At 62.8% G+C, this 109,792-nt stretch carries 116 protein-coding genes, 1 tRNA gene, 1 other RNA gene and 2 pseudogenes; 43 read left to right on the forward strand and 77 right to left on the reverse strand.

Translation table 11 applies throughout. The features are described from left to right. On the forward strand, nt 1–556 hold a 556-nt coding region (locus tag NKH43_RS24085), incomplete at its 5' end, for a precorrin-2 C(20)-methyltransferase (RefSeq protein WP_352860149.1). Beyond that, entirely contained in the window at nt 553–1,317 is a 765-nt protein-coding gene (locus NKH43_RS24090; protein ID WP_023720758.1) for a precorrin-3B C(17)-methyltransferase, read from the forward strand. The genes NKH43_RS24085 and NKH43_RS24090, both read left to right, overlap by 4 nt. Here the strand turns inward: NKH43_RS24090 and NKH43_RS24095 are convergent. Further along, nucleotides 1,281–2,063 (reverse strand): cobalt-precorrin-6A reductase, encoded by a 783-nt coding sequence (locus tag NKH43_RS24095; RefSeq protein ID WP_352860150.1) that lies wholly within the window; start codon nt 2,061–2,063, stop codon nt 1,281–1,283. The two genes, NKH43_RS24090 and NKH43_RS24095, sit on opposite strands and share 37 nt — an antisense overlap. 1 nt (nt 2,064) lies before the next feature. Between NKH43_RS24095 and cbiE the strand changes: the two genes are divergently transcribed. Genes cbiE through cobT form a run of 7 tightly spaced genes read left to right on the forward strand, consistent with a single transcriptional unit; the run spans nt 2,065 to nt 8,405 of the window. Further along, complete coding sequence (gene cbiE / locus NKH43_RS24100) at nt 2,065–3,306, forward strand: precorrin-6y C5,15-methyltransferase (decarboxylating) subunit CbiE (protein WP_352860151.1); 1,242 nt, start codon at nt 2,065–2,067, stop codon at nt 3,304–3,306. Beyond that, a complete protein-coding gene (locus NKH43_RS24105; protein ID WP_023720761.1) occupies nt 3,303–3,683 on the forward strand; it encodes a cobalamin biosynthesis protein in 381 nt (126 codons plus the stop codon). Before cbiE ends, NKH43_RS24105 begins: the two co-directional genes overlap by 4 nt. Continuing rightward, on the forward strand, nt 3,680–4,444 hold the full coding sequence (gene cobM / locus NKH43_RS24110) for a precorrin-4 C(11)-methyltransferase (RefSeq protein WP_352496381.1): 765 nt from the start codon (nt 3,680–3,682) through the stop codon (nt 4,442–4,444). Before NKH43_RS24105 ends, cobM begins: the two co-directional genes overlap by 4 nt. Beyond that, the gene (cobA, locus tag NKH43_RS24115; protein ID WP_023720763.1) at nt 4,441–5,247 is read left to right on the forward strand and encodes a uroporphyrinogen-III C-methyltransferase; all 807 of its coding nucleotides are present in this window, start codon (nt 4,441–4,443) and stop codon (nt 5,245–5,247) included. Before cobM ends, cobA begins: the two co-directional genes overlap by 4 nt. After that, complete coding sequence (locus tag NKH43_RS24120) at nt 5,244–6,593, forward strand: cobyrinic acid a,c-diamide synthase CobB (RefSeq protein WP_352860152.1); 1,350 nt, start codon at nt 5,244–5,246, stop codon at nt 6,591–6,593. Before cobA ends, NKH43_RS24120 begins: the two co-directional genes overlap by 4 nt. Nucleotides 6,594–6,596: 3 nt before the next feature. Continuing rightward, nucleotides 6,597–7,370 carry an adenosylcobinamide-GDP ribazoletransferase gene (gene cobS / locus NKH43_RS24125; RefSeq protein WP_352860153.1) on the forward strand — a complete coding sequence of 258 codons (774 nt, stop codon included), beginning with the start codon at nt 6,597–6,599 and terminating at the stop codon, nt 7,368–7,370. Between the two features lie 24 nt (nt 7,371–7,394). After that, entirely contained in the window at nt 7,395–8,405 is a 1,011-nt protein-coding gene (cobT, locus tag NKH43_RS24130; RefSeq protein ID WP_352860154.1) for a nicotinate-nucleotide--dimethylbenzimidazole phosphoribosyltransferase, read from the forward strand. 183 nt (nt 8,406–8,588) lie between these two features. Here cobT and NKH43_RS24135 read toward each other — a convergent pair whose 3' ends face one another. The 4 genes from NKH43_RS24135 to NKH43_RS24150 all read right to left on the reverse strand — a co-directional run bounded on the left by NKH43_RS24135 (nt 8,589) and on the right by NKH43_RS24150 (nt 10,788). Further along, a complete protein-coding gene (locus tag NKH43_RS24135; RefSeq protein ID WP_352860155.1) occupies nt 8,589–9,080 on the reverse strand; it encodes an endonuclease domain-containing protein in 492 nt (163 codons plus the stop codon). A 174-nt stretch (nt 9,081–9,254) separates the two neighbouring features. Next, nucleotides 9,255–9,509: a hypothetical protein gene (locus tag NKH43_RS24140; protein ID WP_352860156.1), complete on the reverse strand. Its 255-nt coding sequence runs from the start codon at nt 9,507–9,509 to the stop codon at nt 9,255–9,257. A gap of 192 nt (nt 9,510–9,701) precedes the next feature. Beyond that, nucleotides 9,702–9,777, reverse strand: a tRNA-Lys gene (locus NKH43_RS24145). Nucleotides 9,778–9,882: 105 nt separating this feature from the next. Continuing rightward, nucleotides 9,883–10,788, reverse strand: a complete 906-nt coding sequence (locus tag NKH43_RS24150) for a PhzF family phenazine biosynthesis protein (protein WP_352860157.1) — start codon at nt 10,786–10,788, stop codon at nt 9,883–9,885. A gap of 111 nt (nt 10,789–10,899) precedes the next feature. Between NKH43_RS24150 and NKH43_RS24155 the strand changes: the two genes are divergently transcribed. From NKH43_RS24155 to NKH43_RS24170, 4 genes are all read left to right on the forward strand, one after another. After that, nucleotides 10,900–12,192, forward strand: coding sequence for an efflux RND transporter periplasmic adaptor subunit (locus NKH43_RS24155; protein ID WP_352860158.1), 1,293 nt, complete (start codon nt 10,900–10,902; stop codon nt 12,190–12,192). Between the two features lie 2 nt (nt 12,193–12,194). Then, nucleotides 12,195–12,902: an ABC transporter ATP-binding protein gene (locus NKH43_RS24160; protein WP_352860159.1), complete on the forward strand. Its 708-nt coding sequence runs from the start codon at nt 12,195–12,197 to the stop codon at nt 12,900–12,902. Between the two features lie 2 nt (nt 12,903–12,904). Further along, the gene (locus NKH43_RS24165; protein WP_352495191.1) at nt 12,905–14,122 is read left to right on the forward strand and encodes an ABC transporter permease; all 1,218 of its coding nucleotides are present in this window, start codon (nt 12,905–12,907) and stop codon (nt 14,120–14,122) included. A 113-nt stretch (nt 14,123–14,235) separates the two neighbouring features. After that, nucleotides 14,236–14,478, forward strand: coding sequence for a hypothetical protein (locus NKH43_RS24170; RefSeq protein WP_352860160.1), 243 nt, complete (start codon nt 14,236–14,238; stop codon nt 14,476–14,478). Here the strand turns inward: NKH43_RS24170 and NKH43_RS24175 are convergent. Both NKH43_RS24175 and NKH43_RS24180 read right to left on the reverse strand, forming a co-directional pair. Next, entirely contained in the window at nt 14,475–15,203 is a 729-nt protein-coding gene (locus NKH43_RS24175; RefSeq protein WP_352860161.1) for a hypothetical protein, read from the reverse strand. The genes NKH43_RS24170 and NKH43_RS24175 overlap by 4 nt on opposite strands. A 7-nt stretch (nt 15,204–15,210) precedes the next feature. Continuing rightward, the gene (locus NKH43_RS24180; RefSeq protein ID WP_352860163.1) at nt 15,211–16,323 is read right to left on the reverse strand and encodes an endonuclease/exonuclease/phosphatase family protein; all 1,113 of its coding nucleotides are present in this window, start codon (nt 16,321–16,323) and stop codon (nt 15,211–15,213) included. Nucleotides 16,324–16,510: 187 nt separating this feature from the next. Between NKH43_RS24180 and NKH43_RS24185 the strand changes: the two genes are divergently transcribed. Further along, entirely contained in the window at nt 16,511–17,098 is a 588-nt protein-coding gene (locus NKH43_RS24185; RefSeq protein WP_352483023.1) for a BA14K family protein, read from the forward strand. Nucleotides 17,099–17,273: 175 nt separating this feature from the next. Further along, nucleotides 17,274–17,558 (forward strand): PilZ domain-containing protein, encoded by a 285-nt coding sequence (locus tag NKH43_RS24190; protein WP_352483022.1) that lies wholly within the window; start codon nt 17,274–17,276, stop codon nt 17,556–17,558. Between the two features lie 11 nt (nt 17,559–17,569). Here NKH43_RS24190 and NKH43_RS24195 read toward each other — a convergent pair whose 3' ends face one another. Then, nucleotides 17,570–18,193 (reverse strand): hypothetical protein, encoded by a 624-nt coding sequence (locus tag NKH43_RS24195; RefSeq protein WP_352860164.1) that lies wholly within the window; start codon nt 18,191–18,193, stop codon nt 17,570–17,572. Next, complete coding sequence (locus NKH43_RS24200; RefSeq protein ID WP_352860166.1) at nt 18,186–18,707, reverse strand: hypothetical protein; 522 nt, start codon at nt 18,705–18,707, stop codon at nt 18,186–18,188. Before NKH43_RS24200 ends, NKH43_RS24195 begins: the two co-directional genes overlap by 8 nt. A gap of 84 nt (nt 18,708–18,791) precedes the next feature. On the opposite strand from NKH43_RS24200, the gene NKH43_RS24205 reads away from it, so the two are divergent. After that, a complete protein-coding gene (locus NKH43_RS24205; protein ID WP_352860168.1) occupies nt 18,792–19,154 on the forward strand; it encodes a hypothetical protein in 363 nt (120 codons plus the stop codon). 48 nt (nt 19,155–19,202) lie between these two features. On the opposite strand, the gene NKH43_RS24210 is transcribed toward NKH43_RS24205, so the two are convergent. From NKH43_RS24210 to NKH43_RS24220, 3 genes are all read right to left on the reverse strand, one after another. Further along, nucleotides 19,203–20,180: a DUF3592 domain-containing protein gene (locus NKH43_RS24210; RefSeq protein WP_352860170.1), complete on the reverse strand. Its 978-nt coding sequence runs from the start codon at nt 20,178–20,180 to the stop codon at nt 19,203–19,205. Between the two features lie 239 nt (nt 20,181–20,419). Continuing rightward, nucleotides 20,420–21,439 carry a ketol-acid reductoisomerase gene (gene ilvC / locus NKH43_RS24215; RefSeq protein ID WP_352483016.1) on the reverse strand — a complete coding sequence of 340 codons (1,020 nt, stop codon included), beginning with the start codon at nt 21,437–21,439 and terminating at the stop codon, nt 20,420–20,422. A 23-nt stretch (nt 21,440–21,462) separates the two neighbouring features. After that, nucleotides 21,463–22,116 carry a TetR/AcrR family transcriptional regulator gene (locus tag NKH43_RS24220; protein ID WP_352860172.1) on the reverse strand — a complete coding sequence of 218 codons (654 nt, stop codon included), beginning with the start codon at nt 22,114–22,116 and terminating at the stop codon, nt 21,463–21,465. A 156-nt stretch (nt 22,117–22,272) separates the two neighbouring features. Between NKH43_RS24220 and NKH43_RS24225 the strand changes: the two genes are divergently transcribed. Continuing rightward, the gene (locus NKH43_RS24225) at nt 22,273–22,701 is read left to right on the forward strand and encodes an anthrone oxygenase family protein (RefSeq protein ID WP_023720782.1); all 429 of its coding nucleotides are present in this window, start codon (nt 22,273–22,275) and stop codon (nt 22,699–22,701) included. A 37-nt stretch (nt 22,702–22,738) separates the two neighbouring features. Here NKH43_RS24225 and NKH43_RS24230 read toward each other — a convergent pair whose 3' ends face one another. After that, complete coding sequence (locus tag NKH43_RS24230) at nt 22,739–23,191, reverse strand: MarR family winged helix-turn-helix transcriptional regulator (RefSeq protein ID WP_352495188.1); 453 nt, start codon at nt 23,189–23,191, stop codon at nt 22,739–22,741. Between the two features lie 100 nt (nt 23,192–23,291). Between NKH43_RS24230 and NKH43_RS24235 the strand changes: the two genes are divergently transcribed. Both NKH43_RS24235 and NKH43_RS24240 read left to right on the forward strand, forming a co-directional pair. Then, nucleotides 23,292–23,597, forward strand: a complete 306-nt coding sequence (locus NKH43_RS24235; protein ID WP_352495187.1) for a Rieske (2Fe-2S) protein — start codon at nt 23,292–23,294, stop codon at nt 23,595–23,597. A gap of 1 nt (nt 23,598) precedes the next feature. Beyond that, on the forward strand, nt 23,599–24,324 hold the full coding sequence (locus NKH43_RS24240) for a glutathione S-transferase family protein (protein ID WP_352860174.1): 726 nt from the start codon (nt 23,599–23,601) through the stop codon (nt 24,322–24,324). 255 nt (nt 24,325–24,579) lie between these two features. Here the strand turns inward: NKH43_RS24240 and NKH43_RS24245 are convergent, their stop codons facing one another. Beyond that, entirely contained in the window at nt 24,580–24,990 is a 411-nt protein-coding gene (locus NKH43_RS24245; RefSeq protein ID WP_023720786.1) for a winged helix-turn-helix transcriptional regulator, read from the reverse strand. A gap of 135 nt (nt 24,991–25,125) precedes the next feature. Between NKH43_RS24245 and NKH43_RS24250 the strand changes: the two genes are divergently transcribed. After that, nucleotides 25,126–26,016, forward strand: coding sequence for an SDR family oxidoreductase (locus tag NKH43_RS24250; protein WP_352860176.1), 891 nt, complete (start codon nt 25,126–25,128; stop codon nt 26,014–26,016). Nucleotides 26,017–26,059: 43 nt separating this feature from the next. On the opposite strand, the gene NKH43_RS24255 is transcribed toward NKH43_RS24250, so the two are convergent. From NKH43_RS24255 to NKH43_RS24265, 3 genes are all read right to left on the reverse strand, one after another. Next, a complete protein-coding gene (locus NKH43_RS24255) occupies nt 26,060–27,979 on the reverse strand; it encodes a potassium transporter Kup (RefSeq protein WP_352495185.1) in 1,920 nt (639 codons plus the stop codon). Between the two features lie 158 nt (nt 27,980–28,137). After that, nucleotides 28,138–30,051, reverse strand: coding sequence for a potassium transporter Kup (locus NKH43_RS24260; RefSeq protein WP_352814675.1), 1,914 nt, complete (start codon nt 30,049–30,051; stop codon nt 28,138–28,140). A 96-nt stretch (nt 30,052–30,147) separates the two neighbouring features. Continuing rightward, complete coding sequence (locus NKH43_RS24265) at nt 30,148–30,888, reverse strand: pyridoxine 5'-phosphate synthase (RefSeq protein ID WP_352589610.1); 741 nt, start codon at nt 30,886–30,888, stop codon at nt 30,148–30,150. A gap of 114 nt (nt 30,889–31,002) precedes the next feature. Between NKH43_RS24265 and NKH43_RS24270 the strand changes: the two genes are divergently transcribed. Further along, nucleotides 31,003–31,407, forward strand: coding sequence for a SpoIIAA family protein (locus NKH43_RS24270; RefSeq protein ID WP_023720790.1), 405 nt, complete (start codon nt 31,003–31,005; stop codon nt 31,405–31,407). Between the two features lie 10 nt (nt 31,408–31,417). Here the strand turns inward: NKH43_RS24270 and NKH43_RS24275 are convergent, their stop codons facing one another. From NKH43_RS24275 to NKH43_RS24330, 12 genes are all read right to left on the reverse strand, one after another. Further along, nucleotides 31,418–32,545, reverse strand: a complete 1,128-nt coding sequence (locus NKH43_RS24275) for an ATP-dependent DNA helicase (RefSeq protein ID WP_023720791.1) — start codon at nt 32,543–32,545, stop codon at nt 31,418–31,420. 146 nt (nt 32,546–32,691) lie between these two features. Further along, nucleotides 32,692–33,057, reverse strand: coding sequence for a nitrile hydratase accessory protein (locus tag NKH43_RS24280; protein ID WP_352860178.1), 366 nt, complete (start codon nt 33,055–33,057; stop codon nt 32,692–32,694). Continuing rightward, nucleotides 33,044–33,703 carry a nitrile hydratase subunit beta gene (nthB, locus tag NKH43_RS24285; RefSeq protein ID WP_352860179.1) on the reverse strand — a complete coding sequence of 220 codons (660 nt, stop codon included), beginning with the start codon at nt 33,701–33,703 and terminating at the stop codon, nt 33,044–33,046. The genes NKH43_RS24280 and nthB overlap by 14 nt, the downstream gene beginning before the upstream one ends. Beyond that, nucleotides 33,700–34,305, reverse strand: coding sequence for a nitrile hydratase subunit alpha (gene nthA / locus NKH43_RS24290; protein WP_352860180.1), 606 nt, complete (start codon nt 34,303–34,305; stop codon nt 33,700–33,702). The genes nthB and nthA overlap by 4 nt, the downstream gene beginning before the upstream one ends. Nucleotides 34,306–34,361: 56 nt before the next feature. Beyond that, nucleotides 34,362–37,520 carry an efflux RND transporter permease subunit gene (locus NKH43_RS24295; protein ID WP_352547052.1) on the reverse strand — a complete coding sequence of 1,053 codons (3,159 nt, stop codon included), beginning with the start codon at nt 37,518–37,520 and terminating at the stop codon, nt 34,362–34,364. Then, nucleotides 37,517–38,770: an efflux RND transporter periplasmic adaptor subunit gene (locus NKH43_RS24300; protein WP_352860181.1), complete on the reverse strand. Its 1,254-nt coding sequence runs from the start codon at nt 38,768–38,770 to the stop codon at nt 37,517–37,519. The genes NKH43_RS24295 and NKH43_RS24300 overlap by 4 nt, the downstream gene beginning before the upstream one ends. Before the next feature lie 168 nt (nt 38,771–38,938). Beyond that, nucleotides 38,939–39,535 carry a LysE family translocator gene (locus tag NKH43_RS24305; protein ID WP_352483004.1) on the reverse strand — a complete coding sequence of 199 codons (597 nt, stop codon included), beginning with the start codon at nt 39,533–39,535 and terminating at the stop codon, nt 38,939–38,941. Nucleotides 39,536–39,566: 31 nt separating this feature from the next. Next, nucleotides 39,567–40,139 (reverse strand): acetolactate synthase small subunit, encoded by a 573-nt coding sequence (ilvN, locus tag NKH43_RS24310; protein ID WP_023720797.1) that lies wholly within the window; start codon nt 40,137–40,139, stop codon nt 39,567–39,569. Nucleotides 40,140–40,205: 66 nt separating this feature from the next. Beyond that, nucleotides 40,206–42,002 carry an acetolactate synthase 3 large subunit gene (locus tag NKH43_RS24315; RefSeq protein ID WP_352860183.1) on the reverse strand — a complete coding sequence of 599 codons (1,797 nt, stop codon included), beginning with the start codon at nt 42,000–42,002 and terminating at the stop codon, nt 40,206–40,208. 233 nt (nt 42,003–42,235) lie between these two features. Then, nucleotides 42,236–42,760: a GNAT family N-acetyltransferase gene (locus NKH43_RS24320; protein WP_352860185.1), complete on the reverse strand. Its 525-nt coding sequence runs from the start codon at nt 42,758–42,760 to the stop codon at nt 42,236–42,238. Nucleotides 42,761–42,821: 61 nt separating this feature from the next. After that, entirely contained in the window at nt 42,822–43,130 is a 309-nt protein-coding gene (locus tag NKH43_RS24325; RefSeq protein WP_352547049.1) for a hypothetical protein, read from the reverse strand. Between the two features lie 4 nt (nt 43,131–43,134). Continuing rightward, the gene (locus NKH43_RS24330) at nt 43,135–43,701 is read right to left on the reverse strand and encodes a helix-turn-helix domain-containing protein (RefSeq protein ID WP_352860186.1); all 567 of its coding nucleotides are present in this window, start codon (nt 43,699–43,701) and stop codon (nt 43,135–43,137) included. Between the two features lie 151 nt (nt 43,702–43,852). Between NKH43_RS24330 and NKH43_RS24335 the strand changes: the two genes are divergently transcribed. Beyond that, the gene (locus NKH43_RS24335; RefSeq protein WP_352860188.1) at nt 43,853–45,682 is read left to right on the forward strand and encodes an ATP-binding protein; all 1,830 of its coding nucleotides are present in this window, start codon (nt 43,853–43,855) and stop codon (nt 45,680–45,682) included. Nucleotides 45,683–45,725: 43 nt separating this feature from the next. Here NKH43_RS24335 and NKH43_RS24340 read toward each other — a convergent pair whose 3' ends face one another. The 3 genes from NKH43_RS24340 to miaA all read right to left on the reverse strand — a co-directional run bounded on the left by NKH43_RS24340 (nt 45,726) and on the right by miaA (nt 48,125). Beyond that, complete coding sequence (locus tag NKH43_RS24340; protein ID WP_352495179.1) at nt 45,726–46,112, reverse strand: ester cyclase; 387 nt, start codon at nt 46,110–46,112, stop codon at nt 45,726–45,728. Nucleotides 46,113–46,257: 145 nt separating this feature from the next. Beyond that, a complete protein-coding gene (locus tag NKH43_RS24345; RefSeq protein ID WP_023720804.1) occupies nt 46,258–47,052 on the reverse strand; it encodes a GGDEF domain-containing protein in 795 nt (264 codons plus the stop codon). Between the two features lie 104 nt (nt 47,053–47,156). After that, the gene (gene miaA, locus NKH43_RS24350; RefSeq protein ID WP_352860250.1) at nt 47,157–48,125 is read right to left on the reverse strand and encodes a tRNA (adenosine(37)-N6)-dimethylallyltransferase MiaA; all 969 of its coding nucleotides are present in this window, start codon (nt 48,123–48,125) and stop codon (nt 47,157–47,159) included. Between miaA and serB the strand changes: the two genes are divergently transcribed. Both serB and NKH43_RS24360 read left to right on the forward strand, forming a co-directional pair. Next, on the forward strand, nt 48,115–49,002 hold the full coding sequence (gene serB, locus NKH43_RS24355) for a phosphoserine phosphatase SerB (RefSeq protein ID WP_023720883.1): 888 nt from the start codon (nt 48,115–48,117) through the stop codon (nt 49,000–49,002). The two genes, miaA and serB, sit on opposite strands and share 11 nt — an antisense overlap. Beyond that, entirely contained in the window at nt 48,999–49,571 is a 573-nt protein-coding gene (locus tag NKH43_RS24360; protein WP_023720806.1) for a GNAT family N-acetyltransferase, read from the forward strand. Before serB ends, NKH43_RS24360 begins: the two co-directional genes overlap by 4 nt. Nucleotides 49,572–49,618: 47 nt before the next feature. Here the strand turns inward: NKH43_RS24360 and NKH43_RS24365 are convergent, their stop codons facing one another. From NKH43_RS24365 to NKH43_RS24385, 5 genes are all read right to left on the reverse strand, one after another. Further along, the gene (locus NKH43_RS24365) at nt 49,619–51,136 is read right to left on the reverse strand and encodes a DegQ family serine endoprotease (RefSeq protein ID WP_023720807.1); all 1,518 of its coding nucleotides are present in this window, start codon (nt 51,134–51,136) and stop codon (nt 49,619–49,621) included. Nucleotides 51,137–51,279: 143 nt separating this feature from the next. Beyond that, nucleotides 51,280–52,242: a protease modulator HflC gene (gene hflC, locus NKH43_RS24370; RefSeq protein ID WP_023720808.1), complete on the reverse strand. Its 963-nt coding sequence runs from the start codon at nt 52,240–52,242 to the stop codon at nt 51,280–51,282. Then, nucleotides 52,242–53,336 (reverse strand): FtsH protease activity modulator HflK, encoded by a 1,095-nt coding sequence (gene hflK / locus NKH43_RS24375; protein ID WP_023720809.1) that lies wholly within the window; start codon nt 53,334–53,336, stop codon nt 52,242–52,244. Before hflK ends, hflC begins: the two co-directional genes overlap by 1 nt. A gap of 160 nt (nt 53,337–53,496) precedes the next feature. Next, on the reverse strand, nt 53,497–54,015 hold the full coding sequence (locus NKH43_RS24380; protein ID WP_352860190.1) for a dihydrofolate reductase: 519 nt from the start codon (nt 54,013–54,015) through the stop codon (nt 53,497–53,499). Then, a complete protein-coding gene (locus NKH43_RS24385; RefSeq protein WP_352860191.1) occupies nt 54,015–55,022 on the reverse strand; it encodes a DUF4424 domain-containing protein in 1,008 nt (335 codons plus the stop codon). The genes NKH43_RS24380 and NKH43_RS24385 overlap by 1 nt, the downstream gene beginning before the upstream one ends. Nucleotides 55,023–55,163: 141 nt before the next feature. Between NKH43_RS24385 and cobF the strand changes: the two genes are divergently transcribed. After that, nucleotides 55,164–55,937 (forward strand): precorrin-6A synthase (deacetylating), encoded by a 774-nt coding sequence (gene cobF / locus NKH43_RS24390; RefSeq protein ID WP_352860192.1) that lies wholly within the window; start codon nt 55,164–55,166, stop codon nt 55,935–55,937. Nucleotides 55,938–55,970: 33 nt separating this feature from the next. Here cobF and NKH43_RS24395 read toward each other — a convergent pair whose 3' ends face one another. From NKH43_RS24395 to NKH43_RS24420, 6 genes are all read right to left on the reverse strand, one after another. Then, nucleotides 55,971–56,312, reverse strand: a complete 342-nt coding sequence (locus NKH43_RS24395) for a winged helix-turn-helix domain-containing protein (RefSeq protein WP_023676697.1) — start codon at nt 56,310–56,312, stop codon at nt 55,971–55,973. An 81-nt stretch (nt 56,313–56,393) separates the two neighbouring features. Beyond that, nucleotides 56,394–57,506: a molybdenum ABC transporter ATP-binding protein gene (gene modC / locus NKH43_RS24400; RefSeq protein ID WP_023720813.1), complete on the reverse strand. Its 1,113-nt coding sequence runs from the start codon at nt 57,504–57,506 to the stop codon at nt 56,394–56,396. Further along, nucleotides 57,503–58,207 carry a molybdate ABC transporter permease subunit gene (modB, locus tag NKH43_RS24405; RefSeq protein WP_352495174.1) on the reverse strand — a complete coding sequence of 235 codons (705 nt, stop codon included), beginning with the start codon at nt 58,205–58,207 and terminating at the stop codon, nt 57,503–57,505. The genes modC and modB overlap by 4 nt, the downstream gene beginning before the upstream one ends. A 15-nt stretch (nt 58,208–58,222) precedes the next feature. After that, nucleotides 58,223–59,014, reverse strand: coding sequence for a molybdate ABC transporter substrate-binding protein (gene modA, locus NKH43_RS24410; protein WP_352860194.1), 792 nt, complete (start codon nt 59,012–59,014; stop codon nt 58,223–58,225). Nucleotides 59,015–59,288: 274 nt separating this feature from the next. Further along, the gene (locus NKH43_RS24415; protein ID WP_352482986.1) at nt 59,289–60,083 is read right to left on the reverse strand and encodes a thymidylate synthase; all 795 of its coding nucleotides are present in this window, start codon (nt 60,081–60,083) and stop codon (nt 59,289–59,291) included. A gap of 113 nt (nt 60,084–60,196) precedes the next feature. After that, nucleotides 60,197–60,508, reverse strand: a complete 312-nt coding sequence (locus NKH43_RS24420; RefSeq protein WP_352860196.1) for a DUF2853 family protein — start codon at nt 60,506–60,508, stop codon at nt 60,197–60,199. A gap of 162 nt (nt 60,509–60,670) precedes the next feature. Between NKH43_RS24420 and ssrA the strand changes: the two genes are divergently transcribed. Beyond that, nucleotides 60,671–61,026, forward strand: a transfer-messenger RNA (tmRNA) gene (gene ssrA / locus NKH43_RS24425). Nucleotides 61,027–61,109: 83 nt separating this feature from the next. On the opposite strand, the gene NKH43_RS24430 is transcribed toward ssrA, so the two are convergent. Then, nucleotides 61,110–62,906: an acetolactate synthase 3 large subunit gene (locus NKH43_RS24430; RefSeq protein WP_352860198.1), complete on the reverse strand. Its 1,797-nt coding sequence runs from the start codon at nt 62,904–62,906 to the stop codon at nt 61,110–61,112. Nucleotides 62,907–63,308: 402 nt separating this feature from the next. Between NKH43_RS24430 and NKH43_RS24435 the strand changes: the two genes are divergently transcribed. Continuing rightward, nucleotides 63,309–64,049, forward strand: coding sequence for an SDR family oxidoreductase (locus tag NKH43_RS24435; protein WP_352860199.1), 741 nt, complete (start codon nt 63,309–63,311; stop codon nt 64,047–64,049). 66 nt (nt 64,050–64,115) lie between these two features. On the opposite strand, the pseudogene NKH43_RS24440 reads toward NKH43_RS24435, so the two are convergent. The 3 genes and pseudogenes from NKH43_RS24440 to NKH43_RS24450 form a co-directional block, all read right to left on the reverse strand. Continuing rightward, nucleotides 64,116–64,325, reverse strand: a pseudogene (locus NKH43_RS24440) (LysR family transcriptional regulator substrate-binding protein); the annotation flags it as partial. Continuing rightward, nucleotides 64,291–64,908 (reverse strand): LysR family transcriptional regulator, encoded by a 618-nt coding sequence (locus tag NKH43_RS24445; protein ID WP_352860201.1) that lies wholly within the window; start codon nt 64,906–64,908, stop codon nt 64,291–64,293. The pseudogene NKH43_RS24440 and the gene NKH43_RS24445, both read right to left, overlap by 35 nt. Nucleotides 64,909–65,037: 129 nt before the next feature. Beyond that, nucleotides 65,038–66,243, reverse strand: coding sequence for a multidrug effflux MFS transporter (locus tag NKH43_RS24450; RefSeq protein WP_352860203.1), 1,206 nt, complete (start codon nt 66,241–66,243; stop codon nt 65,038–65,040). Between the two features lie 167 nt (nt 66,244–66,410). Between NKH43_RS24450 and NKH43_RS24455 the strand changes: the two genes are divergently transcribed. From NKH43_RS24455 to NKH43_RS24470, 4 genes are all read left to right on the forward strand, one after another. Then, a complete protein-coding gene (locus tag NKH43_RS24455; RefSeq protein ID WP_352860205.1) occupies nt 66,411–67,100 on the forward strand; it encodes a TetR/AcrR family transcriptional regulator in 690 nt (229 codons plus the stop codon). Nucleotides 67,101–67,233: 133 nt separating this feature from the next. Further along, nucleotides 67,234–67,770: an SspB family protein gene (locus tag NKH43_RS24460; protein ID WP_023676707.1), complete on the forward strand. Its 537-nt coding sequence runs from the start codon at nt 67,234–67,236 to the stop codon at nt 67,768–67,770. Nucleotides 67,771–67,788: 18 nt separating this feature from the next. Continuing rightward, nucleotides 67,789–67,992: a DUF4169 family protein gene (locus tag NKH43_RS24465; RefSeq protein WP_023720822.1), complete on the forward strand. Its 204-nt coding sequence runs from the start codon at nt 67,789–67,791 to the stop codon at nt 67,990–67,992. A gap of 17 nt (nt 67,993–68,009) precedes the next feature. Then, nucleotides 68,010–68,231 carry a ribbon-helix-helix domain-containing protein gene (locus tag NKH43_RS24470; protein ID WP_023720823.1) on the forward strand — a complete coding sequence of 74 codons (222 nt, stop codon included), beginning with the start codon at nt 68,010–68,012 and terminating at the stop codon, nt 68,229–68,231. A gap of 3 nt (nt 68,232–68,234) precedes the next feature. On the opposite strand, the gene NKH43_RS24475 is transcribed toward NKH43_RS24470, so the two are convergent. Continuing rightward, nucleotides 68,235–68,507: a CBS domain-containing protein gene (locus tag NKH43_RS24475; RefSeq protein ID WP_245278655.1), complete on the reverse strand. Its 273-nt coding sequence runs from the start codon at nt 68,505–68,507 to the stop codon at nt 68,235–68,237. Here NKH43_RS24475 and NKH43_RS24480 point away from each other — a divergent pair. Next, entirely contained in the window at nt 68,391–68,636 is a 246-nt protein-coding gene (locus NKH43_RS24480; protein ID WP_352844476.1) for a winged helix DNA-binding protein, read from the forward strand. The genes NKH43_RS24475 and NKH43_RS24480 overlap by 117 nt on opposite strands. Nucleotides 68,637–68,647: 11 nt before the next feature. Here NKH43_RS24480 and NKH43_RS24485 read toward each other — a convergent pair whose 3' ends face one another. From NKH43_RS24485 to NKH43_RS24495, 3 genes are all read right to left on the reverse strand, one after another. Beyond that, nucleotides 68,648–72,712, reverse strand: a complete 4,065-nt coding sequence (locus NKH43_RS24485; protein WP_352860207.1) for an AsmA family protein — start codon at nt 72,710–72,712, stop codon at nt 68,648–68,650. A 114-nt stretch (nt 72,713–72,826) separates the two neighbouring features. Continuing rightward, nucleotides 72,827–73,348, reverse strand: a complete 522-nt coding sequence (locus tag NKH43_RS24490) for a hypothetical protein (RefSeq protein ID WP_352860208.1) — start codon at nt 73,346–73,348, stop codon at nt 72,827–72,829. A gap of 104 nt (nt 73,349–73,452) precedes the next feature. Beyond that, the gene (locus NKH43_RS24495; protein ID WP_352860210.1) at nt 73,453–74,865 is read right to left on the reverse strand and encodes an FAD-binding oxidoreductase; all 1,413 of its coding nucleotides are present in this window, start codon (nt 74,863–74,865) and stop codon (nt 73,453–73,455) included. Nucleotides 74,866–74,984: 119 nt separating this feature from the next. Between NKH43_RS24495 and NKH43_RS24500 the strand changes: the two genes are divergently transcribed. Continuing rightward, a complete protein-coding gene (locus NKH43_RS24500) occupies nt 74,985–75,470 on the forward strand; it encodes a thioesterase family protein (RefSeq protein ID WP_023720828.1) in 486 nt (161 codons plus the stop codon). A gap of 147 nt (nt 75,471–75,617) precedes the next feature. After that, complete coding sequence (locus NKH43_RS24505) at nt 75,618–75,815, forward strand: hypothetical protein (protein WP_023676715.1); 198 nt, start codon at nt 75,618–75,620, stop codon at nt 75,813–75,815. Nucleotides 75,816–76,041: 226 nt separating this feature from the next. On the opposite strand, the gene NKH43_RS24510 is transcribed toward NKH43_RS24505, so the two are convergent. From NKH43_RS24510 to ettA, 6 genes are all read right to left on the reverse strand, one after another. Further along, entirely contained in the window at nt 76,042–76,659 is a 618-nt protein-coding gene (locus tag NKH43_RS24510; protein ID WP_352860211.1) for an MOSC domain-containing protein, read from the reverse strand. 141 nt (nt 76,660–76,800) lie between these two features. Continuing rightward, nucleotides 76,801–77,922, reverse strand: a complete 1,122-nt coding sequence (locus tag NKH43_RS24515) for a beta-ketoacyl-ACP synthase III (RefSeq protein WP_352844480.1) — start codon at nt 77,920–77,922, stop codon at nt 76,801–76,803. 121 nt (nt 77,923–78,043) lie between these two features. Next, nucleotides 78,044–78,382 carry a hypothetical protein gene (locus tag NKH43_RS24520; protein ID WP_245278656.1) on the reverse strand — a complete coding sequence of 113 codons (339 nt, stop codon included), beginning with the start codon at nt 78,380–78,382 and terminating at the stop codon, nt 78,044–78,046. Between the two features lie 112 nt (nt 78,383–78,494). Next, on the reverse strand, nt 78,495–79,292 hold the full coding sequence (gene tam, locus NKH43_RS24525; RefSeq protein ID WP_352860213.1) for a trans-aconitate 2-methyltransferase: 798 nt from the start codon (nt 79,290–79,292) through the stop codon (nt 78,495–78,497). A 232-nt stretch (nt 79,293–79,524) separates the two neighbouring features. Beyond that, nucleotides 79,525–79,758, reverse strand: a complete 234-nt coding sequence (locus NKH43_RS24530; protein WP_352860215.1) for a DUF6290 family protein — start codon at nt 79,756–79,758, stop codon at nt 79,525–79,527. Nucleotides 79,759–79,830: 72 nt separating this feature from the next. After that, nucleotides 79,831–81,480: an energy-dependent translational throttle protein EttA gene (gene ettA / locus NKH43_RS24535; protein ID WP_352860217.1), complete on the reverse strand. Its 1,650-nt coding sequence runs from the start codon at nt 81,478–81,480 to the stop codon at nt 79,831–79,833. A gap of 242 nt (nt 81,481–81,722) precedes the next feature. Between ettA and NKH43_RS24540 the strand changes: the two genes are divergently transcribed. Continuing rightward, a complete protein-coding gene (locus NKH43_RS24540; RefSeq protein WP_352860219.1) occupies nt 81,723–83,018 on the forward strand; it encodes a GGDEF domain-containing protein in 1,296 nt (431 codons plus the stop codon). Between the two features lie 28 nt (nt 83,019–83,046). Here the strand turns inward: NKH43_RS24540 and NKH43_RS24545 are convergent, their stop codons facing one another. The 4 genes from NKH43_RS24545 to NKH43_RS24560 form a co-directional block, all read right to left on the reverse strand. Beyond that, the gene (locus NKH43_RS24545; RefSeq protein ID WP_352860220.1) at nt 83,047–83,661 is read right to left on the reverse strand and encodes a hypothetical protein; all 615 of its coding nucleotides are present in this window, start codon (nt 83,659–83,661) and stop codon (nt 83,047–83,049) included. 74 nt (nt 83,662–83,735) lie between these two features. Beyond that, nucleotides 83,736–84,749: a ribonuclease T2 family protein gene (locus tag NKH43_RS24550; RefSeq protein WP_352860222.1), complete on the reverse strand. Its 1,014-nt coding sequence runs from the start codon at nt 84,747–84,749 to the stop codon at nt 83,736–83,738. Between the two features lie 120 nt (nt 84,750–84,869). Next, complete coding sequence (locus tag NKH43_RS24555) at nt 84,870–85,319, reverse strand: MarR family winged helix-turn-helix transcriptional regulator (protein ID WP_352482959.1); 450 nt, start codon at nt 85,317–85,319, stop codon at nt 84,870–84,872. Beyond that, a complete protein-coding gene (locus NKH43_RS24560) occupies nt 85,316–86,101 on the reverse strand; it encodes an alpha/beta fold hydrolase (protein WP_023720840.1) in 786 nt (261 codons plus the stop codon). The genes NKH43_RS24555 and NKH43_RS24560 overlap by 4 nt, the downstream gene beginning before the upstream one ends. A 265-nt stretch (nt 86,102–86,366) precedes the next feature. Here NKH43_RS24560 and NKH43_RS24565 point away from each other — a divergent pair, with 265 nt between their 5' ends. From NKH43_RS24565 to NKH43_RS24575, 3 genes are all read left to right on the forward strand, one after another. Beyond that, the gene (locus NKH43_RS24565) at nt 86,367–87,302 is read left to right on the forward strand and encodes an alpha/beta fold hydrolase (RefSeq protein WP_352860224.1); all 936 of its coding nucleotides are present in this window, start codon (nt 86,367–86,369) and stop codon (nt 87,300–87,302) included. A 78-nt stretch (nt 87,303–87,380) separates the two neighbouring features. Continuing rightward, a complete protein-coding gene (locus NKH43_RS24570) occupies nt 87,381–88,556 on the forward strand; it encodes a CaiB/BaiF CoA transferase family protein (protein WP_352639729.1) in 1,176 nt (391 codons plus the stop codon). Beyond that, the gene (locus tag NKH43_RS24575; protein WP_352860226.1) at nt 88,553–90,202 is read left to right on the forward strand and encodes a thiamine pyrophosphate-binding protein; all 1,650 of its coding nucleotides are present in this window, start codon (nt 88,553–88,555) and stop codon (nt 90,200–90,202) included. Before NKH43_RS24570 ends, NKH43_RS24575 begins: the two co-directional genes overlap by 4 nt. 40 nt (nt 90,203–90,242) lie before the next feature. Here NKH43_RS24575 and NKH43_RS24580 read toward each other — a convergent pair whose 3' ends face one another. From NKH43_RS24580 to NKH43_RS24600, 5 genes are all read right to left on the reverse strand, one after another. After that, nucleotides 90,243–90,686, reverse strand: a complete 444-nt coding sequence (locus NKH43_RS24580) for a CHRD domain-containing protein (protein WP_352860228.1) — start codon at nt 90,684–90,686, stop codon at nt 90,243–90,245. Nucleotides 90,687–90,838: 152 nt separating this feature from the next. Beyond that, the gene (locus NKH43_RS24585; RefSeq protein WP_352482954.1) at nt 90,839–91,810 is read right to left on the reverse strand and encodes an ABC transporter substrate-binding protein; all 972 of its coding nucleotides are present in this window, start codon (nt 91,808–91,810) and stop codon (nt 90,839–90,841) included. Nucleotides 91,811–91,850: 40 nt separating this feature from the next. After that, nucleotides 91,851–92,987, reverse strand: a complete 1,137-nt coding sequence (locus tag NKH43_RS24590; RefSeq protein WP_031194513.1) for an ABC transporter permease — start codon at nt 92,985–92,987, stop codon at nt 91,851–91,853. Further along, a complete protein-coding gene (locus NKH43_RS24595; RefSeq protein WP_352482952.1) occupies nt 92,984–93,862 on the reverse strand; it encodes an ABC transporter permease in 879 nt (292 codons plus the stop codon). Before NKH43_RS24595 ends, NKH43_RS24590 begins: the two co-directional genes overlap by 4 nt. 448 nt (nt 93,863–94,310) lie before the next feature. Beyond that, nucleotides 94,311–95,102, reverse strand: coding sequence for an ABC transporter ATP-binding protein (locus NKH43_RS24600; RefSeq protein ID WP_023720849.1), 792 nt, complete (start codon nt 95,100–95,102; stop codon nt 94,311–94,313). 161 nt (nt 95,103–95,263) lie between these two features. On the opposite strand from NKH43_RS24600, the gene NKH43_RS24605 reads away from it, so the two are divergent. Next, nucleotides 95,264–95,668: a cupin domain-containing protein gene (locus tag NKH43_RS24605; protein WP_352860231.1), complete on the forward strand. Its 405-nt coding sequence runs from the start codon at nt 95,264–95,266 to the stop codon at nt 95,666–95,668. A gap of 35 nt (nt 95,669–95,703) precedes the next feature. Here the strand turns inward: NKH43_RS24605 and NKH43_RS24610 are convergent, their stop codons facing one another. The 5 genes and pseudogenes from NKH43_RS24610 to aptA all read right to left on the reverse strand — a co-directional run bounded on the left by NKH43_RS24610 (nt 95,704) and on the right by aptA (nt 100,782). Continuing rightward, a complete protein-coding gene (locus NKH43_RS24610) occupies nt 95,704–96,042 on the reverse strand; it encodes a hypothetical protein (RefSeq protein WP_352860232.1) in 339 nt (112 codons plus the stop codon). A 29-nt stretch (nt 96,043–96,071) separates the two neighbouring features. Next, nucleotides 96,072–97,523, reverse strand: coding sequence for a dihydropyrimidinase (gene hydA, locus NKH43_RS24615; protein WP_352860234.1), 1,452 nt, complete (start codon nt 97,521–97,523; stop codon nt 96,072–96,074). 77 nt (nt 97,524–97,600) lie between these two features. Then, nucleotides 97,601–97,920 (reverse strand): annotated as a pseudogene (locus NKH43_RS24620) (endonuclease domain-containing protein). Between the two features lie 214 nt (nt 97,921–98,134). Further along, a complete protein-coding gene (locus NKH43_RS24625) occupies nt 98,135–99,385 on the reverse strand; it encodes a Zn-dependent hydrolase (RefSeq protein ID WP_352860235.1) in 1,251 nt (416 codons plus the stop codon). A 68-nt stretch (nt 99,386–99,453) separates the two neighbouring features. Then, on the reverse strand, nt 99,454–100,782 hold the full coding sequence (gene aptA, locus NKH43_RS24630) for an omega-aminotransferase AptA (protein WP_352860237.1): 1,329 nt from the start codon (nt 100,780–100,782) through the stop codon (nt 99,454–99,456). A gap of 243 nt (nt 100,783–101,025) precedes the next feature. On the opposite strand from aptA, the gene NKH43_RS24635 reads away from it, so the two are divergent. Then, nucleotides 101,026–101,667 carry a TetR family transcriptional regulator C-terminal domain-containing protein gene (locus tag NKH43_RS24635; RefSeq protein WP_352482943.1) on the forward strand — a complete coding sequence of 214 codons (642 nt, stop codon included), beginning with the start codon at nt 101,026–101,028 and terminating at the stop codon, nt 101,665–101,667. 10 nt (nt 101,668–101,677) lie between these two features. Here NKH43_RS24635 and NKH43_RS24640 read toward each other — a convergent pair whose 3' ends face one another. Further along, nucleotides 101,678–102,550 (reverse strand): helix-turn-helix transcriptional regulator, encoded by an 873-nt coding sequence (locus tag NKH43_RS24640; RefSeq protein ID WP_352860239.1) that lies wholly within the window; start codon nt 102,548–102,550, stop codon nt 101,678–101,680. A 105-nt stretch (nt 102,551–102,655) separates the two neighbouring features. Here NKH43_RS24640 and NKH43_RS24645 point away from each other — a divergent pair, with 105 nt between their 5' ends. Both NKH43_RS24645 and NKH43_RS24650 read left to right on the forward strand, forming a co-directional pair. Further along, a complete protein-coding gene (locus tag NKH43_RS24645; protein WP_352860241.1) occupies nt 102,656–103,507 on the forward strand; it encodes an SDR family NAD(P)-dependent oxidoreductase in 852 nt (283 codons plus the stop codon). Beyond that, nucleotides 103,504–104,226: an SDR family oxidoreductase gene (locus tag NKH43_RS24650; protein ID WP_352860243.1), complete on the forward strand. Its 723-nt coding sequence runs from the start codon at nt 103,504–103,506 to the stop codon at nt 104,224–104,226. Before NKH43_RS24645 ends, NKH43_RS24650 begins: the two co-directional genes overlap by 4 nt. Before the next feature lie 28 nt (nt 104,227–104,254). Here NKH43_RS24650 and NKH43_RS24655 read toward each other — a convergent pair whose 3' ends face one another. From NKH43_RS24655 to NKH43_RS24675, 5 genes are all read right to left on the reverse strand, one after another. Beyond that, on the reverse strand, nt 104,255–104,632 hold the full coding sequence (locus tag NKH43_RS24655) for a DoxX family protein (RefSeq protein ID WP_023720860.1): 378 nt from the start codon (nt 104,630–104,632) through the stop codon (nt 104,255–104,257). A gap of 59 nt (nt 104,633–104,691) precedes the next feature. Next, nucleotides 104,692–105,150 (reverse strand): carboxymuconolactone decarboxylase family protein, encoded by a 459-nt coding sequence (locus tag NKH43_RS24660; protein ID WP_352547038.1) that lies wholly within the window; start codon nt 105,148–105,150, stop codon nt 104,692–104,694. A 12-nt stretch (nt 105,151–105,162) separates the two neighbouring features. Next, on the reverse strand, nt 105,163–105,681 hold the full coding sequence (locus tag NKH43_RS24665) for an RrF2 family transcriptional regulator (protein WP_352860245.1): 519 nt from the start codon (nt 105,679–105,681) through the stop codon (nt 105,163–105,165). 101 nt (nt 105,682–105,782) lie between these two features. Next, the gene (gene preA, locus NKH43_RS24670) at nt 105,783–107,096 is read right to left on the reverse strand and encodes an NAD-dependent dihydropyrimidine dehydrogenase subunit PreA (RefSeq protein WP_023720863.1); all 1,314 of its coding nucleotides are present in this window, start codon (nt 107,094–107,096) and stop codon (nt 105,783–105,785) included. Nucleotides 107,097–107,098: 2 nt separating this feature from the next. Next, nucleotides 107,099–108,463 (reverse strand): NAD(P)-dependent oxidoreductase, encoded by a 1,365-nt coding sequence (locus NKH43_RS24675; protein ID WP_352860247.1) that lies wholly within the window; start codon nt 108,461–108,463, stop codon nt 107,099–107,101. A 412-nt stretch (nt 108,464–108,875) separates the two neighbouring features. Here NKH43_RS24675 and NKH43_RS24680 point away from each other — a divergent pair, with 412 nt between their 5' ends. Further along, nucleotides 108,876–109,652: a VOC family protein gene (locus NKH43_RS24680; RefSeq protein WP_352860248.1), complete on the forward strand. Its 777-nt coding sequence runs from the start codon at nt 108,876–108,878 to the stop codon at nt 109,650–109,652. The last annotated feature ends 140 nt before the right edge of the window (nt 109,653–109,792 follow it).

Consider the following 109,792-nt stretch of genomic DNA (forward strand, 5'->3'; position numbering starts at 1 on the left):
GGTGACCACCGAGATCGACAAGGACCACGGCGACTACCGCTCGCAGATCACCGATTTCTACGAGCAGTCGGCCGAAAAGGTTGCCGAGCACCTCAGCGCCGGCAGGATGGTTGCGGTGCTCTCGGAAGGCGACCCGCTTTTCTACGGCTCCTACATGCATCTGCATGTCAGGCTGGCGCATCGCTTTCCGACCGAAGTCATTCCCGGCGTCACCGCCATGTCCGGCTGCTGGTCGGCGACCGGCCTACCGATCGTCCAGGGCGACGACGTGCTGACTGTGTTGCCGGGCACGATGAGCGAATTCGAGCTGACGCGCCGCCTCGCCGACACCGATGCCGCCGTAATCATGAAGGTCGGCCGCAACTTGCCCAAGATCAGGCGGGCGCTGGAGGCAACCGACAAGCTGCCGCGGGCCATCTATGTCGAGCGCGGCACCATGCCGGGCGGCGTCTCGATGCGGCTTGCCGACAAAAAGGACGACCAGGCGCCTTATTTCGCCATCGTGCTGGTCGCCGGCTGGTCGGGGCGGCCAAGCGCATTGGGAGCCGAAGCATGAGCGGCCGCCTGACCGTCATCGGCCTGGGGCCTGGCAACGCCGACCAGGTGACGCCGGAAGCGAACCGGGCCGTCGCCGAGGCGAAATTCTTCTACGGCTACAAGCCTTATCTTGACCGGCTTGATCTGCGTCCCGACCAGATTCGCGTCGCTTCCGACAATCGCGAGGAGCTAGCGCGCTCCAGGGACGCGCTGCTGAAGGCTGCGGAAGGCCACAATGTCGCGGTCGTATCGGGCGGCGATCCCGGCGTCTTCGCCATGGCGGCGGCCGTCTGCGAGGCGATCGAGGCGGGGCCGGTCGAGTGGCGCGCGGTCGACATCGCCATCGTGCCTGGCATCACCGCCATGCTCGCCGTCGCCGCCCGCATCGGCGCGCCGCTCGGCCATGATTTCTGCGCCATCTCGCTGTCAGACAATCTGAAGCCGTGGGATTTGATCGAGCTGCGCCTGCTGGCCGCGGCGGGCGCCGGCTTCGTCATCGCGCTCTACAATCCGATCAGCAAGGCGCGCCCCTGGCAACTCGGCCGCGCCTTCGAATGCCTTGCCGCGATCCTGCCGGGCACCACGCCGGTGATCTTCGGTCGCGCCGCCGGCCGTCCCGACGAGCGCATCGAAGTTTTCTTGCTGGCGGAAGCCGATGCGCAAAATGCCGACATGGCCACCTGCATCATCATCGGTTCACCGGAAACCCGGATCATCAAGCGCGGTGAAAAACCAGCGCTGGTCTACACGCCGCGGTCGGCAGCGGGCCCAAGAACATGACTGACCAGAAAATGATCGACCATCGCGGCAAGAGATTCGACCGTCTCAGCCGACGTGACGTCCGGCAACGCCGGCCTGCGGATCATGACCACCTCGATGCCGAGCGCCCGCGCTGCGGCGATCTTGCCGTAGGTCGCTTCGCCGCCGCTGTTTTTGGAAACGACGACATCGATGCGGTGCTCTTGAAGCAGCGAGTGTTCGTCCGGCTCCTGGAACGGCCCGCGCGCCAAGAGATAGGTCGCGTCGGGCACAGTAAGTCTTGGTTCGACCGGATCGACGCTACGGATGAGATAGTGGTGCTGGGGTGCAGCCTCGAAGGCAGTGATCTCCTGCCGTCCGAGCGCCAGGAACACGCGGCGCTGCGCCGATCCCAGCGCCGTCACCGAGCTGGTAACACCGTCGACCAGCGTCCACTGGTCACCTTCGGCAGGCTCCCAGCCTGGGCGCTTGAGCGCAACGATCGGCACGCCGGATCGGCGCGCTGCTTCCGCCGCATTGGCGGAGATCTGCGCCGCATAGGGATGCGTGGCGTCGATCAGCAGGTCGACGTCCGTCTCGTGGAGATACAACGCCAGCCCGTCGACGCCACCAAAGCCGCCAACCCGCACCGGCACGCCTTGCGCGGCCGGGTTTTCAGTGCGGCCGGCCAGCGACAGCGTAATCGCGAGATCGGAGCGCACCGAGAGTATTCCGGCCACCTGCCGGGCTTCGGTGGTTCCGCCGAGGATCAGAATGCGGTGGGTCATCATGCCTGCTGAAGGTCCGCGCGCCGCCGTGCTCACTCCAAAATGGCTCACGATCATCGGCATCGGCGAGGACGGTGTAGCGGGTCTCGGCGACGAGGCCAAGCAGTTGATCGCGGGTGCCGAATTCGTTTTCGGCGGCAAGCGCCACCTGGCCCTCGTCGCATCGCTCGCCAAAGGTGAAGCGCGCGCCTGGCCGACGCCTTTCGATGCCGAAATGCGCGACGTGCTGGCGCTCTCCGGCAGACGCGTCTGCGTGCTGGCCTCCGGCGATCCCTTCTACCACGGTGTCGGCGTCACCCTCGCCCGCAAGGTCGCGGCGGAGGATATGCGGGTGATCCCCGCGCCCTCGGCCTTCTCGCTGGCCGCCTCACGCTTGGGCTGGGCGCTACAGGACGGCGAGACCATTTCGCTGCATGGCCGCCCGCTCGACCTGATCCGGCCGTTGCTGCATCCTTGCACCCGCATTCTGGCGCTGACCTCGGATAGCGATGCACCGGAAGCGATTGCCCGTCTCATGACCGAACTCGGCTTCGGCGCCTCGCGGTTGACGGTTCTGGAGGCGCTGGGTGGGCAGAACGAAAGGCTGCGCTCGGCGAACGCCGGCGCTTTCGACCTCGAAAAGATCAACCCACTCAACGTGCTCGCAATCGAAGTTGATTCGACCCCGCAAGCACGCGTCCTGCCGCTGACATCGGGCCTTGCCGATCATTTGTTCGAGCACGACGGCCAGATCACCAAGCGCGAAGTGCGCGCCGTCACCCTGTCCGCTCTCGCGCCAAGGCGCGGCGAACTGCTGTGGGACATTGGCGCCGGCTCCGGCTCCATCGGCGTCGAATGGATGCTCGCGCATCCCTCCATGCGCGCCATCGCCGTCGAAGCCGATCCGGCCCGCGCCGCGCGCATCCGACACAACGCCGCGGCCTGCGGCGTTCCCGGTCTCGCCGTCGTTGAAGGTTCGGCACCGCAAGCTCTTGCCGGACTGGAAACGCCGGCGGCGATCTTCATCGGCGGCGGCGGCAGCGATGCCGGCGTGCTGGAAAGAGCCATCGATGCCTTACCCGCCGGCGGCCGCCTCGTCGCCAACGCGGTGACGCTGGAGATGGAGGCACTGCTGCTTTCCCGTCACGCTGCGCTCGGCGGCGAGCTCACCCGCATCGCCATATCCCGTGCTTCGCCGGTCGGTTCGATGCAGGCTTGGCGGCCGGCTATGCCGGTCACCCAATGGAGCTGGGTGAAGCCATGATGGTCGCGGGCATCGGCAGCCGCAAAGGCGTCAGCGCACGCGACGTGCTTGCTGCGGTAGAAACCGCGCTGGAGGCGCACGGGCTTGCCCTGCCCGCGCTTTCGGCGCTCGCGACCGCGTCTCTCAAGCAGGATGAAGCGGCAATCTTCGCCGCCGGACGCGAACTCCGCCTTCCGGTAATCGTTGTCGAGCAGGACGAACTCAAAGCTGCATCTACAACCAGCCACTCCAACCTATCACAGGAGCACGCCGGCACGCCGTCGGTTTCCGAAGCCTCCGCGCTTGCCGCCGCCGGCAAAGGCGCAAAACTGCTCGGACCACGCACCGTGCTCGGTGCTGTCACCTGCGCCATCGCCATCAGCGGAGATGCGGTATGACCGTCCATTTCATCGGCGCCGGCCCGGGTGCCGCCGATCTGATCACCTTGCGCGGGAGCCGTCTGCTCGGCAGTTGTCCCGTCTGCCTCTATGCCGGATCGATCGTCGCGCCGGAGCTGTTGCAGCACTGCGCGCCCGGAACGATGTTGATCGACACCGCGCCGATGTCACTCGACGAGATCGAGGCCGAATATCTGGCAGCCCACGCGGCCGGCCATGATGTCACCCGCCTCCATTCAGGCGACCTTTCCGTGTGGAGCGCCGTTGCCGAGCAGATCCGCCGGCTGGAAAAGCACGGCATCCCTTACACGCTGACGCCGGGCGTGCCGTCTTTTGCCGCCGCGGCCGCCGCGCTGCGCCGCGAGCTGACCATTCCGGAAGTCGCGCAAAGCCTGGTGCTGACCCGCATCTCCGGCCGCGCCTCGAAAATGCCGCCCGGAGAAACACTGGCCGGCTTCGGCCGCACCGGCGCCACGCTCGCCATCCACCTCGCCATCCACGCTGTCGACCGCGTCGTCGCCGAGCTGACGCCCTACTACGGCGCCGACTGCCCAGTCGCGGTCGTCTTCCGCGCCTCCTGGCCGGACGAGCGGGTGTTGACCGGCACGCTGGCGACCATTGAGGCGCAGCTAGGGGCGGATCCGATGGAACGCACGGCGATCATCTTCGTCGGCCGCTCGCTGGCGGCGGAAGATTTTAGTGAAAGTTCACTTTACGACGCCCACTACCAGCGGCGTTTTCGCGGACGAGACGGATCGTGAGCGGCAGCAATAGAAACACTACTGTCGAGCAGGCGCTCACCCGGCTGAACTTCAAGCCGCGCCAGCTGGAGCCCGGACATGTCTGGCTGGCCGGCGCCGGCCCTGGCGATCCCGGCTGCCTGACGCTGGAAGTGCTGGCCGCCCTCGGACAGTGCGACGCGCTGGTTTATGACGCGCTGGTCTCGCCCGAAGTCGTCGCCGTCGCCGAGGGCGCGGAACTGTTCTATGCCGGCAAGCGCGGTGGCAAACCATCGATGAAGCAGGACGACATCACCGCTCTGCTGGTCCGGCTGGCGCGCGAGGGCCGGCGCGTCGTCAGGCTGAAGGGCGGCGACCCCTATATTTTCGGGCGTGGCGGCGAAGAGGCGCTGGCGCTGGCCGGGGAAACCATCCCGTTCCACATCCTGCCTGGCCTGACGTCCGGCCTCAGCGCGCTGGCCGCCACCGGCATTCCCGGCACCATGCGCGGCATCAACAAGGCGCTGATCCTGGCGACCGGTCACGCCGCCGGCACCGATGACGATCTCGACTGGGCGGCCATCGCCCGTACCGGCCAGCCGGTGGTCATCTATATGGGCATGGCCAATCTGCCGCTGATCGCCGCCTCGCTGCTTGAGGGCGCGCTGGCGCCTTCGACGCCCGCCGCGGTAATTGTCGCTGCGACGACACCGCAGGAACGGATCGTCGTCGCCACGCTCGCCACCATTGCGGAAGAGGCAGCGGCCGCCGGTCTGACCTCGCCGGCGCTGATCGTCGTTGGCGGCATCGTCGCGATGCGCGCGGCATTGGCGGGTGAGTCATGACCCGCGCCATCATCATCGGCGCGCCGCGCTCGGGCTCGGGCAAAACCAGCGTCACCATCGGCATTCTGCGCGCGCTCGCCCGGCGCGGCCTGAAGGTGCGCGGCGCCAAATCCGGCCCGGACTATATCGATCCCGGCTTCCACGCCGCAGCCACCGGCCTGTCCGGCGTCAATCTCGACAGTTGGGCAATGCCGCCTGCCCTGCTCAACGCGCTGGCTGGTGAAGCGAACGAGGATGCCGAATTTATCTTTCTCGAAAGCGCCATGGGCCTGTTCGACGGGATTCCGGCTGCTCCAGGACGGTCCGGCTCGGCTGCCGACCTTGCCCGGCTCTACGGCCTGCCGGTGCTGCTGGTGCTCGACGTTTCCGGCCAGTCGACCACGGCAGCGGCCGTCGCCAAGGGTTTTGCCACCTACGATCCGGATGTGCGCATGGCGGGGGTCGTGCTCAACCGGCTCGGCAGCGAGCGCCACCGCCGGCTATGCGGCGATGCCATCGAGGCACTCGGGCTGCCTGTCGTCGGCGCTATCTTGCGCGATCCCTCGCTCAACCTGCCCGAGCGCCATCTCGGCCTCGTCCAGGCCGGCGAATATGAGAATCTGATGGCGCACCTCGACCGGCTGGCCGACATGGTCGAGCGCTCGCTCGACCTCGACGCCATCATGGCGCTGGCGGCGCCATTCACGCCCGCGCCGGGCAATTTCGGCGACGCGCTGCCGCCCCCCGGCCAGCGCATTGCACTTGCCGAGGACGCCGCCTTCAGCTTCCTCTATCCGCATGTCGCCATGCATTGGCGCAAGGCCGGCGCCGAGATTATTCCCTTCTCGCCACTCGCCGACGAAGCACCAGGCGACAATTGCGATGTCTGTTGGCTGCCCGGCGGCTATCCCGAGCTTCACGCCGGTCGCCTCGCCGCCGCGGCGAATTTCAGAGCCGGCATGGCGCGGTTCGCCGCTACGCGGCCGGTGCATGGTGAGTGCGGCGGCTTCATGGTGCTCGGCGAGGCGCTCGAGGACGCGTCGGGCGAGACGCATCGAATGCTTGGCCTGCTCGGTCATTCGACCAGCTTCGCCAAGCGCAAGATGAATCTCGGCTACCGCGAGGCGCGGCTGCGTTCCGGGTGCCCGCTCGGCAGCCACGGCACGCTGATCCGCGGCCATGAATTCCACTACGCGCAGATGGTTGCGACCGGCAATGACGAACCGTTGGCCGACCTTGCCGACGGACAAGGCAATCAGCTTGGTGCGTCGGGCTACCAGCGCGGCAATGTCAGCGGCACCTTCTTCCACGCTATTGCGAGGGGCGAGAGCATGATCCCGAAAAGTGGTAGCCGGTTTTCGGAATAGATCATGCTCAAACTCCAGATCCCCTCGCAACGGCAGCTGCTCGACGACATCGCGCTTTGCCTCGTCTTCTTTACCCGGCTGCCGCTGCCGAGAGCCGACTTCCGTGGCCGCAGCCTTGCCGCTGCGATCTGGGCTGCACCCGTTGCCGGTCTCGCCGTCGCTCTGGCCGGTGCCCTGGTCTACGCCGTCGGCACGAGGCTAGGCCTAGCCGAGAGCCCTGCTGCAGCGTTGACCCTTGCCGCGATCCTGCTCGCCACCGGCTGCCTGCATGAAGACGGGCTTTCGGATGTCGCCGACGGCTTTGGCGGCGGCAAGACGCGCGACAGGAAACTGGAGATCATGCGCGACAGCCGCATCGGTGCCTACGGCGCCTGCGCACTCAGCATCTCGCTGCTGATCCGCTGGAGCGTGCTCTCTGGATTCGCCGGCCCGGCTCATGTCTTCTGGGCCGTCATTGCCGCGCAAGCGGCCTCGCGCGGCCTGCTCGGCGCCTTCATGCACCTTTTGCCGCCGGCCCGAAGCGACGGCCTCTCGGCCGAAGCAGGCACAGTTACCGCCGAAACCGCTGGCATCGGTGCCGTCCTCGGTGCGGTCGCGCTGCTGGCGCTTGGGCTCGGCGGCGCCTTCACAGCACTCATCTTGCTTGGACTGGTATTCCTCGCCTTCCGCTCGCTTTGCCTCAACCAGATCGGCGGCCAGACCGGCGACACCGTCGGCGCCGTTCAGCAGCTGGGCGAGATCGCAATCCTGCTCGTCGCTTCCATTTCCCTTTCTTGACTCTGTTTCGGAGATTTTGCCCCCATGCCTTTCAAATCGCTCGATGAACTGCGCGCCGCCTGCCTCGGCCTGCCCATTGGCAGCGACGCCGCGGCCAATACCGTCGCCCGCCGCCAGGACACGCTGACCAAGCCGCAAGGCAGCCTTGGCCGGCTGGAGACAATAGTCGCCTGGCTGGCGCGCTGGCAGGGCCGCGACATGCCAAAGCTCGACCGTGTCAAGGTCTTCGTCTTCGCCGGCAATCACGGCGTCACCGCGCAAGGCGTGTCGGCCTTCCCGTCGGAGGTCACCGTGCAGATGGTGGCGAATTTCGCCGGCGGCGGCGCCGCCATCAACCAGCTTGCCCGCATTGCCGGCGCCGATCTCGACGTCATCTCGCTCGATCTCGACCGCCCGACCGGCGACTTCACGCAAGAGCCGGCGATGGACGACGAGGCCTTCCTCGCCGCTGTCTCGGCCGGCTACGACGCGGTCAGCAAGGACCTCGACCTCGTCTGCTTCGGCGAAATGGGCATCGGCAACACCACGCCGGCGGCGGCCATCTCGACCGCGCTGTTCGGCGGCGGCGCCGAACGATGGACCGGGCGCGGCACCGGCGTCGACGATGCCGGCCTCGTGCGCAAGAACGTCGCCATCGAGGCCGGCCTGAAGCGCCACGCCCCGGCGCTGGCCGATCCGCTGAAGGTAGCGGCAGCCCTCGGCGGCCGCGAGCTCGCGGCGATCCTTGGTGCGACGCTGGCTGCGCGTCATCTCGGCGTGCCGGTATTGCTCGACGGCTTCGTCTGCACCGCCGCAGCGGCACCCTTGGCAGCGCTGCACCCTGCTGGCCTCGCCCACACCCTGGCAGCCCACGTCTCGGCCGAATCCGGCCACCGTCGCCTGTTGGAGGCGCTCGGCCTGCCGCCCTTGCTCGACCTCGGCATGCGGCTCGGCGAGGGCTCCGGCGCCTGCGTCGCAGTCAACGTCGTCCGCTCGGCATTGGAATGCCACGCCCGCATGGCAAGCTTTGCGGAGGCTGGTGTTTCGGAGAAGTGATCCAGTTCAACATCGGCCTATGAGCTTGATCCGCAAGAGGTTGCGGCTGGCACTCTGGGACCGCAGCATGGATCCTGGTTCGCAAATCACAGTGACCCGCTAGATTGCCATGAAGGTCAAGTTCAAGCCCGGCCTTGACAAGCCCGCACATAACACAGCTGTGGCCGGCCGGGCCTGCACATTCTACGGCGCTCTATTGGACTTACTCACACGCTCGATGCCAACCAACGTGCATATTTCGTCAAGGCAGTGGTCCAAGTTCTGATGAATTTCCGTCCCTGTAAATCGTAAGACGGTCCATCCTTGGCCATACAACCAGCGGTCTCGTTTTGCATCGTGGGTACGCTGGTACTTGGTCTTATGATATTCATGTCCATCGAGTTCGATGGCTATGCGCTTGTCGGGGATCGCAAAGTCCAAGCGATATTTCCCGACAGGATGCTGTGGATATATATGCAGGTCTAGAAAGGCGAGCTCGTAGAACATCCGCTCAAGGGGAGAATCGAAGATATTCGGAGAAAAGGCATGGCGAACGGACGGGTCGCGCGTCAGCATCTTCGAAATAATTTCTTCGCCCTCAAAGATCGGAAGAATCAATTCTCCTTCTGCAGAAGCCCTCCCCTCTGAGATATCCACCGCAGGTGTGATATGGCCGGGCGCCTTGGTGTACCACATATCTACGATCCGGCATCCGACGCATGGGCAGTGCGGTGTTGCCCGGCAACCCCGTGATATGACACGCCCGTCCACGGTCGGCGAAACATAAGAATGGGTAAAAGTGCCGTCCTCCTCAGTTTGATGATGACAACGGCATCTGGAAATCTGAAAATCTTGTCAAGCTTCTCTTTGTTAATCGTACCCTTGTAAGCCTTGTACTTGTGCCATCAGATTTTCATCCAGAGCCTTCGATCCATCAAGCTCAAGGACCGAGAATTCGGCTTCGCCAATCAGCACTTTCGACGAGAACATCATGCAGCCGATGCAGCCGCAATTCGAGCCGGAACAGCTCTTGGTAAGGACAAAATCACCGAAAATTTCAGAAATTATCACGAAGATTCTTCGCGTCTCTTCCGTATAAACGATGGCATAGTGATCAGGTACCAAGCGTTCTCTTCTCAATGACTAGAAGACAGCAAGCTCGGAAATTGCCATCTGTCTTTCCGTACGTCTAGCCAAGAGAAAAAATTTACTGCTGCTTCGCAGCCGAGCATCAACCGGCGCCTTATCGCCACAGGCCCGAGACGCGTCAACGCGTCTCGCATTCCAGGGTCTTTTCCACCAAATTTTTGAAATCTTTGGTGGGTGCGCACAGGATTGAACTGTGGACCCGCTGATTAAGAGTCAGCTGCTCTACCAACTGAGCTACGCACCCACTCGGCCGGAAAAACCGGCGTTGGCGGGCATATAGCCGCCGACATCCGCCATGTCCAGCCCTGCCGATTCATTTACCGACAAATTGCCCAAGTGCTGCACATGGTCAGATGAAAAGCCTGCCTTCCGCCACCTTGACCGCGTGGCCGCCGATGCGGGCGGCCGTCAGTTTGCCACCTTCGACATTCAGTTCGAGGCGAATGCGCGAAGGCCGGCCCATCTCCAGCCCCTGCTCGATCCACAGTTGTGAAACGCCGTCGGTCGGACCGTCGAAATGCATGATCGCGCCGGCGAACGCGGCCGCCGCCGAGCCGGTCGCCGGGTCTTCGTAGGACGGATTGCCGGGCACCATCATGCGGACATGGAAGGCACTGTCGTGGTGCACCGTCTCGCGGCAATAGACATAGGGGCTGGCGAAGGCCCATTCGCTTTTGCGTGGTGCCAGTTCCGACCACGCCTGGTTGTCCAGCCTGATCCGGGCAGCCGCCTCCAGATTAGCGACGGGGATGGTCACGTAGGGCACGCCCGCCGACCAGAATGAAACGCGGTGGTTCTCGAAGCCGATCTCGTGCGGCCCAAGGCCAAGGGCCGCGCCGAGGGCCTCGGGATCGGCCGACAATTCCAGCTGCGCCGGCAGTTTTGCCAGGTCGAACTCGGCGAAGGTCGAACCATCGTGCTTGCTGACAGCGCAGCGCACCGGGCCGATATTCTCCTCGAGCACGAAGATGCCGGCGGCCTCTCCCGCCATTTCGGCGAGCGCTATCGCCGAGCCGACAGTTGGGTGGCCGGCGAACGGCATTTCATAGTCAGGCGTGAAGATTCGGATGCGGGCCCGGTGCTTCGGGTTGTCGGGCGGCACCACGAAGACGGTTTCGGACAGGTTGAACTCGCGCGCCACCGCCTGCATCGCCGCAACGTCCAGCCCGTCGCAGTCGAGCACCACGGCCAGCGGATTGCCGGCCAGCCGGGTGGTGGTGAATACGTCGTAAAGCAAGTAATTCCGCTTCTGCATTTCAGTAAGTCCTCTGCCTCATTCCCAACATGAGCGAAATTTAATTTGAATTTTGAACCATTAGACCTGATTTGTGCACTGATGGGACATCGCTGAACATAGGGGTCCGGCGTGGACCAGATTGTCAATCTGCCAAAGACGGATTCCACTTCCGCCATCGAGACGGCGCTCGGGCTTGACCACCAGGGCCTGAAGACAAAACGCCGTCGCGGTTGGCTTTACGCAGTGTTCGCACTGCTTGCCGTCGCCGCGGCTTTTGCCGGCTATGAGTGGTACGCGGGCTCGCCCGCCAAGATCGAGTATACCACGACACTGGCTGCCACGGCCGATCTTACCGTCGCGGTTTCGGCTACTGGCACGCTGCAGCCCCTCACCCAGGTCGATATTTCCAGCGAACTCTCCGGCGTCGTCCGCTCGGTCTCGGTCAACGAGAACCAGCTGGTGAAGAAGGGCGATGTGCTGGCCGCGCTCGACACTGCCAAGCTGGAGGTCCAGATCGAGCGCGCCCAGGCCTCCGCCAAGGCGGCGGCGGCGAGCGTCGAGGACGCCACCGTGACCCTGGCCGAAAACGAAAAGGGCCTGGTGCGCGCGGCGCAATTGACCAAGCGCGGCATGGCGACGGACCAGTCGCTTGAAGCGGCAACCGCCACGCGCGACCGCTCGAAGGCGGCGCTCGATATCGCCAGAGCCAACCTCGCCATGGCCAATGCCGATCTCAAGGCGCAGCAGACGGATCTTGCCAAGAGCACCATCTACGCTCCCATCGACGGCATCATATTGACGCGCTCGGTCGATCCCGGCCAGACGGTCGCCTCGTCGCTGCAGGCTCCGGTGCTGTTCGTCATCGCAGCGGATCTGAAGAACATGGAGCTGAAGGCCGCAGTCGACGAGGCTGATATCGGCGCCGTCAGGCCCGGCCAGCATGCGCGCTTCACCGTCGATGCCTTCCCTGAACGGCCATTCGACGCCGAAATCCGCGACATTTCCTATGCCTCGGTCACTACCGACGGCGTCGTCACTTACGATGCAAGGCTGGATGTCGACAACAGCGAGCTTCTGTTGCGGCCCGGCATGACCGCCACCGTCTCGGTCGTCACCAAGCAGGCCAAAAACGTGCTAACCGTGCCGTCCATCGCCTTCCGCTACCGGCCGGCGCAGACGGCGGAGCGCGGTTGGAGCCTCACCGACCTGTTCACTGGCCGCATGGGACGCCCCGGAGGCAACCGCCAGCGCCAGGCGGCGACGAAGCCCACCGACGGCTCGCGCACGCTCTACGTGCTGGAGAATGGGCGGCCGCATCCGGTCAACGTCAAGGTCGGCTCGACAGATGGCGAACTGACCGAGATCGTTTCCGGCCTCGAGGAAGGCGCGCAAGTCATTACCGCCTCGCAGCAGAGGAGCTGATCGTGGCATCCGGCGCGACCCTCATCGGCTTCGACAAGGTCTGCAAAAGCTATGGCCAGGGCGAAGCCCGGGTGCATGCGCTGGCCGGCGTCGACCTCGCCATCAGGCGCGGCGAATTCGTCGCCATCATGGGCCCGTCCGGCTCGGGCAAATCGACGGCCATGAACATCATTGGCTGCCTCGACACGCCGACGGCCGGGACCTACAGCTTCGAAGGCATCGACGCCGGCCGTCTCGACCGCAACCGCCGTGCTCAGCTGCGCAATCTTTATGTCGGCTTCGTTTTCCAGGGCTATAATCTGTTGCCGCGCACCACGGCGGCCGAGAATGTCGAACTGCCGCTGATCTATCGCGGCGTCGGTGCCCGCGAGCGCCGCGGCCTGGCCATGCAGGCACTTGCCGAGGTCGGCCTTGTCGGCCGCGAGCATCATACGCCGGCCGAGCTGTCCGGCGGCCAGCAGCAGCGCGTGGCGATCGCGCGCGCCATCGTCACCAGGCCGACGCTGCTCGTCGCCGACGAACCGACCGGCAATCTCGACACCGCCCGCACGCACGAGATCATGGAGCTCCTGACGCAGTTGAATACCGAGCTCGGTCTGACCATCGCGATGGTCACGCACGAAGCCGATGTTGCCGGCTATGCGCAGCGCACGATCCGTTTCCTCGATGGCCATGTCGCCTCGGACACAGCCAATCTCGAGATGGCCTAGCCATGATCTGGGAAACCGTTCGCCTCTCGCTCCGCTCCATCCGCCGCAACGTGCTGCGCTCGTTCCTGACACTGCTCGGCATCGTCATCGGCGTCGCCGCCGTTATCGCCATGCTGACCATCGGCTCGGGCACCACCGAGAAGGTCAAGTCCGACATTTCCAAGCTCGGCAGCAACCTGCTCGTCATTCGTTCCGGCCGGCCGGCCGGACCCGGCGGCCCGGGAGGGCTCGACCAGGTGGTCCGGCCTCTTGCCGACAAGGACTTCGCCGCGCTTGTCGCGCACCTGGACGGCGCGCGCGCCATCTCGCCGGCGTCGCAAAAGCAGGTGCGCGTCATTTTCGGCACCGAAAGCCTGACCTCGGGCGTCACCGGCACCGACAGCGCCTATCTCGATGCCCGCGACTGGAAGCTGGTCTCGGGCCGCCCCTTCAGCGATTCGGAAACCCGCTCCGGCACCGGCGTCTGCCTCGTCGGCGAGACGGTGCGCCAGCAGTTCTTCGGCGCCGGCGATCCCGAAGGCGAGATCATCCGCGTCAACCGCACCTCCTGCAAGATCATCGGCCTGCTCGAACCAAAGGGCTATACCGGCTTCGGCCAGGACCAGGACAATGTCGTGCTGATGCCGCTTGCCGCCTATCAGCGTCGCATTGCCGGTAATCGCGACATCGACTCGATCTATGTCGCCGCCGACGACCGTACGCTGACCACGGTGCTGCAGCAGCGCGTCGAGGACATCTTGCGCGACACACGCCGCATCACGCCCGACCGTGACGATGATTTCTCGATCCGCGACATGACCCAGATCGCCGATGCCATGGCCAGCGCGACCACCACCATGACTGGCATGCTCGGCGCCGTCGCCGGCGTCAGCCTGCTCGTCGGCGGCATCGGCATCATGAACATCATGCTGGTGTCGGTAACCGAGCGCACGCGCGAGATCGGCATCAGGCTCGCCATCGGCGCCCACGAAAAGCATATCCTCATCCAGTTCCTGGTCGAGGCAACCGTGCTGTCGCTGCTTGGCGGCATCATCGGCATCCTGATCGGCCTGGCGCTTGCCGGTCTTGCCTCGCTGACGCTGACGATCCCGTTTGCTCCAAGCCCGGCGGTCATCCTGCTTGCGGTCGGCTTCTCCGCGCTGATCGGAATGGTGTTCGGCTTCTTCCCGGCGCTGCGCGGCGCACGGCTCAACCCCATCGACGCGCTGAGACATGAGTAGGCGTTGCAGCAAGTGTCGCCTCCAGACGCTGCCGATTTTTTATGCAACCTGCCCTTGTCGCAGCACATTCTGCAATGATAACAATGCTGTTGGGGACTAAGGGGGAACAATGGATGAGCAAGAAAGCGCGACTGGCTCTGGCGATTGTGATCGTCGAAGCCGCCTTGGCAGGGCTTTGGTGTAATTTGATCCTTTATGGGATGGAGAATCCCGATCGCGTCACCGCTGACTTCCAGCAGGTAATTGGGCAGACGATGGGAACGGCGATGGGGGCGCTCCTGGGTCTCGGCGTGCTGTTGTATTTTGTCGCCGCCCGCAACGACCGCAAGGCTATTGAAGGCAGGCTACGACGTTAGAGTCGGAAGCCTTGCTCGCTCGCAAAGTGCCATTCGATCAGCGGTCTCATATGCGGCATCAGCCCGTCCGGCAGATCGGCGGCATTGCGGATGATGACGGGGCCTTCGATTTCAGGCTCTGACTCGGCGGCGACGAAAGCGCTGATCCGCTGTGCCAGGTCGTCGGCGGAGGCCGTCTCGCGGTAGCGGCGAAAGATCACCGTGCCGCTTGCCGTCGACAGGGCGTAATGGTGCCTGCCGCGTGCCGCGCCTGATAGGTCGAGGCCGGTCTCTTCCCGCACCTCGCGGATCATGTTGAAGTCGACGTCGACAAGGCCGTCGTGGAAATCGGTTGGCTCGAACGAACCGGCGGCGAAGTAGACGCGCCCGGCATTGACCGTATGCGGCGCCATGCGGATCGCCACCAACGCGTTGTCGCCGGCGACCAGCATGGCGTGCGCGTAGGCATGTTCGGCGCCAGGCACCTGCCTATTGCTGCGCCAAAGCATGAAGGTCGAATAACGCACCGCATGGCAGCGGCCGACGAGGCGATTGTCGCGATAGCTGAGGGCGGAAAGCAGCACCACGGGGCCGTCAAAAAGCGCCGGCTTGGCTGCGGTCTCACGCCGCCAGTTTGCGGCGATCGCCTCGGCATTATCGCGCTCGAACGGATGTGGGCCGGGATCGAGCCTGACGTCGATGGCATCGACCGGCAGGATGACGTTGCGCGGCAGGTCGAAACTCACGCGTGTCTCACGCCATGTCGAGGGCAATTGCTACCGGGCAATGGTCGGATGCCTTGGGCCGGTCCCACCCGGCGCGTGGAAAGCGCTCGACCTCCTGGCCCGCCGGAAATATGGTCCGCCAGGGCTGGCCGTTGCGGATGATATCGGGAACGGCGGTGGCGTTCTGCCTGGCTAGCGCCCTCGACAAAAGGATGTAGTCGAGCTGGCAGAGATGCCGCTCTTCCGGTCCGCGCGTGTGATAGAAAGTCCAGCGATCCATTTCCGGCCGCCGCTCGACCGCGTTTTCGCAAAAACCGCCGGCAGTGAGCACGTCGATGCAGGACCGGGTCTCGTCGATGACCTCGAAGCGATAGCCGTCGACGGCATCGCCGGTAATCTTCACGCGTTGCCGGTAGTCGTTCATGTCGCCGCAGATTGCCCAGCGCTTGTCGGCGGCATGCTCCTTGCCGAAGCGCTCCTCGATGATCCGGCGCACCGCTTGCGCCTCGGCGATGCGCAGCGGCATTGTCGCCTCGCGGCCGTCGAGGCCGTTGCGGGGCGAGCCCATCGACTTGAAATGCACGAGATAGAGTGTCAACGGCGCGCCAGCCACAGTCAGATCGACTTCCAGGCAGTCGCGCCGGAAGATGCGCTCATGGGCCTGGTGACCGAGCGCTGCCAATTCCGCCGTGTGCAGCCCGAATTGCTCGAACGTGACATAGGCGTAGCTGGTCATACGCACGAATTCGATCGGCTGACCCTGCGCGGTCTCGTTGCGCATCATCACGGCGACGTCAATGCCGCGCGAATCATTGCCGGCGGTGGTGTATTTCTGCCGGTAGCCTTGCCCCACCATCTTGAACAGATAGCCATATTCGAAGGCCCTCAGCGCCTCGATATTGTCGACCTCCTGCATGCAGATGATGTCGGCGCGGGTGGCCGCGATCGCCAGTGCCGTCAACTGCCGCGTGTCGTCGGACTGCGCGATCGCCCGCGCCTGCTCGAGCATCTTGTATTCGGCCTCGCTCTGGATGTCGAAAAGTGCCAGCGTGCGATCTTCGTTGAGCTGATTGCGGTATCCGGAATAATCAAACCTGTTCATCAGGTTTTCGACGTTGAATGTGGCAAGGCGCAGCGACATGGCTTTGACCTTTGCCCGCAAGCGCGCTCGAAAACAAGGGCGTAGAACCCAGGCGGCCCCGATTGACCGCGCGCTCGTCATGGTTGATGGAACCTTTTTTGTTCATCCTCCGTTCAGATGGAAAGTTCCATGAATGGGCTCTTCCCTGGGTATTCTGGGCGTGGGGCCTGAATGTTAGGAGAGTGCGATGAAACCGCTCTTTTTATCTTCCGTCAGATCCGGGCTGATGGCCCTCGGTCTGATAGCCGGCCTCTCGGCCCCCTCGCTTGCCGGGCCGATGCCCAAACCCCTGCTGCCGGTGGCGGGCAATGCCGCCGACATCGTGCAAATTCGTGAAGATTGGGCAGGCGGCAACGACAGGCAGATCTGGCGTTGGCGCCATCGCGGCTTTCGGCAATGGCACGGCGACAATGATTGGAGATGGCGGTCCAACAATTTCCGCGGCCGTCATTTTTCGAGACACTGGGACAATGGCGGCTGGGATGACAGCTGGCGTAGGCGCCATCATCGCCGCCATTACCGTGGCGGCTACTATGATGATGGTGGTGCGGGCGCCGCGATTCTTGGCTTGGGCCTGGGGCTCGGCCTTGGCAGCCTGTACAACAACTACAACTACTACGACGCGCCGCCACCGCGGCGCTATTACCGGACACAGCGGCTGTCCAGCGCGCATGTCCAATGGTGTTACAATCGCTACCGGTCGTACCGCGCCTGGGACAACACGTTCCAGCCCTACAACGGCCCGCGCCAGCAATGCTATTCGCCCTATAGCTGAGCAGGCCGACAACAAGCATCATTCGGCGCCGTGCTTCGCGGCGCCTTTTTCTTTCAGCCAGGAATCGCGAAAATCGTCCAGCCTCCACCAGCGATAACGCTATTTTTATCAGCCAGGTCTAATAATCCTCCCGATCAGAACGCCCGAGACGCGAAAGATCGCTGGATTGCGTACGATGGCCGAGGACGAACAGAGGGACAAACGCCGGCAGCGCGTCTTGAAGGGCGCGGCGATCCTGACCGGCATGACCAACTCCGAGGTCACATGCACGCTGCGCAACATGCATGCCGGCGGTGCCGAATTGAAGGTCTCGATCGACGCGCGCGTGCCCGATGAGTTCCTGCTCTACGTTCCAACCGACGGCATTGCCTACAAGGCGGAGGTCCGCTGGCGCCGCGAGGACCGAATTGGGGTGATGTTCACCGGCACCGAACCAAAGCCCAGCTGGCACTACGGTTGAGGTTCCCGGCCCTATCCGGGTGGCAGGACTTGCAGTGTCTGCTCGTCAAACAGCGGCTCCTCCTGGCCAACGCGAATGAACAGAAGCTTTCGCAGCTCGGGTGATTGCACCTCGAAATACTGAATGCCGTCCGGGGCTTCACCCCATTCGCCGCACGGCGGTTCGCCGACCTCGTCAGGGTCGGCAACGGCTTTCAATTCACTGAGATAAACGGCATCGGGACTGAAGACATATCGCAGGATGCCCGTGGGCGTGACCCCTTCGGCGTAAGGCATGAGCACGCAACGTGTGCTGACAGCCTTCTCGGTCTTCTGCGCGTATATGCGCTGTAATGCAGCGTCAGCGGCCTCGCCCGGCAGCATATCGAAGACTTCGACGACGGGATCGGCCGGTCCGCCATCACTGTATTTGATCGCAAGAGCATTGCCGCCAAGCTCGAAATGGATCTGGCGAAAACCGAAGTCGCAGCGCTGCACCCAGGCAGCAAGCCCGACATCCCTGTCCGCGAGCCGTTCCCAGGTGCATTTGTCGACAGGCGGACGCGACGGCTTGCTTTGGTCGGCACGAGCCCCGGTGGCCATGGCCACAAGGACCGGCAGGGCGCAGATGCAGGCCGGCAGTCTCTTGTTATTCATCGCTGCAACCCGTCAAGGTAAAGGCATCCCAGGCCGAGCCATCGGGATTGGCTTTGGCGAAATCGGGCCATTCGGTAAAAATCGCGCCGAAGTCAGGCAACAGCAACCCTGTCGGTGCCGGCGAGGCTTCGCGAGAGCTCAACTGCTCGGCACCGCCTGCGTTGAACGCATAGACCTGCCCGTCCCACACTCTGCACAGTCCGGTGCCGTCCTCGAGACCCGCCTCGCGATCGTCGTCGGTGCAGGTGTGCCGAATCGTGCCCACAGGAAACGAGTACTTGCCATTGGTCCAGGTGATGTCCGACGGCAGGCGAATGGCGGTATTGGGCACGATCAGCGAAAAGACCTCTGTCGTCAGCGCGGCCGGCTCGCGGTCGATGGGCCGGAATTGTATCGTCGCGCCCGAACGCGGCTCGCGATAGGTCGCGTGGCTGAGCGAACATTCGGTTGCGTTCGCCGCTTGCAACAGGCTCAGTATGCTCAGAAAAATAGCTGCTGCTTTGCGGATGATCATTTAAGTCCCTGGAGCAGCATCATTGTGAAGTCTAAGCATCGATGCTTTAGCATGGCCCGAGGCCCGGTCGAAAGAAAGAAATCGATGATGCGAAATCTCTTGATGCTCATTTCGATCTTAACATTTTCGTGCGGCAGCGCCTTTGCCACGGAACCCTATGTGGGCACATGGTCCGGAGACAGATCGAACTGTACCGCCGTCGCGGATGTTCAACGCCAGACTGTTTACACATTGTACCCTGAGGCACTGTCGGTTCCTGCTTTCGGCGGCGAACACGCAACGTTTCGCAAGATATCCACGGGCTGGGTGGCGCGGGCCAGCCAATGCTACGGTTCTGATCCCACGATCGAAGAGCCGTTCTCGCGTCTCGCCCATATCGTTGGCAATGGCACGACGGTGAGATTGACCTGGCCTGGCTTCGACAGCGGAGTTCTTGTCAGATGCTGACGACAGGTGCCTTCTTCCGCTGGATATGCAGCATCTAGAACAGCAGCTTCAGATTACGCCTACCAGAAGCGCGGCTCCACCAAGGAAGCCAGCGGCGCAGATCCACAGTAGCCAAAGCCCACGCACCCTGCATTCGAGAACGGCTGCAGCCGGATTGGCGGGATCGTAGTAGACCTCGACCTTGTCGCCCTCGAGGTAGCGCTGTGATTGACCGCTGACGAGGCTCGGCAGCGACGCCGTCACGTTTGCGCCGAAAGCGATGCGATCGGCGGCGTAGCGCTGGCCGGCAACGCTATAGCTGTAGACGATGCGGGATTTGAAAACTGTGTGCCAAGGCCGATAGCCGCCTCCGGACCTGTCGCGGGTCTCGAATTTCTGCAGGCCCGAGGCGTCGATGCGTCCTGCCGTGATGGGCCATTTGGCCGCCTGTTCCGCAAGTGACTTCTGGGCAAAGCCCATGCGCAGGACAAACAATCCCATGAAAAGCAGCAGGGCCGCGGCGCCGAGGTTCTGCGGCTTGGGCAAAAACGGCCGGATCGCTTCCGGGACGCCGCCAACGGAGAAGACCAATACCAGCGCGCCAACCACCAACCCGGCCGAAAGCTGGACCATGAATTTGAAGGAACCGTCGGGCATGGTGCGTTCGATCACGGCCTTGGCTGGATCGGCCGGATTGTAGAAGACGGTTACGCCGGCCCCGTTTGGAAATTTCGCAAGGGTTTCCGCCACCGCAAAGTTTCCAAGGTTCTCCTGCACGCTGTAGTGCGAACTGCGAAACTTCTTGCCGTTCACCTTGTATTCGAAGGTGATCGCCGGGAAGTTGCGCATCTCGGTCGACCCTCTGCTGTCCGAACCGGATCCCGAACTGGTCACCTCGCGAGCCTCGACCCGCGACGAGATGATCTTTCCCGGCGTCGGAGACCAGCGGCTGACCGCCCTCACCTCCCACCACTTCAGCAAGGTGACGAGGGACAGCATGCCGGCAACCGCGCAGGCAAACCCGACCAACAGAAATTTGAGTTCCAACGCTCACCCCCTTGGCCATTTTGTGCCATACCCTGCACACGCATACCACGACAGCGGGAATAGCGCGCCTGCTGAGAAATCAACGCAAAAAGGCCGGCGGATCGCTCCGCCGGCTTTCTTGATCGACAAATGAAATTGCGATCAGTTCTTGGCCTTGTCGACCAGCTTGGTCCTGGAAATTCCCACGCGCCCGCAGGGCGAAGCCCGAGGGCGCGTAACGAAACGAACGTGGATTTCCTTCAGTTCTTGGCCTTGTCGACCAGCTTGTTCTTGGAAATCCACGGCATCATCGCGCGCAGCTTGGCGCCGACTTCCTCGATCTGGTGGCTGTCGTTGTTGCGGCGGATGCCCTTGAAGCGCGACATGCCGGCGCGGTATTCCTGCATCCATTCCGAGGTGAACTTGCCGGTCTGGATGTCCTTGAGCACGCGCTTCATCTCGGCCTTGGTCTCGGCGGTGATGATGCGCGGACCCGAGACGTATTCGCCCCATTCGGCGGTGTTCGAGATCGAATAGTTCATGTTGGCGATGCCGCCTTCATAGATCAGGTCGACGATTAGCTTGACCTCGTGCAGGCACTCGAAATAGGCCATTTCCGGCGCATAGCCCGCTTCCACCAGTGTCTCGAAACCGGCGCGGATCAACTCGACCAGACCGCCGCACAACACCACCTGCTCGCCGAACAGGTCGGTCTCGCACTCCTCGCGGAAATTGGTCTCGATGATGCCCGAACGGCCACCGCCGACGCCGCAGGCGTAGGAGAGCGCCAAATCGAGCGCATTGCCCGAAGCGTCCTGGTTGACCGCGACCAGGCACGGCACGCCGCCGCCCTTCTGGTATTCGCCGCGCACCGTGTGGCCCGGGCCCTTTGGCGCGATCATGACGACGTCGACCGAGGCTTTTGGCTCGATCAGGCCAAAATGCACGTTGAGGCCGTGGGCGAAGGCGATCGCCGCGCCGTCGCGGATGTTCGGCGCGATCTCTGATCTGTAGATGTCGGCCTGCAGCTCGTCGGGCGTCGCCATCATCATCAGGTCGGCCCATTTGGCGGCATCGGCCACGCTCATCACCTTGAGCCCGTCGGCCTCGACCTTCTTCGCGGTCGCCGAGCCGGCCTTGAGGCCAATGGCGATATCCTTGACGCCGGAATCCTTGAGGTTGAGCGCATGCGCCCTGCCCTGGCTGCCATAGCCGATGATGGCAACCTTCTTGCCTTTGATCAGGTTGAGATCGGCGTCGCGATCGTAATAGACACGCATTTTTCTTCCTTCCCGTTTTGAATTCAGAGGCCCTGCGGCCCGGTTTTTGCCCCGTAAAGAGCGAGAAACTGCTGCGTCGCCCGGACGGCATCGCCGCCGATCGCCGCATCAGTCAATTCCAGCCGGTCGCCGAGCAGCAGGCGGATCTGCACGTCGCGGGCGACCAGCCCGAAAAAGGTGCGGAAAGCCATCTCAGCGTCGGAAAACTCGAGGAAACCAGCTTCCTTGCCTGCCTCCAGCACCGGCTTCAGCCGCCTGGCCAGCGCGAAGCGGCCGTTCTCCAGCACGATGGCGCCGAGATCGTCCTTCCCCGAACTAGCATGGCCGACCGCCACCCGGTTCAGCGCGATCGAGGTGTCGCTCGAAATTACCCTGAGCCAGTCCGAAGCGAAGCGTTCGAGGCTCGCCGTCAGCGAGGCAAGATCGAGTCCCTTGCGGTCGACCGGCACTACCCGCACCTTGGACGCCTGCCATTGCACCGTTGCCGTCAACAGCCCGTCGCGATCGCCGAACCATTTGTAGAGCGTCTCCTTCGAGCAGCTCGCCCGCCGCGCCACGGCGGTCATGGTCAACTGATCGCCGTCTTCGACCAGCAGGCGAAGGGCGGCGTCGAGCACGGCCTTCTGCCGCTCTGTCAGCGTCTCGCTGGTGTCGATGTCGGTCACAGCGTGCAACACAGTCTTTCCTCAGGAGGCGAACTCACCCGCAGTTCAGATACGAACTCGACAGCGTACCGTACGTTACGGTTCGGCTTTATGGCGTATTGCCCGACCCGGCGCAAGCCTTTATTTCTGTAGCTTGCTCCATGCGGGGCATTACGGGAGACACGGATCATGCTCGCCGGATTGCTTGCCTTGACCGTTGCCGCTGTGTTTGCAGGCGCGGCTATCTACGTCAGCGTCGCCGAACAGCCGGCGCGGCTTCGCCTCGATGACAAAGCATTGCTGCAGGAATGGCAGCCTTCCTACAAGCGCGGCGCCGCCATGCAGGCCTCGATCGCCGTCATCGCCTGTATTCTGGGCCTCGTCGCGTGGTGGCAGACCGGCAATCTCGCTTATCTGGCCGGCGCCGTGCTGATCATCCTGCCTTGGCCATGGACGCTGCTGGTGATGATGCCGGCAAATCGGCTGCTGGAGGTGATGGACGCTAACACCGTCAATCCTGAGGCTCGGACAATGATCGTCAAATGGGGCAATCTGCATCTGGTCCGCGTCGGGCTTGGGGTTCTGGCGACATTGGCATTCCTTTGGGGCAGTGCCTGACCTCGCAGATCCGCGCCATCTTCGGCACGAAGGCGTGTCACGCCAGGGCGGGCGGATCTCGCAGGCGCCCAAGCAGAGCCGACAGCGTGTCCAGATCATCGTTGGAAAGCTGGGAGCCGACCAACTCCGATATCGAGCGGCCGTAGACGACCCACATGCGGCGGCGCGTCTCGCGCCCCTTGCCGGTGATGCGGATGGTTTGCCCGCGGCCGTCATCGGCAACTGGAAGCTTCTCGACCTGCCCGTCGGCTTCGAGCCGCGCCAGCAGCCGCGAGATGTTGTATTGCGCAAACAGGGTGCGTTCGGTGAGTTGGAACGGCCGCAATCCGCCCTCGCCCGCCTCGGCAAGCTCATGCAGCACGTCGTACCAGGCAAGCGGCGGCAGGCCACTGTCCTTCAGCGCGTCCTCGGCACTTTCCAACAACTGGCGCGAAACCCGCATCAGGCGGGCCCAGGCTTTGATTGCTGGAGGTGAAGGAATCCCGGTCATGATTACATCGTAGGCGATAGATGCAACTGCATCAAGCTTGACGATCGATGCAAATGCATCTATATAGATGCAATCGCATCAATCATGAAAGGTAATTCCGATGAAGCATGAAATCTGCAGGATCGCCGACATTCCGGAAACAGGCAGCCTGATCGCTCCGTTTTTCGGCCGCGAGGTCCATGTCTACCGCAGCGGCGAGCGTATCCGCGCCGCCGCCAACGTCTGCCTGCACTTCGGTGGCCCGCTCGACTGCAAGGACGGCAAGCTCGTCTGCCAATGGCACGGCGCCTCGTTCGACATGGCGAACGGTGATCGCCTCGAAGGCCCAGCGCCGAAAGGCTCCCGCCTGATGTTCCTCTCCACCCGCGTCGAGAACGGCGCCTTGAACTATGTCTGGGGAGAGTGAGATGACCGACAAGCTCATCCTCGTCAGCCACCATCTTTGTCCCTATGTGCAGCGCGCGGCGATTTCGCTTCGCGAAAAGGGCGTGCCGTTCGAGCGCATCGCCGTCGATCTCGCCAACAAGCCTGCCTGGTTCAAGGCGATATCGCCGCTCGGCAAGGTGCCGCTGCTTCGCGTTGAGCATGACGGCCAGGAAACGGTGATCTTCGAATCGCTCGTCATCCTCGAATTCCTCGAGGAAACCCAGCCCAATCCGCTGCATCCCACCGATCCCTATGCCCGTGCCCCACATCGCGCCTGGATCGAGTTTGGCTCGGCAATCCTCAGCGCCATCGGTCGCTTCTATTCAGCGCCTACAGAAGCCGCGCTGCTCGCTGAAAGCGAGGCACTATCGGCAATGTTCGATCGCCTGGAAGTGGAACTGGCGAATGGCGTGGTTGGGCCATGGTTCGACGGCGAGCGCTTTTCACTGGTCGACGCGGTCTACGGCCCGATCTTTCGCTATTTCGACGTCTTCGACCGGATCGGCGATTTCGGCATCCTGGACGGAAAGCCGCATGTCCAGGTGTGGCGCGAGGCGTTGCGCAAACGCCCATCCGTGAAGGACGCGGTCGCTCCCGATTATCCGCAACGCCTCCATACATTCCTACAGGCGAGGGGCTCGCACTTTTCGGAAATCATCCGCCGAAACGATCCGGCCACCGGGCTTCCGCAAGCCCGATCGGCTTGAATGGATTGATCATAGTGCCTGTAATCATCGAGGCAAGGATATTCGTTTCCGGCGGAATGCTTGCCACTGGCCACCAGCCTGTCGCGGACGCAAGCCTCCAGCGCAGTATCGATACGTCCGTTCCGATGAGCGCGTAACTGATCGCCGCGCCGGCAATCGCGATGTCCAGAGAATTGCCCATTTGCCGGACCCGACCCAGGCCGGACAATCCTTCAGCGTTGTCGCTAAATCAAGCCGCTGTCTCGGCCTTGAGACTCAGCCTTCGGCAGCATCGAAAACCTTCCGCGCCTCGCGTACAGCGCCGTGATTGAGCTCGGCCCATTGGATCAGCTGGTGCAAGGGTCCAAACATCGAGCGCCCGAGATCGGTGAGGCTGTATTCAACGCTCGGCGGTTTGGTCGGAAAAACCTCGCGATGCACATAGCCGTCGCGCTGCAGATCGTGCAGCGTCTGGGTGAGCATGCGCTGTGAAATATCGGGCACGAGGCGCCGCAACTCGCCAAAGCGGTACGGCTTCTCGGCCAAGGCCTCCATCAGCAGCGAACTCCATTTGTTGCTTATGCCCTGGATCACGTCGCGAACCGGGCAATCCGCAAGGTTTCCGCCACCGCTGCCTGCTTTGTAGATCTCGAGCTTCGATCTCAGATTGACGATCTTGCCGTCCATGGCTGGTTCCCTGGCTGTGCCTACCTCCCGCAAAACTGCCTTCTTTACGAGGATGGGTCAATTCCTATTTTAGTGCTGGTCTCTTTTTGAGACTACATATGCACCCGCCGCTCCGGCGCAACGTCAGGACCTTTCATGACCGACACCCTTCTCGTCACCGGCGCCTCCGGCCAGCTTGGCCGCGGCGTCATCGATCATCTGCTTGACACGCTCAAGGTCTCCCCTCAGCGCATCATCGCCGCTACCCGCAATCCGGAAAATCTGGCCGATCTGGCAGCCCGAGGCGTCACCATCAGGACGGTCGACTTCGACGACACCGCATCGTTGGCCAGTGCATTTACCGGCGCCGACAGGGTTCTGATCATTTCGACAAACGAGCTCGCCATTCCGGGCAAGCGCCTGAAGCAACATGAGACCGCGGTCGCCGCCGCAAAAAGCGCGGGTGTTTCGCATCTGCTCTACACATCGATGCCCAATCCGGAGCCAGGATCGCCGGTGCTGTTTGCGCCCGATCACCACGGCACGGAGCAGGCGATCAAGGCGAGCGGTATCCCCTCCACCATCTTCCGCAACGGCTGGTATCAGGAGAACCTGTTCCTGGCGCTGCCACACGCCATCGCCTCTGGGCAGTGGTACACGTCCGCTGGAGACGGCCGCATTGCCCACGGCGCGCGCGACGATATGGCTGCCGCGATTGCCGCCGGCCTCGCTTCGAGCGCAACCGAAAGCACGACATACACGCTGACCGGCCCCAAGGCCCACACGATGGCCGAGATTGCAGCCCTCGTCACCGAGGTCACCGGCAAGCCGATCGACGTTGTCCAGCTTTCGGATGAAGCGCTGACCGAGGGATTGAAGGCAGCCGGCGTTCCCGAAGCTTTTGCGCCCGTGATCGTTTCCTTCGATACCAACACCCGCTCCGGCCGGATCGGCATGGTGACCGACGCGGTCGAGACTCTGTCCGGCAGGAAGCCGCAGCCGCTGAAGGAATTTCTTGAAGCAAACAAGGCGGCTCTGGTGAACTGAGCCTCACAAATGGCCGTGCCCTTCGAAGGGCATGGCCGCTTGTTCAAATAGCCACCTGCGTCCCGATCTCGACGACGCGTCCGGTCGGGATCTGGAAATATTCCGTCGCATCGGCCGCCGAGCGCGCCAGGCCGATGAACAGCTTGTCCTGCCAGACCGGCATGCCGGAATTGGGCGAGGCCTTGAGCGAGCGCCGCGACAGGAAGAAGGATGTCGTCATGATATCGAACTTCCAGCCCTGCTTGCGGCAGATCGCCAGCGCACGCGGGATGTTGGGCTGCTCCATATAGCCGAAGGTCAGCGTCACCCGCATGAACAGTTCGTTGACCGTCTCCATCTTGACACGCTCGCTGTCGGGCACAACCGGCTGCGGTGCCGTCACCACCGAAAGGATGACATTCTGCTCGTGCAGCACCTTGTAGTGCTTGAGGCTGTGCATCAGCGCGGTCGGCGCGCTCAGCGGATCGCTGGTCAGGAACACTGCGGTGCCCGACACCAGATGCGGCTTCTTCTTCAGCAGATTGCCGGCAAGGAAATCGAGCGGAATCTCGTTCCGGCGGGTCTTTTCGAACAAATAGCGGGTGCCGCGGATCCAGGTCCACATGGTCAGCACAATAACCGCGGCAATGGCAAGCGAGGACCAGCCCCCTTCAAACACCTTGACTATGTTGGCTGCAAAGAAGCCGGTATCGACGAAGGCGAACACCGCCATCAGGGCGACCGCGACGCCGAGCGGCCATTTCCAGATGCGCGTCATTACAACAAAAAGCAGTATGTTCGTCACCAGCATGTTGCCGGTCACCGAAATACCGTAGGCCGAGGCCAGGCGGCTGGATTCGCCGAAGCCGACCACCAGCAACATCACCACCAGCGCCAGCATCAGGTTGATGCGCGGCAGATAGATCTGGCCCGACTGTTTTTCCGACGTGTGCTGGATGACGAAGCGCGGCAGCATATTGAGCTGCACCGCCTGTCTGGTCAGCGAAAAAGCGCCGGAGATCACCGCCTGGCTGGCGATCACGGTCGCCGCCGTCGCCAGCACGACCATCGGAATAAGCGTCCAGCCCTGGTTCATCTCGAAGAATGGATGACCGACAACGCCGCCATTTGCCAGCACGAAGGCGCCTTGCCCGACATAGTTGAGCAACAGACAAGGGAACACGATTGCCAGCCAGGCGAGCACGATCGGCTTGCGGCCGAAATGGCCGAGATCGGCATAGAGCGCCTCGGCGCCGGTAACGGCGAGGAAGACCGCACCAACCGTGACGAAGGCGACGTCGGGCGAGTTGACCAGGAACGACACGATGTAATGCGGGCTGATTGCCAGCAGAATTTCCGGATCGGCGATGATGTGGTTAATGCCGGAAAGGCCGATGGCCAGGAACCATAGCGCCGTGACTGGCCCGAACACCAATCCTACGCCGCCGGTGCCGAACCGCTGTACCGCAAACACGATCGCCAGGATGGCCAGCGTCAGCGGCACCACATAGGGTTGGAATGTCGGCGTGACGACATTCATGCCTTCGACCGCCGACAGCACCGAGATCGCCGGCGTAATGACTGCGTCGCCGAAAAAAAGCGCCGCGCCGACGATGCCGATGCCGAGGATCACCGCCGAGCGGGTCGGGAAACTGTTGCGCGCCAGCGCCATCAGCGACAGCACCCCGCCCTCGCCGCGATTGTCGGCACGAAGCACGAACATGATGTATTTGATGGTGACGGTGATCGTCAGCGACCAGATGATCAGCGAGAGTACGCCCAGGATGTCGCCACGGTTGGCGACGTTGCCACCGGCTGATGCATGCAACGCCTCTCGGAATGCATAGATCGGGCTGGTGCCGATATCGCCGTAAACCACACCAAGTGCGCCCAGCATCAGCACCTTGGTACTGTGCTGCTCGACCTCAGAATGGCTCGATTGTTCGACAAGTTCTGCCTCGTTACCAGCATTGGTAAGGGCCATGGACGACACTCCGATAAGCGGGCGGTGCTCTACGCTTGCTGCGCTGCAATATCAAGTGCCGTCACGTAATGGCTCCGTCCCGATATTGCGAGTCCTCCACGACTTGGCAGACTCAGTCCCATCGGCAGACTACCTGGAATGTCGCAACGGACACGTTTTCAAATAGCCACCTGCGTCCCGATCTCGACCACCCGTCCGGTCGGGATTTGGAAATATTCCGTCGCATCGGCCGCCGAGCGCGCCAGGCCGATGAACAGCTTGTCCTGCCAGACCGGCATGCCGGAATTGGGCGAGGCCTTGAGCGAGCGCCGCGACAGGAAGAAGGATGTCGTCATGATATCGAACTTCCAGCCCTGCTTGCGGCAGATCGCCAGCGCACGCGGGATGTTGGGCTGCTCCATATAGCCGAAGGTCAGCGTCACCCGCATGAACAGTTCGTTGACCGTCTCCATCTTGACGCGCTCGCTGTCGGGCACAACCGGCTGCGGTGCCGTCACCACCGAAAGGATGACATTCTGCTCGTGCAGCACCTTGTAGTGCTTGAGGCTGTGCATCAGCGCGGTCGGCGCGCTCAGCGGATCGCTGGTCAGGAACACTGCGGTGCCCGACACCAGATGCGGCTTCTTCTTCAGCAGATTGCCGGCAAGGAAATCGAGCGGAATCTCGTTCCGGCGGGTCTTTTCGAACAAATAGCGGGTGCCGCGGATCCATGTGGACATGATCAGCCCCATGGCGCAAGCGACTGTTATCGAGACCCACCCGCCTTCGAGGATCTTGACGATGTTTGCGAGGAAAAATCCGGTATCGATCGTGCCAAACAGCAGTGTGAGCGCCGCCGCCAGTGCAAGCTGCCATTTCCACCGGAACCGCATCACGACAAACAGCAGGATGGTTGTCATCAGCATTTCGCCAGTCACCGAAATGCCATAGGCGGAAGCCAGCGAACTCGAACCGCCAAAGCCGACCACCAGCAACATCACGCCCAGCGCAACCACCAGATTGACGCGCGGCATGTAGATCTGGCCGGATTGCATTTCGGACGTATGCTGCACCTCGATGCGCGGAAGCAGATTGAGCTGCACCGCCTGGCGGGTCAGCGAGAAAGCGCCGGAGATCACCGCCTGACTGGCGATCACGGTCGCTGCCGTAGCCAGCCCAACCATGGGCATCAGCGCCCAATCAGGGAGCATCTGGAAGAATGGATTGGTGGGTTTGCCGCCGTTGGCCAGAACGAACGCGCCTTGTCCGAAATAGTTGAGGAGCAGACAAGGGAACACCACGGAAAACCATGCCAGCACGATCGGCCTGCGCCCGAAATGACCGAGGTCGACATAGAGGGCTTCGGCCCCGGTGACCGCCAGGAACACCGCCCCGACCGTGACGAAGGCACCGGTGGGCGTATTGGCCAGATAAGCGACCGCGTAATAGGGATTGATCGCCAGCAGGACCGACGGGTCGTCCAGCAGATGGTAGACCCCGGCGGCGCCGATCGCCAGGAACCACACTGCCGTCACCGGTCCGAACACGGCCGCCACCCTGCCGGTGCCAAAGCGTTGCACGGCAAAAAGCATTGCCAGGATGACCAGCGTGATCGGAACCACATAGGTTTCCAGCGTCGGGGTCACCACTTCCAGGCCTTCGACCGCCGAAAGCACGGAGATGGCCGGCGTTATAATGGCGTCGCCGAAAAACAGCGCCGCGCCGCACAGCCCGATCCCCAGGATGAGCTTGGCTCCATTGGGATAAGCGCTGCGCGCAAGCGACATCAGCGACAGCGTGCCGCCCTCGCCCTTGTTGTCGGCTCTGAGAACGAAAGCGACGTACTTTATCGTGACGATGATCGTCAGCGCCCAGACGATAAGCGACAGCACGCCAAGGACGTCGTTGCGCGCTACCGGTCCCGACGATGCGTGCAGCGCTTCCCGAAATGCATAGATTGGGCTGGTGCCGATATCGCCGTAAACCACGCCCAGCGCGCCCAGCATCAGCACCTTGGTGCTGTGCTGCTCGACGGTGGAGTGGCTGGATTGCTCGATGGGTTCTGCCTCGCTACCGGCGTGAGCAAGGGCCATGGACGACACTCCCATAGACGTGCGGTGCTCTATGCTGCGGGGTGGAAAGGACGCGCTGCCATGCCGGGAACGCACGGCCTATCGGCTCGCCTCTCTCTACCAGCCACAAGCCTTCAGAAACCGCCTGACCGTTGCGGCCATGCCATACTCCAACGCATCGGCTGTCAACCCATGTCCGATCGACACTTCGGCCAATGCCGGGATGCGCCTGGCCAGTGCCGGCAAATTGCTGACCACAAGGTCGTGCCCGGCATTGACCTGGAGCCCTGCAGCAAGAGCGGCATCCGCCGTCTTTCCCAATTTCTCCAATTCCTTCGCCGCTTTTGCCGAATCGGAATGATAGCTGCCGTATGGACCCGTATAGAGTTCGATCCGGTCGGCACCGGTGTCGCGAGCGGCATTCACGCCATCGGGGTCCGGATCGGAAAAGAGCGATACGCGAAAGCCTCCCTTCTTCAGGCGCTTGACGACCGGTGTCAGGAACGCAGCCCCGGCGGCGAAGTTCCAGCCATGGTCGGAAGTCGCCTGCACCGGGTCGTCGGGCACCAGCGTCACCTGTTCCGGCTGATGCTTTTCCACAAGCGCCAGGAACTCCTCGGTCGGATAGCCCTCGATGTTGAATTCCGCACTCGGGAACTCGTCGTCGATCAGCGCCCTGATCTCAGGCAGATCGGAATGCCTGGTGTGCCGCTCGTCGGGTCGCGGGTGCACCGTCAGCCCATGCGCACCGGCGGCAAGGGCGATGCGTCCGAGCCCCGTCACGCTTGGCCACGGCAGGTCGCGCCGGTTGCGCAGCATGGCGATGGCATTGAGGTTGACGGAAAGCTTTGCAGGCATTTGCACGGTTCCAGGCTGATCTCGGCGCGCATCTATAGCGCCTTTAAGGGGAACAGACAGAGGGTTTCAGGTGTTCCAGGGGAACGAAGAAAATCGAGCGCAAGGAGTTTCCTGTTGAATTTTCTCGATGCCGTGCCGGCGATCCGCCGCATCGATACCGATCGCGAAGACCTCTTCGCCATCGATGTCGTCGGCCATGTCGCAGCGGCTGATGCCGAAAACCTGTTCGGATTGCTGGAGGCAGCCTACGCGCTGCACACGAAAATCGACGTGCTGGTGCGCCTGATCGATCATGAGGGTGTCGACTGGACCGACGTATCGGACGAGACGATCGAACAGGGCATAGCTCACGCGGTGGAGCATATCGGCCGCTGCGCGGCGGTCGGTGAGCCGAACTGGATAGCGGAGGCAAGAGCCTTCTTGCCAGCCTCTTTGCCTATCGAACTCCGGCATTTCGAGGCTAAGGACGAAACCGCCGCCTGGGAATGGCTTGGCGCCAGACCGATCGCCCAGCGCTGATACGGCCGCCCTATCGGACGATCGTCAGCCGTTCGGCCGCGCGCGTGATGGCGGTGTAGAGCCAACGCTGCCGGGTTTCCTTGAATGCCCAGCTTTCGTCGAAAAGCACGATCTCGTTCCACTGCGACCCCTGCGCCTTGTGCACGGTCAGCGCGTAGCCATAATCGAAATCGTCGAAGCGCTTCTTCTGCTGCCAGGGAATGTCGGCGTCCGGATCTTCGAACGCCGCCTTGAGCAGTTTGATCTTGGCGACGCCGCGATCCGGATCGTCTTCCTCCGGCGAGACCAGCAGATTGATGCCGGGCTTGACCGTCTCGCGCGACGAGGTCATCACCTTCCACAGCGAGCCGTTGAGCAACCCCTTGGCTGGATCGTTGCGCAGGCAGACCAGCTTGTCGCCGGCTTGCGGATAATCGGCGTTGAACCCCTTCAGCTCGCGCAGCCGCTGATTATAGCGACGGCGCGTGCGGTTGGTGCCGACCAGCACCTGGTCCGCCTTCAGCACCAATTCCTGGGTGACGTCTTCCTTGCCGATCACTTGCGCCGCGCCATAGTCGCCGCGCATGAACTCGCGGCCCTCGCGCACATCGAGCGCCAGCCGGATGATCGGGTTGTCGCGCGCCTGGCGATGGATTTCGGTGAGCAGAATGTCCGGCTCATGGTCGGTGAAGAAGCCGCCGCCGGAGATCGGCGGCAACTGGCCGGGATCGCCAAGCACCAGGATCGGCGTGCCGAAGCTCATCAGGTCACGGCCAAGCTGCTCGTCGACCATCGAGCATTCGTCTATGACGACGAGCTTGGCCCGCGAGATCGGGCTCTGCCGGTTGAGCGAAAAGGTCGGCGACATCGAGGTTTTGCCGGTCACCTCGTCCGCTACCGATTCCTCGCCTTTCGGCCGGTAGATCAGCGAATGGATTGTGCGGGCATTGACCGCGCCCTTGGAACGCAGCACCTGCGCCGCCTTGCCGGTAAAGGCGGCGAACTGCACCTGGCCGTCGACATGCTCGGCGAAATAGCGCGCCAGCGTCGTCTTGCCGGTGCCGGCATAGCCGAACAGCCGGAACAGCTGCGGCTTGCCGGCTTTCAGCCAGCCGGCCACCGCCTTCAGCGCCTCGTCTTGTTGAGGGGAGAATTCCATCAGCGCGACAGACCGGATTCGCGAGGGAAAGACAAGGTGACTGCCGTCACCATCAACTTCATCGCCTGCAATTACGCTGCTGCGACAGGGCCAGGCTATCAGCGACGAAGAGGAACGTAAAGAGAACAACGCCGGGCGACGACAGCTTACCCAGCCCGCTGTGGATCGTTCTCCAGCAGGATCGGCTTGCCATGCGGCGTAGCATGCGCGGCCCGTTCCCAGGCAGCAGCAAGGCTGTCGACGTCGCTCCTACCGGCAACGCCTTTGGCCGAAAGCAGCTTTTCTAGCGCGGCCAGCCAGTGCTCGTAATAGTCATGACCGTCGCGCGCGGCGCCCGGCCGCTTCACCTCGGCCGACAAGGCGTCCGCCCATTCGCTCCACGAAAACAGCCCGTTGTCGTGTAGCGCCACCGTCATGGCGAAGGCCTCTGCTTGCCACGGCTGGGCGAAGACTGGCGCCTCGACACCGGCGGGCAGCGCGGTGGCGACTGAGCCCGTCTCACGCCGCTTCAAGATAGCTCTCCCAGGCATCGATCGACACGACAAGTGTCGGGTCGGCGCCCTCGCCCCAGATTTCGCTGCCGGTGAAGGCCACCGTATAGACCCATTGCGGGTTTTCGCCCTGGCCGTGCGCATTGGTGTCGGGAAAAACGAAGCCGTCACGCATGGCCTCGATGACGCCTCGCTTGCCACGCGCGTAACGCGGCAGCCTGGTGTGGCCGGTCGGATGAAAGTTCTTGGTTCGCACGAGGTCGCCTGCCTTGAATCGCGGCGGGACGGCGACCGGCCGGTCGCAAGGCCCGCCCTTGGCCAGCACCGCCGAAACGTCTTGCGCCTTCAGGACCCGCTTGGGTGTCGCTACCGGGTGGACCGCATCGCCCCTGGCCAGATCGCGGTCGCTGACGAAACCATGGCGTTTGAGTAACACCTCCAGCGCCTTGATCCAGATTTCGTAATAACTCGACGCATAGTAGTCGGCCGGGTGCAGCGATTCCCGCGCGTGCCGGCTCTCGTCGATGTTCCAGGCGCCCATGGCGCCGGCGCACAACGTCACGCCCAGCGCCCGCCTTTCCCAATCGGCATGGAAATAGGGTTCGTCCTGTTCAGGCGCGACCGGCCCGAAACCCATCTGGCCGCCGAGATCCTGCGGCCCGTTCATGCCGGTTCCCGCGCCAGCGCCGTGCCGATCATGGCATCGCGCGTCACCAGATCGGCGAGCCGCGCCTCATCCCAGCCCTCTGTGTCCCTGGGCCGCATCGGCACCACCAGATAGCGCAGCTCGGCGGTCGAATCCCACACCCGGATTGTTGTCGTTGCCGGCAAGCTCAGCCCAAATTCCTCGAGCACACCGCGCGGATCGATCACCGCGCGCGAACGGTAGGGCGGCGCCTTGTACCAGACCGGCGGCAGGCCGAGCACCGACCACGGATAGCAGGAGCATAGTGTGCAGACGACGAGGTTGTGCGTGTCGGCCGTGTTGAACACCGCCTGCATGTGTTCGCCTTGCCGGCCGGTGTGGCCGAGCGATTCGATGGCCGCCGTCGCATCACGCTTCAGCCATGCGGCAAACCCGGGATCAACCCAGGCCTTCGCCACCACCTTTGCGCCGTTGCGCGGCCCGACCTTGGTTTCGTAGGTATCGACGATGACGTCGATCGCCGCTGGATCGATCAGCCCCTTGCGGGTGAGAATCGTCTCCAGTGCGCGCACACGCGCCGCAAAAGCATCAAGCTCGTTGTCGTGGTCGTGATTGTGCAGCATGGCATCAAATTACGATCGCGGACCTCCGGCCGCAAGCACCACGGCTTGGGCCAGTGCTATTCGGCTGCCGCCTTCTGCGGCACCGGTTCTTCCTCGTCGTCGAACAGTGACGGCTGGTCGACCGCCTCGACCGGGCTCGGCTCGCCCCGGTGCCCCGCCCATACGCTGACGAGCCAGCCGGAAAAATGCTCCATGTAGACGTAGATGACGGGCGTGACGAACAGCGTCAGTGCCTGCGAGGCGACAAGGCCGCCGACCACCGCCACGCCGAGAGGCTGGCGCAATTCCGCGCTGGCGCCGGTGCCGAGCGCGATCGGGATGGTACCCATCAGCGCGGCAAGCGTAGTCATCATGATCGGCCGGAAGCGCATCAGGCAAGCCTTGTGGATGGATTCGACAGGCGACATCCCCTCGCGCCTGAGTTCCAGCGCCACGTCGATCATCATGATGCCGTTCTTCTTGACGATGCCGATCAGCATCAGGATGCCGATCACCGCGATCACCGACAAATCCATCCCCGCCAGCCGCAGCGCCACCAGCGCGCCGAGCACCGCCGACGGAAGCCCGGTCAGGATGGTAAGCGGATGGATAAAGCTCTCATAGAGCATGCCGAGCACGATATAAATGGTCAGGATCGCGCCGCCGATCAGCAGCCCCTGGTTGGAAAGCGAATCCTGGAACGTCTTCGCCGTGCCCGAGAAGGCGGTCGAGATCGTCGGCGGCATGCCGATCTTGTCCTTCAGCGCATTGATGTGGCTCACGCTGTCGCCGAGGGCCACGCCTTGCGGCAGATTGTAGGAAATGGTCACTGCCGGAAGCTGGCCGAGCTGATTGACGGTCAAAGCGCCGGCGGTCCGATCGACACGGGCGAACGCACCGAGCGGCACCAGGCTGCCGCTGACCGTCCTTACCTTGATCGCCAGCATCCGTTCGGGCGACCACTCGATCTTCGGGTCGAGCTCCATGACCACTTTATAGCTGTCGGCCGAACCGAAGATGGTCGACACCTGCTGGGTGCCGAAACCGCCATAGAGGCTGGAGCGCAACGTGTCGGTATCGACGCCAAGCGTCGCTGCCTTGTCGCGGTCGATCACCAGCGTCGCCTGCAACGCGTTGTTCTGCAGGTCATTGGTGACATCGGTGAAGGCGCCATGATCGGCAGCCATCGCGTCCGTCAACTTTTGCGCCCAGACGTTCGTCAGGCCGGTATCGAGGCCCTGCACGGCAAGCTGGTAGGCACTCGCCGAAGCGCGCGCGCCGAGCCGCAGGTTCTGCACCGGTTGCATGTAGGTTTCGATGCCGGACACATTGGCAAGCTGGCGCCGCAGATCCGCAAGCACCTTGTCGATATTGGGGCGCTGGTCCTTGTCTTTCAGCTGTACAAACAGCTGGCCTTGGTTGAGCGCATTGTTTCCACTGCCCGCCGACCAGCCGACATGCGCGACATAGGGCGAATGGGAGAAGACATCAGCCACTTGCCCCTGCAACTTGACCATGGCGTCGAAGGAGATGTCCTGGCGCGCGATGGTCGTCACCGAGACCTGGCCGATATCCTCCTGCGGGAAGAAGCCCTTCGGCGAGATCTGGATCAGCCACACCGACAGCCCGGCGGTTACCAGGAAGACAAGGAAAACCAGGAAATTGTGGCGCAGGCAGAATGTCAGCAGCCGGTCATAGCCCCGCATGAAGACGTTTTGCCTATGGTCCGCGCCGTGCGCTGCTTTCTGCTCGGCTTTCGATAACGACAACAGCCGCGAGCACAGCATCGGCGTCAGCGTCAGCGAGACGAACATCGACGCCAGGATGGCGACCGTCACCACCACCGCGAATTCGTTGAAGATGCGCCCGATCACGCCGCCCATCAAAAGCACGGGAATGAACACGGCGACCAGCGAGATCGAGATCGATATTATGGTGAAGCCGATTTCGCGGGCGCCCTTGAGCGACGCCTCCATTGCCGAGAGCCCATCCTCCTCCATATGCCGAAAGATATTTTCCAGCATCACAATGGCGTCGTCGACGACAAGGCCAACCGCCAGCGTCAGTCCCATCAGCGAGATGTTGTCGATGGAAAAGCCGAATAGGTACATCACGCCCAGAGTGGCGATGAGCGAAATCGGCACCGCCACGGCCGGGATCACCGTCGCCGTCACCCGGCGCAGGAACAGGAAGATCACCATCACCACCAGCGCGATGGTGAGTAGCAGCGTGAACTGCACGTCGTCGACCGCCTCGCGGATCGATGTCGAGCGATCGTTCAGCAACTGGATGCTCGCCGCCGCCGGCATCTGACCCTCGAAGGAAGGCAGCATCGCCTTGACGCGGTCGACGACGTCGACGGTGTTGGCATCCGGCTGGCGCTGCACCGCCATGATGATAGCGCGGGTGCCGTCGTACCAGCTTGCCGTCGTCGTGGTCTCGACCGAATCGATGACGCGGGTCACCTCGCCGAGCCGCACCGGATGGCCGTTCTTGGTGGCGATGATGATGTTGGAGAATCCCGCCGCGTTGGTCAGCTGCGTGTTCGCCGTGATGGTCAGCTGCTGTTTGTTGTTCTTGAGCACACCGAGCGGCGTGTTGCTGTTGGCCGAGGCAATGGCCGTCTGCAGCTGGTCGATCGAGATGCCGCGTGCGGCGAGCGCCGTCGGATCGATCTGGACGCGGACGGCATATTTCTGTTGGCCGTAGATCGAAACCTGCGCAACGCCGTCGATCGTCGACAGCGACGGCGAAATCACATTCTCGGCAAAGGCATCGAGATCGGTCAGCGGAATGGTGTCGCTGACCAGCGACATCAGCAGGATCGGCGCGTCGGCTGGATTGACCTTACGATAGCTCGGCGGGCTGGTCATCTCCGGCGGCAATTGTCGTTGCGTGCGTGCGATCGCCGCCTGCACATCGGCGGCGGCTGCATCGATGTCGCGGTTGAGCACGAACTGAATGGCGATCGAGGTCGTGCCGAGCGAATTGGTCGTCGAGATCGAATCGATGCCGGCGATAGTGGCAAACTGCTTGATCAGCGGCGTTGCCACCGAGGTCGCCATGGTTTCCGGCGAGGCCCCAGGCAGCGAGGCCGAGACGTTGACAACCGGAAATTCCGCGCTTGGCAGCGCCGCGACCGGCAGGAATTTGTAAGCAAATAGCCCGCCCAGAACCAAGGCGAACGACATGAGCAGCGTGGCGACGGGCCTGCGGATGCAGAATTCGGAAATCATGGCTGTGTTCCGCCCGTCCTGTCGGCCTCCGCGACCTTCGGAGTCGCCTGGTCGCCGGTACCGGTCGAGGCCTTGCCTTCGCGCACCGCCGCGCCGTTTTTCAGCTTGGTCTGGCCTTCGACGACGACACGCTCGCCGCTTTCCAATCCTTGGCTGATCGCGGTGTTGGCGCCTTCTGTCAGCGCGACCTGCACGGGCCGCATTTCAACGGTGTTGTCCGGCTTGATCACATAGACGAACGGCCCCTTCTGGCTGGGCTGGACGGCGACCGTCGGAACGGACGTCATTTGCGGCATGATGCCGGCATCGAGCACAACATTTACATATTGGCCCGGCCACAGCGAAAGATCGGCGTTGGGCACGCTGGCCCGCGTTGCGATGGTGCCGGATGCCGTGTCCACGCTGGAATCGACGAAATCCAGCGTTCCCTTGCCGATCGGCTTCGGGTCGCCGTCCTTGGTCAGCGTCACCGCGCCTTGCTGCGGCGCCGCCAGCGCCTTGTGCAGTAAGGCAAGATCGCTTTCCGGAAGATTGAAGTTCACCTGCAGCGGGTCGACCTGCGTGATCGTCACCAGCGGCGTCGACGTGCTGCTGCCGTTGCTGGTGGTGACGAGGTCGCCGACCGCGACGCTGACCGCGCCAAGCCTGCCGGAAATCGGCGCTTTGATCGTGGCAAAGCCAAGCTGGACCTCGTCCGCATCGATCGTCGCCTTATCGGCGTCGACAGTGGCCGCCGCGGATTTCTGCGCCGCGACGGCCTGATCATAGGTCTGCTGTGTTCCGGCCTGCCTGGCGACGAGATTTTTGGCGCGCTGAAGATCGGCCGTGGCGCTGGCAAGCAGCGCCTGGTCTTTTGCGAGCGTCGCCTGATCGCGTGCCAATTGGGCCTTCAATGAGCGATCGTCCAGCGAGAACAGAAGGTCGCCGGCCTTCACCATCTGTCCGTCCTTGACCGCGATTGCGACGATCTGGCTCGAGACCCGTGCGTTGATGCTGACCACGGCGGGAGAGGACACAAAGCCGATGGCATAGCGCCGGACCGGGAAATCGGCCGTCGAGGCGGTGGCGGCAACCACCGAAGTCGAACGCGCGGCATTTGCCGCTGCAGCGGGCTTGTCCGCCGCCGCCGTCGTCTGCTTCGCCGACAGCATCTGCTGAAGACCGCTCATTGCGGTGGGCGAATGATAAAGCCACGCCGCCGCGGCAACGCAGGCTGCAGCAATCACCGCAAATACGATCTTTCCGCGCATCGACAAAAGGCCTCTCGATCCGACACGCCGCTATCCGGTGGCCGCAGTCTAGCTCAACTCGCAGCCTCTTGCCGCGCTTTTGCCAGATAATAGAGGATGCCGAAGGCGAAAAAGGGCCAAAAGCCGTCATTACGAAGATTTAATGTGCAGTGCACAATAAAACGGCAGCTAACGCAGCATCGGCCACAGCGTCGCCGCAAGCATCACGCCCATGGCGATGTTGAACCATTTGAGCCGCACCGCATCAGCCAGAAAACCGCGCAGCGCCATACCGAAACCGGCCCAAGTCGAAATGCTCGGCAGCATGACGACGGCGAAAGCGGCCGCGATCAGCACCACGGACACAAACGGGCGTTCCGGATTGGTATAGACGGCCATGGCCGTAATCGCCATCACCCAGGCCTTAGGATTGACCCACTGGAAAGCCGCAGCCTCGATGAAGCGCATCGGCTGGCCCTTCGCCTCGCCTTCGCCGCCGAGCGAGCGCGACATGGCGATCTTCCAGGCCAGATAAAGCAGGTAGAGGCCGCCGGCGATCTTCAACCCGGTATGCAGCACCGGAAAGGCCGTCAACACGGCCCCAAGCCCGAAGCCTACGGCAAGCAACAGCACGAGGAAGCCGAAGCCGATGCCGAGCATGTGTGGCACGGTCTTGACCAAGCCGAAATTCACACCCGAGGCCAAAAGCATGAAATTGTTCGGACCCGGCGTGATCGAGGTCACGAAGGCATAGACCAGCAGGGCGAAGAATGCGTCGAAGGTCATGCCGTTCCCCTAATCAATGCGAGCAGGACGATTACATCCCCTGCGGGCCGCGGTTCATCGCCGCCACTCCGGTACGGCAGATTTCGACCAACCCGAGCGGCTTCATGATGGCGATAAACTGATCGAGCTTCGAACCCTTACCGGTGATCTCGAAGATGAAATGCTCGGTGTTGGCGTCGATGACGCTGGCGCGGAATGCATCGGCGAGCCTGAGCGCCTCGACGCGGGATTCGCCGGTGCCGGCGACCTTGACCAGCGCGAGCTCCCGCTCCAGTGGCCGCTCCTGTCCGAATTCCTGCGATCGCACAGTGAGATCGACGACACGATGCACCGGCACGATGCGCTCGAGCTGGTGCTTGATCTGCTCCAGCACGTGCGGCGTGCCGCGCGTCACGATGGTGATGCGCGACAGGTGCTTTTCGTGCTCGGTTTCCGAGACCGTCAGGCTCTCGATGTTGTAGCCACGTCCGGAGAACAGGCCGATGACCCGGGCAAGCACGCCCGGCTCGTTGTCGACGAGGACCGAAAGCGTGTGGTTCTCTGGTTTTTCCGTCTCCTTGGCGATGAAATAGGCGGAGCCGGTCGGTTGCAACTGTGCGTTCATGACATGAATCTCGATTTCAAACTTTTGTGCTAATCTGCTGTTTCCGCACAGCTTCCTTGAACCAGGCTACACCAGTTCCCTGCCCTTGGCGTCGATCGCGTTGGCGACAGCTTCGTCGGTCGCCTCGTCAGGCAACAGCATCTCGTTATGCGCCTTGCCGGACGGGATCATCGGGAAGCAGTTGGCGAGCGTCGCCACGCGGCAATCGAACAGGACGGGCTTCTTGACCGCGATCATCTCCTTGATGGCGTCATCGAGCTCGTCCGGCTTGTCGCAGCGAATACCGTGGCCGCCATACGCTTCGGCGAGCTTGACGAAATCCGGCATCGCCTCGGTATAGGAATGCGACAGCCGGTTGCCGTGCAGCAGCTGCTGCCATTGCCGCACCATGCCCATATACTGGTTGTTGAGGATGAAGATCTTGATCGGCGCCTCGTGCTGCACCGCCGCGCTCATCTCCTGCATCGTCATCTGCACCGAGGCGTCGCCGGCGATATCGATGACCAGCGCATCCGGGTGCGCGATCTGCACGCCGAGCGCGGCCGGCAGGCCGTAGCCCATCGTGCCCAGCCCGCCGGAGGTCATCCAGCGGTTCGGCTTCTCGAAATGATAGTGCTGCGCCGCCCACATCTGGTGCTGGCCGACCTCGGTGGTGATGTAGGTGTCGAGGTCTTTGGTCAGCGCATAAAGCCGCTGGACGGCATATTGCGGCATGATCACCTCATGGTTCATCTTGTAGGCGAGTGAATCGCGCGCGCGCCATTTGGCGATCTGCTCCCACCACGGGTGAAGCGCCTTCTTGTCGGCCTTGGCGGTTGCCCGCCACAGTCGCACAAGATCCTCCAGCACACGGCCGACATCGCCGATGATCGGCACGTCGGTATGGACGTTCTTGTTGATCGAAGACGGGTCGATGTCGATGTGGATCTTCTTCGAATTCGGCGAAAACGCTGTCAGCCGCCCGGTGATGCGGTCGTCGAAGCGCGCGCCGATGCAGAGCATGACGTCGCAATCGTGCATCGCCATGTTCGCTTCGTAGGTGCCGTGCATGCCGAGCATGCCCATCCAGTTCTTGCCCGACGCCGGATAGGCGCCAAGGCCCATCAGCGTCGAGGTGATCGGGAAGCCGGTCAGGTCGACCAGCTCGCGCAGCAGATGGCTCGCCTCCGGGCCGGAATTGATGACGCCGCCGCCCGAATAGATGATCGGCTTCCTGGCGCCGGCCATCAGCTCGACCGCCGCCTTGATCCTCTCCAGGTCGCCCTGGACCTTCGGCTGGTAGCTGGTGCGCGGCGCCGTCTGCGGCGGAACATAGATTCCCTTGGCGAACTGAACGTCCTTCGGGATGTCGACGACGACCGGGCCGGGGCGCCCTGTCGTTGCCACATGGAAGGCCTCGTGGATCGTTGCCGCGAGCTGGTTGACGTCCTTCACCAGCCAGTTGTGCTTGGTGCAGGGCCGCGTGATGCCGACCGTGTCGCACTCCTGGAACGCATCCGAGCCGATCAGCGACGTCGGTACCTGGCCCGTCAGGCAGACCAGCGGGATCGAATCCATCAGCGCGTCCTGCAATGGCGTCACCGCATTGGTGGCGCCCGGCCCGGAGGTCACCAGCATGACGCCGGCCTTGCCGGTCGAGCGCGCATAGCCTTCCGCCGCGTGGCCAGCGCCCTGTTCGTGGCGAACGAGGATGTGCTCGACCTCGTCCTGCTGGAAGATTTCATCGTAGATTGGCAGAACCGCGCCTCCCGGATAGCCGAAAACATGCTTGACGCCATTGTCCTTCAGCGCCTGCACCACCATTTCGGCGCCAGTCATCTCGGTTCTTGGCGTTTCGCGCCGCTCATTCTGTCCACTGCTCATCGGTCTGGTCCCGTACTGTTCGCCATCGGGCGATTGCTGGTCGTTTAGTCGTGTTTCGGGCAATAAAAAAGGCCCCCGAGGGAGCCTGTGTCTTGCGCATGGGAGGTCACCGCCTGGCGGTTACACCGCCTTGCCCACGCGCTTTCCTACGAGAATGAGTGCCGTTTTCATGGTCGCGGACAATAGAATTGGTTTGATGGTGCTGTCAACGGCGAATGTGCGCGGGCCAGATATCAGACTGTACCAATGCGCTTCCAGTAGATGAGGGTGCCCGTCAGCCCGCCATGCGGCTTCAGCGCATAATCTGGTATTTCGCCGCTCAGCGTGAAGCCGAGCTTTTCATAGAGGCCGGAAGCCCCCTCCTCTTTTGCCGTGTCCAGCACCAACAGCGTGCGGCCTTTCTCCATGGCAACGGCTTCCGCCGCCTCCATCAGGCGGGTTGCGACGCCCTTGCCGCGATAATTGAGGCGGGTCATCAGCTTGGCGATCTCGGCCCGGTGCGGCTGGTTGGGAGGGCAGTCGAGCAGCACGGTGACGGTGCCGATCAGAGCCTCGCCGTTCCAGGCCCCGAGCACCGCCCTTTCGCCTCTGGCGACCGCCTGAAGCGACTTGTTCCAGAAGGCTGCAGCCATCTCCGGCGCCAAGGGACGCATGAAGCTGACCGAGCCGCCGGCGGCAACCGTGCCGATCAGCAAATCGACCAGCATTTTTTTCGTTCCGGCAGTATTGCTGAGCAGGTTGATTTCTATTGAATCCATGTGGTCTCCTCTGTGTGCAACGGGAACGGCAGTGCATCGAGCGGCAGCATGGCCTGCACCGTCAGCCGAAATGACTGGTCCGCTTCCGCTTCCTGGCTCGGCGGATTTCTCCGATGCGCTCGGCGTCTTCCTCTTGCAGATGTCGCCCGCGTTCCAGCAGTTCGAGCGTGTATTCCTCATAGGTCAGGCCTAGCCGCTCGGCCTTGTCCAGCCGCATCAGCATGATCTCGCGGCTCGGCACTTTCCATGCCTGGGCATGGGCGGTCCGCCAGGCAAGAAAGATATAGGGGTCTCCCTTGCCCCAAGGCGGACCGTCGTAGTCGTCGAGCGGCGGACCGCCATTGTCGGAACGTTTCGGACGGCGCGCCATCGTCTCAGCTCCTGGCCAACGCAACCAGATAGTCGGCGGCGTCCGGCCCCGGAGCGTGGAAGACGCAATCGGATGGCGCGCCGAGCGCCAGGCAGTCGCCGGGCTCGAGCCTGTGAACGATGTCGCCCTCGACGAATTCCAGCTGCCCGGAGATCAGCCAGATCTGTTGTCTGATGAAGGCATAGGAGGCCGCCGGGAAGCTCACCTTGGCGCCCGCCGGCAGTTGGACCCGGATCAGTTCGAGCGGCATGTCCGAAACCGGCGAAAGGTGCCGCCGCACATAACCCGTAGCCGGATCGCGCCAGACCGGCTGGTCACGTTCGCGAAGCAGGCCACCGCCTTGCAACTCCGCCCTTGCGATCAAAGTGGAAAGCGTCATGCCGAACGCGGCCGCAATGCGCACGAGGAGTGCCGCCGTCGGGCTCGTCATGCCGCGCTCGATCGTGCTCAGCATGGCTTTCGAGACATCGGACTGCTCCGCCAAATCCCCCAGGGACCAGCTGCGAGCCACCCTTTCGGCGTGTATCCTTCTGCCGATAGTCGATGAGATGTCGTTCGCTATATTATCCATTCATCCACTATAGCGAAATCCCGCGCTCGGGCAACGGCCGTTTCATCCAGTTTTCGCAAACCCCTTAACGTCCGCTAAACCATCCGGCCTCACCCCACCTTAACCCCGTCCGCCTAGGCTCATTGTTTGGGAAAAGGGGATCGGCCTGTCCATGCTCGTCGAACGCGAAACCTCCATTGGAGAACCGACTTTGCTGGAGCGCCGCAGGGCGGAGCAGAACGACAAGCGGATTCTGGGCAATGTCGTGCAATGCGATGGCGCGCGCGCCACCATCAGCGCCTATGCCGACGATATCGAAGGCACGGTCACCGGCCTATGGAGCGTCGGCAAGATGATCTCGATCAATCTCGGTACATCACGAACCGTCGGACTGGTCTACGAAATCGGCAAGTCGGATCGTGCCTGGAGCAGCGAGGGCCAGAATCCGATCGAGGTCAGCATCGAATTGATTGGCGAGGTGCGCGACGGCGCCGAACCCGGCGCCAAGCCGGTATTCGACCGCGGCATCACGACCTATCCGCATATCGGCGCCATTGCCCATCGTATCCGCAGCCGCGACCTACAGGCCGTCTACGATCTCGCCGGGCGTCATTCGATTACCATCGGCACGCTGTCGCAGGACGAGGCCATCGACGCCAATATTGCCATCGACGATACGCTGGCGCGCCATTTCGCCATTGTCGGCACGACCGGGGTCGGCAAATCGACCGCCGTCTCGCTGCTCTTGCGCAAGTCGATCGCCGCCCGGCCCGACCTGCGCGTGCTCATCCTGGATCCACACAACGAGTTCGCCGCGTCCTTGCCCGAATATTGCTTTAGGGTCGATTCGACGACGCTCGACCTGCCTTTCTGGATGTTCAAACTCGAGGAATTCGCCGAGGTGCTGTTTCGCGGCCGCGAGACGGTGCCGGAAGAGGTCGACGCCTTGCGCGATCTCATTCCCGCGGCCAAGAACCTCTATCGCAATCCGAACACCGGCAACTACCTGCGGCGCAGCACCGACGCGCTGACCGCCGACGCGCCGGTACCCTATCGCATTGCCGACCTCATCAAGCTGGTCGACGAACGCATGGGATTGCTGGAAAGCAAGAACGATCGTCCAACCCTCAGGTCACTGAGGACACGTATCGAATCGGCGGCATCCGATCCGCGCTACCGTTTCATGTTCAACTCGCGCCTGATCGAGGACACCATTCACGAGACGATCGGCAACATTTTCCGCGTGCCGCATCACGGCCGCCCGGTGACCTGCTTCGAAATGGCCGGTATGCCGTCCGAGGTGGTCAATTCCGTATGCTCGGTGCTGGCGCGGCTGGCGTTCGACCTGGCGTTGTGGAGCGAAGGCCGCTTGCGGCTGCTCTTCCTGTGCGAGGAAGCGCATCGCTATATGCCGGCCGATCCGCGCCTCGGTTTCGCGCCGACCCGGCACGCGCTGTCGCGCATCGCCAAGGAAGGCCGCAAATATGGCTGTTATCTCGGCGTCGTCACCCAGCGCCCGGGCGAGCTTGATCCGACCATCCTGTCGCAGTGCTCGACGTTCTTCGCCATGCGGCTCGCCAATGAGCAGGACCAGGCGATCATCCGCTCGGCGATCGCCGATTCCTCGGCTTCGACGCTGGCGTTCCTGTCTTCCATGGGGCAGCGCGAGGCCATTGCCTTCGGAGAAGGCGTGGCGACGACGATGCGGATGAAATTCGAAAAACTCTCCGAGGATTTGATCCCCGGCACGGCTAAGCGCGAGGACGCCTTGCCCTCCGAAACCGGCGACGAGGTCGACCTCGTGGCGATCGTCGAACGGCTGCGCAACGTGCCGAAATCACAACAGGCAATGCCTTTCGCGGAAGTCGTCGATCCGGGCCGGCAGGCCGGCGACTCGGACTATCGAAAACCGCCGGCCGCACGCACCCAGCGGAGCGACGATTTCGACTTGCGCTACGGCCTCAAGCCGGCGACCTTCGGGCTACGCCCGCAAAACGAATGAGTCGGCGACTTTTAGGCAGACCTCATCGGTGCGGCCGCAGGTATCAAAGCTGAGCTTCGATGGCTGCCCTGTCTATAACTGACCACACCTGGCGAATTTTCCCTCTCTGAAACTCATAGAATACGTTCTCGGCAAACGAAATTCTCTTCCCGCTTACATCAAGCCCAAGGAACGTTCCCCTTGGCGCGCAGTCGAAGCTTAGCCGGCTCGCTATATAAGGCGGATCGGCAACCAATAGCCGAATGTCGAAATAAAGGTCCGGAATTTCATCGAAGTCTCTCTCCAACATTTCGAGGTACCCGGATAATCCGAGCGGCCGACCGTTGTGGATCACTTCATCATGAACAAACTGCCCCAGAATTGGCCAATCCTGCTTGTTCAGACATGCAATATAGCCTCGGTAAAGATCGGAGAGGTCGGATTTGATCACGGCAACACCTCTATCTCCCACAAGCCTTGCAAGGCGCCGTCTCAGCCTACTTGGCGACGTCGGTCTGCGAGCGCCGGAAGCGCAGAAAACGGCACCAGACGGCCAGCATCCCGAATTTCCAGCATCACGAATTTAATGACGGGATTCAGGCGCAGACGCGGTTGCGGCCTTGCCTCTTTGCCTCATAGAGCTGGCGGTCGGCGCGGCGATAGAACTCCTCGGCGGTTTCCTTGCGGTCCCAGACGGCAAGCCCGACGCTGGTGGTGATTTTCAGTCGGACATTGCCTGTCAGCACCGACATGCTGGCGATCGCCTTGCGGATGCGCTCGGCGAATTTGGATAGCAGCTCGGCGTCCATATTGGGCGTGACCACCGCGAACTCCTCGCCGCCCAGGCGCGCCACCACGTCGTGATAGCGTGTCATGTCCTTGAGACAGTTGGCGACGGCCCGCAACACCTCGTCGCCGACATCGTGGCCGTGGCTGTCGTTGACCTGCTTGAAGTGGTCGAGATCGAGGATCATCAGCCCGACTGGTTTTTCGATGCGGCGAAACTCCTCGAGATATTCTTTCAGCGCATCGTCGAAATAGCGCCGATTCTGCATGCCGGTGAGGCTGTCGGTCAGCGCCGCATGCTCCAGCGTCTCCGAGCGCGCACTGAGTGAAACTGTCATCGCGCGCAGCTTGCCTTCTTCCGTCGCCTGCTTTCGGATCAGCGGATAGATGAAGAAAATGCCGAAGAACAGCGCAGTCGCCAGCAGCACGCCGATCGCAAACAGCAGCTTGTTGAGATAGACGATTTCATCGAGTTCCGAAGGCGTATTGCTAATGTCGGCCGCCAGGGTTTGCAGGAGTCCATAGGCGTAAAGCGTCACCAGGCCGGCGGCCAGGATCACAAAAATAAAGACGAAAAACGCTGATTCCGCCTTGTGGAAATGCATCTGCTCCCCGTTGAAAAGTTCCTATCGATCTTATGGCATGCGGGAGCTTACGGACAGTTAACCTGGACAACTTCAACGCGAAATGTCCCCTCGATGTCGACTTTTCAGGTTGCGCTCGAAGGAGGGGGTGAGATCACCCAGTTGATCCCCTCACCGGGACGCAACCTGTGCCATTCCGGACCCAATTGGTGCCTGAACCAGGTCGCCTGCCGCTTTGCATATTGCCGCGTCGCGATCTTCGCACGCTCGATAGCCTCGGGAAAACTGATGGCGCCGGCCAGCGCGGCCTGAAGCTCGCGAACACCGATTGCCTTCATCGCCGGCAGGTCGGGATCGAGGCCGAGCACTGAAAGCTGCTTCACCTCGTCCAATGCCCCCTTGTCCAGCATGCGGTCGAAGCGGCCATCGATCCGCTCCACCAGCGCCGCCCGCTCCGGCTCGATGACGAAAAAGCGCGCGCTGCTTGTGTCGATCAACGGCTGGCCACGCGCGGCCTGCCAGTCCAGGATGGAACGGCCCGACGCGTCGAGCACCTCCAGCGCCCGCACGATGCGCTGGCCATCCGTCGGCTTCAGCACCATGCCGGCCGCAGAATCCTCGCGCAACAGGATGCGGTGCAATCTCACCGCGCCCTGTTCCTGGAGCTCGTAGCGCCAGCGCTCGCGGATCGACTGCGGAATGTCGGGCATCTCCGAAATACCTTCCGTGAGTGCCCGGAAATAAAGCCCGGTGCCGCCGACGAAAATCACTTGCCGCGCCGAAAGCGTGCCGTCGTCGATCAGCTTCATGACATCACGCAACCAGGCGCCGGTGGAATAGGCGGTGGACGGATCGACGTGTCCATAAAGAAAGTGGGGGACGCGGGCGAGTTCGGCAGGACCAGGCCGCGCCGTCAGCACGTCGAGCACCGAATAGCCTTGCATGGAATCGGTGTTGACGATGACACCGCCATTGCGCTCGGCGAGGTCGAGTGCGAGTGCCGACTTGCCGCTGGCGGTCGGCCCGGCTATCAGGATCGCGTTCTTCACGCGACCTTCGCCCGCCTGTCTGCTGGAATTTTCGATGCCGCTGATCGCCACGCTTCTATCCCATCCCGCCGGCCGCGCATTGACGCCGACGCTAGCGAATATGGCCTCGCGGTTGGTCGGCGCAAGCGCTGTTCGCTGGCTGGCCGAAGGCATCGCCTGCGAGCTCGATTTGCCGGAGACCGCCGAAGCTTCCGAAATAACGGCCCGCCTGCATGCCGCGCTTGCTTCCGAACCCATCGACGTGGCCGTCCAGCCGGCTGAGAACAGGCGCAAGAAGGTCCTGATCGCCGACATGGATTCGACGATGATCGAGCAGGAATGCATCGACGAGCTTGCCGACGAGATCGGCGTCAAGGATCGCGTCGCCGCCATCACGGCGCGATCGATGAACGGTGAGATCGCATTCGAGCCGGCCTTGCGCGAGCGCGTGGCGCTGCTTAAGGGTCTCGATGCCGCAATCATCGACCGCATCATCGACAATCGCCTGACGCTTGCCTCCGGCGGTCGCACGCTCGTCCAGACAATGGCGGCCAACGGCGCCTGGACGGCGCTGATCTCCGGTGGTTTCGACATCTTCACCACCCGCATCGCAGCATTGCTCGGTTTTCACGAAAATCGCGCCAACCGGCTGATCGAGCAGGATCGCCGCTTCACCGGCTTGGTCGCCGAGCCGATCCTCGGCCGCGCCGCCAAGGCCGAAGCCCTTATCGAGATTTCCGCCCGCCTCGGCCTGACGCCTGCCGATGCCATTGCCGTGGGTGATGGCGCCAACGATCTCGACATGATCCGTCTTGCCGGCATCGGCGTCGCCTTGCACGCCAAGCCGGCCGTGGCAGCCGAGGCAAAGATCCGCATCGACCACGGCGACCTCACCGCCTTGCTTTATCTGCAGGGTTATCGCCGGAAAGAATTTATCGAATGACGCCGATCCGCACCGAGCGCCTGATCCTGCGCAACTGGGAAGATCGTGACCGCGAGCTCTTCCATCGCATCAATTCCGACGAGCGCGTCATGGAATTCTTTCCGTTTCGCCGCGACCGCGCCCAGGCTGACGCCAAGATGGAGGAGTTGCGCGCCGCTATCGATCGCAACGGCTTCGGCTTCGCGGCCGCTGAGATCACAGCCACAGGTGAATGCATCGGCTTCGTCGGCATAACCCGAACCGATCATTTGCCCTTCCTGCCGCCCGGCACGATCGAGATCGGCTGGCGGCTGGCACCCGAATTCTGGGGCCGCGGCTATGTCACCGAAGCAGCCGAAGCCTGGCTCACCTATGGCTTTGAAAGACTTGGCCTCCACGAAATCGTGTCCTTCGCCGTCAAGGATAACAGCCGGTCCACTGCCGTCATGGAGCGCCTGAACATGATCGCCGACCCGGCCTCCGACTTCGACCATCCCGGTGTTCCGGACAGCCACACCGCACTCAGGCGACATGTCTTCTACAGGCTGTCACGCACAGACTGGCAAGCAAGAAAAAGGGCGGCCCGCTAGCCGCCCTTTTTCTTTTCAAGATCAGAGTGTTACAGGCTCTTCCGGACTCAATCCATCCGGATTGTCACAAACCTCAGCTCGCCGGTCTTCGACGCCAGCATCAAAAGCGCGTTCTTGCGCCCTTGCTCCTTCAGCGCGCCGATCCGGTCCATGACGTCCTTGGGCGTGGCGACCGATTCCTGCGCGATCTCGGTGATCACCTCGCCCGGCTGGATGCCGCGTTCGGCAGCGGCTGAATCCTTGGTGACGTCGGTCACGACGACGCCGGAGACGTCGGCGGCGATGCCGAATTTCGTGCGCGTCTCGTCGTTGAGCTCGCCGATCGTCATGCCAAGCACGGCAGCCGTCGAAACGGCAGGCGCCTTGTCGGCATCGTCCTGGTCGGTGTTGCCGTTTTCACCGCCGCTGGCAAGCTTTTCGCCGTCCTCGAGTCGGCCGAGCGTCACCTTCACGGTCTGCTCGACCCCCTTGCGCACGATGATCACGTCGACCGCCTTGCCGACCGGGCTTTCCGCCACGACGCGCGGCAGGTCGCGCATTTCATGGATGTCCTTGCCGTCGAACTTGATGATGACGTCGCCGGCCTGGATGGTGCCGTTGTCGACCGGTCCGCCCTTGATGACGCCGGCAACCAGCGCGCCCTTGGCGGTCGCCATGCCCAGGCTTTCGGCAATGTCGTCGGTCACCGGCTGGATGCGCACACCGAGCCAGCCGCGCCGCGTCTCGCCGAACTGGCGAAGCTGGTCGACTACGCCCGAGGCGAGCTGCGACGGAATGGAGAAGCCGATGCCGATCGAGCCTCCCGACGGCGAGATGATTGCCGTGTTGATGCCGATGACCTCGCCGCTGCTGTTGAACAGCGGTCCACCGGAATTGCCGCGGTTGATCGCGGCATCGGTCTGGATGAAGTCGTCATACGGGCCGGAATTGATGTCGCGATTGCGCGCCGAGACGATGCCGACCGTCACCGTGCCGCCGAGACCGAACGGATTGCCGATCGCCATCACCCAGTCGCCGACACGCATCGTGTTGGAATCGCCGAACTTCACCGCTGTCAACTTGTGCCCTTTCGGATCGACCTTCAGCACCGCGACGTCGGTCTTGGTGTCGGTGCCGACCAGCGTCGCCTTGAGCGTCACCCCGTCGGAGAAATTCACCTCGATGTCGTCGGCATCGGCAATGACGTGGTTGTTGGTCACCACGATGCCCTGCTCGGCGTCGACCACAAAGCCGGAGCCCAGCGACTGCACCTTTTGCCCGCCGCCGCCCTTGTCGCCGCCACGGTTCTTGAAGAAATCGTCGAAGAAGTCCTGGAAGGGTGAGCCTTCCGGGAGCTGCGGCATCGGCACGGCGCCCGGACCCTCCGTGCCCTTCACCGTCTGCGAAGTCGAGATGTTGACCACCGCGCCGAGCAGGCCGGCGGCGAGATCGGCAACCGAGGGTGGCCCGTCGGCTGCCACTGTCGGCGTCACGAACGACGGAACGGCAACTGCGCCGACCAGAAGCGCAGCGGCCCCGGCGATGAACGTCCGCCTCGCTGCACGCAGAAGGGTGGTGGATGTCATCGAAAGGCCTCCGGGTGTTCTAAAAAAGCGCTTCGGCAAAAACGCCGCGTCGCGTCATGTTGGCAAGAAATAAGGCACGTTTGCGGCTACGGCTACCGCCAGAGGATAAATCCTCCGTTACGCCGGCTTCCCCTGCACCGGCCCTACTGGCCGGTGCCTGGCTGTGCCGCTGGCGCGGCGGGAGCGGGCGGCGCTGGCGGTGGTGCCGCCGGTGCCGCGAGCGTTTCCTTGCTGTTCGGGTCGCGGAAAAAGCGGAAGAACTCGGAATTCGGCGACAGCACCATCGTCGTTCCGGTGCTGTTCAGCGCCGTGCCATAGGCATTCATCGATCGATAGAAATCGAAGAAGGCCGGATCGCGCTGATAGGCCCCGGCAAACGTCGCGCTGCGCTGGGCTTCACCTTCACCACGCAGGATTTCAGACTCTTTTTGCGCTTCGGCGACGATTTCCACCACTTCGCGGTCGGCGCGGGCCCTGATCCGCTGCGCTGCCTCATTGCCTCGCGCCCTCAGCCGCTCGGCTTCGGCGAGACGTTCGGCCTTCATGCGGTCGAAGGTCTGCTGCGAGACCTCAGCCGTGAGATCGGTGCGGCGGATGCGGACATCCTCGATCTGCAGGCCAAGCGAGGTGGCGTCGGGCCTCAGTTGATCGCGTACCTCGCGCATCATCACGGCGCGCTCTTCCGAGAGTGCCGCCTCGAAGTCGCGCAGGCCGTAGACGCGGCGCAAGGCGGCGTCGAGACGCGTCCTCAGCCGGGCCTCGGCCAGTTCGATCTGGCCGGAGACCGCGGCGCGAAACACGCGCGGATCCGAGATACGATAGGCGATAAAGGCATCGACCTCATAGAACTTGCCGCCCGAAACCTGGACGCGGATGTTGTCGAGGTCGAAGCGCAGGACCCTGTTTTCGATCAGCTGCACGGTGTCGGCATCGAAGAAGGAGAACGGCGCCTTGAAATAGATGCCTGGCTGGTTCTTGACGTCGACGATTTCGCCGAACCTGAGCACCAGCGCCTGCTGGCGCGCATTGACGACGAAGACAGACGAATAGAGCAGGAACAGGATGACCGCGGCGATGACCGCAATGACGGGAAGACGGTTGGCCATCACTGGTTTCCTCCGGCGGCCGGTGCCGGCGCCTTCTGCTGCAATGCGGGCAGCGGCAGGTAGGGAACGACCCCTTGCCCATTGCCTTGCTCGACGATGACCTTGCTCGAATCCTTCAGCACCCTCTCCATTGTTTCCAGGTAAAGCCGCTTGCGCGTCACCTCCGGCGCCTTTGCATATTCGTCATAGACCGAGATGAAGCGCTGCGCCTCGCCTTCGGCCTCCTGCACGACCCGGTTCTTGTAGGCGGCCGCGTCTTCGCGGATCTGCGCGGCAGCGCCGCGCGCCTGGCCGAGCTTCTGGTTGGAATACTGATTGGCCTGCTCGACGAACTTGTCCTCGTCCTGTTCGGCCCGCTGCACCTCGTCAAACGCGTCCGCCACCTCGCGCGGCGGCGCGGCATCCTCGATCGAAATGGCGTTGACGTTGAGGCCGGCCTTGTAGCCGTCCAGCGTCGTCTGGATGATCTCACGCACCGACGCCGCAATTCCTTGCCGGTCGTCGCGGAAAATGTCCTGCGCCGGGCGCCGGCCGACCGCTTCACGCATCGCGCTTTCGGCGACCTGCTGCAGCATGCCGCCGGGGTCGGACACGTCGAACAGATAGGCCTTCGGGTCGGAAACCTGATAGGCCACAGAGAATTGCACGTTGACGATGTTCTGATCGCCGGAAAGCATCAGACCATTGCCGCTGGTGCTGCCGCCACCGATGCTGACAAGCTGCTCGGCGATGTTGGCGGTCTCGACCGTTTCAATGGGCCACCAATGGAAATGCAGGCCAGGCTGCGAGAGTTCCGCCTTCGGCTTGCCGAACCTGAGCTCCACCGCAACTTCGTCGGGCTGCACGGTGTAGACCGCCTTGAACGCCCACAGCACCACCAGCGCCGCAGCAATCAGCCCGAACACCGCCGGGCTCGCGCCACCGCCGCCCGGCAGTGCGCGCCGCAACCTATCCTGCCCACGCCGGATGATATCCTCGAGATCAGGAGGCGAGCCCTGCGGGCCGCTGGGTCCCTTGGGTCCCTGTCCCCAAGGTCCCTGATTGTTGCCGCCGCCCCACGGGCCGCCGCCGCCGCTCTTGTCGTTCCAGGGCATGAATGTCCTTTCGCTTGGAATTCCCTCAAGCGCCGGCTCACCGGCGCAAAATCCAATATTATTCTTCTATAGGGATGCAACGGCACGCTTTCAACGCGATCGGCTGCCGTCACAGTCCGCCTTTGGGTCCATTTAGACCTGTCGCGACGCTTTGTCGTCTTCAATTCAGATCGCGGCGCCGCTCGTAAACCGAATAGCGTGTCGCATGGCTGTCCTTCTCACCGGCCTCAACCTCCTGTGAGTGGACTATCCGCCACAGTGCCGGGTCGATCGGCGGGAAATGAGCGTCGCCGTCGACCGCGGCCAGCACATGGGTGACGTGCAGCCGATCGGCCAGCGGCAGCGCCTGAGCATAGATCTCGCCGCCGCCGATGACGCAGATCTCGTCGGCGCCTGCCATGCAGCGCCCGCGCACCGTCGCCAGCGCGATTGCGTCCTCGATCGAGTGCGCGACTTCTACGCCCTCGGCGCGCCATGCCCTGTCCCGCGTCACCACGATGTTGAGCCTGCCCGGCAACGGCCGGCCGATGCCTTCATAGGTCTTGCGGCCCATGATGATAGGCTTGCCCATCGTATCGGCCTTGAACCGCTTGAGATCGGTGGAAAGCCGCCACGGCAACCCACCCTCGCGCCCGATCACGCCGTTCTCGGCGATGGCGACGTAGATCGCGAGGTCCATCAGCCGCCGTTCCCGCCATCGGATGGCTCCAGCAGCAATATGTCAATGTCGCGCTCGGGGTAGAAGTTCTGCGCCTTCATCTCGAAGGTCGTCGGTCCGATCTTCCTGACGTTTTCGCCGCAAAACGAGACCAGGTTCTTCGGATCGCCCTTGTCGACGGTCAGCTTGAACGTGCCGATGTTTCCCGACGCCCAGTTGCCGCCCGTGGTCAGGATATAGGCGATGCGGTTCTCGAAATATTTGGGGTAGCCGTCGGGATCGTCCTTGGCTGCCTTGCGCACGGCGTTCTCGAACGTGTCATCCATGCAGTAGCGGGTCTTGTAGGCGGCATACTGGCCCTGGAACTGGCCGTCATAGAAGAAACTGACCGAGGAGGTGCCGCCGACGCTCGGCTTGTAGCGATGCGAGACATGCACCGCCTTGTTGGCCGGAAAGGTCGAGCGCCACCAATAGGTCGAGCGCAATTGCCAGAACGGCGTATAGACGGTCTTCATGCCCGAACCGTCATCGGCAGTGTCTTCGATGATGATGCCGCGGTTGACCCAGTCGTCGGTGACCGCTTGCGGCAGCTTTGCCAGCGCTGCCTTGGCCGCATCGCCGAATGGATAGAAAGGCACGCCCTGCGCCTCCAGGTCGGCGCCAATGTCGATGCCGAGCGCGAACACCTTCTGCTCGAGCTGCGGCTTTGCCGGCACCCCGTCGATCGTCACTTCGAAGCCGAGGAAATTGTCGCTCTGCGCCTCGGGAATCGCCGGTATTTCTTCGGGGTCGCCTTCGATGTCGGGCATCGGAAAGGCGACGATCGCATCGACATCCTTGTCGGTGTTGTTGCGGAAGACGTAATCGACCGTCACCCTTTCCGGCGAGATGTAGAGATCCTCGCTTTCCATCGCCACCGCATCGCTGCGCGACAGGATCAGCCCACCGGTGCCGAGTTCGGCGACCGAATCATTGGCGAGCGCAGGCGTAGCCGAGAGCGCCAACGCGGTCAGGACGTAACGGAACATGGAAACTCCCCCGGCGAGAATGCCAACATGACTCTAGCCGTTCAATGTGGCGTTTCAAAGCCTTTCGGCAAATGCGCCGGCGCGTGCCGGCTTGTCGTGTCGGTCTAGACACGCCGGTCTCGATCGGGCAGGAGTTCGCTCATGCGCAAGCTTCTTGTCATCGGCATCGGCGCCGGCAATCCGGAGCACATGACGGTCCAGGCCATCAACGGCCTCAATCGGGCCGACGTGCTGTTCATCCCCGACAAGGGCGCCAAGAAGAACGATCTCGCCGAATTGCGCCGCCAGATCTGCGACCGCTTCGTCATCAATCCGAACTCGCGCCGCGTCGAGTTCGACGTGCCGGTGCGCGCCGAGCCGGCGCCTTCCTACCGCCCGACCGTCGACGACTGGCACGAGGCGATCGCCGCGATCTATGAAGGCCTGATTCGCGGCGAACTCCCCGAAGATGGCTGCGGCGCCTTCCTGATCTGGGGCGATCCTTCGCTCTATGACAGCGCGCTGCGTATCCTGGAGCGCGTGCGCCTCAGAGGCAATGTCGCGTTCGAGCTGGAGGTCATCCCTGGCATCACCGCCATCCAGGCACTCGCAGCCAGCCACAAAATGGCATTGAACCGCATCGGCGACGCCATTTTGATCACCACCGGCCGCCGGCTCGCCGAGGAAGGTCTGCCCGAAAACGCCGGCAGCACCATCGTCATGCTGGACGGCAAATGCGCCTTCAACACGCTGGCCGACAAGGACGTTAGCGTCCACTGGGGCGCCTATCTCGGCACACCCGACGAGATCATCATCTCGGGCCGGATTGGCGACGTCAGCGACGAGATCGTCAGCACTCGTGAGGAGGCCCGCCGGAAAAAGGGCTGGATCATGGACACCTATCTGCTGCGCAAGCCGGGCGAGCCTGAGGAGTGACAGGGATTGAGCGCGGCATGAATTCCGCCGAGTTCACGCAGCATCGATCTCGGCCTGCAGCGCCTCCATATGCGCCGCCGCTGCTGAAGACGCAGCCCGCTCGATGGCGCGGAAGCGGCTGACCACCGCAAGCCCGACCGACGTCAATTGGGCGCCACCGCCTTTCTTGCCGCCCGTCTGTGCCGCAACCAGCGGCTTGCCGAACACGCGGTTCATGTCCTCGACCAGATCCCAAGCGTGCTTGTAGGACATCTCCATGCCGCGCGCCGCGGCCGAAATCGAGCCGAAGGCAGCGATCTGTTCCAGAAGCTCGATCTTGCCCGGCCCGATGCGGCCATCTGGATCGAGATTTATCCGCAAGCTCAGCGACGGCATTTGCTCCTCCGCGGTCACGCCATTCTACAAGTTCTCCAGCGATACCGCTATTCCAAAACGATATAGCGAATCATCGGCCGTTCACCCATCCGCCTCGGCGGGGAGGCCGGCGCCGGTATTCGCTCGGTCGAAGCTCACCGTCTTGACCACCGCGAAGACCTTTCGGCCAAGCTGGAGCCCTAGCGTCTGCCGCGATTGTTCAGTGATGCGGGCAAGCACGGTTGCGCCATTGCAGTCGATGCCGATCTCGACCGTAGGCCCTTCGCCCGGCTTTATCGCCATGATCGCGCCCGGGAATATGTTGAGCGCGCTGAGGCCAACCGGCTGCTCGGTGGCGATCATCACGTCGCGGGCGCGGATGCGGACGCGCACCGGCGCACCGACCGGCGTTGCCAGAAGCGGCACACGGATCTCGCCCGCCGCCGAGCCAAGCACGGTCATGCCAAACGCCTCGTCGTGGCGCAGAACCGCGGTATCCAGCACGGCACCGCCCTCGCCGCGCTCTTCGGCCGGCAATAGATCCAGACGCTGCATGATCACTCCGGTTGGACCGGAAGCAGCGACCTTGCCCTGCATCAGTACCACGACGTCGCTCGCCAACCGCGCCACTTCGGCGATCGAGTGGCTGACATAGACGATCGGGATTTTCGTCTCGTCGCGCAGCCGCTCGATATAAGGCAAGATCTCGGCCTTGCGCGCCTCGTCGAGCGACGCCAGCGGCTCGTCCATCAGCAGCAATTTCGGACTGGCAAGCAGCGCCCTGCCGATTGCCACGCGCTGCTTCTCGCCACCGGAGAGTTTTGCCGGCCGCCGGTCGAGCAAATGGCCGATCCCGAGCAGTTCGACCACGCCATTGATATCCGCGTAGCGCTCAGCAGCCGGCGTGAACCAGCGGCCATAGCGCAGATTGCTCGCCACGCTCATATGCGGAAACAGCCGCGCGTCCTGGAACACCATGCCGATCCGCCGCTTGTGCTTCGGCATGAACAAGCCGGCATCGCTATCGACCAGCACACGGCCGTCGGCCGCGATACGGCCTTTGTCGGGGCGGATCAGCCCGGCAATCAGGTTGATCAGCGTCGTCTTTCCGGAGCCGGAAGGCCCGAACAGCGCAGTCAGCCGCCCGGCGCTTTCGAAGCGGGCATTGACGGCGAAATCGCCAAGCCGGTGGCTGATGTCGACCTGAACCGTCATTCGATGTCCATCCGCCGGCCGACGCGTCGCGCCAGCACTTCCGAGGCGACCAGTGCCGCCATCGAGATGACGATCGAGATCAGCGTCAGCCTGAGCGCGCCGGCGTCGCCGCCGGGAACCTGCGTGAAAGTGTAGATCGCCGACGGCAGCGTCTGCGTCTCGTTCGGAATGTTGGAGACGAAGGTGATCGTCGCGCCGAATTCGCCCATCGCCTTGGCGAAGGAGAGGATCGCACCGGCGATCAGGCCGGGCAGGATCAGCGGCAGCGTGATCGTGCCGAACACCCATAATGGATTGGCGCCGAGCGTGCCGGCGGCCGCCTCGATCTTACGGTCGACCGCCTCGATCGACAGCCGGATCGCCCGCACCATCAGCGGAAAACCCATCACGCCGCAGGCGAGCGCGGCGCCGGTCCAGCGAAAGGAAAAAACGATGCCGAAATGTTCGGCCAGGAAAGCTCCGGCCGGACCGCGCTTGCCGAAAGTCAAAAGCAGCAAATAGCCGGTCACCACCGGCGGGAGGATCAGCGGCAGATGCACCAGCCCGTTGAGCAGCGTCTTGCCCCAGAACTGGCCGCGGGCGAGCACAAGAGCGATCGCTACGCCCGGCGGCAGGCTGGCAATCATCGCTACGGTCGCCACCTTGATGGACAGTCGGACCGCATTCCATTCGTCGGGAGCGAGATCCAGCAGCCAGCTCATGCTCAGGGCCGTTCGTCAGTTGCTCGGCGCAAGCACGGTAAAACCTTGCGCCTTGAAGAGTTCGCCAGCCTTGGCGGATTGCAGGCATTTCAGGAATGCCGGGGTATCCTTGCCCTTCGAATCCGCAAGCTGGGCAACCGGATAGATGATCGGCGGATGTGTATTGTCGGGGAAAGTGCCGAGCACCTTCACGCCAGGCTCGGCATGCGCGTCGGTGGCATAGACGATGCCGAGTGCTGCCTCGCGGGTCGACACCAGCTTTAGGGCGGCGCGCACATTCTCGGCCTGCGCCACCTTGCCTTCGACGGAAGACCAGACACCGAGCGATTCGAGCGCCGCCTTGCCGTATTTGCCGGCCGGCACCGCCTTGAAATCGCCCATGGCAAGTTTGCCGTCACCCACGAGCCCGGCAAGATCGAAACCCTTTTCAATCCTGGTTTCAACCTTGGAATCCTGCGGCGCGATCAGCACGATCTGGTTGCCGAGCAATTTCACTTCGGTGTCGGGCTTGGTCAGCTCCTTGTCGGAAATATATTTCATCCAGTCGAGATCGGCCGAGATGAACACGTCCGCCGGCGCGCCGCTTTCAATCTGCTTGGCCAGCGCCGAACTCGCCGCGTAGGAAATGGTTGCCGCCTCGCCGACACTGGCCTCGCAGGCCTTGTTGACGGCATCGAGCCCGTCCTTCAGGCTCGCCGCGGCAAACACGACCACCTTGTCATCGGCATGGGCCGCCGGCACCGCGGCCATCAGCATGGCAGCGAGACCCGCGATGGCAATCGTCGTCGAACCTTTGCGCGCCAGCATGAACTCTCCTCGTCTCGGATCGCCCGAAGCCGTCCATCGATATATCCATGTGAACATAACAAGGAAAGGCTCTTTACCAGGCGACGGCATTCTGAGCTGCGGTTTTCTCCGCCTGCGATAACCTCCTTTAGATACAGCGGTATCGAGGTCGAAGAAAATATCGCATGGAATCTGTTGCGCGCACCACAGACGTCGGTCGATCAAGATGGATGCTGACAACGTCCGAGGGCGTAGCCGCAGTAGGCAATTTCGATATGCACAGTCAGGTAGGGTGCTAAACCGCGATCGGTGCCTTGATCGTCGCGTCGGCGAAATAGTTGTCGAGCCGGAAATCCTCGAAGCCGAAGGCAAAGAGATCCTTCACCTCGGGATTGATCCATAGCGTCGGCAACGCCTTGGGCGTACGCCGCAATTGTTCGCGCGCCTGCTCGAAATGGTTCGAGTAAAGATGCGCGTCGCCGAGCGTGTGGATGAAATCGCCGGGTTTCAATCCGGTCACCTGCGCCACCATCAGCGTCAGCAACGCATAGGAAGCGATGTTGAAGGGCACACCGAGAAAGATGTCGGCGGAGCGCTGATAGAGCTGGCAGGAAAGCTTGCCTTCCGAAACATAGAACTGGAACAGGCAGTGGCAGGGCGGCAACGCCATGGCCTCTACCTCGGCAGGGTTCCACGCCGAAACGATCAGCCGCCGCGAGTTAGGATTTTTGCGTATCTCCTTCAGAAGATTCGCAATCTGGTCGATGGCGCCGCCATGGCCGTCCGGCCACGAACGCCATTGCTTGCCATAGACCGGGCCGAGATCGCCATTCTCGTCGGCCCACTCATCCCAGATCGAGACGCCGTGATCGTTGAGATATTTGATGTTGGTGTCGCCGGCCAGGAACCACAAAAGCTCATGGATGATCGACTTGAGGTGCAGCTTCTTGGTGGTGGTGACCGGAAAGCCGCGGGCCAGGTCGAAGCGCATCTGGTAGCCGAATATCGAGCGTGTTCCGGTGCCGGTACGGTCGCCGCGATCTGCGCCGTTTTCCAGCACATGCTTCAGAAGGTCGAGATACTGGCGCATCGGCTCCGGTCCGATTCGGGTTGTCAGCCATCATAGCCGAATGACCGTCGGCCGAACACAGCAAAGCGAGACAATTCCAGCAGAAGCCTCGCCAGCATCAGCGGCGAGTTTGTTCAGAGCGAGCCGAGCATGCCCAGATCCTTGGCGACAAGATAATAGAACGTCACCCGGTTCTTGCTGTTGTCGGCCGCCATCGCCTTGCAGGTCTTTTCGATAGCCGCATCCGCCTTGGCGCCGTCGGTGACACCGAGCTTGCCAGCGACCCAGCTGTTCCTGACGCGCTTCAGTTCCTCCGGGTCGGTGCAGGACACCAGCGAGGAATCGCGGTTCCTGAGCGCGATGCCCAGATGCTTGACGATCTTGGCGACCGCGTCGGCATCCGCCGCCGCATCATATTTTTTTACGTCTGCGAGATAATCGGCCATCGAATTTCCCCTCGTCGGCGCCACGGGATCCGGTCGATGAGGATTGTGGCGCGCTGCCGCAACTGTGCGCTGGGTCTCCTCACCGCCGCAAAGCTTCGGTTGAGACCGGCTGCAAGTCAACCCCTTGATGATCCACTTTGACACGGACGAAAGTGGCATTCCGGCCTTTCATTTTCCACCGCCAGTCCCTATATTCGCCTCGTCGGCTCGACCGACTATGGTGATAAACAGGCGATGAAATAAGCCGTTCGGACCCGGGGGCGGTACCCGGCGCCTCCACCAAAAACCGCTGCTCAAGAGCGGCTTTTGCTGGGGGCGAAATAGGATCGACGAAGGTGTAAAGATCGTACTTTTGCCCGGCATTGTACCACCGTTATCGGGCTAAACTTATAGTTGCCAACGACAACTATGCGGAAGCACGTCTCGCCGCGTAAGCGGTGCGATAGCTTCAATTCAAGCCCTAGTGGTTCGCACTTCTAGGCGGGGTTCGGAGGTACCTGGCAACAGAAACCTCCATTTCTTCCTTTTTTGATATGTGCAGCTGCAGGCCTCGCCGGCTGGGCTTTTTATGCGCCCTGATACGCTCAAGACGCCGCGGCGTTTATACCAGCCCCTGGCTGACCGCGTCGATCGCACCGGCGAATGTTTCACCAGTAGCCTCATCGGGCAACAGCATCTCATTGTGCCCTCTGCCCGTCCGGACCATCGGAAAACAATTGGCGAGCTTGGCAACACGACAGTCGAGGAGCACCGGCCGGTCCACGTCGATCATTTCCTGTATCGCATCGTCAAGGTCGGCTGGTTTGTCACAGCGCAGGCCGACCGCTCCGAACGCCTCGGCCAATTTGACAAAATCGGGCAAGGCCTCGGAATAGGAATGCGCGAGGCGGTTGCCATGAAGGATTTGCTGCCACTGGCGAACAATGCCCATATACCCGTTGTTCAGGATGAATATCTTGATCGGCGCGTCGTACTGGACTGCCGTCGACAGCTCTTTCATGGTCATCTGAACCGACGCGTCGCCGGCGATATCGATGACGAGGCTGTCCGGATGAGCGATCTGCACGCCGAGCGCCGCCGGCAGGCCGTAACCCATCGTCCCCAGGCCGCCCGAACTCATCCAGCGGTTCGGCTTTTCGAAGCCGTAGAATTGGGCCGCCCACATCTGATGCTGGCCGACTTCAGTGGTGATGTATGTGTCGCGATCCTTCGTCAGCTCGTAAAGGCGCTGCACCGCATATTGCGGCATGATCACGTCGTTGTTCATCTCATAGGAGAACGAATTGCGTGCGCGCCAGCCGGCGATCTTTCTCCACCAGTCCTGAAGGCGGCTTCCATCCGGTTTCTGAGATAATGCGCGCCATAGACGAACCATGTCACCCAGAACATTGCCGACATCGCCTTGTATGCCGATATCGACGTGGACGTTCTTGTTGATCGAGGACGGATCTATATTGATATGGATCTTCCTGGAGTTGGGCGAAAAAGCATCCACACGCGAGGTCACGCGGTCATCGAAGCGCGCGCCGATACAGATCATGACGTCGCAATCGTGCATCGCCATGTTCGCCTCATAGGAACCATGCAGACCGACCATCTTGAGCCAGTTCTTGCCGGAGGCGGGGTAAGCTCCAAGGCCCATAAGCGTCGAGGTGACCGGAAAGTCGGTCAGTTGAACCAGCTCCCGGAGCAATGTCGATGCTTTCGGGCCGGAATTGACGATGCCGCCGCCGGCATAAATAACGGGACGGCTGGCATTGGCCATCAGCGCTATCGCCTGGCCGATCTTGTTGATGTCGCCCTGCAGCTTCGGTTGATAATTTTTCAGCGCAGCAACGTCCGAACGCGGCGTGTACATCCCGGACGCAAACAGAACGTCCTTTGGCATGTCGACGAGAACAGGCCCCGGTCGCCCCGACTGGGCGATGTGGAACGCCCTATGGATCGCTGACGCTAAGTCATCGACGTCTTTGACCAAAGAGTTGTGCTTGGTGCAGGATCGCGTGATGCCGATCGTGTCACATTCCTGAAAGGCATCGGAGCCGATCAATGTTGTCGGCACTTGTCCGGACAGACAGACGATCGGCACTGAATCCATCAGTGCGTCCTGCAGGGGCGTCACGGCATTCGTCGTGCCTGGGCCTGACGTGACCAGCATCACGCCGACCTTGCCCGTGGACCGGGCATAACCCTCGGCGGCATGGCCGGCGCCCTGTTCATGGCGCACGAGGATATGCTTGATGTCGTCCTGCTGGAATATCTCGTCATAGATCGGCAAAATAGCCGCGCCGGGATAGCCGAAAATATGCTCCACACCATTGTCTTTGAGTGCGCGGAGAACGATCTCCGCTCCTGTCATGCGGTTGCTCGTATCCTGAATGGAATTATCGCTTGTCATGGTTCTGTCCCGTAGCGTGATGAGGATGGGTTGACGGGGCATCGCCGAAATCGGGCGTAAGAAGAATTGCGGGCATAAAAAAGGCCCCGTCGGGAGCCTGTTTGTCGCGCACGGGTGGCTGTCGCCGGATGGTTACACCATCCTGCCCGTGCGCTTTCCTACCACTGCAAGAACCATTGCGATCTTCATGATGATCGCTGCTACACAGAAAATCGCGCATCGTCAACGTCTCAGGCTGAGGCGTCTCAGGCTGAGGCGAAATCCAAGGGCTTTCGATCATCGGAACCTCCGATGGCAGCATTCGTATCTTCCCGTTTCCCTTCTCCCCTGCCTTTGTCGAACAAGGCTTCAGTTTCTCGCCGCGTGTCGGTCACGCCCCGCGAGCTACCTGATGGAGATAAGATGAACCAGGAAACCACGCCAAAACCCGAACGCATCCTGATCGTTGGCGGCAGTTCCGGCATGGGGCTGTCGCTTGCCGAACAGCAGCTTGCTGCCGGCGCCGAGGTTACGATCGTCGGCCGCTCCGAGGACCGGTTGTCGGCCGCACGGCAGCACTTGCCTCACCCGGAAAGGCTGAGGACGATCGCAGCCGACGTCACAAGCGAGGACGAGGTCCAGCGCCTGTTCGAGGACGTCGGTACGCTCGACCACATCGTCTCGACCGCCGCAGACATCATCGGCGTCTATGTGTTGCTTCCCGAGATGGACGTCTCGATAGCGCGGAAAGTGATGGATTCCAAAGTCGTCGCGCCGCTTCTTCTCGCCAAACACGGCGCGCCTCGTCTGACGCCCAGGGGGTCGATCACGCTGACCTCGGGCATCGCCGCCTATCGTCCGGCGGCGAAAGGCTCGGTGGTGGCAGCCGTTAATGGAGCCCTTGGCTCACTCGCCTACGCGCTTGCCGTCGAACTGGCGCCGATCCGCGTCAATGTCGTCTCGCCGGGCTGGGTCGACACGCCGATTTGGGATGCCGTCGTCGGCAGCGGAAAGACGGTCGCGCCGGACGCCATGGCAAAGCGTCTGCTCGTCGGCCGGATCGGCCGGGCAGCCGACATCGCTCAAGCCATCACGTCCCTGATGCATAACGGCTTCATCACCGGAACCGTGCTTGATGTCGATGGTGGCCAGCGATTGGTCTAGTGATGGCCAGACCTCGCGAACCATTGCGAGGAACAGCCGCAAGACCGGCGCTTGAATGCGCCGGTGGCGCCATACCATGGTGACCGGCGTCACCGGGCTGCTTCCAACCCAAGGCAGCACGACGATATTGGCATCAGCTGCAGAAGCCACGAGACGTGGGACCAGCGCGCATCCAAGACCGGCTGCAACAAGGCCCCGTATCGCGCCCATGCTGGCGAACTCGCCGACCAGTTTTGGACGGTCAGGCAACGTTGCGGCAAACGTTTCGTCGAACATCCACCTGTAGACGCAACCGGGCTGGGACGAGGAAGGCCTCGTCAGCCAGATCGTCGGGCGTTATGGCAGAATATCCGGCCAACCGGTGATTTGCCGGCATTATGATGACGAGCTCTTCTTCTGCCACCTGCTCGCTTCGCAGCTCCGGCGCCGCCACCGGGGCGGCCCCGAAATGCAAAGACACGTCCAGCGCCCCGCTGGCCACGCCGGCACGCAACCGGCCGCTATCGTCCGCCTGGAGGTTCAGTTCCACGTCTGGATAGCGCCGGTGGAATTCGCTCAGCAAGGCTGGCAAGCGCGTAACGCAAAGCGTCTCCAGGCCGCCGACAGTCAGGCGACCGGCAACCGTGCCGCTCGCGTCGGCGACAGCGGAACGGGCTTCGTCCGCGAGGTCGAGGAGATCGTTTGCGTAGTCCAGCAGGCGCTGTCCCGCCGCCGTCAGCTTCAAGGCACGCCGTGACCTGTCGAACAGCGACGTGCCCAGATCGGCTTCCAGCGCCTGGATCTGTTCCGTCACGCTCGATTGGGCAAGATGAACCCGCTCGGAGGCGCGTGTGATGTTCAAGGTGGTGGCGACCGCCACGAATGTCTTGAGATGTCGAAGCTGCATGTCCTGAACCCGTCATATAGGCATAGGCTGCTTTGAACCGGGATCGCAAACGTGAAAAGGCCGGGAACATCGCCCGGCCTTTTTTGTCTCGCTAGGAGAAGCTTACTCCGCCGGCGCTTCCGCAGCTTCGCGGCTGCGGCCGAGCGTTACCTTGGCCAGCGTGAAGGAGATCGCCGCGCAGAGCGTGATGCCCGCCACCATTGGCAGCGGCGTGCCGTCAAAGAACACGCCGGCGACACCCATGGCGACCGCGCCGATGGCGAAGTGCAGCGTGCCCATCAGCGCCGACGCCGTGCCGGCGATCTCACCATGCTCTTCCATGGCCAGCACCGACGTGGTCGGGATAACCAGGCCGAGGAAACCGTAGCCGACGAACAGCAGGGCCGCCATCACGTCGAGCCGGTCGACACCCGAGGCCATCACCGCGAACAACACCACCATCGTCGTCGCATAGCCGGTCACCGCGACGCGTACCACGCGCTGCAGCCCGAACCGCTCCGACAGCAACCCGGTCAGCTGCGACATGCCGATGAAGGCAACCGCATTGATCGAGAAGAACACGCTGTAGACCGAAGGCGACAGCCCGTAATGGTCGATCAGGATGAAGGACGAGCTCGACAGATAGACGAAGAAGCTCGCAATGCCGAAGCCGGCGATGGCCGTCAGGCCAAGGAAGTTGCGGTCGCCCATCAGGAAGCGGTAGCCGGAAAGTGCCGTCCCGAAGGACGACCCGGCGCGCTCCTCGACCGGCCGCGTCTCCTTGAGCGAGGTCGCCAGCAGGATGGTGGCGAGCACAGCCGCGCCCGTCACCGTCCAGAACACGGCGCGCCAGCCGAAGTTCTCGATGATTTGGCTACCGGTCAGCGGCGCCAGGATCGGCGACACCGAAAAAACCAGCATCAACAGCGACATCAGCTTGGCGGCTTCGGTGCCGGTGTGCAGATCGCGCACGATCGCGCGCGGCACCGCCATACCGGCGCTGGCGCCGAGCCCTTGCAGGAAGCGGAAGGCGATCAGCCATTCGATCGACGGGGCCAGCGCCGAGCCGACGCCGCCGGCCATGAACAGCGCCAGGCCGCCATAGAGCGGCAGCTTGCGGCCGACCATATCGGAGATCGGTCCGACGACGATCTGACCGAAGCCCATGGAAAGAAAGAAGATCAGCAGGCTCATCTGCACCGCGGCGGTGCCGGCATGCAGATCCTCGCCGATCGACGGCAAGGCCGGAAGATACATATCGATGGCAAACGGGCCGATGGCGGACAATAGGCCGAGCACGACCGCAATGCGGAGGAATTTGGCGTTCATGATAGCAGGCTCTTTCGAATTCTGGTTGCCGCCGCGGGCCGGCGTGTAACCCTAGGACGTTCCATCCCGTGGAGTTCCGACTCTTCTGCGGAACGAAACCCCCTCGTATTAGTCCACAAATTTAGACAGGCTTGTCTAATTCGTCAACCACCTCTATATAGTTTTGCATGAAGGCCAACGTTTCTCCTGACATTTTCCCGCCGCGGGGCCATGAGGCCAAGCGGATGTCAATTGTCGACGCCGCCGCCTCGGTCTTCTGCCGCGAAAGCTTCGCCGGTGCCAATATCGACATGATTGCCGCCGAAGCCGGCGTCTCCCGCCAGACCATCTACAATCATCATGGCGACAAGGAAAAACTCTTCGTTGCTATCGTTCGCGACCTCACCGAACGTTGCAATGCCGGCATCTTTGCCACGATCTCCACTTTTCCCGATCGACCGAAGGATCTCGAGGCCGACCTCATCGCCTTTGCCGTCCGGATGAACCACAACTGCATCTGCAACCGCGACGGAAAATTCCTGCGCAAGCTGATCCAGAGCGAGGGCGAGCGCTACCCCGAGCTCTTCGCCGAATGGCGCGAAGAAGGACCGGGCAGGACATGGCCGGCGATCGCCGCCCGTTTCGCCCGCCTCGCTCATGCCGGCTTCCTTGGTATCGACGATCCCGATGTCGCAGCGCGCCAGTTCATGGCGCTTGCCAATGCCGAGTTGCAGACGACGTTCATGCTCGGCGGTACACCGACCGAGGACGAGGTGGTGCAATCGGCGACAAATGGCGTGCGCACCTTCCTGCGCGCCTTCGGCAAGCGGCAGCATGTGGTCCGGGCAAGCAAACAGGGCGTGCTCGCCAGCGCTTGACGATCAAGCCGTTTGGCGATCAAATCGTCGCCAACAGGCTTCGCTTCCGCACCCCGGCGATCTATATCCGGTTTACGCCGCGCTCAAGCTTGATTACAGCTATCAGGACGATTCAACGGAAGCCGACAGCCACATGGCCGACGACCACATCCGCTACGACATTCTGGCCCAGGAGGCGTTGCGCGGCGTCATGCGCAAGGTCCTGGCCGAGGTCGCGCGCACCGGTCTCCCAGGCAACCATCACTTCTTCATCACATTTCTCACCGGCGCGCCGGGCGTGCGCGTATCTTCGCGGCTGCGCGAACGCTATCCCGAACAGATGACCATCGTTATTCAGTTCCAATATTGGGACCTGAAGGTGAGCGACACCGGCTTCGAGGTCGGGCTGTCGTTTTCCGACGTGCCGGAGAAACTGGAAATCCCGTTCTCGGCCGTACGCGGCTTTTACGATCCGTCCGTCAACTTCGAGCTCGAATTCGACGTCAAGACGGATACCCCGGCTGAACAGGAGACAAAGGCCAAGCCTGCTCCCGAGCCGCTGGCCATCGTCGCCGAGAAAAAGCCTGAGACGAAGAAGAAAACCGCTGAGGCGGAAAAGAAGCCTGCCGCGGCCGACGCCGGCGCCAAGGGGGCCGACGTGGTGTCGCTCGACGCCTTCCGCAAGAAGTGACCCGACGGGCGGCGTGACATGGCCGAGATCGTCAATCTCCGTCAGGCACGCAAGCAGAAGGCGCGAGCCGAGAAGGAGCGCCTGGCCGAACAGAACCGGGCGCTGCATGGCCGTTCCAAAACCAGCCGGGATCGCGACCGCCTGATCGCCGACAAGGCCGACAAATTCGTCGCCAGTCATCGCCGGGAAAAATCGGGCGATTCGGACAAATCCGATGCTTGAAGTGTGAGGGCGGTCGCGTGAGCCCGGTCGAAAAGCGCTCGGTCACCATTCGCGGCCACCGCACCAGCTATTCGCTCGAAAAGCCTTTTTACGACGACCTGGTCGCCATCGCGGCCGCGCGAAAATTGACGCTCGCCGCGCTTGTCGCCGAAATCGACGAGAGCCGCCCGCGCGATGCGAACCTCTCCTCGGCGCTCAGGCTCTATGTGCTGGACTGGGCCAAGCGCCGCAAGTTGTAGCCTTCAGGCAACGCTATTTTGTTTCCTGCGCCGGATACGGAAGCCCAGCAAAGCCGAGCGGTCGCGTTCTTCGGCCTGCTTCTTCGATCTGACACGCATCAGGTCCTTCCAGCCGACATAGCCCACCAGCCGCGCATTTTCTCGCGTGACGACGGGCAAATGGGACACGTTCGCCATCAGCAGCTTGTCGGAGGGGCCCTCGAGATACTCATCCGGATAGGCAACCGTCTTTGCGAAGCCGGGCTCGTCGCGAGGGACCACGACGAGGAGGACCACCGCCGCGTGCTGCTGCGGCTGACCGACCGCGCCGACGACAGTCTCGCCGATCTGTCAGCCGCTCATCTCGACGAACTCGGGCGGATCGAGCCGATGCTGAAGCGCTTGCTTGCTGGACGCGGCGCATAAGGGATGCGCCGTCACCCGCCATTCAGCGATTTTAGCAGATCGTCGATCGACGAGGGATCGAACTTGAGCTTTGGCGGGGGCGGCACTGAGGGTGGCACGTTATTTGCGGCCGGTGGCGCACGTTCTGCTTTCTGCGCTTGCTCCGCCGCGGCCTTGCGTTCGGCGTCGAGCTTTGCCTTCTCTTCCGAGGCGATCCGCAACGCCTCTTCCGCCCTCTGGCGTTGCTGTTCTTCGGCCTGCGCTGCTTCCTCGGCAGCCTGTTGCGCCGCCTCGGCTTTGGCTTCGGCATCCGCTTTGGCCTTTGCAGCCGCCTCGGCTTTCGCCCTGGCCTCGGCTTCGGCCTTCGCCGCTGCATCCGCTTTCGCCTTGGCTACAGCCTGCGCCCTGGCCTCCGCTTCGGCTTGGGCCTGAGCCTCGGCTTCGGCCTGTGCCTTAGCGTCCGCTTCAGCCTTCGCCTTGGCTTCAGCCTGCGCCCTCGCCTCCGCTTCGGCTTGGGCCTGCGCCTCAGCTTCGGCCTTTGCCTTGGCGTCGGCCTCGGCCTTCAGCCGCGCTGCTTCCTGTTGCCTGCGCAGTTCCTCCGCCGCTCTTTCACGCTCGGTTTGCAGGGCAGCGTAGTAGCGCACCTCACGCCGCAGCCTTTGTTTCTCGAGCAGCGCGGCTTGCATGGCTTCGACCCGCTGCTGCTCCTTTTCCAGCGCACGCTGGGTCAGGAACTGTGCCAGTGGCTCGCTGTCGAACTGCCGTTTGATGGCGCCGAACGGCCCGTCGACGCTGAAATTCAAAATCGGTTCGGAGCCGACCAGCGCCTCGTCGCCGGGCCGGTAGGCGATCTCGCCCTTAGCATCGACGGTGCTGGTATTCAGATCGGCGGTGATGTCGGCGGACAGCGTCGCGCCCGGGCTTTCGAATTTGACCGGCTGCGCCCTCAGCGTGCCGCCGGCGATGGTGAAGGCAATATCGGTGTCCTGCGCCGGAAAACTGCCCGCCGCGGCGATCTGCGGCACAAAGCCGGCAGTCTTCGACGCGTCGATATCGCGCCCTATCGCGTCGGCCTTGGCAATGAATGCGCCAAAGGCATCGGGATTGAAGCCGGCAATGGTCATGCCCTTCAGCGTCGCCGTGCCGGAACCGGACAGCGCCGCGACCATCGCGTCGACCGATTTGCCGCTGGTCGAAAGCGCCGTCGAGAAATCGCCGCTTCCGCTGAAACCGGCCTCCGGCAGCACGGCTGCCAGATCGGAGCCGGCGAGTTTCATCTGACCGGAGAAAAGCCCGGTGCCGTCATTGTTCTTGAGCTCGAACAGGCCACTCAACTCGCCGCCGAGGAATTTTGCCTTGAGGTCGGAAACACGGATGCCCTCCTGGTCGAGCTGCAGCGAAAGCGCAGCGTCATAGGCGGTGGCAAGCGAGCCGGCGGCAAGCGACGCCGCCGTCAGATCGAGATCGGCGGTAAATGGCAAACTGGATTTCTGGCTGAACGGTGCCGTCGGCCAGGCCCCGTCATTGACGAGGAAGGCCTGGTCGCCGAACAGCATCACCGCCATCGGATCGAGGTCCAGCTCGTCCAGCGACAGCGCGCCGGCAAGATGCGGCAGCCCCTCCTTGACGTCGATATTTACGTCACCGGAAACCGCCGCTTCGTTGACGGCGCCGTTGAGGCCGCTCAGCACCAAAAGACCATTGCCGTAGTCGGCATCGGCAGCAAGCGACGTCGACATGCCGGTCCCCATGCCAGGCAGGCCGACGCCGGTCGTCATCAGCCATGGCTCGATGTCGGCCGTTTCCAGGCTGACCTTGCCCTTGGCGGCCGCGCCCTGAGGCGTGTCGGCAACTGTCCCGTCGAAACCAGCTTTGAAGTCGTTGCCGGCCAGGCTGAAGCGTGTCGCCAGGCCGCCGCCAAGTGTGCCTTTGGCCGAGACGTCGGTGGTCGCCTCGCCGAGCATGCCGAGTGGCAGCGCCGGCAACCCGTAAAGCGCCAGAAGTGCGGTGGCGTCGGCGTTCCGGGCATTGAAGGTCAACGTCACCGGCGCTTCGAGGGGCCGGTCGAGCGCCCCTTTGCCGGACAGCGACGCCGAAAAGGCCGAACCACCGGCCCTGCCCTGTGCGCTCATTGCCAGTCCCGTCGTACCGTCGCCATTGTCTGCGGCACTCGTGACGGCGTCGATACGCGCATCCTGGAACAGCTCCGGATAGGCAGCGGCCCGCGCCGCCAACCCGTTCAGCACCGCATTGTCCGGATAATGCCGGACGGCGACGTCGATCAGCGGCTTGAGGTCGACGGCGACCACCGAGGCGTCGAGCTTCCCGGTCGGGCTCGCCGGGAAGTCCTTGATCCGGCCGGTGGCGCTGATAGAGGCGCCGGCAAGTCCGCCGACCGACAGGCGGTCGATCTCAAGCAGCCCGTCGCGCAATCTAAGCGCGGTGTCGACGCTATCGGCGGTCAACCCACCTGCGCTGACCGGCCCGGCCTTGATCTGGAAATCGAGGTCGCGGTCGGAAAAGCGGTTGGCTCCCTTGTCGCTGACGAAGATTGAGGCGAAGGCGGCGAGTCCATCGACGTCGAGTTCGCCACCTTCCAGTTGCATCAGCACCGATGGCCTTGTGTCTTCGGGCTGGGCGGAATCGATGCGGCCGGAGAACTTCGCCTTGCCGAGGATGAGTTCGAGATCGCTGAAGGCCTGGTGCTTTTCACTCAAATCTACTTTTGCCTTGAAGCCGGCGGCCGGCAAGCGGCGGATCGCCTCGTCGACGTCCTTCGACAGCCAGGCGGCAAAGCCGGAGGGCTGCGCCACAGCCAGAAGCAGCGATCCGGTGAATCCAAAATGATCCTCGACGCTGACCATGCCATTGGCTTCCAGCTTGGCGCGGCCGGGCAGTGTGGCGGCCAGCGATTTCACCGCCCAGCCGCCCTCGGCCGGTTCGGCGGACAGATGCACGTCGCGAACCGTGGTGTCGCCTGCCACCACCGCCGGCAGTTTCACCTCGACCATGCCCGGTATGGTCGGCTTCGGCAGATCGAGCAGCGCCTGCTCCAGCGCCGCCGCCCGCTCGGACAGCGTCAATCCGGCACCGGCCGCCGCCCCCACTGCCTCGTCGAACTGCACCTGCGCGCCATTGGCCTCGATCGAGAAATGCGGCTTCAGCCCAAGGTCGACCGCAGCCTTGCCATCGGCGGTGTAGGGATTGTCGAGCGGTCCGGTCTCGAAGCGGAACTCGTCGACGCCGAGCTCCTGGTGGTCGAGCGAAAACTTGCCGTTCAGCCTGAAGCCCGGGTCCGGTTTGCCGGCGCTGACTTTCACTGCCTCGCCGTCGGTGCCGCGCAACTGCGCTACAGTCTGGTCTGCGTCCGATATCTTGAACTGACCCGAATAGACGGCGGCGCCCTCGACGAGGCCCACATTGCCATCGGTCTCGATGATCAGCGGATAGGCATCTGGATCGGCTTTGAGCCTGAGCCGCATTTGCCCGTCCGGCTCGGCCTTGCCGGTGGAAGCGGCGATCGTGGTCCGCAACCCGTCCAGCAACAGCGAGCCGTCCATCCGCCAGGGGCCGGCCAGCGACTTGGCCGAGATCGTCGAGTTGATCTCGGAAATAAGATGGCTGCGCCCGCCTGCGGCGTGGCTGAGCGCGATCTGTCCTTCCGTCACCGTCAGCTTCTCGATGGAGATCTGGCCAGGATCGAAGGGCGAGGACGGTCGTATCGTCCAGTCGACCGTGCCGTCGGCGGCGATGTCGATCATCGCCTTCGGCCGCACCAGACGCATGTCGAAGATCAGCACCTCGCCGCGCAGGAATGGCGCGAGTTCTGCATCCATCGAAAAGGTTTCGACGGTCATCGCCGGCTGGCCGTTGGGGCCGCCGGCAACGGCGACGTTGGAAAAGGTCACCGAGGGGAATGGCAGCAGCCTTGCCGTTGCATCGCCTCGCACGGTCACCCTGCGGCCAAGAACGGCGCTCGCCTCGCGCTCGAAATCGGCACGGTAACCCGTCCAGTCGACAAAGTACGGCACCACCAGCGCCGCACACAGCACCAGCACGAGAAGCCCACCGAAGATCACGAACAGGCGTGCGAGCATGACTCCGAAGCGGTTGATTGAAAATCAGCCGCACTCTACCCGCATCAGCGTGTCGATAAAGAGGCAATTCCCGCCAGACAGGCGTCCAGGGCAAAAGAAGGCGGCCAAGAAAACTCAGCGTGCGTCGCGCTTTGCCTGCGCCACCTTTGCCGCCTGCCGCTGCCGGCCGAGTTCCATCGGCCGGATCAGATTCTCGGGCCGCCGGCTCACGATCGCGCGCATGCCTTTGTGCGCGGTGGGCGTGTTGAACTCGGGACCGTCTGCCGCAGCGCCCTGCTTCATGGACAGCGCCTTGCGTGCATTCTCGACCAGCGAAACACGCGCTGCCAACTGGCGGCGGCGTTCGGCCTCGCCATTGAGCCGCCGCATGGTCATCGCCAGAACCGCCAGCTTCAACTGCGAACCTTCATCGGCCTTCGAGGCGCCTGCGCCCTTTGGCGCACCCTTGCCGCGCATTTCGCGGCGGCGGCGATGCGCCTCGGTCTGGGCCTTGTCGCGCCGTTCTCTTAGGAGCTTGACCAGGCTGGCGAGTTCGGCGTCGGCAAGATGCTGTACCGCTGGATGGTGCGACTTCTCGACGAGAGCATGTTCGTCGGCGCTCAGCGCCCGAGCCTCTTCCTTGCGTGAAATCGCCACGACACCATTCCTCCGTCTGTGACGCCTGCCTGCCTCTCGGGTCCTTGGAGTCTCGGTCCAAATGGTGGTGCGGTCAAGCCAGGGACCGTCTGGATCTTCTTCCACTATTCGGCCGGCAATATCTTGCCGGGGTTCATTATATTCAGCGGGTCGAGCGACTGCTTGATCGTGCGCATGATGTCGACGCCATGACCGAGCTCATGCCGCAGGAAGCCGATCTTGCCCTGCCCTATGCCGTGCTCACCAGTGCAGGTGCCGTCCATGGCGATGGCGCGCATATTGAGCCGCGCCACGAATTTTTCCGCCAGCGCGATCTCCGTCGGGTCGTCCACGTCCATCAGCACCAGCACATGGAAATTGCCGTCGCCGGCATGGCCGACGATCGGTGCGATCAGGCCCATCTCGGCGATATCCGCCTCGGTCTCGGTGACACATTCGGCAAAGCGCGAGATCGGCACGCAGACATCGGTCGACAGGCCCTTGGCGCCCGGCCGCAGCGTCAGCGACGACCAGTAGGCATCGTGCCTGGCCTTCCACAATTTCGTCCGCTCTTCGGCGACGCTGGTCCACAGGAACGGGCCGCCGCCATTTTCCTCGGCGATCATGCCGAAAGTCTCGGCCTGTTCGGCAACGCCGGCATCGCTCCCGTGGAACTCGACGAACAGGCACGGGCTCTCCGGATAGTCGAGCTTCGAATAGGTCTTCATCGCCCGCATCTGCAGCGCGTTGACCAATTCGATGCGCGCCACCGGAATGCCCATCTGGATGGTCGCGATCACCGCGTTGCAGGCCGCCTCGACGCTGGGAAACGGGCAGACGCCGCCCGAAATCGCCTGCGGAATGCCCTGCAGCTTCAACGTCAGCTGGGTGATGATGCCGAGCGTGCCTTCCGAGCCGATCAGCAGCCGCGTCAGATCGTAGCCGGCCGAGCTTTTCTTGGCGCGCTTTCCGGTCGTCACCGCTTCGCCGTCGGCCATCACCGCCGTCAGTGACAGGACGTTGTCACGCATCGTCCCGTAGCGCACGGCGTTGGTGCCCGACGCCCGTGTCGCCGCCATGCCGCCGAGCGAAGCGTTGGCGCCCGGGTCGATCGGAAAGAACAGGCCGGTGTCGCGCAGGTGCCGGTTGAGGTCCTCGCGCGTCACGCCGGGCTCGACGGTGCAATCGAGGTCCTGCGGATTGACCGCGATGATGCGGTTCATGCGTGACGTATCGAGCGAGATACCGCCGCCCGGCGCATTGGTGTGACCTTCCAGCGAAGAGCCGACGCCAAAGGCGATCACCGGCACGCGATGTGCCGCGCACGCACGCACGATCTCCTGCACCTCCTCCGTCGTCTCGGCAAAGGCGACGCCGTCCGGCGCCTGCGTCGGGATATAGGTCGTGGTGTGCGCGTGCTGGGCGCGGATCGCCTGGCCGGTCTGGAATCGCTCGCCGAGCCGCTCCTTAAGGATGCCGAGCACGGCGGCAATGCCTTCCTCGTTGCGTTCGACCGGGTTGAGGTCGCTTAGGGCCATCGATTCCTCCGCGAATGGACCAGCGTCCACCCTTGTTCTGCATCTAGGGATGCGTAGTCTCACCAACCACGCTCTGTCCAGTCCACGCCCATCCCGGCATGACGAGAAGGAAGTTTCCGATGCCCATCCCCGCCCCTTTCGTCTCTCGCGCCATGGACATCGAGAAGGCCTGGATCGACTACAACGGCCATCTCAACATGGCCTATTACAACGTGCTGTTCGACCGTTGCTCCGACGAAGCCTTCGAGATGATGGGAATGGGGATGGACTATGTAAGGGAACGGCGGCTGACCATCTACACCGCGGAAGTCCATGTCTGCTACGTCCAGGAGCTGCATCTCGACCACAAGGTCACGGTCTCGTTCCAACTCCTCGACCATGACGACAAGCGGCTGAGGGCCTATCAGGAAATCCGCCATGTCGACGGCTGGCTTGCCGCCACGTCTGAAACGCTGTCGCTGCATGTCGACATGGCTGGCCCGAAGGTGGCGCCCTTCCCCGCCGACGTCCTTGCCAATGTGGAAGCGATGCGCGCCGCCCATGCCGCCCTGCCGATGCCGGAGCGCGCCGGCCGCTCGATCGGTATTCGTCGTAAGCCGGCTTGAACCGCAACCCAACCGCCGTTAACCTTACCGAGGTTTTAACGTGAACAAGCCGAATTGAGACGTTGAACGACTCAGCGCGGCGTTGGAAAACCATCCGCATCGAATTGCGATACGGGCGGCGGAGCAGCAGCGGTTCGGGGAACGTGCATGAAAACCGACATCAAGGTCGAGGCGGACAGGCTGGCGGCTGACCCACGCATCACCGACTATGATTTCTGGCGCTCGCTGAAGAACCTCAACAACGAGATCTTCCACATTGCCAACAACAACGAGCCTATTCCCTTCGCCATGATCCGCTGGCGCGCCATCCTGAAGCAGGCGCGGATGAAACGCGGCCACGCCTGAAACTGTTATGATAACACCGAGCTTGCGGCACAAGAAGACAGCGTTGCTTACGACAACGAATGGTCGCCAGGCAGCAAGCCACCGAATTCCGGCATCTATCGTTGCAAGAATTGCGGTGACGAAATTGCGACGAACAAAGAAAACGGCCAAACAACGCGATGGATTGGAAGCTGTTTCAGCAGCCAACTACAAACAGACAATCCCTGATCCTCTAAGATTTTAGTCTTCAGGCCCGGTAAATCCACTGTTCTGGCACGCGCACCGAAATCTCCTCGCCGGCCGTGATCGTGCCGGGCTTCTCGACCCAGGCGACGAGGCCGCGCAAACGCTTCGCCGCTTTCGCGAACAGCAGCGCGCCGGCCTCGTGATCGGCCATCCCGGCATTTTCGGCGACCGATCGCCCGGCGATGCGGCAAGGCCCGTTCTGCGCGTCGATCTTGACAGTCGCGCCGCCTTTGAAGAACAGCAGCGCGCCGGACGGCAGCATCGAGAGGTGCGGCAGGCCTTCGATCAGGAGATTGGCGCCGATCCATTCCGGCTTGATCTCGGCGATGCCCATCCGTTCGGCAACGATTGCCAGTTCGTCCGCCGCGACGATCGACAATTGCCGTTCGTTGCGCATTTCGGTGCCGCGCGGATACCAGGGTTCCCGTCCGCCGGAGCGCCGCGTCGTGCCGGCGTGGAAATCGCTTTCAATGCCGTCGAAGCCAAGCTGCAACTTATCCACCGCCCGTGTCTCGAAATGATCGAATGGTGCGAGATAGAGCGAGGCCACCCTGGCGGTGAGCTTTCGCGCCGGGACGATCTCGACCGGAGTTTCGGCTTCGGGAAAAAGATCCGGCATGGGTTCGTTCCTCGCGTGATACGCGCAATTAGCCGCGGTCAGCTCATCGGGTCCAGTCGAAAGCGCTGATGCTCCGATCAAGCGGACTGATGCGACTCTGCTCGGCGCGTTCCGATGCTGGTTCCGTTCGCGCCGAAATGGTCAAAGCATGCGCAATAGCGCGCCGCCGATCGAGTAGCCGGCGCCGAAGGCGCAGAGCAGGCCGTAGTCGCCGGCCTTCATGTCGGCATGGTTCTCCGACAGGGCGATGATGGCACCGGCGGCGGCAGTATTACCGAGGCGCTCCAGCACCATCGGCGCGCGGTCATGGTCGACGTCATGGCCGAACGACAATTTCAGGATCATGGCATTCATCCGCGCATTCGCCTGATGCAGCCAAAAGCGCCGGATCGCTTGCGGTGTCAGCCCGTGTTCGGCCAGGAATTCGACGATGAACTTGTGGCCGGCGACGGTGACTTCCTTGAACACCTTGTTGCCGATCTGCTTGATCAGATTGCCTTCCAGATCGATCATGTACGGATCGTCCTGGGTGGCGCGGGTATAGTAACCGAGATTGGTGCGGATGCTGTTCGACATCTGCGTCCAGGCACGCGTGTCGAGCACCTCGAAACGCCCCGACCGCTTCTCGCCCTGGGCGAGCCCTTCGACGATCATCGACACGGACGCGTCGCCGAAGATGAAATGCGTCTGCCGGTCGCGAAAATTGAGGTGGCCCGTGATGATCTCCGGCGTCGTCACCAGTACGCGTTTATGCGCCCCTGCCCGCACCAGATTGACCGCAATGTGCAATGCGGCCGCCGCCGAAGAGCAGCCAAGCCCCATGTCGAAGCCGGCGCCTCTCGTGCCCAGCGCCTGCTGCATTTCGATGGCGATAGCCGGATAGGGCCGCTGATGGTGCGAGGCCGAGCAGATCACCAGGTCGATGTCCCCAGGCTTCAGCCCGGCATGATCGAGCGCCTTGCTGGCCGAGGCGATGCCGAACTCGGCCTCCAGCGACAGCGCATCGTCGGGCCGCGCCGGGAAGCGCGGCGCCATGCGGGTCGGGTCGAGGATGCCTTCCCGTTCGATGACATGGCGGGTCTGGACGCCCGAGGCGTGGACGATGAAGGCACTGTCCGATTTCTGCAGCAGCGGCTCGCCCGAGACCTCGCGCCGGACGTTCTCCATGTCCACCCAAGTGTTGAAGCTGGCGACGAGCTCCTCATTGGTGATCGACGCTTCGGGGATTTCAACGCCGATGCCGCTGATGATGACGCGATGCATTTCCAGTTCGTCCCGTGCGCAGGCGTTGCGGCTTCATGTCGACGCCGCAAAAGCTCGGCGCAACCTCTTTTTGCACCTAGCCAGTTTATGCCGGCTTAAATCAAGTCCCTGGAACGGGTCTTTACCAGGCGCAGAGCTTGGTATTGGTCTGCGGGTTGTTCCAGCAGGCACCATCATCATTGCTGCGCACGAATTGCCCGGGCAGCGGCACGTTGCGGCGGCCGAGATTGACATAGCCGTAGGCAAAACCCGGTCCGTCGATCTCCAGGACGTAAGTCGGATAGCCCGGCGCCGAGATGCGAAAGCTGCCGGCATCGTCCAGCGCCCGATAGCTGCAGGAGAAATAGCCGTCGTCGCTGGTGAAGCAGCGCGCTCGCTTGGCCTGCGCCGATATCGAGAAGGCGAGCACCGCGGCCGCACAAATGCTGCCGCCGAAAATGAGCGTTTTCAGTGTCATCATCCACCCCCCATGGCCCATGAGGGCCGTTATCCCTGCCCCAGCGAGATGCGCATGACGGCGAAAGCCGGTCAAGCATCCGCCATGCACTGTTTTTGGGTGTAGCTAAGAGTTTCTAATTAGAACGCCGCGCCACGATGAAGACACGGGGAAAGCGCAGCAACACCTTGCCGCTTGCCGTTTTCGGATAGGCTTCGGCGATCCTGGCCGTGTAGCGCTTCAGGAAAAGCTGCCGCTCGCCTTCGTCGAGCGGATCGAGGAACGGCTTCAGCCCCGTCGACTTCACCCATTCGACGATCGCCTCGGCATCGGCCAGGGGATGGTTGTAGATCGTGTGCCAGATATCGAGCCGATCCGAGAATGGCGACAAAAGGTCGTAATAGAACGCGACAGGCGGCAGCGGCGCGCGGGCCGCACGCTCGAACTTTTCAGTGAACGGCATCTCGGCCGCGGTCTCCCGCATCAGCCGGTGCGAAGGCTCGCCCATATTGTCCGGCATCTGCACGGCAAGCGCGCCGCCGGGCGCCAAAAATCCTATCAGCCGCTGGAACACAGCCGGATGCTCCGGTAGCCACTGAAACACTGCATTGGCGAAGATCACGTCGACCGGTTCGGCCGGCTGCCACGTCGCCGCGTCCGCTAAGGCAAAGGTGACGCCGGGCAGGCGCGCCTTCGCCTTCTCGATCATGTCGGGCGAGGTATCGAAGCCGCTGATCTGTGCCTGCGGCCAGCGCTCGACCAGCAATTCGGTCGAATTGCCCGGCCCACAGCCAATGTCCACCACCCGGCGCGGTTCCGGCACTGGCACCTGCGCTAGGAGGTCGCGCGCCGGCCGCGTGCGCTCATCCTCGAATTTCAGGTAGAGTGCGGCGGACCAGTCGGGTTTTGCCTTTACCGCTATGCTGTTATTCATCGATAGATCTCGCGACGGTTGACGAGCCGGCTGTCCTGAAACTGGGCAATGATTCTGTAGTCGCCGACGCGAAACCGCCAAGCTTCCTTGGTCCCAGTCAGCCGTTTGGCGAGTGCTCTTGGATTGGGGTGCACAGAAACTCTTTGATACAGGAATTCTAGGACACGGCGCTAGTCCTTCGGTGAAAGCCCTTCAATGTCTTTTTCGGCTCGCGTAAACTCGACCTGCCAACTCATTCAGCGGCAGGTTTCTTGTGCCGCTCCTCGACTTCGCGAAGTTCAAGCTTCCGGATCACCTCTTCCAACGGAATGCGTACGCCGTCGTCATCCCTCAGGCGTTCCTCCGCAATCCTGGCATCCTGCCAATCCTCAATGGTTTCGAGGATCGCTTCAACTGCGACCTGATCGATCGTACGGCCGCTGGCCTTGGCAATATCGGCCAGCAGCTTCTCGGCTTTTTGCGGCAATTTGACCGATCATGGGCAACTCCATCCGATCAATTTAGGCCAAACGACGATCGCCCGCAACGGATCGAGACCCTACCTCGTCAGCCGCTTATACGTCATGCGGTGCGGATTGACGGCATCGGGCCCAAGCCGGCGGATCTTGTCCTGCTCGTAGTCCTCGAAATTGCCTTCGAACCATTCGACATGGCTGTCGCCCTCGAAGGCGAGGATGTGCGTCGCCAGACGATCGAGGAACATGCGATCGTGCGAGATGATGACGGCGCAGCCGGCGAAACTCTCGAGCGCGTCCTCAAGTGCCGCCAGCGTTTCGGTATCGAGATCGTTGGTCGGTTCGTCCAGTAGCAGCACATTGCCGCCGGTCTTCAGCATCTTGGCCAGATGCACGCGGTTGCGCTGGCCGCCGGACAGGTTGCCGACTTTCTGCTGCTGATCGCCGCCGCGGAAATTGAACGATGCGCAATAGGCGCGGGTGTTGGCTTCGAACTTGCCGAGCCTGACCACTTCGGCGCCGCCCGAGATCTCTTCCCAGACGGTCTTGGTCGGGTCGAGTGCGTCGCGGCTCTGGTCGACATAACCGAGCTTGACCGTCTCGCCGACGCGGATGGTGCCGGCATCGGGCTTTTCCTGGCCGGTGATCATGCGGAACAGCGTCGTCTTGCCGGCGCCGTTCGGGCCGATGACGCCGACGATGCCGCCGGGCGGCAGCTTGAATTCGAGATCGTCGATCAAAAGCGTGTCGCCAAAGCCCTTCGACAGGTCCTCGACCTCGATCACCACATTGCCGAGCCGCTCGCCATGCGGAATGACGATCTGGGTATCGCTCGGACGCCGCTTGTCGGCCGCATCCAGCAGATCCTGGAACGCCTGGATACGGGCCTTCGACTTGGTCTGCCGGGCTTTCGGGCTGGACTGGATCCACTCGCGCTCGCGGCCGATCGCCCGCTGGCGCGCATCGTCCTCGCGGCCTTCCTGCTTGAGCCGCTTGGCCTTGGCTTCGAGATATTTGGTGTAGTTGCCTTCGTACGGGATACCGCGGCCGCGATCGAGCTCGAGGATCCAGCCGGTGACATTGTCGAGGAAGTAGCGGTCGTGGGTGATGATCATCACCGCGCCCGGATAGGCGCGCAGATGCTTTTCCAGCCACGCCGTCGTCTCGGCGTCGAGATGGTTGGTCGGCTCGTCGAGCAGCAGAAGGTCGGGCTGGCGCAGCAAGAGCTGGCAGAGCGCGACGCGACGGCGTTCGCCGCCCGACAGCTTGGTGACATCGGCCTCCTTGGGCGGGCAGCCGAGTGCCTCCATCGCCATCTCGACCTGCTGCTCGAGATCCCACAGATTGAGCCGGTCCATCTCGTCTTGCAGCTTGGCCGACTCGTCCGCCGTCTCGTCGGAATAGTTCATCATCAATTCGTTGTAGCGCTCGATGATCGCGGTCTTGGCGGCAACGCCTTCCATGACGTTTTCGAACACATTCTTGTTCGGATCGAGCGCCGGCTCCTGCGCCAGGTAACCGACGGTAGCACCCTCGGCCAGCCAGGCCTCGCCGCTCCACTCCTTGTCGATGCCGGCCATGATCTTGAGAATCGTCGACTTGCCGGCGCCGTTGGGACCGAGGATGCCGATCTTGGCGTCCGGGTAGAAGGACAGATGGATGTTCTCGAGCACCTTCTTGGTGCCGTAGGCCTTGTTGAGGCCGGCCATGTGATAGATGAACTGGCGTGCCACGCGCGCTTTCCCTGAAAAGTCGACTGATGTCGGATTGAATGGAAGTTGGGGGCTATGTAAGCGATGCGGCCCCGAACGGCAAACAGTTTTGGCCCCAGGCGGATTTGGTCGCACCGTAATCGCTTAGCCGCTTCATTTCGTGCCGGCGCCCGGGCGAAAGCTCGGGTTAACCATTCCGCGTCAAAACAGTGTTGGATGGGAAATCGCTGGCAGCCGCGATTTCGGGGGGGAGAGATCGGGCCGTGCTGAACAGTTTCCTGCTTTTTGCCGAAGCGGTTCTCTATTTCGGCATCATGGTCACGCTTTTCCGGTTCAGAGGCCGCATCGGCCTCGGCGTCTTTGTCTGCGCCCTTGGCGTCATGCATTTCCTGGAAACCTACCTCGCCAGCGTCTTCTACGTCGCGCTGCCGTTCGGCATGGTGTCGCCAGGTTCGGCTGTGCTGTTTTCCGGCAAGCTGGTCATGCTTCTCCTGCTCTACATCAAGGAGGACGCGGCAACCGTCCGCCAGCCCATCTACGGCCTGCTGCTCGGCAATGCCCTGATGATCGGGCTCGTGCTGATCCTGCGCTTGCACGACATCGCACCGCTGCCCGACGGCAAGCTTCCCGACATCGGCTTCATCGACGAGATGGGCTGGCTGATGGTGTGGGGCACGACGCTGCTGTTCGTCGACGCCATCCTGATCATCCTGCTCTATGAAAAGCTCGGCAAATATCTGCGCAAGGCGCTTTTCACCCGCATCCTGGTCTCCGTCGCCTGCGTGCTCACCTTCGACCAAGCAGGCTTTTTCACGGCGCTGCATTTCGTCACCGGTGCGCCGGTCGCGGTGTTCTTCGGCGGCTGGTTCGCCAAGATGGCAGCGGCCCTGGTCTACAGCACCATGCTGGTCGCCTATATCAGGTGGTTCGAGGCGCGGCAGGTGCCGGCGCCGCGCGGGCTTTCCGACATTTTCGACACGCTGACTTATCGCGAGCGCTATGAGGCGCTGGTCGAGCATGTCGGTCGCGACGGCCTCACCGGCCTCCTGCACAGGGGGCGCTTCGACAGCGATGGCGAGGCCGCCGTCGCCGCCAGCCTGCGGACTGCCAGGCCGCTCAGCCTGCTGATCATCGATGTCGACCACTTCAAATCGATCAATGACCGCTTCGGCCACGCCGAGGGAGACAAGGTGCTGAAAGCCCTGGCGATTTTGCTTGGCGAACTTGTCGGGACCGAAGATCAATTGTTCAGGATCGGCGGTGAGGAATTCGCCATCCTCTGCTGGCGTCCACAGCCGCTCGCCAGACTGCTGGGCGAAACCGTCAGGCAAGCGGTCAAGACGTCTGCGAGCACCAGCCGGTTCGACATCACCGTCAGCGCCGGCATCTCGACGGTCAGCGAGACGACGCGTTGCCTTGCCGATCTCTTTGCGCTGGCCGACCAGCGTCTCTACAAGGCCAAATCGACCGGACGCGATCGCGTTGTCGGCGAACCGGGTGGCAACGAAGCAGACGGGCGCAACACATGGAACAGGCCGGAGCGCAGCGCCGGCGCGTAACGCTCACTCTGGTCTCGGATTGGCGCAATCAGGATTGTTTGCGCCGCTGCCATGCGCCGATCGCAACCGAAACCGCCATCAACCCGATCGCCAGCCATTTCATTGCCGCGATGACCGGGCCGGCATCGATGTCGTAGGCGATGAACAGAAGAATGCCCGGCACCAGCAGGCCGCAAAGCACGAGCGTGATCCGGTTGATCTGCCATGACACTTTTGCCGCAAGCATCTGGTCGCCGGGCACGGCGACAAGCGCGGCCCGCATTGCCTTCGGCGCGACCAGCGCGGTCGAGAGACGCAGCGAAATCGGCAAGCCGATGCCGATGATCAGCAAGGCGCATGCCGCCAGGAGCAGCGAAAACTTGAGCGCACTGGTTTCGGCCGGTACCGGGAACAGCAGCGTCGCCAGCGGCAGGAAGACACAGAAGATACCGAGCGAAGCGATGGCGATGAAGATCGCCGCGTTGACCAGCGTGAACAATTGGTAGGTGCCGCCGCCGATCGGTTTGGCCAGCGTGGTCATGCGCGCCCACTCCACTTCAGTGTAGGAAAAGCCCGGCCACTCCATATGGCCGTCCCGGATCCCCGTCATGCCCCTGGCCCAGAACGCCAGCCGCGCCAGCGCCCCGTTCGTCATGCCACTCATCGCCACCCCCTACGAATGTGTGCCCTCAAGACCATACCACCCCCGGCGCAAAGCGACAGTCGCGTTCGGCCCGTTTACTGGAACCCGACGGCGTCGACGGTACCCTTCGGGCAGCCGGCCTTGGCTGTCGGTGCCGAGGCAAGCAGCAGGGCATCGAGCGAGGAGTTCGAGGCGACCGGCCCCGTCAAGCCGAGCGTCAGCTCGCCGATCAGCCGCCTGCCGCTCGAGGGATCGACCACGCAGGATACGCGGACCCGGTCGCCCGCGCCTTTGCCGAAGGCGCTGTCGAAGGTGCTGCGGATCTGATCGGATGTCAGCTGCTTGCCGATGTTGTTGGCGAAGAGATCGCGTACCGGCGACGCGTTTACCGCGCGCATCAGGTTCAAAGCGTCGGAGAAATACTCCTGCTGGCTCTTGCCGTAGCAGGTGCCGTGCTTGATCCATTCATGCCTTTCGAGGGCGGATGCGGTGCCCGGCATCACCTGGTCGAGTTCCGACCGCGTATTCGGGTCAAGCGTGACCGGCGGCAAATCCCGCCAGTGCGCCGGATCGTCGTTCGTCTTGTCGCTTGCCGCGACCTGGCAATAGAAATTTCCATTCGGTTGCGGCCACAACCCATGCAAGGTGAAGTGGGTCGCGTCGAAACCGGCGGCGGTCTGCGCCCGGCATTCGGTCTTGCTGGATTTGGTCTCACAGAAAGCCGGCTGCCAGCTCAGCGCGAAGACATATTCCGGCTTTCCGAACGCCGATGGCTTGTTCGGCTCGGCAGGCGCCGGTGCAGCCGGTATCGTCGACGCGCTGCCGCCCGAAACGTGACCGCAGCTGATCTTAACCCAGCGGCGCTCCGGATCGGCGCCCGGAACGCGGATGAGATAGTGCGTGGGCGCGTCCTTGTTGCCGGCCAGCAGATCGTAACTCTGGCCAGCCGCGGTCGAGACGTTGCCGGGATTCTTGCCGCTCTTGATCGCCTGCGTTGCCGGACAGGCGGCATCGGCGACGAAAGAGCCGGTCATCTTCACATCGGCCCGCGCCGCGCTTGCGCCAGCAAACGCAAGAAACACCGCCCCCCATATCGCCCAAATCCGCATTCCGGCACTCCTCGTGATTCACGCCGCAAGCTAGAAACTTGCGACATGTCAGAATTACGATTTCTTTCGTCGGCCGTAAAAACAATCGCCAGCGCATTGAGACGGTTCCCGTGTGGTCGATCAGGATCCGCCCGCCTCCACCCGTTCTGTCAAGGTGCGCAGCAGATCAAGCGAGGCTTTTAGCGCGTCGGCGTCCATACCCTCCGAAACGCGGTTTGCCCAAACATGCTGGCGTGTGCCGATATTCTTGACCGCTGCCCGGCCGGCATCGGTTATCGACAACAGCTTGGCGCGGCGATGCGCTGGGTTGTCGGCATAGGCGGCAAGCCCCTCCGCAGCCAGTATGTCGGCCAGCCGCTGTACGCTCTGACGGGCGAGACCCATGTCGCGGGCGACGTCGGCCACGGATTTCGGCTCCTTCAAAACCGCACCCAAAACCTGCCAGCGCGCTGCCGTCAGCCCGGTTGGAGCGGCCAGCCGGTCGGCCGCATCCAGAAAACTGCCGTTCATCCTGAACACGGCAAGCACCAGTTCCGTGAACACATTTGCCGCTTCGGTCCTGGTCGTCATTTCTGGCCGGCCTCGATGGTCGCGACGAAATTATTAACGGCTTCGGCTACGACCTCGGGCTTGTCAAGCATCACCCAATGGCCGCTGCCCGCCACGATCTGGCGCGGAATGTCCGTGCGCAGCCGGTAGAGCGCGGCTGGAGTGTCACTGGCCTCGGTAGCCAATACGAACATAGGCCCGCGATACGCATTGAGTGCCGGCTCCGGGTTCCATTCGGCCAGTGCCTTGCCGACACCTGCCCTCGCCGCCGGATCGACCACTGCCACATCGGCCAGAACACGCTGGCGAACAGCCGCGTTAGGGCCGGCAATCGACGTGTAATAGGCGTTCAGGACATCGCGGCCTTGCGGACCGGCCAGATCGCGGACAAAGCCGTCGCGAATCGCCTGCGGCAGCGCACGAGGATTGGTCGCCGGGTCAACGAGCAAGACACCTGCGACCCGGTCGGCATGGCTGGCGGCATAAGCGAGCGCCACACCACCGCCGCCGCTGTGCGCGACAATGAGAAACCGCTTCAGGCCAAACGCGTCGGCCACGGCACCGACATCCATTGCACGGCCGTCATAGCCATAGTCACCGTCCTGCGCCGGCGCGGAGGCGCCATGGCCGCGAAAATCGAAGGCCACCGCCTCGCGGCCTTCGACGGAGAGCTGCATCACCCGGTCCCAGTGGGAAGCGCGGCTGCAATCTCCATGCAGGAACAGGATCGGCAGGCCATTGCCGGCGTTGATCCTATAAGTGGCAAGCTGGCCTTGCGGGCCTGGAACGGTGGACGTCATCATGGGTCATCTCCCTGGTTTCCTGACTGAACGCAGCAATCCCTGGCAACAGGGTGGCCGTCGTGAAGGCGAAGCCCGCCAGCAAGATTGCACGCCGCGAAATGGCCCCGGTGGTTTTCATAGTCATACCCCCAATCTGCTGGCCAATTGACAGTATGCTGTCATGTAATCATATTGACAGCATACTGTCAACTAGCGTCGAATGGGTACCCTACGTCTCTTGACGTCGATCGCTGCGTCGCCCAACAGTCGCCGACGGGAGCGAGACATGCCATTTGACAAGCAGAGGATGCTGGCATCGCCGACCGGCGCCGAGCTCAACCTTTATGTGAAACACGCCACAGGCCAGCCGCGCGCCATTGTCCAGATCAATCACGGGTTGGCCGAGCACGCGGCGCGCTATGCCCGCTTCGCCGATTTCCTCGGCGCGCGCGGCTACCAGGTCTACGCGCACGACCACCGTGGCCACGGCGTCACCAAGGCGGCCGACGCGCTACCTGGCAGGTTCGCCGATGCGGATGGAGGTGCCAAGGTCATCGCCGATGTCGCTGCCGTCCATGATCTGATCGCCAGGGAACAGCCCGGCCTGCCGGTCATCGCCTTCGGCCACTCCTTGGGCGCGTCGGTCGCGCTGAACTTTGTTCTCCGCAACTCGGCGCGCATCCATGCCGCCGCGATCTGGAACGGCAATTTCTCTGCCGGACTGCTCGGCCAAATCGCGCTGGGCATGCTTGCCTGGGAAAAGTTCCGGCTTGGCTCAGACGTGCCGTCGCGCATGCTGCCCCGGCTGACGTTCCGGGCTTGGGGCAAGGCAGTGCCCGATCGCCGGACGCCCTTCGACTGGCTGTCGCGCGATGCCGCCGAAGTCGAGAAATACATCGCCGACCCGCTCTGCGGCTGGGACGCATCGGTGTCGATGTGGCAGGACATCGTCAAGATGACGCTGCATTGCGGCCGCGACCGCAATTTTTCCGGCGTGCGGCGCGACCTGTTCGTCAATCTGGTCGGAGGCGAGCAGGATCCGGCCTCGGACGGCGGCAAGGCGGTCAGCCATCTCGCCGGCCGGATGCACATGCTGGGCTTTTCGAATCTCGTTTCAAAGGTTTACGCCGAAACCCGCCACGAAAGCCTGAACGAGATCAACCGAGACATCATAATGGAGGATTTTGCCGCCTGGGCCGACCGCGTGCTGAGGGTGCCGTAACGGTTGGCCCATCGCAAGGGCCGTGACAGCGGCGCGCGGGGTTGATAGAGGCTGCGCTTTCGATCAACCAGGTGATCCATGACTGAGCCTCCGCTCAAAGGCATCCGCGTCATCGAACTCGCACGCATCCTTGCCGGGCCATGGGCCGGGCAGTTGCTTGCCGACCTCGGCGCCGACGTGATCAAGGTCGAGAGCCCGGACGGCGGCGACGACACCCGCAAATGGGGACCGCCCTTCGTCATCGGCCATGACGGCGAGAACCTTTCGGCCGCTTATTACCATTCCTGCAACCGCGGCAAGCGCTCCATCGCCATCGATTTCTCGACGCCCGAGGGCGCCGAGACGGTGCGCCGGCTGGTCGCGACATCGGATGTGCTGATCGAAAACTTCAAGGTCGGCGGGCTTAAGAAATACGGCCTCGACCATGACAGCCTGAGGGAAATCAACCCACGGCTGATCTATTGCTCGATCACCGGTTTTGGCCAGTCGGGACCGTATGCGCCGCGCGCCGGTTATGATTTCATCATCCAGGGCATGGCCGGCATGATGTCGATCACCGGCGAGGCCGGCCGCGAACCGCAAAAGGCCGGCGTGGCTATTTCAGATGTTTTCACCGGGCTTTATTCGGTCATCGCCATCCAGGCGGCGCTTCGCCATGCCGAGAAGACCGGCGAAGGCCAGCACATCGACATGGCGCTCTACGACACCCAGATCTCGACGCTCGGCAACCAGAACCTCAACTATCTTGTCTCCGGACAGTCGCCGGTGCAGATGGGCAATGCGCATATGAACATCGCGCCCTACGAGGTGGTGCCGGTGAAAAATGGCCACATCATCCTGGCGGTCGGCAATGACGGCCAGTTCGCAAAGTTTTGCGCTGCCGTCGACCTCGAGGAGCTGGCGTCGAACCCTGACTTCGCCACCAATCCCGCCCGCGTCGCCAACCGGGCAAAGCTGCGCGAGCACATGGTCGAGGCGCTGAAGGTCTTCGATCGCGACCCGCTGCTGGCCAGGCTCGAGACAGCCGGCGTGCCGGCCAGTCCAATCAACAATATCGGCCAGATGTTTGCCGACCCGCAGACAATCGCGCGCGGCATGCGGCTCGACCTCGACGACGGCCATGGCAATCTCTTGCCCTCGGTGCGGGCGCCGATGGTCATGTCCGGCACGCCGCTGGTCTATGAACGGCCCTCGCCGCGCCTCGGCGAACACACCGAAGAAATCCTTGCCGAACTGGAGAGGTCAGGAAAATGAAGACCGGCGGACAACTCATCGTCGATGCGCTCGAAGCCAACGGAACGGACCGTATCTATTGCGTGCCCGGCGAATCCTATCTGGCGGTGCTCGACGCGCTGCATGATTCGCCAATCCGCACCATCGTCTGCCGCCAGGAGGGCGGTGCCGCAATGATGGCCGACTGCCATGGCCGCCTGACCGGCAGGCCCGGCATCTGCTTCGTCACCCGCGGCCCAGGCGCCACCAATGCCTCGGCCGGCATCCACATCGCCATGCAGGATTCGGTCCCCCTCATCCTGTTCATCGGCCAGGTCGCCAGCCACGCCAAGGGGCGCGAGGCCTTCCAGGAGGTCGACTATGTCAGGTTCTTCGGCGATATCGCCAAATGGGTGGTCGAGATCGACGACGCCGCGCGCATCCCCGAATTCGTCACACGGGCATTTGCAGTGGCGACGTCCGGCCGGCCCGGCCCGGTCGTCATTTCGCTGCCCGAGGACATGCTGACCAGCCTCGCCGAGGCGCCGGAAGCCGGGCATTACACCCCTGTCGAGACGCGGCCCGGCGAAGTCGAGCTCGACGCGCTGGAAGAGTTGCTCAACAACGCAAAGCGGCCATTCGTCATCCTGGGCGGTACGCGCTGGGATGCGCAGGCCGTTGCACAGATGCGGACGATAGCCGAAGCCTGGTCGCTGCCGGTCGGCTGCTCCTTCCGCCGCCAGATGCTGTTCGACCATCTCCACCCGAACTATGCCGGCGATGTCGGCATCGGCATCAATCCCAAAGTGGCAACCGCCATCAGGCAGGCCGACCTTGTACTGCTGATCGGCGGCCGCATGGGCGAGATGCCGTCATCCGACTACACGCTGCTGAAGAGCCCCTACCCCGACCAGACGCTGGTCCATATCCATGCCGACGCCGGCGAGCTCGGCCGCGTCTACCGGCCGGCGCTGGCGATCAATACCTCGCCTGCCGCTTTCGTCGAAGCCTTTGCCAAACGCAAGCCGGTCGCAACGCCGGTGTGGGCGGCTGAGGCAGCGAAGCTGCACGCCGCCTATCTCGACTGGTCGACGCCTCCGGAGAGCGGCCCCGGCACCGTGCAGATGGGGCCGATCATGAATTATCTCGAAACGATGCTCCCGGACGACGCCATCCTCACCAATGGCGCCGGCAACTATGCCACCTGGGTGCATCGTTACCATCGCTTCCGGCGTTTCGGCACGCAGGCAGCACCCACATCCGGGTCAATGGGTTACGGCACGCCGGCGGCCGTCGCCGCCAAACAGCTTTTCCCCGACCGCGACGTGATCGCCTTCGCCGGTGACGGCTGTTTCCTGATGAACGGGCAGGAATTCGCCACCGCCGTACAATACGGATTGCCGATCATCGTCATCGTAGTCAACAACGGCATTTATGGCACCATCCGCATGCATCAGGAGCGCGAATATCCCGGCCGTGTCGTCGCCACCGATCTGAAAAACCCCGACTTTGCTGCTTTGGCCCGTGCCTATGGCGGCCATGGCGAGACGGTGGAAAAGACCGCCGACTTCGCGGCGGCCTTCGAGCGCGCGCGTGCTAGCGGCAAGCCGTCGATAGTCGAGATCAGGCTCGACCCCGAAGCCATCACGCCGACCCGCACGATGACCCAGATTCGCGACAAGGCCTGACAAAACAGGGTGGTTGCCCTGTTTTGTCGTCGTGATCTGCCTATTTGGCCTTCTCGATCTGGCCGCGGATCTCGCCGTCGGCATGGGCCGCGGTGTGGATGTTGACGTAATATTTGCCCGCCTCAAGATCGGTCGCCTGGGCATCGGTCAATGTCGCCGAACCCTTGATCGGGCTCTTCAGCTTGCCTTCGAACGGCACCACTGGATCGGCGTTTTGACCCTCTGCCGCCGGGCCGTGAATGTGCCCGGCCTTCGCCGGCCCGCTGAGGCCGGAATATCTCACCGTCCAGCTGAGTTTCTTGGTGGCGGTGTTGAACCTGAGCGTGGCGGTGCCCTTGCCCTTCGTGGTGACGGGCGGGTTCTGCTGAGCACCATCGAGCGCCGCTGTCATCTTTATAGTTTCGGCCAGGGACGGTGAAGCAGAGAAGATGGCTGCAGAAATGGCCAGCGCCGAAAGCATCGGCGTGAAGGACTGGATGCGCATGGAAACCTCCATTGTGGCACCCTTGAGTTGGATGCTTCGGCACAACGATTTTGCGAGCGGATGTTTCCGCGGGTAACGTTCATTTTACATCCCACTAAAAAGGGGCGGTCGCCCGCCCCTTTTCGTCTTCCAACAGAGCCTGCTTGATAGCTCTATTTGATCGCCTTGTCGGTGATCGCGGTCGTGTAGGCGCCGGTCGGCTCCTTGGTGATGATCTTCTGGTCGAGCAGCGCCTTGGCGGTGCGCTCGTAGGTCGCCGGATCGAGCTTGCCGTCGGCATTGTCGATCAGCTTGGCGACTTCGCCCATCATCCGCTTCTGGTGGTTCTCGTCCTGGCCGCCATTGTCCATGACGATGCCGGCCGCCTCGTCGGAATTGTCGACGGCGTATTTCCAACCCTTCATCGAAGCGCGCACGAAACGCACCATCTTGTCCTCGAAGGCCGGATCCTTGAGCTTGTCCTCCAACGCATAGAGCCCGTCTTCGAGCAGATCGTTGCCCATGGCGGAATAGTTGAAGACGGTCAGCTCTTCCGGCTTGTAGCCGGCGTCGATGAGCTGCCAGTATTCGTTGTAGGTCATGACCGAAATGCAATCCGCCTGCTTCTGGATCAGCGGCTGCACGTCAAAGCTCTGCTTGAGCACGGTGACGCCGTCCGGCCCGCCATCGGTCTTGAGGCCAAGCTTGTTCATCCAGGCATAGAACGGATACTCGTTGCCGAAGAACCAGACGCCCAGCGTATGGCCCTTGAAGTCGGCTTCCGTCTTGATCGGGCCGTCCTTCGGGCAGACCAGCTCCATTCCGGCCTTCTTGAACGGCTGGGCGATGTTGACCAGCGGCACGCCCTTTTCGCGCGCAGCCAGCGCGCCGCCCATCCAGTCGACGATGACGTCGGCGCCGCCGCCGGCAATGACCTGCTCGGGTGCGATGTCCGGGCCGCCGGGCTTGATGTCGACGTCGAGGCCCTCGGCGTCATAGAAGCCCTTGGCCTTGGCGACATAATAGCCGGCGAACTGTGCCTGGGTGACCCATTTCAGCTGCAGCGTCACCTTGTCCGCGGCCATCGCCTGGAACGCGGCAAGCGACATCGCGCCGGCCAGCATCGAAACAACAAGTCTTTTCATGTTTTTACCCTCTGAAGTTAGCGCCCTAAACCCACCGCCCCTATCCACCACGGACAGAGGGATGCCAAAACGTGATTGCTCTCTCGAAAAGAGCGACCACGCCATAAAAGACCGAACCCGCAAGTGCTGCAACTGCGATTTCGGCCCACACCATGTCGATGTTCATCCGCCCGACTTCCGTCGAAATGCGGAATCCCATGCCGACCACCGGCGTGCCGAAGAACTCGGCGACGATGGCGCCGATCAGCGCCAGCGTCGAATTGATCTTCAACGCATTGAAGATGAACGGTGCCGCCGCCGGCAGCCGCAGCTTGAACAGCGTCTGCCAGTAGCTCGAGGCATAGGTGCGCATCAGGTCGCGCTCCATATGGCCGGAGGCGGTAAGCCCGGCGACGGTGTTCACCAGCATCGGGAAGAAGGTCATGATTATGACCACGGCTGCCTTGGATTGCCAGTCGAAGCCGAACCACATGACCATGATCGGCGCGACGCCGATGATCGGCAGCGCCGACACCATATTGCCGATCGGCAAAAGCCCGCGCCGCAGGAACGGCACACGGTCGGCGGCGATGGCAACGAGGAAGCCGGCGCTGCTGCCCACGACATAGCCGAAGATCACCGCCTTGAAGATGGTCTGCCTGACATCGGCCCCCAGCACCGGCAGCGAGCCGACGATGCGTGCACCGATGGCGCTTGGCGGCGGCAACAGGATGAAGGGAATGCCGGCGCCACGCGTCACCGCCTCCCAGATGATTAGGATCCAAGCGCCGAAGATGGCTGGAATGATCAGGCGCAAGGCGGTTGACGCCCAGCGCGACGTCGGGCGAACCGACGACAAGACCGTTACGCAGCGCCAGGCCAAAAACCACGCCGCGACGAGCAGCAGATAGAAGGAGCCACGAGCGCTGCCCTCATTGCCGGTTATGCCGGCGAGCAACATCCACGCCGCGCCGTGCGCGCCAAGGAACAGCAACACCACCCCGATCATCGGTGGAAAGTTGTCGGCCTCGATTGCCATGAGCAGCAAAATGAAAATCAGAACCGTAGTCGCCATGCCGTAACCGGGCGTAGCACTGACGAGCGGCCAAAGAAGCAGCGCGCCGACAAGCAGGATAAGCGCGGCATATCCTTGCCAGGATCGGGGGGTGATTGAGGAAAGGCTCAGGAGCGAGCTCATGCCGGCCTCCCGCCCATGGCGCGGTCGACAAGGCGCCCAGCAATGCCGACCAGCATAACCAGCAGCGCCGCCACCACCGAGCCGGCGACCAGCGCCGACCAGATGTCGATCGTCTGGCTGTAGTAGGCGCCGGCGAGCAATTTGGCCCCGATGCCGGCGACGGCGCCGGTCGGCAGCTCGCCGACAATGGCGCCGACGAGGCTGGCGGCCACCGCCACCTTCATCGAGGTGAACAGGAACGGCACCGAGGCCGGCACCCGCAATTTCCAGAAGGTCTGCGAGGGACTGGCATTATAGGTATGCATCAGGTCGAGATGGGTGAGCTCGGGCGAGCGCAGCCCCTTCACCATGCCAACCGCCACCGGGAAGAACGACAGATAGGTCGAGATCAGCGCTTTCGGGATCAGCCCGGTGATGCCGACCGCCGCCAGCACGACAATGATCATCGGCGCCACCGCCAGGATCGGAATGGTCTGCGAGGCGATGATCCACGGCATCATGCTGCGGTCGAGCGTCGCCACATGCACGATGCCGACGGCGATGACGATGCCGAGCGCCGTGCCGAAGGCAAAGCCGAGCAGCGTCGACGACAGCGTCACCCAGGCATTGTAGACAAGGCTGCGGTTCGAGGTGATGCTGCGCAAAAAGGTGTTTTCGAAAAAATTCACCGCCACCTGGTGTGGCGCCGGTAGCGTCGGCTTCGGTTGTGCCAGCGTCTTGCCGATGAATTCCACAATGCCCGGTGTCAAATTGGCGCGGCGGTCGAGATCGCGCTGGAAGGGCGCGTTGAGGACAACGGCCATGACGTACCAGACGACGACCACGCCCAGGAGGATCGAGGTCACGGGAACGATCTTGTCGCGAAACGAGTCCATCTAGCGATCCTCGGGCGCTTGGCGCCCTCCTCTCCCCAACGGGGAGAGGGTGGCCGGAGCGAAGCGGAGGCCGGGTGAGGGTGACCGCGCTTTCGTCATCCTGGGGCGGAACCGCCGCGAACCGGCGTGCGTGAAGGGAGCGGCCAAGCACGCTTTCGTCATCCTAGGGCGAAGCAAGGAGCGAAGCGACGCGGCGCAGACCCTAGGATCCATGCCGTTATCTCCCCGCTCCGCAACGGTGCTGAAAATGGCTCTCTCCGCACCGCTCTGCCCGACGAATATTCTGAACCGCTTGCGCCTTTCGGCTAATGTCACGGCATGGATCCTAGGGTCTGCGCACGCCGCTTCGCAGCGGCTCCGCCCTAGGATGACGAAAGCACGGTTAGCGCCTCTCTCGCGAGGGCGATGCACCTCCTGCGTCGAACGCGCAAGCCTGTCGCGCGCGCCCTCAATCATCATAGCTGTGCCCTGCCCTCAGCCCGTCGCGCACCCGTGCCGCGATGGCCAGGAACTCCGGCGTCTCGCGGATATCGAGCGGCCGCTTCTTCGGCAGCGTCGATTCTATGACATCGCTGACACGCCCCGGGCGCGGCGACATGACGATGATGCGCGTCGACAGATAGACCGCCTCGGGGATCGAATGGGTGACGAAGCAGATGGTCTTGTTGGTCCGCTCCCAAAGCTCCAGCAGTTGTTCGTTGAGGTGGTCGCGCACGATCTCGTCCAGCGCGCCGAACGGTTCGTCCATCAACAAAAGGTCGGCATCGAAGGCGAGCGCCCGTGCGATCGAGGCGCGCTGCTGCATGCCGCCCGAAAGCTGCCAGGGGTATTTCTTCTCGAAGCCGCTGAGGTTGACGAGGTCGAGGGTTCGCTTGATGCGCGCCGCCTGCTCCGCCCTGGACAGGCCCATGATCTCCAGCGGCAGCGCCACATTGCGCTCGATCGTGCGCCACGGATAAAGTGCGGCCGCCTGGAAGACATAGCCATAGGCGCGGCGCTGGCGCGCCTGCTCGGGCGTCATCCCGTTGACGGAAATGGCTCCCGATGTCGGCTTCTCCAGATCGGCGATGACGCGCAGCAAGGTCGTCTTGCCGCAGCCGGAGGGCCCGATGAAGGACACGAATTCGCCCTTGCCGATGGTCAGGTCGACATTCGACAGCGCCTGCACCGGACCGTCATTGGTCTGGAAGGTCAGGCCAAGCTTGCTTGCCGAAACAACGGCTGGCGATGCTCCCGTCATCGGCCGTAGCCTGTCGCTTCCGGCCACTGCGCCACCGGCCGGAATCCGATTGATTTTACCCCGATGTTGCTTTCCACTCGCCCAGTCCTACTCGCGCCAGTTCTACGCGCCCCAGTTCTACGTGCCCTTGTCCCATCAGATAGACGCCCGGAGTTGCCCCGATGTCGCCCAAACCGACGTGCCATCTTATCCGCCCTGAAAGCTCTTATGAAGGCAAGCAGGGCCTGAGCTATTTCGCCGGTATCGCCGCCGAAACAGTCGGCTCCTCCGGTATCTGCATGCATCTGCTGACCATGCCTCCGGGCGCCCGCGCCAAGGCGCATATGCACGAAAACCATGAAACCGCGATCTATGTGCTCTCCGGCGAAGTCCATACCTGGTATGGCGACCGGCTCGAACAGCATATCGTGGTCAAGGCCGGCGATCTTTTCTATATTCCCCCCGGTGTGCCGCATCTGCCGGCCAATCTGAGCGACAGCCCCACCTCGGCGGTTATTGCCCGCACCGATCCCAACGAACAGGAAAGCGTCGTCCTGCTGCCGGAACTGGACGGGTTGGTCGCCTGAGGACTGGGTCGAGGCGGCGGCCGTCATCGGCACCGTCACGAACATGATTTCAGCGGCCCTATCTCCTCAAGGCCGGGAATGGTCACGAAGAAACCGTCCCCTCCTTTGTTGATGACCTTGACGACATCTGTGGTCGTCCCCTCCTCGCCCTCGGCGAAACAGGTGGAGCTCAACAACTGGGTGCCAGGCGTCGTCGTCAATCGCTGTGCGAACTCGCAGCCGCTGCCATAGGTTTCGACGCCCTCGGCGGTCAGCACGACATAATCGTCACGGTCCTGATAACCGAGCCGTACACCAGCGCAACCGACCTCATTGCCAAAGGAGCCGGCAAGGACGTCCGCCGCCGGCCCGGCGGCAAGGATCACCGCGGCCATTGAGATGATCGCTCCGTGGCTCGCCAAGCTCAAACGCCCGTCGCCGGGATGCCTGTACGCTCCACCTTGCGCGGCGCGGAAATTTCCTTCCACGTCGACAGTGCCCGGTTGACCGCCGCGTTCGGCTCGCGAGCGACGAACTCGCCATGGCCGGGCTTTGCCTTGACCTCGTTTTCCTCGATCGACAGTTCGCCGCGCGAGAAGACGAAGCGCGGCAGGCCGGTTACCTCAAAACCTTCGAAGACGTTGTAGTCGATCACCGACTGCTGCTTCTTGGCCGTGATCTTCTTCTTGCGCTTCGGGTCCCAGACGAGGATGTCGGCGTCTGCGCCTTCAACGATGGCGCCCTTCTTCGGATACATGTTGAGGATCTTGGCGATGTTGGTCGAGGTCACCGCGACGAACTCGTTCATCGTCAGCCGGCCGGTTTTGACGCCGGTCGTCCACAGCACCGGCAAACGATCCTCGAGCCCGCCCGTGCCGTTCGGGATCTTGGTGAAGTCGCCGACGCCGTTGCGCTTTTGTTTGGTGGTGAAGGCACAATGGTCGGTCGCCACCACTTGCAGCGAGCCGGCCTGCAGGCCGGCCCACAGGGAATCCTGGTGCCATTTGTTGCGGAAGGGCGGGCTCATGACACGCCGCGCCGCATGGTCCCAGTCCTTGTTGAAATATTCGCTCTCGTCCAGCGTCAGGTGCTGAATCAGCGGCTCGCCGAATACCCGCATGCCTTTCTGGCGCGCCCGGCGGATGGCCTCGTGGGCCTGCTCGCAGGAGACATGCACGACATAGAGCGGCACGCCGGCCATGTCGGCGATCATGATGGCGCGGTTGGTCGCCTCGCCTTCGACTTCCGGCGGGCGCGAATAGGCGTGTCCCTCCGGACCATTATTGCCTGCCGCCAGCAGCTTCTGCGACAGCGCCGCCACCACATCGCCATTCTCGGCATGGACCAGCGGCAGCGCGCCAAGATCGGCGCAGCGCTGGAACGACGAATAGAGCTCGTCGTCGTCAACCATCAGCGCGCCCTTGTAGGCCATGAAATGCTTGAACGAGGTAATGCCCCTGTCGACGACGGTGGCCATCTCGTCGAACACCTGCTTGCCCCACCAGGTGATCGCCATGTGGAAGGAATAATCGCAGGATGCCTTCGAGGTCTTGTTGTCCCACATCTGCAGGGCCTCGAGCAGCGATTGCTGCGGTGCCGGCAGGCAGAAATCGACGACCATCGTCGTGCCGCCGGCAAGGGCCGCGCGGGTGCCGGATTCAAAGTCGTCGGCCGAATAGGTGCCCATGAACGGCATTTCGAGATGGGTATGCGGGTCGATGCCGCCCGGCATCACATAGCAGCCGCTGGCGTCGAACTCATGGTCGCCATGCAGATCCGGCCCGATGCCGACGATCTTGCCGTGCCTGAACAGCACATCGGCTTTCCACGTCCGGTCGGCGGTGACAATGGTGCCATTCTTGATGACTTTGGACATTTTCTTGTTCCCTTATTCTTTTCGCGCTTCTTGCGAGCGCTGCTCGATTCAGATCGGTTCAGGACCGAAAGCCGTCTCTACATCACTCCAACTTCCCGCAATATCTCCTCGACGCAACCATCGAAGGAATTTGCCAGGTCTCCAGTCGAAAACCTGAGCACACGATAGCCCTGTCGGCCAAACCATGCATCGCGCATTCGGTCCTTTTCCATTTGCTCCGGCGTAAAGTGATGCTCTCCATCCACCTCGATGACGAGGTTCTTCTCGTGCAGAACGAAGTCCGCAATATAGGGTCCATCGGCGCCTGCTTCCTTGCATGTAGCCCGTAGAGGCGACGGAACTCTTTCAACTCGGACCAGAGCTTACGCTCGCCCTCCGTCATGTTCCGGCGCAACATTCTTGCACGTTTGATGGCGGCTGGATCGATCGCGGTCGGTGCCAAGACGAGTACCCCCACTCTCAATCCCTCCCCACAAGGGGGAGGGAGGCTTGGCGCCGCGCTACCACAGCTGAACCCTTCAAAGCCTTCGCTACAGGAAAATGCACCGGCATTGCCAGTCCCCCTCCCCCTTGTGGGGAGGGGTTAGGGGTGGGGGTACGGCGCCAACATCTCACTCTACAATCACCGCCGTATCGACCACCGCGTGGAACAGCACGTCGGCGCCGGCCGCTGCCCATTCCTTGGTGATTTCCTCGGCCTCGTTGTGGCTGAGACCGTCGACGCAGGGACACATCACCATTGCAGTGGGCGCAACGCGGTTGATCCAGCAGGCGTCATGGCCGGCGCCGGAGACGATGTTGCGATGAGTATAACCCAAGCGCTCCGCCGCATCCCGCACAGCCTTGACGCAGCCCGCGTCGAAGGTGACCGGATCGAAATGACCGACCTGATCGATTTGATATTTGATGTCGAGCGCGTCGCAGATCGTGTCGATGCCTTCGCGGATGCGGCCGTCCATGGCGTCCAGCACCTCCTTTTCCGGCGAGCGGATGTCGATGGTGAAGACGGTGCGTCCGGCGATGATGTTGCGCGAGTTCGGATAGACCTCCATGTGGCCGACCGCGCCGACGGCGTCGGGCTGATAGTCCATGGCGATCTCGTGCACCAACTCGATCACCCGCGCCATGCCGAGCCCGGCATTGCGCCGCTTCGGCATCGGCGTCGAGCCGGTATGCGCCTCCCTGCCGGTCAGCGTCACCTGCAGCCATTTCAGTCCCTGGCCATGGGTGACGACGCCAATGTCGATGCCCTCGTCCTCGAGGATCGGGCCCTGCTCGATATGCAATTCGAAGAAGGCGTGGATCTTGCGCTCACCGACTTTCTCGGTGCCCTTCCAGCCGATCCGTTCGAGCTCCTCGCCGAATTTCTTGCCGTCCTTGTCGACATGCGAATAGATTTCGGCCTGATCGAGCACGCCGGCGAATACCCCCGACGCCATCATCGCCGGCGCAAAGCGCGCGCCTTCCTCGTTGGTCCAGTTGGTGACGACGATCGGGTGCTTGGTCTTGATGCCGAGATCGTCGAGCGAGCGCACAACCTCCAAGCCGCCGAGCACGCCGAGCACGCCGTCATACTTGCCGCCGGTCGGCTGCGTATCGAGATGGCTGCCGACATACACCGGCGGCAGGCTGGGGTCGGTGCCTTCGCGACGGGCAAACATCGTGCCCATCTCGTCGACGCCCATTTCGAGCCCCGCCTCATCGCACCAGCGCTTGAACAGATGCCGCCCTTCGCCATCCTCGTCGGTAACGGTCTGGCGATTATTGCCGCCGGCAATGCCGGGGCCGATCTTCGCCATCTCCATTATCGAATCCCACAAACGGTCTGAATTGATTCGCAGATTCTCGCCGGGGGCGGCCATTCAAGTTCCTCTCATTTACTCACATTAGGACGACGGTTCCCGTCGTCGCCCTACATGTTGGGGAGTATCTAGTCCACCGCCCTCAGCACTTCGCGCACATGGTCGATCAGTTCGTTGATCTGGCCCTTGGTGATGATGAGCGGTGGCGACAGAGCGATGATGTCGCCGGTGGTGCGGATCAATGCACCGCGCTCGAACGCCTTCACAAAAGCCGAGAAGGCTCGCTTCGTCGGCTGGCCGGCGATCGGCGCCAGCTCGATCGCGCCGATCAGGCCGATGTTGCGGATATCGATGACGTTCGGCTCGCCCTTCAGCGAGTGCAGCGCGTCCTCCCAGTACGGCGCCAGTTCCTCGCCGCGCGTCAGCAGCCCCTCTTCCTTGTAGGTGTCGAGCGTGCCCAGCGCCGCCGCGCAGGCGATCGGATTGCCCGAATAGGTGTAGCCGTGGAAGAACTCAATCATATGCTCGGGCCCGGTCATGAAGGCGTCGTGGATTTCCTTCTTGACGAACACCGCGCCCATCGGGATGACGCCATTGGAGACGCCCTTGGCCGTCGTCATGATATCCGGGGTGACACCGAAATAGTCGGCGGCAAACGGCGTGCCGAGGCGGCCAAAACCGGTGATGACCTCGTCGAAGATCAGCAAGATGCCGTGCTTGGTGCAGATCTCGCGCAGCTTCTGCAGATAGCCCTTCGGCGGCAGGATGACGCCGGTGGAACCGGCAACCGGTTCGACGATGACTGCGGCGATGGTCGACGCGTCGTGCAGGGCGACGATGCGTTCCAGCTCGTTGGCCAGTTCCGCGCCATCCTCGGGCACGCCTTTCGTGAAGGAGTTCTTTTCCGGCAAATGCGTGTGTGGCATGTGATCTACGCCGCCGAGCAGCGTGCCAAACATCTTGCGGTTGGTGACGATGCCGCCGACCGAGATGCCGCCGAAATTGACGCCGTGATAGCCGCGCTCGCGGCCGATCAGCCGGGTGCGCGAGCCCTCGCCTTTTACGCGGTGATAGGCGATCGCCATCTTCAGCGCCGTCTCGACTGATTCCGAGCCGGAATTGGTGAAGAACACATGGTCCATGCCCTTCGGGGCGATGTCGACCAGGCGATTGGCCAGCTCGAACACGATCGGGTGGCCCATCTGGAAGGCCGGCGCATAGTCGAGCTCTGCCGCTTGGCTCTGGATCGCCTCGGTGATCTTCGGGCGGCAGTGGCCGGCATTGACGCACCACAGGCCGGCGGTGCCGTCGAGAACCTTGCGCCCGTCGCTGGTCGTGTAATGCATGTCCTTGGCCGAAACCATCATGCGCGGCGCCTGCTTGAACTGCCGGTTTGCCGTGAACGGCATCCAGAATGCGCTGAGATCGTTCGGCGTGACTTTCAGCCGGTTGGACATGACCAAGACTTCCCCTTGTAACCTGTTTCGGTGCGGCTAACGCTTGGTCTTTCCAACACTTGGTCTTTGCTGCGTTTTCGTGCTACGCAAATTTTTGACCGGTTGGACAAACGTTAGCACCGCCTTATCAGCGGTCAAGGGATTACTAGCGGAAATGCGGCTTTCGAAGTGCGCTCCACAGGGCGGGGAAAAACTGGTCCAGAGAATTGGTCCAGACGCTCCTCACAGCGAAGGTTGTTCGAGGTGACGGGGGCGGTCGAAAGCTCCGCTCCACGCCGCACCCGCATCCAGCTGGAAAAGCGCGAGCTCATTCTGGAGGCGGCGCTCGAAGTCTTCTCCACCAACGGTTTTCGCGGTTCGACCATCGACCAGATCGCCGAAGCCGCCGGCATGTCGAAGCCGAACCTGCTCTATTATTTCCGCCGCAAGGAGGACATCCACGAGACGCTGATGCAACGGCTTCTCGACACCTGGCTGGCGCCGCTGCGCGAACTCGACGACATTGGCGATCCGCTGACCGAACTGCGCAACTACATCAGGCGCAAGCTCGAAATGGCGCGCGATTTCCCGCGCGAGAGCCGGCTATTCGCTAATGAGATCCTGCAGGGCGCGCCGCGCATCATGCCGATGCTGGAAGGTGAGTTGAAGACGCTGGTCGACGAGAAAGCCAACGTCATCAAGGGCTGGATGCGCGCCGGCAAGATTGCCCGCACCGACCCCTGGCACCTGATCTTCTCGATCTGGGCGACGACGCAGCATTATGCCGATTTCGACGTCCAGGTCCGCGCCGTGCTCGGCCCCGACCGCGGCGGCGACGGCCGCTTCGAGGATGCCGCAAGGTTTCTCGAACAACTGTTCATCGACGGGCTGAAGCCGAAAGACTAGCCTTGATGGTTCACGCGCTGCGCCGCGCGGCCGGCAGCGCATCGAGCAGCTTCTGCAGCTTGGCGATCGAGTTCTGCTCGGCGAGCGGCGTGTAGACGATCAGCTTCATGTCCGAGCCGTCGTCGATCGACAGGCTCATATGTTCGAACGCCATGGCGCCCGCTATCGGATGCCTGACATGCTTCACACCCGATAGGTTGCGGGCCACATCGCGCAGCGGCCACCAGGCGCGGAACTCCGGGCTTGAACGCGTCATCAGCGCAATCAACCGCTCGAAATCCGGATCGCCGACATACTTCGCGCTTTCCGCCCGGAATGACGCCAGCACGGCGCGCGCCAGTTCCTCCCAGTCGACGAGCAGGCGCCGATGCTGCGGGCTGGTGAAAACCATATGGACGATGTTGCGGGCATCGCCCTCCAGCAGGCCATAATCGCCGAACACGGCTGCCGCCGCCGGGTTCCAGGCCAGCACATCCCAGCGCCGCCCGACGACATAGGCCGGCTGCAGGACCAGGCTCTGCAGCATGTGCAGCAAGGGGCCGTCGATCATTTCCGGCGCGTCGACGCGACGCTCCGGCTGCGGCCGGCCGGCGAGAATAAACAGATGCCGTTGCTCAGCCGCGTCCAGGCGCAGCGTCTGGCTGAGTGCGGTCAGCACTTCCACCGACGGCCGAACGTCGCGGCCCTGCTCCAGCCAGGTGTACCAGGTCGTGCCGACGCCGGCGATCATCGCCACCTCCTCGCGCCGCAGCCCGGGCGTGCGCCGGCGTAAGCCGGTCGAGATGCCGGTGGCCGAAGGCGTCAGCCTTTCGCGCCGCGAACGCAGGAAGGCGCCGAGCTCGCGGCGGCGGCTGTCTTCGGCGGAATGCGCGGTGGAATCCATGGCCGCTATTATAGCAGTACCGATACCAGGATAAAGTTTGAACTGTTTGGCAAGTGGCTGGTGCCCCATCTTTCCATTCAGAGCGATGAGATGGAGGCTCTGAACATGGAACTGAAAGACAAGACAATCCTCATCACCGGTTCGACCGACGGCGTCGGCCGCGTCGTCGCGCAAAGGCTCGGCGCCGGCGGCGCCCGCATCCTGGTGCATGGCCGCGACGCGACGAGGGGCAAGGCGGTCGTGGCCGAGATCGAAGCCACCGGCGGCGAGGCCGAGCTGCTCGTCGCCGATCTCTCCTCCCTGGCCGAGGTCCGCCGCCTCGCCGAGGCTGTTCGCGCCCGCACGGGCCGACTCGATGTCCTCATCAACAATGCCGGCGTCGGCACCGCCGGCCCCAACGCCAAACGACAGGTCAGCGCCGACGGCTACGAACTGCGCTTTGCCGTCAACTATCTCGCCGGCTTCCTGCTCACCACGGAGCTGCTGCCGCTGCTCAAGGCCAGCGCGCCGGCGCGCATCGTCAACGTCGCCTCAGCAGGCCAGCAGGCGATCGATTTCGATGACGTCATGCTTACCCGCTCCTATGAGGGCGTCCGTGCCTACTGCCAGAGCAAGCTGGCGCAGATCATGTTCACCATCGATCTGGCGGAGCAGCTGAACGGCATCGGCGTCACGGTCAACAGCCTGCATTCGGCAAGCTACATGAACACCACGATGGTGCAGCAGGCGGGCGTCACACCCTGGAGCTCGGTCGAAACCGGCGCCGAAGCCATCATCAACCTCGCCGCATCGCCGGCCCTGGAAGGGCGGAGCGGCCTCTATTTCGACGGCCAAAAAGAATCCCGCGCCGATGCGCAAGCCTATGACGCTAAGGCACGACGTCGATTGCGGGAATTGAGCCTCGGTCTTGTCGGGCTCGCACCGGCTTCCGCAACATCGAAGAGAGAAAATTCATGATCGAGAAAGCGCAACACACTGTGGTCGTCGGCGGCTCCTCCGGCATCGGCCTCGCCACCGCGAAAAAACTGCTTGGCCCGGGCATGAAGGTGACGATCACCGGGCGCAGCCGGGAACGGCTCGACAACGCATGGCAAAGCCTTGGCGGTGCCGTCGGAAAAGCTGCCTTCGATGCCGCGAAGCCGGACGAGGTTCGCCGGTTTTTCAGCGATCTCGGCCCTTTCGATCACCTGGTGCTGGCCGCGAGCGGCGGCAGGGGGCTCGGCCCGTTCGAAACGCTTGACCTGACCGACATCGGCGGCGGCGTCGACGAGAAGGTCCGGCCGCAGCTCTCCTGCCTGCAGGCCGCCTTGCCGACGCTGAACAAGAGCGGCTCGGTGACTTTCATCTCGGCGGTGTCGGCGCAATTGTCGGCGCCGGGTGTCGCCGGCATCGCCGCCGTCAACGGCATGCTGCTGACCGTGGTGCCGATCCTGGCAATGGAGCTGAAGCCGTTACGCGTCAATGTCGTGGCGCCGGGCGTCATAGACACGCCCTGGTGGGATTTTTTGCCTGATGAACAGCGCCATGCGGTGTTTGCCGATTATGCAGGCAAGACGCCGGTCGGCCGCATCGGCCGCGCCGAGGACGTTGCTGAGGCGATCGCGTTCCTGGTTTCGAACAGCTTCGTCACCGGCCAGATCCTGACCTGCGACGGCGGCTTGCGGTATGCGGCGTAACGCGGCTACATCTACGCGGTAATCGCTTTCAAAGCGACTGCGCGATCAGCGCCAGAAATCCTCCGGTCAGCGCGACGTTGCCGACAAAGCCATTGATGCGGGACGCGCGCTCGGGACCCTGATGATCCCAGAAATTATGGAACATCGGCGTAGCAACGACAAGGAACAACACCAGGCACAGAGCGGCGGCAGCGGTCCAGATGCCCGCGATCACCAGTGCTCCGGTGACGGTCTGCAGGACGATCCCCAGCCAGAGCACCAGCCGCGCCTGCGGCACGCCGCGCGTCGTCATCAATTGGGTCAGGAACGCCGCGTTCTGGATGTTGCGCAGGCCGGCAAAGACAAAGGCGCCGCCGAGCAGCAGGCGGGCCGCGAATAGAATCTCACTATCAAAGCTTGAAAACATGCTGTTGGTCCTTGGGCAGAAAAGAGGCGCGCGACGCAGGCCGCGCGCCTGGTCCATGCTCAAGCGGCCATGACCGCCGGCATCGGATGGATTGCATGGAACGGAACGCAAAGTCGGTTCCAGGTGTTGATCATGCCGAGTGCAACCGACAGCTTGACCAACTCCTGCTCCGAAAAATGCTCGAGCGTCCTTGCGTAGAGTTCGTCCGAAACACCGTTGTCGGCGATCCTGGTCAGCGCGTCGGTCCAGGCAAAGGCTGCGCGTTCGCGCTCTGAAAATAGCGGCGATTCCTTCCAGGCGGAGACGAGATAGAGCCGCTGCTCGCTCTCGCCGTCGTGGCGCGCCTCGCGGCTGTGCATCTCGACGCAATACGAGCAGCCGTTGATCTGCGACGCCCTGAGCTTGATCAGATGCAACAGGCTTTTTTCGAGCCCGCATTCGTCGACTGCCTTGTTGAGCGCCGACACCGCCTTCATGATCTCCGGCGCCGCGCCGAAAAATTGCAGCCTCTCTTTCATCGTTTTAGCCTTTCATGCTTGATTGGTTGAACTTGATTTTTGCGGACGCTGATGGCGCTCGACGAAGGCGCAGTTAGCGGCGACCGAACGGGGATCGGCATCGGCCGTGTATTCTGCAACGATATCGGACAGCCGGGCGTCGGCGAGCGCTGCGCGGTAGGCACGCTCGGCCTTCAGCATCGCCACCTTGATGCCGCAGGGTTTGACATAAACCGAGGCATCGAGCCTGGCGGGGCCGCGCTGGCGGATTTCGGCGCAGCGAAAGGCCGGTTCTCGCCCTTCGACGGCCAACACGATATCGAGCAGCGTAATGCGTTCCGCCGGCCGCGCCAGCCGGTAGCCGCCGGACGGCCCCGGAACCGATTCCAGAATGCCCGACACCGTCAGCATGTTGAGATGCTTGAGGAGATAGCTCGGCGACAGCCCGAACGCTTCCGCCATGGCAGCACCCGGCATGGTCGCGGCGCCATCAACGCCAGCAAGCATCGCGGCGCAGTGGATGGCCGCTTCGACGCCCTCGCCCAGCTTCATTTCGCTCTCCTGTTCATGGATATACATTATCCTGGATAGCTTTTATCCGCAATAGGAAAAGTTAAAAGCGGCGCCCGTGAACGCCGCTTTTTTTCGCAATGCTACTCCGCCGCCACCTTGGCCATCGGGTTGTTCGGATGCGTCGTCCAGTTGGCGTAGATCGGTGACACCGGCTTGCCGGTGCGCTGGTCCATCACGCCGACCGCCAGCGGCTCCATGGTGATGCAGTTCTCGACCGGGCAGACATTGACGCAGAGATTGCAGCCGACGCATTCGGCCTCGATCACCTCGAAATGCCTGACGCCGTCCACCATGCTGGTGATCGCCTGGTGCGAGGTGTCCTCGCAGGCGATGTGGCAGCGGCCGCATTTGATACAGGCGTCCTGGTCGATATGCGCCTTGGCGATATAGTTGAGGTTGAGATACTGCCAGTCGGTGACGTTGGGCGTGGCGCGGCCGACGATGTCGTCGAGCGAGGCATGGCCCTTCTCGTCCATCCAGTTCTCCAGGCCGGCGATCATCTCCTGCACGATCTTGAAGCCATAGGTCATTGCCGCCGTGCACACCTGCACATTGCCGGCGCCGAGCGCCATGAACTCGGCGGCGTCGCGCCAGGTGGTGATGCCGCCGATACCGGAGATCGGCAGGCCATGCGTTTCCGGGTCGCGCGCGATCTCGGCCACCATGTTCATCGCGATCGGCTTCACCGCCGGACCGCAATAGCCGCCATGCGAACCCTTGCCGTCGATGGTCGGCTCCGGTGCGAAATTGTCGAGATTGACGCCGGTGATCGAATTGATGGTGTTGATCAGCGACACCGCATCGGTGCCGCCGGACAGCGCAGCGCGTGCCGGCTTGCGTATGTCGGTGATGTTGGGCGTCAGCTTGGTGATGACCGGCATGCGGGTGTTGGCCTTGCACCAGCGCACCACCATTTCGATGTATTCCGGCACCTGACCGACCGCCGCACCCATGCCGCGTTCCGACATGCCGTGCGGGCAGCCGAAATTGAGCTCGATACCATCGGCGCCGGTCTCCTCGACCACCGGCAGGATCGCCTTCCAGGCATGCTCCTCGCACGGCACCATCAGCGAGACGACGATCGCCCGGTCGGGCCAGTCCATCTTGACCTGCTTGATCTCGCGCAAATTGACCTGCAGGTCGCGATCGGTGATCAACTCGATATTGTTCAGGCCAAGCAGGCGACGATCAGCGCCCCAGATCGCGCCATAGCGTGGCCCGTTGACGTTGACGACCGGCGGACCCTCTTCGCCGAGCGTCTTCCAGACGACACCGCCCCAGCCGGCCTTGAAGGCGCGGATGACGTTGTAGGCCTTGTCGGTCGGCGGCGCCGAGGCCAGCCAGAACGGGTTCGGCGATTTGATGCCGACGAAATTATTGCGGATGTCTGCCATGCTCATGCCCTCCCGTTCGAGGCAAGTGCCCGATGAATGCTTTCCGCCGCGTCGCGGCCTTGCGCGACGGCCGAGACGGTCAGGTCGTCGCCGCCAAAGATGCAGTCGCCGCCGGCCCAGACGTTTGGCAGCGAGGTGCGGCCTTCGGCGTCGACCTTGATGCGGCCGGCTTCCAGGTCAAGCAAAGCCCCGCTGCCGTTGAGCGCAGCCGGGACAAAACTCTGGCCGATCGCCTTGAACACCTGGTCGGCGGTCAGTGTCAGCCGCTCGCCGGTGCCGACGAGCCGGTCGCCGTCCATCGCGGTGTATTCGAGCTCGATCGCCGACACCTTGCCGCCATCGGCAATGACCCGCTTCGGCTGCAGCCAGTGCCGGATGATGACGCCGTTGGCAGCGGCCAGGTCCTGCTCGAATTCGGAGGCGTTCATGTGCTCCGGGCCGCGCCGATAGCAGATCGTCACCTCTTCGGCCCCGAGCAGCTTCGATTGCACCGCCGCGTCGATCGCCGTCATGCCGCCGCCGATGACGACAACACGCCGGCCGACCGGCAGGCTGGCCAGATCACTGGCCTGACGGAGCTCGGCAATGAACTCGACAGCATTGGTGACGCCTTGCGCCTCCTCGCCATCCGCTCGCAAGGCATTGACGCCGGCAAGCCCCATGCCGAGGACCACCGCGTCGTAATTCCGGGTCAGGTCCGACAGCTGGTAATCACGGCCGAGCGCCTTGCCGTTCTGGATGTCGATGCCGCCGATCGACGTGACATAGTCCACCTCGGCCTGGGCGAAATTGTCCACGCTTTTATACGCGGCGATACCGTATTCATTAAGGCCGCCGGCCTTCGGGCGGGCTTCCAGAATGGTCACTTCGTGGCCGTAGCGGGCGAGCCGATGCGCGGCCGCTAGCCCGGCCGGACCGGCGCCGACCACGGCGACGGTCTTGCCGGTCGGTTCGGGGCGCTTGTAGAACTGCTTGTTTTCGGCCATGGCGACATCGGTGGCGTAGCGCTGCAGGCGACCAATCTGCACCGGCTTGCCTTCGGCCACTTCGCGCACGCAGACCTCTTCGCACAGCGTCTCGGTCGGGCAGACGCGGGCGCACATGCCGCCCAAGATGTTCTGGTCGAAAATCGTCTTGGCTGAGCCGATCGGATTGCCCGTCGAAATCTGGCGGATGAACAGCGGGATGTCGATCGAGGTCGGGCATGCATTCATGCACGGCGCGTCATAGCAGAAGTAGCAGCGGTCGGACTCGACCAGCGCCTCGTGATGATCGAGCGGCGGGTGCAGGTCGGCGAAATTATCGGCGTATTGTTCCGGCGAAAGCCGCCCGCCGGCAATGCCTTGCTTGAACTGGCCTTCTGCCATCGTCAGTTCCCCATGTTCTTGTTTTGGGGAAGGCTAGCACGTTTTATTTTTTTATCAATTGGTCAATTTTCGGCCCAAGCGACTGAAAAGCTTCAACAAACATGACTGTAATAATCATGTTTTTCCAAACGGCCATATACGTCACGAAGCAGGTACGGAACCGCATTCAGGAGCGTTGCCATGGATCAACCTGATCTCGTCGCACAGCGCGACAAGTTCGGAAGTGAGCGACATCCGGCGCATGGATCAACAACCCCTCGTTGACTGCAAGCAAAGTCGAAAACCACAGGGCGCGCAACCCGGTAACATTTCCGGTTTGCCGTCATCTTTTTTGGTTGGCTGTCGGATTTTCGTCGTGAAGATCGTCCTAGAATGGATCGCGCATGATCGAAAAACCGCAAGGAGTACGACAATGCCACAGTCCCCCATGCCCTTCTTCTGGTACGAACTGATGACCACCGAACTCGACGCCGCCGAGGCGTTCTACACCGCCGTGGTAGGCTGGCGGGGGCAGCCTTTCGAAGGGGCGCCGGGCATGCCGCGCTATATCGTCATGAATGTCGGCGAGCGCGGCGTCGGCGGGCTGATGACGCTGCCCGATGACGCGCGCAAGATGGGAATGCCGCCGGCCTGGATCGGTTATATCCTCACCAGGGATGTCGATGCCGCAACGGTCTCCCTCAAGAAGGCTGGTGGCGCGGTTCACCGCGAGCCCGACGACATTCCTGGCGTCGGCCGCTTCGCCGTCGTTGCCGATCCGCAAGGCGCGATGTTCAACTTCCTGCAGCCCAGCGGTCCCGACCAGCCGCCGCTACCGTTGGCGACACCCGGCAACATCGGCTGGCATGAGCTCTATACGTCAGACTGGAAGGCGGCGTCCGATTTCTATTCCAGTCAGTTCGGCTGGGAGAAGGGTGACGCCATGGATATGGGTCCGATGGGCGTCTACCAGCTTTTCGCCTTCGGCGGCGAGCCCGTTGGCGGCATAATGAACAAGCCCGAGCAGATCCCGGCGCCGGTCTGGCAGTTCTATTTCAACGTGCCCGGCATCGACGCGGCAGCCAAGCGCGTCACCGACAACGGCGGCAATATCCTGATGGGTCCGATGGAGGTCCCCGGCGGCAGCTGGATCGTGCAGTGCACAGACCCGCAAGGCGCCCATTTCGCGCTAATGGCACCGGTGCGGTAGCAACGTCGCGTCGCGATTGGCGAAACCGGCAGCAAAAACCGATCTCCCCCCTCGTGGGGGAGATGTCCGGCAGGACAGAGCGACTGTCTTGGCTGTCAAGCTGTTTGCCATGGTTTTTGGTCCCGGACGATTGCGTTGAG

This window comes from Mesorhizobium sp. M1163, from assembly GCF_040318415.1.
Taxonomy (GTDB): Bacteria; Pseudomonadota; Alphaproteobacteria; order Rhizobiales; family Rhizobiaceae; genus Mesorhizobium.

Excerpts from the sequence above, each read along its gene's own strand:
- NKH43_RS24090 (WP_023720758.1), top strand. The coding sequence starts at position 553 with ATGAGCGGCCGCCTGACCGTCATCGGCCTGGGGCCTGGCAACGCCGAC.
- NKH43_RS24095 (WP_352860150.1), bottom strand. The coding sequence starts at position 2,063 with ATGACCCACCGCATTCTGATCCTCGGCGGAACCACCGAAGCCCGGCAG.
- cbiE (WP_352860151.1), top strand. The coding sequence starts at position 2,065 with ATGCCTGCTGAAGGTCCGCGCGCCGCCGTGCTCACTCCAAAATGGCTC.
- NKH43_RS24105 (WP_023720761.1), top strand. The coding sequence starts at position 3,303 with ATGATGGTCGCGGGCATCGGCAGCCGCAAAGGCGTCAGCGCACGCGAC.
- cobM (WP_352496381.1), top strand. The coding sequence starts at position 3,680 with ATGACCGTCCATTTCATCGGCGCCGGCCCGGGTGCCGCCGATCTGATC.
- NKH43_RS24120 (WP_352860152.1), top strand. The coding sequence starts at position 5,244 with ATGACCCGCGCCATCATCATCGGCGCGCCGCGCTCGGGCTCGGGCAAA.
- cobS (WP_352860153.1), top strand. The coding sequence starts at position 6,597 with ATGCTCAAACTCCAGATCCCCTCGCAACGGCAGCTGCTCGACGACATC.
- cobT (WP_352860154.1), top strand. The coding sequence starts at position 7,395 with ATGCCTTTCAAATCGCTCGATGAACTGCGCGCCGCCTGCCTCGGCCTG.
- NKH43_RS24135 (WP_352860155.1), bottom strand. The coding sequence starts at position 9,080 with ATGTGGTACACCAAGGCGCCCGGCCATATCACACCTGCGGTGGATATC.
- NKH43_RS24150 (WP_352860157.1), bottom strand. The coding sequence starts at position 10,788 with ATGCAGAAGCGGAATTACTTGCTTTACGACGTATTCACCACCACCCGG.
- NKH43_RS24165 (WP_352495191.1), top strand. The coding sequence starts at position 12,905 with ATGATCTGGGAAACCGTTCGCCTCTCGCTCCGCTCCATCCGCCGCAAC.
- NKH43_RS24170 (WP_352860160.1), top strand. The coding sequence starts at position 14,236 with ATGAGCAAGAAAGCGCGACTGGCTCTGGCGATTGTGATCGTCGAAGCC.
- NKH43_RS24180 (WP_352860163.1), bottom strand. The coding sequence starts at position 16,323 with ATGTCGCTGCGCCTTGCCACATTCAACGTCGAAAACCTGATGAACAGG.
- NKH43_RS24185 (WP_352483023.1), top strand. The coding sequence starts at position 16,511 with ATGAAACCGCTCTTTTTATCTTCCGTCAGATCCGGGCTGATGGCCCTC.
- NKH43_RS24190 (WP_352483022.1), top strand. The coding sequence starts at position 17,274 with ATGGCCGAGGACGAACAGAGGGACAAACGCCGGCAGCGCGTCTTGAAG.
- NKH43_RS24195 (WP_352860164.1), bottom strand. The coding sequence starts at position 18,193 with ATGAATAACAAGAGACTGCCGGCCTGCATCTGCGCCCTGCCGGTCCTT.
- NKH43_RS24200 (WP_352860166.1), bottom strand. The coding sequence starts at position 18,707 with ATGATCATCCGCAAAGCAGCAGCTATTTTTCTGAGCATACTGAGCCTG.
- NKH43_RS24205 (WP_352860168.1), top strand. The coding sequence starts at position 18,792 with ATGATGCGAAATCTCTTGATGCTCATTTCGATCTTAACATTTTCGTGC.
- ilvC (WP_352483016.1), bottom strand. The coding sequence starts at position 21,439 with ATGCGTGTCTATTACGATCGCGACGCCGATCTCAACCTGATCAAAGGC.
- NKH43_RS24225 (WP_023720782.1), top strand. The coding sequence starts at position 22,273 with ATGCTCGCCGGATTGCTTGCCTTGACCGTTGCCGCTGTGTTTGCAGGC.
- NKH43_RS24230 (WP_352495188.1), bottom strand. The coding sequence starts at position 23,191 with ATGACCGGGATTCCTTCACCTCCAGCAATCAAAGCCTGGGCCCGCCTG.
- NKH43_RS24235 (WP_352495187.1), top strand. The coding sequence starts at position 23,292 with ATGAAGCATGAAATCTGCAGGATCGCCGACATTCCGGAAACAGGCAGC.
- NKH43_RS24240 (WP_352860174.1), top strand. The coding sequence starts at position 23,599 with ATGACCGACAAGCTCATCCTCGTCAGCCACCATCTTTGTCCCTATGTG.
- NKH43_RS24245 (WP_023720786.1), bottom strand. The coding sequence starts at position 24,990 with ATGGACGGCAAGATCGTCAATCTGAGATCGAAGCTCGAGATCTACAAA.
- NKH43_RS24250 (WP_352860176.1), top strand. The coding sequence starts at position 25,126 with ATGACCGACACCCTTCTCGTCACCGGCGCCTCCGGCCAGCTTGGCCGC.
- NKH43_RS24255 (WP_352495185.1), bottom strand. The coding sequence starts at position 27,979 with ATGGCCCTTACCAATGCTGGTAACGAGGCAGAACTTGTCGAACAATCG.
- NKH43_RS24260 (WP_352814675.1), bottom strand. The coding sequence starts at position 30,051 with ATGGCCCTTGCTCACGCCGGTAGCGAGGCAGAACCCATCGAGCAATCC.
- NKH43_RS24265 (WP_352589610.1), bottom strand. The coding sequence starts at position 30,888 with ATGCCTGCAAAGCTTTCCGTCAACCTCAATGCCATCGCCATGCTGCGC.
- NKH43_RS24275 (WP_023720791.1), bottom strand. The coding sequence starts at position 32,545 with ATGGAATTCTCCCCTCAACAAGACGAGGCGCTGAAGGCGGTGGCCGGC.
- nthB (WP_352860179.1), bottom strand. The coding sequence starts at position 33,703 with ATGAACGGGCCGCAGGATCTCGGCGGCCAGATGGGTTTCGGGCCGGTC.
- nthA (WP_352860180.1), bottom strand. The coding sequence starts at position 34,305 with ATGCTGCACAATCACGACCACGACAACGAGCTTGATGCTTTTGCGGCG.
- NKH43_RS24295 (WP_352547052.1), bottom strand. The coding sequence starts at position 37,520 with ATGATTTCCGAATTCTGCATCCGCAGGCCCGTCGCCACGCTGCTCATG.
- NKH43_RS24300 (WP_352860181.1), bottom strand. The coding sequence starts at position 38,770 with ATGCGCGGAAAGATCGTATTTGCGGTGATTGCTGCAGCCTGCGTTGCC.
- NKH43_RS24305 (WP_352483004.1), bottom strand. The coding sequence starts at position 39,535 with ATGACCTTCGACGCATTCTTCGCCCTGCTGGTCTATGCCTTCGTGACC.
- ilvN (WP_023720797.1), bottom strand. The coding sequence starts at position 40,139 with ATGAACGCACAGTTGCAACCGACCGGCTCCGCCTATTTCATCGCCAAG.
- NKH43_RS24315 (WP_352860183.1), bottom strand. The coding sequence starts at position 42,002 with ATGAGCAGTGGACAGAATGAGCGGCGCGAAACGCCAAGAACCGAGATG.
- NKH43_RS24320 (WP_352860185.1), bottom strand. The coding sequence starts at position 42,760 with ATGGATTCAATAGAAATCAACCTGCTCAGCAATACTGCCGGAACGAAA.
- NKH43_RS24325 (WP_352547049.1), bottom strand. The coding sequence starts at position 43,130 with ATGGCGCGCCGTCCGAAACGTTCCGACAATGGCGGTCCGCCGCTCGAC.
- NKH43_RS24330 (WP_352860186.1), bottom strand. The coding sequence starts at position 43,701 with ATGGATAATATAGCGAACGACATCTCATCGACTATCGGCAGAAGGATA.
- NKH43_RS24335 (WP_352860188.1), top strand. The coding sequence starts at position 43,853 with ATGCTCGTCGAACGCGAAACCTCCATTGGAGAACCGACTTTGCTGGAG.
- NKH43_RS24345 (WP_023720804.1), bottom strand. The coding sequence starts at position 47,052 with ATGCATTTCCACAAGGCGGAATCAGCGTTTTTCGTCTTTATTTTTGTG.
- serB (WP_023720883.1), top strand. The coding sequence starts at position 48,115 with ATGCCGCTGATCGCCACGCTTCTATCCCATCCCGCCGGCCGCGCATTG.
- NKH43_RS24360 (WP_023720806.1), top strand. The coding sequence starts at position 48,999 with ATGACGCCGATCCGCACCGAGCGCCTGATCCTGCGCAACTGGGAAGAT.
- NKH43_RS24365 (WP_023720807.1), bottom strand. The coding sequence starts at position 51,136 with ATGACATCCACCACCCTTCTGCGTGCAGCGAGGCGGACGTTCATCGCC.
- hflC (WP_023720808.1), bottom strand. The coding sequence starts at position 52,242 with ATGGCCAACCGTCTTCCCGTCATTGCGGTCATCGCCGCGGTCATCCTG.
- hflK (WP_023720809.1), bottom strand. The coding sequence starts at position 53,336 with ATGCCCTGGAACGACAAGAGCGGCGGCGGCGGCCCGTGGGGCGGCGGC.
- NKH43_RS24380 (WP_352860190.1), bottom strand. The coding sequence starts at position 54,015 with ATGGACCTCGCGATCTACGTCGCCATCGCCGAGAACGGCGTGATCGGG.
- NKH43_RS24385 (WP_352860191.1), bottom strand. The coding sequence starts at position 55,022 with ATGTTCCGTTACGTCCTGACCGCGTTGGCGCTCTCGGCTACGCCTGCG.
- cobF (WP_352860192.1), top strand. The coding sequence starts at position 55,164 with ATGCGCAAGCTTCTTGTCATCGGCATCGGCGCCGGCAATCCGGAGCAC.
- NKH43_RS24395 (WP_023676697.1), bottom strand. The coding sequence starts at position 56,312 with ATGCCGTCGCTGAGCTTGCGGATAAATCTCGATCCAGATGGCCGCATC.
- modC (WP_023720813.1), bottom strand. The coding sequence starts at position 57,506 with ATGACGGTTCAGGTCGACATCAGCCACCGGCTTGGCGATTTCGCCGTC.
- modB (WP_352495174.1), bottom strand. The coding sequence starts at position 58,207 with ATGAGCTGGCTGCTGGATCTCGCTCCCGACGAATGGAATGCGGTCCGA.
- modA (WP_352860194.1), bottom strand. The coding sequence starts at position 59,014 with ATGCTGGCGCGCAAAGGTTCGACGACGATTGCCATCGCGGGTCTCGCT.
- NKH43_RS24415 (WP_352482986.1), bottom strand. The coding sequence starts at position 60,083 with ATGCGCCAGTATCTCGACCTTCTGAAGCATGTGCTGGAAAACGGCGCA.
- NKH43_RS24420 (WP_352860196.1), bottom strand. The coding sequence starts at position 60,508 with ATGGCCGATTATCTCGCAGACGTAAAAAAATATGATGCGGCGGCGGAT.
- NKH43_RS24430 (WP_352860198.1), bottom strand. The coding sequence starts at position 62,906 with ATGACAAGCGATAATTCCATTCAGGATACGAGCAACCGCATGACAGGA.
- NKH43_RS24435 (WP_352860199.1), top strand. The coding sequence starts at position 63,309 with ATGAACCAGGAAACCACGCCAAAACCCGAACGCATCCTGATCGTTGGC.
- NKH43_RS24450 (WP_352860203.1), bottom strand. The coding sequence starts at position 66,243 with ATGAACGCCAAATTCCTCCGCATTGCGGTCGTGCTCGGCCTATTGTCC.
- NKH43_RS24455 (WP_352860205.1), top strand. The coding sequence starts at position 66,411 with ATGAAGGCCAACGTTTCTCCTGACATTTTCCCGCCGCGGGGCCATGAG.
- NKH43_RS24460 (WP_023676707.1), top strand. The coding sequence starts at position 67,234 with ATGGCCGACGACCACATCCGCTACGACATTCTGGCCCAGGAGGCGTTG.
- NKH43_RS24465 (WP_023720822.1), top strand. The coding sequence starts at position 67,789 with ATGGCCGAGATCGTCAATCTCCGTCAGGCACGCAAGCAGAAGGCGCGA.
- NKH43_RS24480 (WP_352844476.1), top strand. The coding sequence starts at position 68,391 with ATGGGACACGTTCGCCATCAGCAGCTTGTCGGAGGGGCCCTCGAGATA.
- NKH43_RS24485 (WP_352860207.1), bottom strand. The coding sequence starts at position 72,712 with ATGCTCGCACGCCTGTTCGTGATCTTCGGTGGGCTTCTCGTGCTGGTG.
- NKH43_RS24495 (WP_352860210.1), bottom strand. The coding sequence starts at position 74,865 with ATGGCCCTAAGCGACCTCAACCCGGTCGAACGCAACGAGGAAGGCATT.
- NKH43_RS24500 (WP_023720828.1), top strand. The coding sequence starts at position 74,985 with ATGCCCATCCCCGCCCCTTTCGTCTCTCGCGCCATGGACATCGAGAAG.
- NKH43_RS24505 (WP_023676715.1), top strand. The coding sequence starts at position 75,618 with ATGAAAACCGACATCAAGGTCGAGGCGGACAGGCTGGCGGCTGACCCA.
- NKH43_RS24510 (WP_352860211.1), bottom strand. The coding sequence starts at position 76,659 with ATGCCGGATCTTTTTCCCGAAGCCGAAACTCCGGTCGAGATCGTCCCG.
- NKH43_RS24515 (WP_352844480.1), bottom strand. The coding sequence starts at position 77,922 with ATGCATCGCGTCATCATCAGCGGCATCGGCGTTGAAATCCCCGAAGCG.
- NKH43_RS24520 (WP_245278656.1), bottom strand. The coding sequence starts at position 78,382 with ATGATGACACTGAAAACGCTCATTTTCGGCGGCAGCATTTGTGCGGCC.
- tam (WP_352860213.1), bottom strand. The coding sequence starts at position 79,292 with ATGAATAACAGCATAGCGGTAAAGGCAAAACCCGACTGGTCCGCCGCA.
- NKH43_RS24545 (WP_352860220.1), bottom strand. The coding sequence starts at position 83,661 with ATGAGTGGCATGACGAACGGGGCGCTGGCGCGGCTGGCGTTCTGGGCC.
- NKH43_RS24550 (WP_352860222.1), bottom strand. The coding sequence starts at position 84,749 with ATGCGGATTTGGGCGATATGGGGGGCGGTGTTTCTTGCGTTTGCTGGC.
- NKH43_RS24555 (WP_352482959.1), bottom strand. The coding sequence starts at position 85,319 with ATGACGACCAGGACCGAAGCGGCAAATGTGTTCACGGAACTGGTGCTT.
- NKH43_RS24560 (WP_023720840.1), bottom strand. The coding sequence starts at position 86,101 with ATGATGACGTCCACCGTTCCAGGCCCGCAAGGCCAGCTTGCCACTTAT.
- NKH43_RS24565 (WP_352860224.1), top strand. The coding sequence starts at position 86,367 with ATGCCATTTGACAAGCAGAGGATGCTGGCATCGCCGACCGGCGCCGAG.
- NKH43_RS24570 (WP_352639729.1), top strand. The coding sequence starts at position 87,381 with ATGACTGAGCCTCCGCTCAAAGGCATCCGCGTCATCGAACTCGCACGC.
- NKH43_RS24575 (WP_352860226.1), top strand. The coding sequence starts at position 88,553 with ATGAAGACCGGCGGACAACTCATCGTCGATGCGCTCGAAGCCAACGGA.
- NKH43_RS24580 (WP_352860228.1), bottom strand. The coding sequence starts at position 90,686 with ATGCGCATCCAGTCCTTCACGCCGATGCTTTCGGCGCTGGCCATTTCT.
- NKH43_RS24585 (WP_352482954.1), bottom strand. The coding sequence starts at position 91,810 with ATGAAAAGACTTGTTGTTTCGATGCTGGCCGGCGCGATGTCGCTTGCC.
- NKH43_RS24590 (WP_031194513.1), bottom strand. The coding sequence starts at position 92,987 with ATGAGCTCGCTCCTGAGCCTTTCCTCAATCACCCCCCGATCCTGGCAA.
- NKH43_RS24595 (WP_352482952.1), bottom strand. The coding sequence starts at position 93,862 with ATGGACTCGTTTCGCGACAAGATCGTTCCCGTGACCTCGATCCTCCTG.
- NKH43_RS24600 (WP_023720849.1), bottom strand. The coding sequence starts at position 95,102 with ATGACGGGAGCATCGCCAGCCGTTGTTTCGGCAAGCAAGCTTGGCCTG.
- NKH43_RS24605 (WP_352860231.1), top strand. The coding sequence starts at position 95,264 with ATGTCGCCCAAACCGACGTGCCATCTTATCCGCCCTGAAAGCTCTTAT.
- NKH43_RS24610 (WP_352860232.1), bottom strand. The coding sequence starts at position 96,042 with ATGGCCGCGGTGATCCTTGCCGCCGGGCCGGCGGCGGACGTCCTTGCC.
- hydA (WP_352860234.1), bottom strand. The coding sequence starts at position 97,523 with ATGTCCAAAGTCATCAAGAATGGCACCATTGTCACCGCCGACCGGACG.
- NKH43_RS24625 (WP_352860235.1), bottom strand. The coding sequence starts at position 99,385 with ATGGCCGCCCCCGGCGAGAATCTGCGAATCAATTCAGACCGTTTGTGG.
- aptA (WP_352860237.1), bottom strand. The coding sequence starts at position 100,782 with ATGTCCAACCGGCTGAAAGTCACGCCGAACGATCTCAGCGCATTCTGG.
- NKH43_RS24640 (WP_352860239.1), bottom strand. The coding sequence starts at position 102,550 with ATGGATTCCACCGCGCATTCCGCCGAAGACAGCCGCCGCCGCGAGCTC.
- NKH43_RS24645 (WP_352860241.1), top strand. The coding sequence starts at position 102,656 with ATGGAACTGAAAGACAAGACAATCCTCATCACCGGTTCGACCGACGGC.
- NKH43_RS24650 (WP_352860243.1), top strand. The coding sequence starts at position 103,504 with ATGATCGAGAAAGCGCAACACACTGTGGTCGTCGGCGGCTCCTCCGGC.
- NKH43_RS24655 (WP_023720860.1), bottom strand. The coding sequence starts at position 104,632 with ATGTTTTCAAGCTTTGATAGTGAGATTCTATTCGCGGCCCGCCTGCTG.
- NKH43_RS24660 (WP_352547038.1), bottom strand. The coding sequence starts at position 105,150 with ATGAAAGAGAGGCTGCAATTTTTCGGCGCGGCGCCGGAGATCATGAAG.
- NKH43_RS24665 (WP_352860245.1), bottom strand. The coding sequence starts at position 105,681 with ATGAAGCTGGGCGAGGGCGTCGAAGCGGCCATCCACTGCGCCGCGATG.
- preA (WP_023720863.1), bottom strand. The coding sequence starts at position 107,096 with ATGGCAGACATCCGCAATAATTTCGTCGGCATCAAATCGCCGAACCCG.
- NKH43_RS24675 (WP_352860247.1), bottom strand. The coding sequence starts at position 108,463 with ATGGCAGAAGGCCAGTTCAAGCAAGGCATTGCCGGCGGGCGGCTTTCG.
- NKH43_RS24680 (WP_352860248.1), top strand. The coding sequence starts at position 108,876 with ATGCCACAGTCCCCCATGCCCTTCTTCTGGTACGAACTGATGACCACC.